The 113,379-nt window shown below is 71.5% G+C and carries 102 protein-coding genes and 1 pseudogene (1 of these 103 only partly in view); 40 read left to right on the top strand and 63 right to left on the bottom strand.

Translation table 11 applies throughout. The features are described from left to right. The 4 genes from ACIBSW_RS36415 to ACIBSW_RS36400 all read left to right on the top strand — a co-directional run. On the top strand, positions 1 to 676 hold the 3' portion of the coding sequence (locus tag ACIBSW_RS36415; RefSeq protein WP_354726367.1) for a transglycosylase domain-containing protein. The gene continues 2,126 nt to the left of window position 1, outside the view; only the last 676 of its 2,802 coding nucleotides appear in the window; its start codon lies beyond the left edge, outside the window; its stop codon occupies positions 674 to 676. A 129-nt stretch (positions 677 to 805) separates the two neighbouring features. Next, positions 806 to 2,338 (top strand): glycosyltransferase 87 family protein, encoded by a 1,533-nt coding sequence (locus ACIBSW_RS36410; RefSeq protein WP_354726369.1) that lies wholly within the window; start codon positions 806 to 808, stop codon positions 2,336 to 2,338. A gap of 55 nt (positions 2,339 to 2,393) precedes the next feature. Further along, positions 2,394 to 2,831, top strand: coding sequence for a MarR family transcriptional regulator (locus ACIBSW_RS36405; RefSeq protein ID WP_354726371.1), 438 nt, complete (start codon positions 2,394 to 2,396; stop codon positions 2,829 to 2,831). A 305-nt stretch (positions 2,832 to 3,136) separates the two neighbouring features. Next, entirely contained in the window at positions 3,137 to 3,535 is a 399-nt protein-coding gene (locus tag ACIBSW_RS36400) for a hypothetical protein (protein ID WP_354726373.1), read from the top strand. A 110-nt stretch (positions 3,536 to 3,645) separates the two neighbouring features. On the opposite strand, the gene ACIBSW_RS36395 is transcribed toward ACIBSW_RS36400, so the two are convergent. Then, positions 3,646 to 5,835, bottom strand: coding sequence for a hypothetical protein (locus tag ACIBSW_RS36395; protein ID WP_354726375.1), 2,190 nt, complete (start codon positions 5,833 to 5,835; stop codon positions 3,646 to 3,648). A gap of 942 nt (positions 5,836 to 6,777) precedes the next feature. Then, complete coding sequence (locus ACIBSW_RS36390; protein WP_354726377.1) at positions 6,778 to 7,554, bottom strand: deoxyribonuclease IV; 777 nt, start codon at positions 7,552 to 7,554, stop codon at positions 6,778 to 6,780. Between the two features lie 182 nt (positions 7,555 to 7,736). Between ACIBSW_RS36390 and ACIBSW_RS36385 the strand changes: the two genes are divergently transcribed. The 5 genes from ACIBSW_RS36385 to rplI all read left to right on the top strand — a co-directional run bounded on the left by ACIBSW_RS36385 (position 7,737) and on the right by rplI (position 10,625). Further along, positions 7,737 to 8,678 carry a hypothetical protein gene (locus ACIBSW_RS36385; RefSeq protein WP_404799572.1) on the top strand — a complete coding sequence of 314 codons (942 nt, stop codon included), beginning with the start codon at positions 7,737 to 7,739 and terminating at the stop codon, positions 8,676 to 8,678. Between the two features lie 288 nt (positions 8,679 to 8,966). Next, on the top strand, positions 8,967 to 9,257 hold the full coding sequence (gene rpsF, locus ACIBSW_RS36380) for a 30S ribosomal protein S6 (RefSeq protein WP_023563150.1): 291 nt from the start codon (positions 8,967 to 8,969) through the stop codon (positions 9,255 to 9,257). Positions 9,258 to 9,325: 68 nt separating this feature from the next. Beyond that, positions 9,326 to 9,886, top strand: a complete 561-nt coding sequence (locus ACIBSW_RS36375; RefSeq protein WP_354726380.1) for a single-stranded DNA-binding protein — start codon at positions 9,326 to 9,328, stop codon at positions 9,884 to 9,886. 35 nt (positions 9,887 to 9,921) lie between these two features. After that, positions 9,922 to 10,161, top strand: a complete 240-nt coding sequence (rpsR, locus tag ACIBSW_RS36370; RefSeq protein WP_007073789.1) for a 30S ribosomal protein S18 — start codon at positions 9,922 to 9,924, stop codon at positions 10,159 to 10,161. 14 nt (positions 10,162 to 10,175) lie between these two features. Continuing rightward, positions 10,176 to 10,625, top strand: coding sequence for a 50S ribosomal protein L9 (gene rplI / locus ACIBSW_RS36365; RefSeq protein WP_354726383.1), 450 nt, complete (start codon positions 10,176 to 10,178; stop codon positions 10,623 to 10,625). A 129-nt stretch (positions 10,626 to 10,754) separates the two neighbouring features. Here the strand turns inward: rplI and ACIBSW_RS36360 are convergent, their stop codons facing one another. Then, positions 10,755 to 15,110 carry a hypothetical protein gene (locus ACIBSW_RS36360; protein WP_354730452.1) on the bottom strand — a complete coding sequence of 1,452 codons (4,356 nt, stop codon included), beginning with the start codon at positions 15,108 to 15,110 and terminating at the stop codon, positions 10,755 to 10,757. 572 nt (positions 15,111 to 15,682) lie between these two features. On the opposite strand from ACIBSW_RS36360, the gene dnaB reads away from it, so the two are divergent. Continuing rightward, the gene (gene dnaB, locus ACIBSW_RS36355; protein WP_354730450.1) at positions 15,683 to 17,122 is read left to right on the top strand and encodes a replicative DNA helicase; all 1,440 of its coding nucleotides are present in this window, start codon (positions 15,683 to 15,685) and stop codon (positions 17,120 to 17,122) included. Here the strand turns inward: dnaB and ACIBSW_RS36350 are convergent. Genes ACIBSW_RS36350 through ACIBSW_RS36335 form a run of 4 tightly spaced genes read right to left on the bottom strand, consistent with a single transcriptional unit; the run spans position 17,119 to position 25,133 of the window. Further along, positions 17,119 to 17,454 (bottom strand): hypothetical protein, encoded by a 336-nt coding sequence (locus tag ACIBSW_RS36350; RefSeq protein ID WP_354730448.1) that lies wholly within the window; start codon positions 17,452 to 17,454, stop codon positions 17,119 to 17,121. The genes dnaB and ACIBSW_RS36350 overlap by 4 nt on opposite strands. Next, positions 17,451 to 24,395: a toxin glutamine deamidase domain-containing protein gene (locus tag ACIBSW_RS36345; RefSeq protein ID WP_404799571.1), complete on the bottom strand. Its 6,945-nt coding sequence runs from the start codon at positions 24,393 to 24,395 to the stop codon at positions 17,451 to 17,453. Before ACIBSW_RS36345 ends, ACIBSW_RS36350 begins: the two co-directional genes overlap by 4 nt. Further along, positions 24,392 to 24,727: a hypothetical protein gene (locus ACIBSW_RS36340; protein WP_354722308.1), complete on the bottom strand. Its 336-nt coding sequence runs from the start codon at positions 24,725 to 24,727 to the stop codon at positions 24,392 to 24,394. Before ACIBSW_RS36340 ends, ACIBSW_RS36345 begins: the two co-directional genes overlap by 4 nt. After that, positions 24,720 to 25,133 carry a YbaB/EbfC family nucleoid-associated protein gene (locus ACIBSW_RS36335; RefSeq protein WP_354722309.1) on the bottom strand — a complete coding sequence of 138 codons (414 nt, stop codon included), beginning with the start codon at positions 25,131 to 25,133 and terminating at the stop codon, positions 24,720 to 24,722. The genes ACIBSW_RS36340 and ACIBSW_RS36335 overlap by 8 nt, the downstream gene beginning before the upstream one ends. Before the next feature lie 135 nt (positions 25,134 to 25,268). On the opposite strand from ACIBSW_RS36335, the gene ACIBSW_RS36330 reads away from it, so the two are divergent. After that, positions 25,269 to 26,501, top strand: coding sequence for an SUKH-3 domain-containing protein (locus ACIBSW_RS36330; protein WP_354722310.1), 1,233 nt, complete (start codon positions 25,269 to 25,271; stop codon positions 26,499 to 26,501). A 61-nt stretch (positions 26,502 to 26,562) separates the two neighbouring features. Here ACIBSW_RS36330 and ACIBSW_RS36325 read toward each other — a convergent pair whose 3' ends face one another. Genes ACIBSW_RS36325 through ACIBSW_RS36315 form a run of 3 tightly spaced genes read right to left on the bottom strand, consistent with a single transcriptional unit; the run spans position 26,563 to position 30,516 of the window. Next, the gene (locus tag ACIBSW_RS36325; protein ID WP_404799570.1) at positions 26,563 to 26,979 is read right to left on the bottom strand and encodes a zf-TFIIB domain-containing protein; all 417 of its coding nucleotides are present in this window, start codon (positions 26,977 to 26,979) and stop codon (positions 26,563 to 26,565) included. Position 26,980: 1 nt separating this feature from the next. Next, complete coding sequence (locus ACIBSW_RS36320; RefSeq protein ID WP_354722311.1) at positions 26,981 to 28,240, bottom strand: glycosyltransferase 87 family protein; 1,260 nt, start codon at positions 28,238 to 28,240, stop codon at positions 26,981 to 26,983. Beyond that, on the bottom strand, positions 28,237 to 30,516 hold the full coding sequence (locus ACIBSW_RS36315) for a bifunctional diguanylate cyclase/phosphodiesterase (protein WP_354722312.1): 2,280 nt from the start codon (positions 30,514 to 30,516) through the stop codon (positions 28,237 to 28,239). The genes ACIBSW_RS36320 and ACIBSW_RS36315 overlap by 4 nt, the downstream gene beginning before the upstream one ends. Before the next feature lie 838 nt (positions 30,517 to 31,354). On the opposite strand from ACIBSW_RS36315, the gene moaC reads away from it, so the two are divergent. The 4 genes from moaC to ACIBSW_RS36295 are packed head-to-tail and all read left to right on the top strand — an operon-like array spanning position 31,355 to position 33,961. Continuing rightward, positions 31,355 to 31,828 carry a cyclic pyranopterin monophosphate synthase MoaC gene (gene moaC, locus ACIBSW_RS36310; protein ID WP_404799577.1) on the top strand — a complete coding sequence of 158 codons (474 nt, stop codon included), beginning with the start codon at positions 31,355 to 31,357 and terminating at the stop codon, positions 31,826 to 31,828. Next, complete coding sequence (locus tag ACIBSW_RS36305; protein WP_354722314.1) at positions 31,801 to 32,310, top strand: MogA/MoaB family molybdenum cofactor biosynthesis protein; 510 nt, start codon at positions 31,801 to 31,803, stop codon at positions 32,308 to 32,310. The genes moaC and ACIBSW_RS36305 overlap by 28 nt, the downstream gene beginning before the upstream one ends. A gap of 41 nt (positions 32,311 to 32,351) precedes the next feature. Next, complete coding sequence (locus ACIBSW_RS36300) at positions 32,352 to 33,533, top strand: molybdopterin molybdotransferase MoeA (protein WP_354722371.1); 1,182 nt, start codon at positions 32,352 to 32,354, stop codon at positions 33,531 to 33,533. Continuing rightward, entirely contained in the window at positions 33,530 to 33,961 is a 432-nt protein-coding gene (locus ACIBSW_RS36295) for a molybdenum cofactor biosynthesis protein MoaE (RefSeq protein ID WP_354722315.1), read from the top strand. The genes ACIBSW_RS36300 and ACIBSW_RS36295 overlap by 4 nt, the downstream gene beginning before the upstream one ends. 5 nt (positions 33,962 to 33,966) lie before the next feature. Here ACIBSW_RS36295 and ACIBSW_RS36290 read toward each other — a convergent pair whose 3' ends face one another. Both ACIBSW_RS36290 and ACIBSW_RS36285 read right to left on the bottom strand, forming a co-directional pair. Next, a complete protein-coding gene (locus tag ACIBSW_RS36290; protein ID WP_354722316.1) occupies positions 33,967 to 35,454 on the bottom strand; it encodes a glycosyltransferase 87 family protein in 1,488 nt (495 codons plus the stop codon). Positions 35,455 to 35,560: 106 nt separating this feature from the next. Continuing rightward, positions 35,561 to 36,103, bottom strand: coding sequence for a DoxX family protein (locus tag ACIBSW_RS36285; RefSeq protein ID WP_354722317.1), 543 nt, complete (start codon positions 36,101 to 36,103; stop codon positions 35,561 to 35,563). Positions 36,104 to 36,137: 34 nt separating this feature from the next. On the opposite strand from ACIBSW_RS36285, the gene ACIBSW_RS36280 reads away from it, so the two are divergent. After that, entirely contained in the window at positions 36,138 to 36,626 is a 489-nt protein-coding gene (locus ACIBSW_RS36280) for an N-acetyltransferase (protein ID WP_354722318.1), read from the top strand. A gap of 39 nt (positions 36,627 to 36,665) precedes the next feature. On the opposite strand, the gene ACIBSW_RS36275 is transcribed toward ACIBSW_RS36280, so the two are convergent. After that, a complete protein-coding gene (locus tag ACIBSW_RS36275; protein WP_354722319.1) occupies positions 36,666 to 37,868 on the bottom strand; it encodes an ATP-binding protein in 1,203 nt (400 codons plus the stop codon). A gap of 90 nt (positions 37,869 to 37,958) precedes the next feature. Further along, positions 37,959 to 38,636, bottom strand: a complete 678-nt coding sequence (locus ACIBSW_RS36270; protein WP_354722320.1) for a hypothetical protein — start codon at positions 38,634 to 38,636, stop codon at positions 37,959 to 37,961. Positions 38,637 to 38,809: 173 nt separating this feature from the next. Between ACIBSW_RS36270 and ACIBSW_RS36265 the strand changes: the two genes are divergently transcribed. Then, a complete protein-coding gene (locus ACIBSW_RS36265; protein WP_354722321.1) occupies positions 38,810 to 39,448 on the top strand; it encodes an A24 family peptidase in 639 nt (212 codons plus the stop codon). On the opposite strand, the gene ACIBSW_RS36260 is transcribed toward ACIBSW_RS36265, so the two are convergent. Next, positions 39,445 to 42,663, bottom strand: a complete 3,219-nt coding sequence (locus tag ACIBSW_RS36260; protein ID WP_404799569.1) for a UvrD-helicase domain-containing protein — start codon at positions 42,661 to 42,663, stop codon at positions 39,445 to 39,447. The genes ACIBSW_RS36265 and ACIBSW_RS36260 overlap by 4 nt on opposite strands. 67 nt (positions 42,664 to 42,730) lie before the next feature. Next, positions 42,731 to 43,588: pseudogene (locus ACIBSW_RS36255) on the bottom strand (metallophosphoesterase); the annotation flags it as partial. 10 nt (positions 43,589 to 43,598) lie between these two features. Between ACIBSW_RS36255 and ACIBSW_RS36250 the strand changes: the two are divergent. Next, entirely contained in the window at positions 43,599 to 44,135 is a 537-nt protein-coding gene (locus tag ACIBSW_RS36250) for a pentapeptide repeat-containing protein (protein WP_404799568.1), read from the top strand. A 223-nt stretch (positions 44,136 to 44,358) separates the two neighbouring features. Here the strand turns inward: ACIBSW_RS36250 and ACIBSW_RS36245 are convergent, their stop codons facing one another. From ACIBSW_RS36245 to ACIBSW_RS36235, 3 genes are all read right to left on the bottom strand, one after another. Beyond that, a complete protein-coding gene (locus ACIBSW_RS36245) occupies positions 44,359 to 44,607 on the bottom strand; it encodes a MoaD/ThiS family protein (RefSeq protein ID WP_354722323.1) in 249 nt (82 codons plus the stop codon). A 516-nt stretch (positions 44,608 to 45,123) separates the two neighbouring features. Next, positions 45,124 to 46,131 (bottom strand): GTP 3',8-cyclase MoaA, encoded by a 1,008-nt coding sequence (gene moaA, locus ACIBSW_RS36240; protein ID WP_354722324.1) that lies wholly within the window; start codon positions 46,129 to 46,131, stop codon positions 45,124 to 45,126. Positions 46,132 to 46,919: 788 nt separating this feature from the next. Further along, complete coding sequence (locus ACIBSW_RS36235; protein ID WP_354722325.1) at positions 46,920 to 47,801, bottom strand: fructosamine kinase family protein; 882 nt, start codon at positions 47,799 to 47,801, stop codon at positions 46,920 to 46,922. Between the two features lie 56 nt (positions 47,802 to 47,857). Here ACIBSW_RS36235 and ACIBSW_RS36230 point away from each other — a divergent pair, with 56 nt between their 5' ends. Further along, positions 47,858 to 48,361 (top strand): GNAT family N-acetyltransferase, encoded by a 504-nt coding sequence (locus ACIBSW_RS36230; RefSeq protein ID WP_354722326.1) that lies wholly within the window; start codon positions 47,858 to 47,860, stop codon positions 48,359 to 48,361. Between the two features lie 97 nt (positions 48,362 to 48,458). Then, positions 48,459 to 50,657 (top strand): DUF4192 family protein, encoded by a 2,199-nt coding sequence (locus tag ACIBSW_RS36225; protein WP_354722327.1) that lies wholly within the window; start codon positions 48,459 to 48,461, stop codon positions 50,655 to 50,657. A 49-nt stretch (positions 50,658 to 50,706) separates the two neighbouring features. On the opposite strand, the gene ACIBSW_RS36220 is transcribed toward ACIBSW_RS36225, so the two are convergent. After that, positions 50,707 to 52,356, bottom strand: coding sequence for an alkaline phosphatase D family protein (locus ACIBSW_RS36220; RefSeq protein ID WP_354722328.1), 1,650 nt, complete (start codon positions 52,354 to 52,356; stop codon positions 50,707 to 50,709). 105 nt (positions 52,357 to 52,461) lie between these two features. Next, the gene (fdhD, locus tag ACIBSW_RS36215) at positions 52,462 to 53,289 is read right to left on the bottom strand and encodes a formate dehydrogenase accessory sulfurtransferase FdhD (RefSeq protein WP_354722329.1); all 828 of its coding nucleotides are present in this window, start codon (positions 53,287 to 53,289) and stop codon (positions 52,462 to 52,464) included. 858 nt (positions 53,290 to 54,147) lie between these two features. On the opposite strand from fdhD, the gene ACIBSW_RS36210 reads away from it, so the two are divergent. From ACIBSW_RS36210 to ACIBSW_RS36200, 3 genes are read left to right on the top strand one after another with little or no spacing between them, the layout of a single operon-like run. Continuing rightward, positions 54,148 to 54,699: an NTP transferase domain-containing protein gene (locus ACIBSW_RS36210; RefSeq protein WP_239087763.1), complete on the top strand. Its 552-nt coding sequence runs from the start codon at positions 54,148 to 54,150 to the stop codon at positions 54,697 to 54,699. Continuing rightward, a complete protein-coding gene (locus tag ACIBSW_RS36205; RefSeq protein ID WP_354722331.1) occupies positions 54,696 to 54,938 on the top strand; it encodes a DUF6457 domain-containing protein in 243 nt (80 codons plus the stop codon). The genes ACIBSW_RS36210 and ACIBSW_RS36205 overlap by 4 nt, the downstream gene beginning before the upstream one ends. A 59-nt stretch (positions 54,939 to 54,997) precedes the next feature. Then, entirely contained in the window at positions 54,998 to 56,086 is a 1,089-nt protein-coding gene (locus tag ACIBSW_RS36200; RefSeq protein WP_354722332.1) for a T3SS (YopN, CesT) and YbjN peptide-binding chaperone 1, read from the top strand. A gap of 6 nt (positions 56,087 to 56,092) precedes the next feature. Here ACIBSW_RS36200 and ACIBSW_RS36195 read toward each other — a convergent pair whose 3' ends face one another. Next, positions 56,093 to 57,979, bottom strand: a complete 1,887-nt coding sequence (locus ACIBSW_RS36195) for a beta-propeller domain-containing protein (RefSeq protein WP_354722333.1) — start codon at positions 57,977 to 57,979, stop codon at positions 56,093 to 56,095. Positions 57,980 to 58,016: 37 nt separating this feature from the next. Next, positions 58,017 to 58,475 (bottom strand): Lrp/AsnC family transcriptional regulator, encoded by a 459-nt coding sequence (locus ACIBSW_RS36190; protein WP_184998365.1) that lies wholly within the window; start codon positions 58,473 to 58,475, stop codon positions 58,017 to 58,019. A 67-nt stretch (positions 58,476 to 58,542) separates the two neighbouring features. Between ACIBSW_RS36190 and ddaH the strand changes: the two genes are divergently transcribed. Next, on the top strand, positions 58,543 to 59,370 hold the full coding sequence (ddaH, locus tag ACIBSW_RS36185; RefSeq protein WP_354722334.1) for a dimethylargininase: 828 nt from the start codon (positions 58,543 to 58,545) through the stop codon (positions 59,368 to 59,370). A gap of 35 nt (positions 59,371 to 59,405) precedes the next feature. Then, a complete protein-coding gene (locus ACIBSW_RS36180) occupies positions 59,406 to 59,978 on the top strand; it encodes a bacterial proteasome activator family protein (protein ID WP_354722335.1) in 573 nt (190 codons plus the stop codon). On the opposite strand, the gene ACIBSW_RS36175 is transcribed toward ACIBSW_RS36180, so the two are convergent. From ACIBSW_RS36175 to ACIBSW_RS36160, 4 genes are all read right to left on the bottom strand, one after another. Next, positions 59,973 to 60,779, bottom strand: a complete 807-nt coding sequence (locus tag ACIBSW_RS36175; protein WP_354722336.1) for an HAD family hydrolase — start codon at positions 60,777 to 60,779, stop codon at positions 59,973 to 59,975. The genes ACIBSW_RS36180 and ACIBSW_RS36175 overlap by 6 nt on opposite strands. Next, positions 60,779 to 61,591: a Cof-type HAD-IIB family hydrolase gene (locus ACIBSW_RS36170; RefSeq protein WP_354722337.1), complete on the bottom strand. Its 813-nt coding sequence runs from the start codon at positions 61,589 to 61,591 to the stop codon at positions 60,779 to 60,781. Before ACIBSW_RS36170 ends, ACIBSW_RS36175 begins: the two co-directional genes overlap by 1 nt. Before the next feature lie 109 nt (positions 61,592 to 61,700). Further along, complete coding sequence (gene serS / locus ACIBSW_RS36165) at positions 61,701 to 62,963, bottom strand: serine--tRNA ligase (RefSeq protein WP_354722338.1); 1,263 nt, start codon at positions 62,961 to 62,963, stop codon at positions 61,701 to 61,703. A gap of 48 nt (positions 62,964 to 63,011) precedes the next feature. Next, positions 63,012 to 63,752, bottom strand: coding sequence for a hypothetical protein (locus ACIBSW_RS36160; protein ID WP_354722339.1), 741 nt, complete (start codon positions 63,750 to 63,752; stop codon positions 63,012 to 63,014). Between the two features lie 65 nt (positions 63,753 to 63,817). On the opposite strand from ACIBSW_RS36160, the gene ACIBSW_RS36155 reads away from it, so the two are divergent. The 3 genes from ACIBSW_RS36155 (at position 63,818) to ACIBSW_RS36145 (ending at position 65,451) form a co-directional block, all read left to right on the top strand. Beyond that, positions 63,818 to 64,246 (top strand): OsmC family protein, encoded by a 429-nt coding sequence (locus ACIBSW_RS36155; protein WP_354722340.1) that lies wholly within the window; start codon positions 63,818 to 63,820, stop codon positions 64,244 to 64,246. A 44-nt stretch (positions 64,247 to 64,290) separates the two neighbouring features. Next, positions 64,291 to 64,653: a metallopeptidase family protein gene (locus ACIBSW_RS36150; RefSeq protein ID WP_354722341.1), complete on the top strand. Its 363-nt coding sequence runs from the start codon at positions 64,291 to 64,293 to the stop codon at positions 64,651 to 64,653. Positions 64,654 to 64,719: 66 nt separating this feature from the next. Next, on the top strand, positions 64,720 to 65,451 hold the full coding sequence (locus ACIBSW_RS36145) for an AIM24 family protein (protein ID WP_354722342.1): 732 nt from the start codon (positions 64,720 to 64,722) through the stop codon (positions 65,449 to 65,451). Between the two features lie 54 nt (positions 65,452 to 65,505). On the opposite strand, the gene pheA is transcribed toward ACIBSW_RS36145, so the two are convergent. From pheA to ACIBSW_RS36120, 5 genes are all read right to left on the bottom strand, one after another. Beyond that, a complete protein-coding gene (gene pheA / locus ACIBSW_RS36140; protein ID WP_354722343.1) occupies positions 65,506 to 66,462 on the bottom strand; it encodes a prephenate dehydratase in 957 nt (318 codons plus the stop codon). A gap of 26 nt (positions 66,463 to 66,488) precedes the next feature. Further along, positions 66,489 to 67,091, bottom strand: coding sequence for a hypothetical protein (locus ACIBSW_RS36135; RefSeq protein WP_354722344.1), 603 nt, complete (start codon positions 67,089 to 67,091; stop codon positions 66,489 to 66,491). Positions 67,092 to 67,158: 67 nt separating this feature from the next. After that, positions 67,159 to 67,548 (bottom strand): ACT domain-containing protein, encoded by a 390-nt coding sequence (locus ACIBSW_RS36130; protein WP_354722345.1) that lies wholly within the window; start codon positions 67,546 to 67,548, stop codon positions 67,159 to 67,161. Between the two features lie 75 nt (positions 67,549 to 67,623). Continuing rightward, the gene (locus ACIBSW_RS36125) at positions 67,624 to 68,109 is read right to left on the bottom strand and encodes a hypothetical protein (protein WP_404799567.1); all 486 of its coding nucleotides are present in this window, start codon (positions 68,107 to 68,109) and stop codon (positions 67,624 to 67,626) included. 133 nt (positions 68,110 to 68,242) lie between these two features. After that, positions 68,243 to 68,977, bottom strand: coding sequence for a hypothetical protein (locus tag ACIBSW_RS36120; RefSeq protein ID WP_354722347.1), 735 nt, complete (start codon positions 68,975 to 68,977; stop codon positions 68,243 to 68,245). A 326-nt stretch (positions 68,978 to 69,303) separates the two neighbouring features. Between ACIBSW_RS36120 and ACIBSW_RS36115 the strand changes: the two genes are divergently transcribed. Further along, positions 69,304 to 70,506 (top strand): arginine deiminase, encoded by a 1,203-nt coding sequence (locus ACIBSW_RS36115; protein ID WP_354722348.1) that lies wholly within the window; start codon positions 69,304 to 69,306, stop codon positions 70,504 to 70,506. A 57-nt stretch (positions 70,507 to 70,563) separates the two neighbouring features. Here the strand turns inward: ACIBSW_RS36115 and ACIBSW_RS36110 are convergent, their stop codons facing one another. The 10 genes from ACIBSW_RS36110 to ACIBSW_RS36065 all read right to left on the bottom strand — a co-directional run bounded on the left by ACIBSW_RS36110 (position 70,564) and on the right by ACIBSW_RS36065 (position 80,738). After that, a complete protein-coding gene (locus tag ACIBSW_RS36110) occupies positions 70,564 to 71,448 on the bottom strand; it encodes a DUF5926 family protein (protein WP_354722349.1) in 885 nt (294 codons plus the stop codon). Between the two features lie 137 nt (positions 71,449 to 71,585). Then, a complete protein-coding gene (locus tag ACIBSW_RS36105) occupies positions 71,586 to 73,040 on the bottom strand; it encodes an ATP-binding protein (RefSeq protein WP_354722350.1) in 1,455 nt (484 codons plus the stop codon). Positions 73,041 to 73,125: 85 nt separating this feature from the next. Next, a complete protein-coding gene (locus tag ACIBSW_RS36100) occupies positions 73,126 to 73,923 on the bottom strand; it encodes a glycerophosphodiester phosphodiesterase family protein (RefSeq protein WP_354722351.1) in 798 nt (265 codons plus the stop codon). Then, positions 73,920 to 74,255 (bottom strand): rhodanese-like domain-containing protein, encoded by a 336-nt coding sequence (locus ACIBSW_RS36095; RefSeq protein ID WP_354722352.1) that lies wholly within the window; start codon positions 74,253 to 74,255, stop codon positions 73,920 to 73,922. The genes ACIBSW_RS36100 and ACIBSW_RS36095 overlap by 4 nt, the downstream gene beginning before the upstream one ends. 16 nt (positions 74,256 to 74,271) lie before the next feature. Further along, positions 74,272 to 75,462 carry an LCP family protein gene (locus ACIBSW_RS36090; protein WP_354722353.1) on the bottom strand — a complete coding sequence of 397 codons (1,191 nt, stop codon included), beginning with the start codon at positions 75,460 to 75,462 and terminating at the stop codon, positions 74,272 to 74,274. Between the two features lie 164 nt (positions 75,463 to 75,626). Beyond that, positions 75,627 to 76,892 carry an LCP family protein gene (locus ACIBSW_RS36085; RefSeq protein WP_354722354.1) on the bottom strand — a complete coding sequence of 422 codons (1,266 nt, stop codon included), beginning with the start codon at positions 76,890 to 76,892 and terminating at the stop codon, positions 75,627 to 75,629. 110 nt (positions 76,893 to 77,002) lie between these two features. Beyond that, entirely contained in the window at positions 77,003 to 77,968 is a 966-nt protein-coding gene (locus ACIBSW_RS36080; protein WP_354722355.1) for an NAD-dependent epimerase/dehydratase family protein, read from the bottom strand. 70 nt (positions 77,969 to 78,038) lie between these two features. Continuing rightward, on the bottom strand, positions 78,039 to 79,709 hold the full coding sequence (locus tag ACIBSW_RS36075; protein WP_354722373.1) for a cation acetate symporter: 1,671 nt from the start codon (positions 79,707 to 79,709) through the stop codon (positions 78,039 to 78,041). Positions 79,710 to 79,714: 5 nt separating this feature from the next. Beyond that, positions 79,715 to 80,089 (bottom strand): DUF485 domain-containing protein, encoded by a 375-nt coding sequence (locus tag ACIBSW_RS36070; protein WP_354722356.1) that lies wholly within the window; start codon positions 80,087 to 80,089, stop codon positions 79,715 to 79,717. Between the two features lie 109 nt (positions 80,090 to 80,198). Then, entirely contained in the window at positions 80,199 to 80,738 is a 540-nt protein-coding gene (locus ACIBSW_RS36065) for a flavin reductase family protein (RefSeq protein WP_354722357.1), read from the bottom strand. Between the two features lie 155 nt (positions 80,739 to 80,893). On the opposite strand from ACIBSW_RS36065, the gene trpS reads away from it, so the two are divergent. Continuing rightward, positions 80,894 to 81,919 (top strand): tryptophan--tRNA ligase, encoded by a 1,026-nt coding sequence (trpS, locus tag ACIBSW_RS36060; protein ID WP_354722358.1) that lies wholly within the window; start codon positions 80,894 to 80,896, stop codon positions 81,917 to 81,919. Here trpS and ACIBSW_RS36055 read toward each other — a convergent pair. The 12 genes from ACIBSW_RS36055 to ACIBSW_RS36000 all read right to left on the bottom strand — a co-directional run bounded on the left by ACIBSW_RS36055 (position 81,913) and on the right by ACIBSW_RS36000 (position 95,792). Next, positions 81,913 to 83,451 carry an ABC transporter permease gene (locus ACIBSW_RS36055; protein ID WP_354722374.1) on the bottom strand — a complete coding sequence of 513 codons (1,539 nt, stop codon included), beginning with the start codon at positions 83,449 to 83,451 and terminating at the stop codon, positions 81,913 to 81,915. The genes trpS and ACIBSW_RS36055 overlap by 7 nt on opposite strands. Positions 83,452 to 83,498: 47 nt before the next feature. Then, a complete protein-coding gene (locus tag ACIBSW_RS36050) occupies positions 83,499 to 84,275 on the bottom strand; it encodes an ABC transporter ATP-binding protein (protein WP_354722359.1) in 777 nt (258 codons plus the stop codon). A gap of 88 nt (positions 84,276 to 84,363) precedes the next feature. Further along, the gene (locus ACIBSW_RS36045) at positions 84,364 to 85,356 is read right to left on the bottom strand and encodes a hypothetical protein (RefSeq protein WP_404799566.1); all 993 of its coding nucleotides are present in this window, start codon (positions 85,354 to 85,356) and stop codon (positions 84,364 to 84,366) included. 97 nt (positions 85,357 to 85,453) lie between these two features. Then, a complete protein-coding gene (locus ACIBSW_RS36040; protein WP_354722361.1) occupies positions 85,454 to 87,094 on the bottom strand; it encodes a cation acetate symporter in 1,641 nt (546 codons plus the stop codon). Beyond that, a complete protein-coding gene (locus ACIBSW_RS36035; RefSeq protein WP_354722362.1) occupies positions 87,091 to 87,474 on the bottom strand; it encodes a hypothetical protein in 384 nt (127 codons plus the stop codon). Before ACIBSW_RS36035 ends, ACIBSW_RS36040 begins: the two co-directional genes overlap by 4 nt. 46 nt (positions 87,475 to 87,520) lie before the next feature. Further along, positions 87,521 to 89,206, bottom strand: a complete 1,686-nt coding sequence (locus ACIBSW_RS36030; protein ID WP_354722363.1) for a DUF4153 domain-containing protein — start codon at positions 89,204 to 89,206, stop codon at positions 87,521 to 87,523. 14 nt (positions 89,207 to 89,220) lie between these two features. Then, entirely contained in the window at positions 89,221 to 90,279 is a 1,059-nt protein-coding gene (locus ACIBSW_RS36025; protein WP_354722364.1) for a HAMP domain-containing sensor histidine kinase, read from the bottom strand. Then, positions 90,276 to 90,965, bottom strand: coding sequence for a response regulator transcription factor (locus ACIBSW_RS36020; protein ID WP_354722365.1), 690 nt, complete (start codon positions 90,963 to 90,965; stop codon positions 90,276 to 90,278). The genes ACIBSW_RS36025 and ACIBSW_RS36020 overlap by 4 nt, the downstream gene beginning before the upstream one ends. A 215-nt stretch (positions 90,966 to 91,180) precedes the next feature. Then, on the bottom strand, positions 91,181 to 91,924 hold the full coding sequence (locus ACIBSW_RS36015) for a LytTR family DNA-binding domain-containing protein (RefSeq protein WP_354722366.1): 744 nt from the start codon (positions 91,922 to 91,924) through the stop codon (positions 91,181 to 91,183). Continuing rightward, positions 91,921 to 93,132, bottom strand: a complete 1,212-nt coding sequence (locus ACIBSW_RS36010; RefSeq protein WP_354722367.1) for a histidine kinase — start codon at positions 93,130 to 93,132, stop codon at positions 91,921 to 91,923. The genes ACIBSW_RS36015 and ACIBSW_RS36010 overlap by 4 nt, the downstream gene beginning before the upstream one ends. Positions 93,133 to 93,180: 48 nt before the next feature. Next, complete coding sequence (locus ACIBSW_RS36005) at positions 93,181 to 94,680, bottom strand: sugar transferase (protein WP_354722375.1); 1,500 nt, start codon at positions 94,678 to 94,680, stop codon at positions 93,181 to 93,183. 251 nt (positions 94,681 to 94,931) lie between these two features. Further along, positions 94,932 to 95,792 (bottom strand): DNA-formamidopyrimidine glycosylase family protein, encoded by an 861-nt coding sequence (locus tag ACIBSW_RS36000; protein ID WP_354722368.1) that lies wholly within the window; start codon positions 95,790 to 95,792, stop codon positions 94,932 to 94,934. A gap of 25 nt (positions 95,793 to 95,817) precedes the next feature. Between ACIBSW_RS36000 and ACIBSW_RS35995 the strand changes: the two genes are divergently transcribed. Both ACIBSW_RS35995 and ACIBSW_RS35990 read left to right on the top strand, forming a co-directional pair. Further along, positions 95,818 to 97,008, top strand: coding sequence for a glycosyltransferase family 4 protein (locus ACIBSW_RS35995; RefSeq protein WP_354722369.1), 1,191 nt, complete (start codon positions 95,818 to 95,820; stop codon positions 97,006 to 97,008). A gap of 31 nt (positions 97,009 to 97,039) precedes the next feature. After that, positions 97,040 to 98,560 carry an arylsulfotransferase family protein gene (locus ACIBSW_RS35990; protein ID WP_404799565.1) on the top strand — a complete coding sequence of 507 codons (1,521 nt, stop codon included), beginning with the start codon at positions 97,040 to 97,042 and terminating at the stop codon, positions 98,558 to 98,560. A gap of 166 nt (positions 98,561 to 98,726) precedes the next feature. Here the strand turns inward: ACIBSW_RS35990 and ACIBSW_RS35985 are convergent, their stop codons facing one another. Genes ACIBSW_RS35985 through ACIBSW_RS35970 form a run of 4 tightly spaced genes read right to left on the bottom strand, consistent with a single transcriptional unit; the run spans position 98,727 to position 101,717 of the window. Continuing rightward, the gene (locus ACIBSW_RS35985) at positions 98,727 to 99,455 is read right to left on the bottom strand and encodes a CDP-alcohol phosphatidyltransferase family protein (protein WP_354729525.1); all 729 of its coding nucleotides are present in this window, start codon (positions 99,453 to 99,455) and stop codon (positions 98,727 to 98,729) included. Next, positions 99,436 to 100,497, bottom strand: coding sequence for an iron-containing alcohol dehydrogenase family protein (locus ACIBSW_RS35980; protein ID WP_354729523.1), 1,062 nt, complete (start codon positions 100,495 to 100,497; stop codon positions 99,436 to 99,438). Before ACIBSW_RS35980 ends, ACIBSW_RS35985 begins: the two co-directional genes overlap by 20 nt. Beyond that, on the bottom strand, positions 100,485 to 101,216 hold the full coding sequence (locus ACIBSW_RS35975; protein ID WP_354729522.1) for a phosphocholine cytidylyltransferase family protein: 732 nt from the start codon (positions 101,214 to 101,216) through the stop codon (positions 100,485 to 100,487). Before ACIBSW_RS35975 ends, ACIBSW_RS35980 begins: the two co-directional genes overlap by 13 nt. 51 nt (positions 101,217 to 101,267) lie before the next feature. Further along, positions 101,268 to 101,717 (bottom strand): NUDIX domain-containing protein, encoded by a 450-nt coding sequence (locus tag ACIBSW_RS35970; RefSeq protein ID WP_354729520.1) that lies wholly within the window; start codon positions 101,715 to 101,717, stop codon positions 101,268 to 101,270. Positions 101,718 to 101,756: 39 nt separating this feature from the next. On the opposite strand from ACIBSW_RS35970, the gene ACIBSW_RS35965 reads away from it, so the two are divergent. The 3 genes from ACIBSW_RS35965 (at position 101,757) to eccB (ending at position 105,783) form a co-directional block, all read left to right on the top strand. Beyond that, the gene (locus ACIBSW_RS35965; protein WP_354729518.1) at positions 101,757 to 102,851 is read left to right on the top strand and encodes a PLP-dependent aminotransferase family protein; all 1,095 of its coding nucleotides are present in this window, start codon (positions 101,757 to 101,759) and stop codon (positions 102,849 to 102,851) included. Positions 102,852 to 103,154: 303 nt separating this feature from the next. Continuing rightward, entirely contained in the window at positions 103,155 to 104,294 is a 1,140-nt protein-coding gene (locus tag ACIBSW_RS35960; RefSeq protein ID WP_354729516.1) for a magnesium and cobalt transport protein CorA, read from the top strand. Between the two features lie 46 nt (positions 104,295 to 104,340). Then, positions 104,341 to 105,783, top strand: coding sequence for a type VII secretion protein EccB (gene eccB, locus ACIBSW_RS35955; RefSeq protein WP_354729514.1), 1,443 nt, complete (start codon positions 104,341 to 104,343; stop codon positions 105,781 to 105,783). 47 nt (positions 105,784 to 105,830) lie between these two features. Here eccB and ACIBSW_RS35950 read toward each other — a convergent pair whose 3' ends face one another. Then, entirely contained in the window at positions 105,831 to 106,487 is a 657-nt protein-coding gene (locus ACIBSW_RS35950; RefSeq protein WP_354729512.1) for a hypothetical protein, read from the bottom strand. 162 nt (positions 106,488 to 106,649) lie between these two features. Between ACIBSW_RS35950 and ACIBSW_RS35945 the strand changes: the two genes are divergently transcribed. Beyond that, positions 106,650 to 107,174 (top strand): peptidylprolyl isomerase, encoded by a 525-nt coding sequence (locus tag ACIBSW_RS35945; RefSeq protein ID WP_354729510.1) that lies wholly within the window; start codon positions 106,650 to 106,652, stop codon positions 107,172 to 107,174. A gap of 32 nt (positions 107,175 to 107,206) precedes the next feature. Then, positions 107,207 to 108,121: a rhomboid family intramembrane serine protease gene (locus ACIBSW_RS35940; RefSeq protein ID WP_354729508.1), complete on the top strand. Its 915-nt coding sequence runs from the start codon at positions 107,207 to 107,209 to the stop codon at positions 108,119 to 108,121. A 10-nt stretch (positions 108,122 to 108,131) separates the two neighbouring features. Here the strand turns inward: ACIBSW_RS35940 and ACIBSW_RS35935 are convergent, their stop codons facing one another. Then, a complete protein-coding gene (locus ACIBSW_RS35935) occupies positions 108,132 to 108,554 on the bottom strand; it encodes a PH domain-containing protein (RefSeq protein ID WP_354729506.1) in 423 nt (140 codons plus the stop codon). Positions 108,555 to 108,589: 35 nt separating this feature from the next. Between ACIBSW_RS35935 and ACIBSW_RS35930 the strand changes: the two genes are divergently transcribed. Continuing rightward, the gene (locus ACIBSW_RS35930; protein WP_354729504.1) at positions 108,590 to 109,720 is read left to right on the top strand and encodes an acetyl-CoA C-acyltransferase; all 1,131 of its coding nucleotides are present in this window, start codon (positions 108,590 to 108,592) and stop codon (positions 109,718 to 109,720) included. A 58-nt stretch (positions 109,721 to 109,778) separates the two neighbouring features. After that, on the top strand, positions 109,779 to 110,231 hold the full coding sequence (locus ACIBSW_RS35925; RefSeq protein WP_354729502.1) for a hypothetical protein: 453 nt from the start codon (positions 109,779 to 109,781) through the stop codon (positions 110,229 to 110,231). On the opposite strand, the gene ACIBSW_RS35920 is transcribed toward ACIBSW_RS35925, so the two are convergent. Beyond that, on the bottom strand, positions 110,228 to 111,112 hold the full coding sequence (locus ACIBSW_RS35920) for a transketolase (RefSeq protein WP_354729500.1): 885 nt from the start codon (positions 111,110 to 111,112) through the stop codon (positions 110,228 to 110,230). The two genes, ACIBSW_RS35925 and ACIBSW_RS35920, sit on opposite strands and share 4 nt — an antisense overlap. A gap of 5 nt (positions 111,113 to 111,117) precedes the next feature. Next, positions 111,118 to 111,798, bottom strand: coding sequence for a transketolase (locus tag ACIBSW_RS35915; protein ID WP_354729498.1), 681 nt, complete (start codon positions 111,796 to 111,798; stop codon positions 111,118 to 111,120). A gap of 48 nt (positions 111,799 to 111,846) precedes the next feature. Between ACIBSW_RS35915 and soxR the strand changes: the two genes are divergently transcribed. Continuing rightward, the gene (gene soxR / locus ACIBSW_RS35910) at positions 111,847 to 112,293 is read left to right on the top strand and encodes a redox-sensitive transcriptional activator SoxR (protein WP_354729496.1); all 447 of its coding nucleotides are present in this window, start codon (positions 111,847 to 111,849) and stop codon (positions 112,291 to 112,293) included. Here the strand turns inward: soxR and ACIBSW_RS35905 are convergent. Beyond that, positions 112,282 to 113,256, bottom strand: a complete 975-nt coding sequence (locus ACIBSW_RS35905; RefSeq protein ID WP_354729494.1) for an NAD(P)H-quinone oxidoreductase — start codon at positions 113,254 to 113,256, stop codon at positions 112,282 to 112,284. The genes soxR and ACIBSW_RS35905 overlap by 12 nt on opposite strands. Positions 113,257 to 113,379 lie beyond the last annotated feature (123 nt).

The following is a 113,379-nucleotide window of genomic DNA, read 5'->3' as shown; positions in this document are numbered from 1 at the left end:
CGCGCCGATCAAGGGCAAGGCCGAGAAGCTCAAGGGCGTGACGGCGTTCAGCCCGGACGTCGCGGCGGCCGTGCAGGACGTGATGCAGAAGATCCCCGGCATCAACGGCATCAACCTCGCCAACGGCCGCAAGGCGATCGGCAAGACCGGCACCTGGGAGTTCGACCCCGCCAAGGGCAAGCCAGGGGACAACGGTGACGCCTGGATGGTCGGCGGCACCAGGGAGCTCGCGGCGGCGGTCTGGGTCGGCCGCGAGAAGGTGAACAAGAAGACCAAACAGATGGAACTGCTGCCGATCTACAAGCCCGGCGGCAAGCCCATGAACGGCGGCTCGATCCCCGGCGACATCTGGAAGTTGTTCCTGGACGAGGCGTCGAAGGAGATCAAGGGCGACGCGAAGCCCTTCCTGCCGAACTCGACCAACTTCGTCGACTCGAGCAAGAAGGGCAACGGCATCCCGCCGCCGCCCAAGCTTGAGCTGCCGGACAACCCGGCCTGCCTGGTGTTCCCGGAGCAGTGCCAGAACGGGAACAACGGCAACAACGGCAATAACGGAAACAACGGCAACAACGGGAACAACGGCAACAACACGCCGACCCTCCCGGGCTTCCCGACGTTCCCCGGTAACGACACCGGAACCGGCGGCGGCCAGGACGACACCGACGACGGCGACTGAGCCACAGTCACACCGGCGGCGCCCCTCTCCTCGCGGAGATGGGCGCCGTCGGCGTTTCGTGCCCTTGTAGCCGGACTGTGCCGGAGGGCGGCGCCTGTCCGGCCGGATGATGCGGCATGATGCCAAAGCATGAGCGCGCCTTCGTCTCCGGAGACCGACCGGCAAGACCTGCCCGCCGAATCGGACGGCTTCGTCCGAGGGCTGTCGCAGGCGATCGGCGGGCCGCTCGGCGACCACGCCGTACGTCCCGGGGCCCGGCCCGGCCGGTTCTGGAACGCGCAGCGGATCATCCTCGCGCTGACCTGCCTGATGCTCGCGTTCAGCTGGGTGCAGAAGTCGCCCTGCCAGGACGGCGACTGGCAGAAGAACGTCCAGTACACCCGGTTCTGCTACACCGACGTGCTGGCGCTGTACTACGCCGAGGGGCTCAACGAGGGCAAGGTGCCGTACAAGGACCACCCGGTGGAGTACCCGGTCGTCACGGGCTACTTCATGGGCGCGCTCGGCCTGCCGGTGCACGCGCTCGGGCAGAAGTACCCGGAGATCAACCAGGGTAAGTGGTTCTACAACGCCAACGCCCTGGTCCTGTCGGCGCTCGCGGTGGCCTCCGTTGCGATGATCCTCGCCCTGCGCCGCCGCCGGCCCTGGGACGCCGCGATCTTCGCGCTGTCACCGATCCTGCTCGTCACGGCGACCGTCAACTGGGACTTTCTAGCTATCTTCCTGGCCATGTTCGGGCTCTACGCCTGGGCCAGACGATGGCCGGTGCTGGCCGGCATCCTGCTCGGCCTCGGCGGCGCGGCGAAGCTCTGGCCGCTGTTCATCCTGGGGCCGTTGGTGGTGCTCGGCCTGCGCTCGAAGCGGCTGCCGCAGGCGCTGTTCGCGGTTGGCTCGGCCATCGCGGTCTGGGTGGCCGTCAATCTCCCGGTCGCCGTCTTCTATCGAAGCAGTTGGGACAGGTTCTTCCAGCTCAACCACGACCGGCCGATCGACTGGGGCACGCTCTGGTACATCGGGCGCTATCTGGACACGAAGTGGAACACCGGCGTGGCCGGCGACCAGGGCCCGTTCCAATGGCTCAGCGACCACGTCCCGGTCCTCAACTACCTCACGTACGGGCTGACGTTGACGGCCTGCGCGGCGATCGGGGTGCTCTGCCTGCTCGCGCCGCGTCGTCCCCGGGTATCGCAGGTCGTGTTCCTGGTGGTGGCGGCATTCCTGATCTTCAGCAAGGTCTGGTCGCAGCAGTACGTGCTCTGGCTGCTCCCGCTGATCGTGCTGGCGCGTCCGCGCTGGGGGGCGATCCTGGCCTGGTCGGTGGCGGAGATCGGCTACTTCACGGCGTTCTACGCGGAGTTGCTGGGCGCCGGCGGTAAGCCGGTGATCCCGGAGGGGACGTTCGTGCTCGCCTCGAGCCTGCGGCTGATCACGGTGGCGGTCCTCTGCGGGCTGGTGATCCGGGAGATCTGGCGGCCCGAGCTCGACCCGGTCCGGCGGACCTATGCCGACGACCCGGATGGTGGGGTGTTCGACGGGGCGCCGGATGCGGGTTGGGTGTCGTCGTTGCGGCAAGGGCTTCGGCTGGAGCCGCGGCCTTCCGGCCCGGGGTTCCTGCCGGAACACGCGCCGCCACCTCCTTCGGCGCCTGCCGCGGTGGGCTGACCGCCGCGGCGGGGACCTTGCTGACGGATACTTCGATATCGTAGTATCCGAAAACGTGAAGTCCGAATCCGTACCATTGGGTGGTGGCTCGGGGCTGCTTGCCTTGCAGCGTGCGACCCACGCCACCCTGCAGAGGATCGCCGCTGAGCTTGTTGACCTCGATCTGACCGCTTCCGAGATCAACGCGTTGGGCAACCTCGCCGACGGGCGGGGGCGGACGGTGTCGCAGCTGGGTGCCGCGGTCGGGGCCCGGCCTACCACGCTGACCAGTGTGTTGGACCGGCTGGAGCGGCGCGGGCACATCACCCGGGGCACGCGTGCCGGGGATCGACGGTCTGTGCTCATCGAGCTCACCGACTCTGGGCGCGCGGCTGCCGCGGTCATCACCCGGACCCTGGCCGATATCGAGGACCGCGCGCTGGACGGGCTGCCTGCCGAGGCGATCGCCGGCTTCTACGCCGTTCTCGACGCGTTGGTCAAGGAGCGGGCGTGACCGATCAGAGTCCGCATTCTGAGCCTGCGGTACATCGCCAAGAGCTACTCGAGGCGGTGTCCGTTCCGGAGGGGCCTTCGCCCGACGGCGGCGGCATGGACCTTGCTGGGCGTGGTGCGGAGCACGTTGGGCGCGGTGCGGAGTCTGGCCGGGGCGCGGAGCACATCGGGCGTGGTGCGGAGCACGTTGGGCGCGGTGCGGAGTCTGGCCGGGGCGCGGAGCACGCCGGGCGTGGCGCGGAGCTTGGCCGGGGCACGGAGCATGTTGGGCGTGGTGCGGAGCATGCTGGCCGCGGTGTCGAATCCTTGTCGTTCGACGAGCTGATGGGAGAGGTGATGGCTGGTGTCGAGCGGTTCGGTCACCGCCAGCACGTTCAGCTCACCTGGCTGGCCGTGCGACGGCTCGGAACCAGTGCTGCGGTCGATCTGATCAGTGATGGCATCCAGCGGACCGCCCGTTACGCGGGGGCGCCGCAGAAGTACAACGCCACTGTCAGCCGGGCCTGGGTCGAGGTGGTGGGCCACCACGCCGGGCGATCGGATGCCGTCGACTTCGACGCCTTCGCCGACCAGCACCCGGCGTTGCTCGACAAGAGGCTGCTTGCCCGCTTCTACCGGTCCTCGACGCTGGCAAGCGGCCTGGCCCGGAACGGCTGGGTCGAACCGGACCTCGCACCCTTCCCCTGGCGGCAAGCCGGCAGATGAGACGGGGCGGTGATCGGCCGAGACCGGCGAGGTGACGCTGCACTGCGGAGGCGGTAGCCGTCGACAACGGTCACCGCCGCCCGTTCGCCGTCCGGCGCGTCGAGCCGCTCTCAGTTCAGGCGGAAGACCACGGTGTCGTTGTCGAGGTCCTCGCGGCGGATGCCGAGGGCGTCCACCGGAACGTCGCCCGCGCGTTCCCAGGGGGTGCCGGCTACCTGTTTGCGCAGCAGCACCACCGTGGTGATCCGCTGGGTGCGGAGGTACTCGACGCTGGCCGCGTCCGGGAACGTCGCGACCGAGCGGCGCAGTTCGGACTGGCGCTGCGGGGCGAAGCCGCCGCTGCCGTTCGCCAGCTCCTGGAACCGGGTGCTGGACCAGAGCATGACGGTCTGGTCGGACAGGGCGGCGGTCGGCAGGACCAGCATCGGCCCGGTGATCGTCCGCATCGCGGGTGGCTGTTCCGGCACGACCGGGTGCGAGATGGCGCTCCAAGACTCGACCAGCAAGAGCAGCAGCGGTACGAAGGTCGCCAGGCGCAGCCACGGCCCGGGCCAGGGCGGCATCCGGTGCGCGGCAAAGTGCTCGACCCGGCGGACGAACTCGGCGACGGCACCGGCGGCCAGAATCGCGAGCAGCAGGGTCACCCAGAACATCAACCGGCCGGGGATCCGCACGCCGAACGAGGCCGGCAGGTGGCCGAAGAGCGGCAGGTAGGTCCAGCGGCCCTCGAAGAACGTGGAACCGATGGTGAAGACCACGCCGACCACGACGGCGGTGAGCAGGAGCAGCCGCTGCCAGATGCGCCAGATGGAGAAGACCAGGCCGACCAGCGCGAGCGCATAGAGGACGAACCCCGGCAGCAGCGTCATCTCGGGCGGCCAGCCGAGCGACTCCCGGGCAACGGCGTGCGGGGCACCCCAGATTCTCGATTCGGCCGGGCCGATCAGCAGGCTACGGAGCGGCGGCGAGAAGAACCGGATCTCCGTCGCCGCGGGACCGTAGTCCGGCACCCGCAGGTACGGCAGCGCGATGACGGCGCCGACGCCGACGAAGATCAGCATGCCCAGCCCGTCGGTGACCAGCAGCCGCCAGCCCAGCACCGGCCGCGGTGACCGGCGGCGCAGGCGACGGACCAGCACCGCGACCGCGACGATCACGATGATGAGGGCGAGCACGTACGCGAACGGCAGGCCGAGGGAGAAGCCGAGACCGAGCTGCCAGATCGCGATGATCCAGCCCGCCACGGCCCAGCCCACGTGCCGCCGATCCGGGCGGAAGCCGTACCGCATGGACCAGCCGTGTCCCCGGGCGAGCATCGCCAGGGCCAGCGGGATGCCGCCCGCGGAGATGATGTCGAGGTGCCCCTCCTGGGCCAGCCGCCACGGCGCGTAAGCGAGTGCAACAGCGCCGACGATCGCGCCGGTGCGTCCGGCGCCGAGTTGCCGGATCAGGGCGTAGCCGCCGATGGTGAGCAGGGCGTGTGCCAGCACGAAGAGGATGTTGTAGCGCAGGACGGCCGCGAGCGGGCCCTCGCCGAGCAGGCCGGCGGGCGCGTAGCCGAGCAGGTGGTCGCCGAACGCGAAGCTGTACGGCTCGGGGAAGTAAGCGTTCGCCTGCCAGAGCCGGGCTGGATCGGTGATCAGGATGTGGCCCGCCCAGGAGACCTGCCAGGCCTGTCGCGAGGGATCCCAGACGTCGTGCGGGAACGTGTGCAGGGGGTAGCGCAGGGCCGGCCAGGTCACCAGCACGGCGAGCAGCAGCGAACCGTAGATGACCAGCGCGTACTCGTGGGTCAGGCCGCGACCGACGGCCCGGGCGGTGCGGCGGATGCGGCCCGGGCCGCGCTCGGAGGTCTGGGCGAACGCGGTCCAGGGGTCCGGCGGGGCGCCCGGCGGACGGAGCGACGGCAGCTTCGGCTTGCGCCGACGGTTGCCGGTCGCGTTCTCGGCGCCACCTTGCGTCCCGGCCTGGGATTGATCACCAGGCTTGGGTTCGGCTTCGGTCTTACCGCCGACCGAGGTCTCCGGGCTCGGACCCGCGCCGACCGCTTTCGCCTGGCCAGGGGTCTCGCCGGAACCTGTGGCCCGTCCTGGGCCTTCGGCGGCCTTGGTCTCAGTCGCGGTCTTGCTGGCCTTGGTTTCGCCGACCTTGGTTGCCTCGGTCGCGGTGCTGCCAGCCTTGGCTACATCGGTCGCGGTGCTGCCAGCCTTGGTTGCTTCAGTCGTGGTGCTGCCAGCCTTGGTTGCTTCGGCCTTGGTTTCGCCGGCCTTGGGCGCCTCGACCGCAGTCTTGCCAGTCATGGTCTCGTCGGTCGCCGCAGCGCCGGTCCTGGTCTTGCCAGTCGCGGTCTCGTCGGCATTAGACGTCTCGGTTGCCGTAGCACCGGCCTTGGTTTCGCCGGTCGCGGCAGTTCCGGCCTTGGTTTCGTCAGTCGCAGTCTTGCCAGGCTTGGTTTCGCGGACTGGTGTCATGCCTGCGGCGGACTTGAGGGCCGACTCTGCGGCGGCCGTCGTGCCGCCTTCGGTCGCCGGACCGGGCCCGTCGCCGGGCCTGGCGGGGGCGGCGGGGGCGGGTGTCGAGCCGTTTGCGGGAAATTCGAGATCAGCCTGCGTGGAACTCGCCACGGTGGACAGTCGTGCCGGTGCCGGTGCCGGTGCCGGTGCCGTCGGGTTGGCGGGTGGCGGGACCGCGGGCCGCAGAACCCCGGTGGCCACGGATTTGCTCTTGGCGCCGAACCCTCTACGAAGACCTGCCCATCGCCGGACACGCTTCGGCACCGCGGCGCCACCCTCGGAGGACTCGGACGCCTGCGCTCCAGCGGCCGGCGACCCAGCCGGCGATTCGGGTTCGCCAAGCGGCGAGGTTCCGATGGGTGATGTCGCCCCGGAGGGCGGCGCCGTTTTGGAGGGCGGTGCGGCCGCGGCGGGCGGGGCCGTCTCGGTGGGTGGCACCGACTCGGTGGATCGTGCCGTTCCGGTGGGTGGTGCCGATTCATTGGTTGGTGCGGATCCGGGAGACGCCGCGGACTTGCCGGGTGGCGTGGAGTCGGTGGGAGGCGCGGATTCCGTGGATTCGGCAGCGAGGGGAGACACGCCGGGCGCGTCTCCGGTCGCACCGCGAGGCACGGGACCGGACGCGGCGGGATCAGGCGCGGCGTTTCCGGGCGCGGCGTCTTTGGACGCGGCGGAGTCGGCGCCGGCCTGCGGCCGCTCGGTCGTCATGCTGCTCCCTCGTGAGGCTGGCTAGCTACCCGCCCTCTCGCGCAAGAGAGCGATGTCGGCGGCCTGGCCGTCCACTCCGCCCGGCGTCTCGACGATCGCCGGGGCGCCCGCGGCGCGGATCGCCGCTACTACCAAGTCCGGGTCGATCTTGCCACTGCCGAGGTTGTCGTGCCGGTCCCGACCGGAATCGAAGCCGTCCTTTGAGTCGTTCGCGTGGATCAGGTCGACGCGGCCGGTGATGGACTTGACCCTGTCCACGATGTCGACAAGCTCCTCGCCGCCGGCGTGCGCATGGCAGGTGTCCAGGCAGAATCCCGCCCCGAACTCGCCGACCGCGTCCCACAGCCGGGCCAGATTGTCGAAGCGGCGGGCAATCGCGTGGTTGCCGCCGGCCGTGTTCTCGATCAGGACCGGCAGCGGCAGCCCGCCTTCCTTCTCCAGGTACGCAAAAGTCTTGCGCCAATTGTCGAAACCGACTGCCAGGTCGTCGCCGGCGTTGACGTGACCGCCGTGCACGATCAAGCCCTTCGCGCCGACCTCGGCCGCCGCGCGGGCGTGGGCGAGCAGCAGCTTGCGGCTGGGGATCCGGATCCGGTTGTTGAGCGTGGCCACATTGATCACATATGGCGCGTGGATGTAGATGTCCACGTCGGACGCCGTGAGCGCGGCCGCGTCCGGGCGGGCCGCCGGTGTCTTCCAGTCCTGTGGATCGGCGAGGAAGAACTGGACGACGTCGGCTCCGCGAGCGGCGGCCTCGGCGAGGGGTTCGGCGGGATCGACATGGGCTCCGATGCGCATGGGTCCGAGCCTACGACGTCGGTACGACGGTTACCCGGCGTCGCGGTCCACGCTCGTACGCGTCACCGGGCTCGTCGGCGCGTCGTTAATCGAGGAGATCACACATACCTACGAAACGGCTTAAATCGGTCCGAGCAGGGAGATGGTGTATGTCTCGGCAAGTCCGACACCGCGTTAAGGCGGTGGCTCTGGGTGGGCTTCTGCTCGGCGCCGCGCTGCTGACGACCGGCACGGCTAACGCCGACCAGGTCGAGGGGGGCGGCTGGCAGGTGGTCTTCGGTGGCGGCGGGGTGCTCGGCATCTCCTGCCAGTCCACGCCGTCCGTCGAATCCATGACCGTGCCGGCGGAGGGCATGGTACGCGTGGTGAACCGGACCGGTCACGGCGCGAAGTTGCTTCTCAACGGCGCGCCAAGTGGCCCGGTCCCGGAGAACGGCGCGACCGAGGTGGTCTTCCGTCACGGCACCACCGCGGTCACCCTCGATCCGGACTGTCCCCTGAACGATCAGGCCACGCCCGTACTGGTCACGGCGGCGCCCTCGCAGTCGGCCAAGCCCGATCCGATTCCGGCTCCGATCGGCTCGGATACCTCCGAGTCGCCGTCCGAGCCCTCGCGCTCCGACTCGCCCGCGGCCGCGGACGGTCACTCGTCGATGCCCGATTCGGTCGCGGCCGGCTCGCGGCCGCAGCGTCAGTCGACTACCCGTGCAGGCCGGCCGGCCGACAACCGGAACGCCGCATCCCGGGCTGGCGACGCCGCACAGGCGGCTCCGCGGGACGCCGCGGCCGCGCGGAGCAAGGACAAGGCCAACCACAGCGGTACGGCGGGAGCCGTCGCCGCGCCGACGTCCTCGGGGATGCCGCCCGGCGGTGAGGAGGCGACGCTTCACGGCGTACCGGCGCTCGATTCGGCCTCGCCGGAGTCGCAGGGTGGGTTCGCCGACCTGGCCGTGCCGCCCGCCTACGCCGTCGCGGCGGAGCCGGTCGCGACGGTGCGGCCGATGTGGCCGTCGCGGCAGATCGGGCTGCTCGCCATCATTGCGATGGTGTGTGTGGCGGGGGTCTCCGCAGGCGCAATCCGGGCAATTGTGTCGCAACGTGCATCTCGGGCATCTGTCGCGTAGACTTCTGGTCAGATGCTCCGCGGGGCGGCCGTTCCAACCTCATCGGTGTGGTCGTTCCTCCCCAGGTCCCACCCAGCGAAAGCGGACCGGACGCCCCGCGGCTTCCCACCTCGAAGGGCCTCGTTCACGGATGGGGCCCTTTTTGGCGTTCTCTCGCACGCGGGTATGCTGGCTCGGTTCGCAGTGTGCCGGCCGTGGGCGATGCCCACGGTCTTCTGCTGCGAGCGACACAAGACCTCCTGCCACGGAGAGACCGTGGCCGCCAAGCCCACAGGAGGTGAGAACGTCTTGCGTCATTACGAACTCATGGTGATCCTCGACCCCAGTCTCGAGGAGCGCACCGTAGCCCCGTCGCTCGACACGTACCTGAACGTGATCCGCACTGCGGGTGGTTCGGTCGAGAAGCTCGATGTGTGGGGCCGTCGCCGGCTCTCCTTCGAGATCAACAAGAAGGCCGAAGGCATCTACGCCGTCGTCGACTTGCAGGCGACACCGGAGGCCGTGGCTGAGCTGGACCGTCAGCTCCGGCTCAACGAGTCGATCCTGCGTACCAAGGTCATCCGGCCCGAGACCCGCTGACGGTCGTTTTTGTCAGGGGGCTCTGGGAGCCTCCTTGCAGAAACGCATGAAGCGGCGAGGAGAAGATCATGGCAGGAGAAACCACCATCACGGTCGTCGGCAACTTGACCGACGACCCTGAGCTGCGCTTCACCCCTTCGGGGGCGGCGGTCGCCAAGTTCCGCATCGCTTCGACGCCGCGGACGATGGACCGGCAGTCGGGCGAATGGAAAGACGGCGAGCCACTCTTCCTCGCGTGCAACGTCTGGCGTGACGCCGCCGAGCACGTCGCCGAGTCGCTGCAGCGCGGCGCTCGGGTGATCGTGCAGGGCCGGCTGCGCCAGCGGTCTTACGAGACCCGTGAGGGCGAGAAGCGCACCGTCTATGAGCTCGAGGTCGATGAGATCGGCCCGTCCCTGCGCTACGCCACGGCGAAGGTGCAGAAGATGTCCCGGTCCGGAGGAGGCGGTGGGGGTGGCTTCGGCGCCTCCGGCGGCGGTGGTGGCAACCGGCAGCCCAGCAACAGCGGCGGCGGAGGCGGCAACAACTTCGACGACCCCTGGGCCACGGCTGCCCCGGCCTCCAGCGGCGGCGCCCGTTCGGGCGGTGCCGGCAACAACTCCTCGTTCGACGACGAGCCACCTTTCTGAGCCCGACGGGCTTCTTGATTTCAGGAGTAAGAGCTATGGCTAAGGCTGCGGCACTTCGCAAGCCGAAGAAGAAGGTGAACCCGCTCGACAAGGACGGGATCACCTACATCGACTACAAGGACACCGCGCTGCTGCGGAAGTTCATCTCGGACCGCGGCAAGATCCGCGCTCGGCGGGTCACCGGCGTGACCTCCCAGCAGCAGCGGCAGATCGCCCGCGCGGTCAAGAACGCCCGTGAGATGGCGCTCCTGCCGTACACGGCCACGGCGCGCTGAGGGGAGGCACCGAAATGAAGATCATCCTCACTCAGGAGGTGTCGGGCCTCGGCACCCCCGGCGACATCGTCGAGGTCAAGAACGGCTACGGCCGCAACTACCTGCTTCCGCAGGGCTTCGCGATCCCGTGGAGCAAGGGCGCCGAGAAGCAGGTCACGGTCATCAAGCGGGCCCGCAACGCCCGTGAGATCCGCGACCTGGGCCAGGCCAACGAGGTCAAGGGCCAGCTCGAGGGCCTCAAGGTCACCCTGACGGCGCGCTCCGGCAACGGCGGCCGCCTGTTCGGGTCGATCACCCCGGCCGAGATCGTCGACGCGGTGAAGTCCGCGGGCGGTCCGTCCCTGGACCGGCGCCGCCTCGAGCTGCCGGGCCACATCAAGACCACGGGCGCTTACAAGGTCCAGGTCAAGCTGCACCCCGAGGTGACCGCGACGTTCCCGGTGAACGTCGTCGGCTCCAAGTAACACGGCTTACGAGAAGCGCGCCGGCCACAGGGCCGGCGCGCTTTTTTTGCGGCCTCGACAGCAGCAGCTCGGCCTCAGCGGCAGCGGCGCGGTCTACAACGATGAGGTCGTTTGCCGGGGAATTGCTCGTCAGCTGAGCGATTGACCGGTGATGGCCGAGTTCAGGACGGTGGCCAGACCGCCGCCCATCACGGCCGCGGCGAGACCGACGCTGGCGGCCTTCCACGAGCCGCTGGCCCGCCGCAGACCCACCGCGACGAGCATGCTCAGCACCAGCGAAAGCCCGAACAGCGGTGCGCCGTCGAGCAGGGTGTCCAGGGCGTGCGCCTGCTGGCCGCGGTTGAGCACCAGCATGTAGAGGACCACGAGCACGACCGGCACGCCGTACCAGGCAGCGGTGTAACCCACCGCGGCGAGCGGGCCGCCGGTGTTCTCCTCGACGTCCTCGTCGGGTTCGAGAAGATCGTTCTGCCGCGCCGCGGGCGAGAGCAGCGTGCTGACCGGGCGCCGCTCGTAGGTGCCGGCGGCCGGGGAGACCGCGCCGCGCGGCGGCCACGTCGTGTCCGGCGGATCCTGCCAGCGGGCCCCGGTGCGTTGAATGATCTCCGTGGCGCCCTCGGACGCCGAGTTGGCGGCGGGCACCTTGACCGACGCCGCGACGCCGCCCTTGAACGGCACGAAGCCGGACGTGCTGAGCCGCCGCGACTCGCCATCGGCCAGCTGACCGTCGGACTGCAGCTCGCGCCGCCAGTCGCCGGTGCTGCCCTCGCGGTAGGACGCCGAACCGGCCGACGTGTCCTCGCGCCCGACCTGCTGCCAGGAGGCGGGCTCGGTCCGCTGGCCGAACTGGTCGATGCCGCCGCCGGACAGCGGCGGTTCGCCCTGCTCGGCGCGGAGCTGGTTGCGCCAGTCGGTGGAGTCGGTCCGCTGTCCGAACTGATCGGCGGCGTCGGCGGGCAGCGGGGGCTCGCCCGCCTCGGCGCGGAGCTGGCTGCGCCAGTCGGCGGAACGGGCCTCGGCCTGCGCCTCGGCGCGCCAGGCGCCGGGCTTGGCCGACACCGGCCGGGTCGGCGTCTGGGACGCCGGCGCAGGCGGCGCCGACGCGGGCTCGTCGGCGTCCTGCCGCCACCCGCCCGGCTGCGCGGAGACCGGCCGGTCATCGTCGCCCCGCCGGTCGCGCGGACGTGCCGCTTCCGGCCGATCGTCCTCGCGCTGCCAGCCGGCGGATCGCGCGGCCGCGGGCTGATCGTCCTCGCGCTGCCAGCCGGCCGATCGCGCGGCCGCCGGGCGGTCGTCGAGCTGTCGGCGGGCCGGCAGGGATCGGGTGGTGTCGTCGCGCCGGTCGTCCGGTTGCGCCGAAACGGGCCTGACCGCTTCGCGTGACCGTGCCTCGGGCCTGCCCGAGTCGCGCAGCCGCGGCTCGGGCCGCGCCTCGGGTGGTGCCGAGACGGGCTCGTCCGCCTCGGACTGCCAGGTCGACGGCTGCGCCGAGATCGGCATGTTCGCTTCGCGCTGGCGGGCGACCGGCCGGGTCGGTGCGTCGCCGTCGAGCCGCCAGACCTCGGGATCAAGCGGCGGCTCTCCGGCGGCCGTCAACTGGAGTCGCGCACGACCCGGTTCCGACGCGCTCCGACGCGCTCCGCCGCCGTTCGCCGCGGACTGCTCGCTGCGCCGACGCGCAGACCCGTCGCGTCGTGCGACCGCTTCACTGCTCTCGATGGCAGCGCGTCGCCCGCCGCCACCTCCGCGGGGACGAGGGGGATCTCGGTCGTCGTCCTCGTCGTCGTCGTCCTCGAGCTCCTCGCGATGCCACTGGCCGGTGTCGCTGTCCCGCAGCCAGACGTCCGACTCCGGGTCGCGGTGCCAGTTACCGGACTCCAGCTCGCGCTGCCAGCTGGTGTCGCGCTGGCCGCGGCGGGCGCCGTAGTCGCGTTGGGTATCCGGGCCGCGGTCGTAATCCGGCCTGCGGGGCCCTCCGGGGCCGCGCTGGGCATCCACGCCGCGCGGCATGCCGCCGCTGCGCTGGCCCTCGACGCTGCGCCGAGGTTCCGGGCCACGTGGCGTGCCTCCGCCGCGCCGGCCCTCCCCGCCGCGCTGTGGCGGCGCCTCGAAGTCGCGGGGTTCCGCGCCGCGCCGGGGTGCGGTTCCACGCCGGGGCTCCGGTCCGCGGAAGGCCTCGGGTTCGCGTCGGGGTTCCGGTCCGCGCTGCGTGCCGGGCCAACGCTCCAGCTCGCCGCCGCGCCGGGGCTCCTGACCGGGGTAACCGTCCGGCGGCCGCGGGTCGGCGCCGGGCCGGCCGATCGGCCTGGTGTCCTCGCCGCGCTGCCAGGAGCCGGTGTCGGACCGGCCGCCGGATCGCCCGCCGACCTCGGGTTCGCGTCGGGCGCCGGGCTCAGCTTCGCGTTGCCAGGAGCCGGTGTCGGACCGGCCGGTGGGCCGTCCGCCGGGTTCGGGTTCGCGTTGCCAGGAGCCGGTGTCGGTGCGGCCGGTGGGCCGTCCGCCGGGCTCAGCTTCGCGTTGCCAGGAGCCGGTGTCGGACCGGCTGACGGGCCGTCCGCCGGGTTCGGGTTCGCGCTGCCAGGAGCCAGTATCGGTGCGGCTGCCGGGCCGTCCGCCGACCTCGGGTTCGCGTTGCCACGAGCCGGTGTCGCGTCGGGCGCCGGGCTCAGCTTCGCGTTGCCAGGAGCCGGTGTCGGACCGGCTGACGGGCCGTCCGCCGGGTTCGGGTTCGCGCTGCCAGGAGCCGGTATCGGTGCGGCCGGTGGGCCGTCCGCCGGGTTCGGGTTCGCGCTGCCAGGAGCCGGTGTCGGTGCGGCCGGTGGGCCGTCCGCCGGGTTCGGGTTCGCGCTGCCACGAACCCGTGTCGGCGCGGCCGGCCAGCCGGCTCTCGATCTCGGGGCGTCCGCCGATCTGGAGGCGTCCCCCGTTCGCCTGGCCGTTCGGCTGGGAGCCCGTGTCGATCCGCCGCTGGCGGCCGCCGACCTCGGGTTCGCGCTGCCAGGAGGCCGGGTCGCTCTGCCAGGAGCCGGTGTCGCCGTTACCCGGCCTGCCACCGTTACCCGCGCCGTTCTCGCGCTGCCAGCTGCTGGTGTCAGAGCGGCTCTGCCAGCCGCCCGCATCGCGGTCGCGAGGCTGCAGGGGCAGCGGAATGACGCCGGTCTCCGCAGCGCTCTGCGCCCATGGGTCCGCCGGCGGGCCGGGCTCGGGATCGCGTCGCCACGATCCGGTGTCACGCCAGCCGTCTGCGCGGGCCTCGCCGGCCCGCGCCTCGTCGCCGCTGCGCCAGCCCTCGGCGGGCGGGGAGCCGCGCCAGCCGTCGGTGCGCTGGTCGGCGCGGGCCTCGTCGCCGCTGCGCCAGCCGTTCGTCGCCGGCGGGCTGCTCTGCCAGCTGTTCGTCGTCGTGCTCGTGCGCCAGCCGTCGGTGGCCGGCGGCTCCGGGGTGCTCCGTCGCCAGCTCGGCTCGGTCGACCCCGGATCCTGGAACGCGGGCATGCTGCCGGTGTCGGTGTGGCCCGCCCAGTTGTCGGCTTCGGTCCGGCCGCTCCAGCCCGTACCCCCGCTGGTCCGGGATCCGACGTCGGGCGCGCGACGGCGCCCGCCCTGCGACGGGCCGTCGGCCAGGCCCGCCTGGCCTGCGGCCGCGTCGCGGCGCCATGCCGCGCGGTCGTCCTCGCGGACCAGGTGGCGGCCGTCGTCGATCGGCGTCGACCAACTTCCCTGGTACGGCGTCTGCCGGCTCTGCCCCGGCGCCTCGGGGCCGCCGCGGGTCGAGTCGGTGAACTGCTGCCAGCTCGGGCGGCTGTCCCAGGACGGGCGGCTCTCGGGCTCGCGCTGGCGCGGGGCGTCGGCGGGCTGCCAGGTCGTGGTCGGATCGGTGAACTGCTGCCAGGTCGGCCGGTCCTCGGTGCGCGGCGCCTCCCACGGCCGGGCCGCGCTCGGCGGACCGCCGTTTGGCGGACCGCTCTGCCACGAGTCCGCGGGCCGCTGCTGCCAGGACGGCGTCGCGTCGGCCGGCCGCTGTTGCCAGGACGGCGTGGCGTCCGCGGGTGGCGGCTGCTGCCAGGACGGGGTGGCGTCCGCCGGCTGCCAGGACGTCGTGCTGGTCGAGGTCGGGTCGTCGGGCTGCGGGGTCGGCCAGGCCGTGCTGGAGATGGCCGGCAGCCGCGTGGGCGCCTCGGCCTGCGGCGGGAGGTTGTCGGCGTCGTCGCCCTGCCAGGCCTCGGTCGTCGTGCGCCAGCCGTGCGAGCCCGTCGCGGAACGCCACTCGGTGGTCTGTCGCCACCGGGCACTCTCCGTAGTGGCGCGCCACTCCGAGGTCTGCGTGCGCCAGCCGACACCGTCCGCGGGCAGAACCGGCCTGCCGGTCGCCGCGACATCGGACCAGCGACTCAACGTTCCGGACTGCTCACCCGACGGAGTTTCGGGGTTTTGGGCCCAGGCATCCGCGCGCAACGACCACGCGACCGCCTCGGGAATCGGCTGCATGCTGCCAGTGTCGGCGGGCGATCCGGTGCCCCAGACGGTGGCCCCGGGCCGCAGAATCTCGGACGAACCGGCATCATCCGGGCGCTCTGTGGGTGTCCAGGACCCCGACGCGCTCCTTTCGCGCGGCAGGCGGGCGCCGTAGTCCCAATCCCGTTGGTCCACGGGAAAAGCGTGACGTGCATCCGACCGATCTGCAACGCCTTGGAGCGACGGCTTGGTCACGGACGCCAGCTTTTTATCTCTCCACACGCTGGGGACGACAAATCCGCAGGTAGCAAAGGCGCGTCCCGCGACATCCCCAGGCGTTGTACACAGGCTGTGCACAGGGCCGCGCACAGGCCTGAGCGACTTGTCCACAAGTTGTCCCGAGGCTCGTCCACCGGCGCTCTTGGGTCTGTGACGTGCGGCTTCGTATGGTTACCCGCGCCGGATCATGTCCTCGTCCGGGTGCGTGCCGAAATTTTTTGCGATTTTGTGGTCCCGGTCACCCAGGCGGGGGTGGGGGATCACCCGAAAGTGTCGTACCCGGACTGTTCGATCACGGTAGAACGACGATGAAGGGGTAGGTCGGCATGTCGATCACCGACGACGCACGACCGGAGTCCCGGCCGCAGCCATCACCAGGGGACAGGCCCCCCGGTGGCCGCCCACCCGGAGCAGGTGTTCCACCGCAGAACGGCGGCTTCGACAAGTCCCCACCGCAGGACATCGCGGCCGAGCAGAGCGTGCTCGGCGGCATGCTGCTCTCCAAGGACGCCATCGCCGACGTCGTCGAGATCCTCAAGTCGCACGACTTCTACCGCCCGGTCCACGCGACCGTCTTCGACACCATCCTCGAGCTGTACGGGCGAGGCGAGCCGGCCGACGGCGTCACCGTCGCGGCGGCGCTCTCCGACTCGGGCGACCTGCAGCGCATCGGCGGCGTGCCCTACCTGCACACCCTCATCGAGAGCGTGCCGACCGCGGCCAACGCCGCCTACTACGCCCGCATCGTCTCCGAGCGCGCGGTGCTGCGCCGCCTCGTCGAGGCAGGCACCAGGATCACCCAGCTCGGCTACGGCACGGGCGGCAACGGCGGCATGGACGTCGACGACATCGTCGACCTGGCACAGCAGGCCGTTTACGACGTGACCGAGCGCCGGGTCAGCGAGGACTTCGCGGTCCTGGCCGACATGCTCCAGCCGACGCTGGACGAGATCGAGGCGGTCGGCGCGACCAACGGCATGATGACCGGCGTCCCGACCGGCTTCTCCGACCTGGACCGCCTGCTCAACGGCCTGCACGCCGGCCAGCTGATCATCGTGGCCGGCCGCCCCGGCCTCGGCAAGTCGACCGCGTCGATGGACTTCGCCCGCAACGCGGCCATCCGGTCCAACTGCGCCAGCGCCATCTTCTCCCTGGAAATGAGCAAGATCGAGATCGTGATGCGGCTCCTGTCGGCGGAGGCCCGCGTCCCCCTGCACGTCCTGCGCTCGGGCCAGCTCTCCGACGACGACTGGACCAAGCTGGCCCGCCGGATGGGCGAGATCAGCGAGGCCCCGATCTTCGTCGACGACACCCCGAGCATGAACCTGATGGAGATCCGGGCGAAGGCCCGCCGCCTCAAGCAGCGCCACAACCTGAAGCTGATCGTGGTCGACTACCTCCAGCTGATGTCGTCGCCGAAGAAGACGGAGAGCCGCCAGCAGGAGGTCGCGGAGCTGTCCCGAGGCCTGAAGCTGCTGGCCAAGGAGGTCGAGTGTCCGGTGATCGCGGTGAGCCAGCTGAACCGTGGCCCGGAGCAGCGCACGGACAAGCGACCTCAGCTCTCCGACCTGCGTGAGTCCGGCTCGATCGAGCAGGACGCCGACGTGGTGATCCTGCTGCACCGCGACGATTACTACGACAAGGAGTCACCGCGGGCCGGCGAGGCGGACTTCATCGTGGCCAAGCACCGAAACGGCCCGACGGACACGGTCACGGTGGCGGCCCAGCTGCACCTGTCCCGCTTCGTCGACATGGCGATCGTCTAGGTCCGGGGCGGTCCGAACTCCCAGCCCATCCGCTCGCCCTCCTCGGCCAGTTCCTGAAGCTCCTCGCTGGTCGGGAGGGTCGAGTGCAAGAACACCCGGGCCATCGTCTCCGCCGTCGCCCGATCGACCGATCGGGCTTCGTCCGTGTATGCGTCGTCGAACAGGATCCCGGCGGCGAGACTCGGTGCCGAGATCCATTCCTTCCGGCTCGCATGCCACATCACCGCTCGCAGCCGCCCGCGATCGTGTGTCCAGTAGGCGATCAGACTGGTCACCTCTGTCGAGTCCTTCGACTTCAGGAACGCCTGATAGGAGAGTTCCGGCTCACTCATGGCCCGGTATCCAGCCCTTCTAAGCCGGGAACGTCCGAGACATCCAGAGCCCATGTCTCAAGCTCCCTGACGAGGGTGGTGTCTCTTTCCTCCAGGGTGTCGAGATATTCTAGCCACGGCATCCGTTTCGGAGTGATCCAGCGTCTGAAAGATGTGTCCACCTCGGTCAGTCCGTGAATCAGATCGAGGCCGTCCGGCAGGTGTCGAGCCATCTCGGCGAACTTGTTGAGAGCCAGGATGGCGAAGAATGCCTCAATGCGGTCAGGGCCGGAGACTTCATTCGTTTGCAATCGAACTATCTCGTAGAGGTAGTGAGTTTCCTTGCCGACCTCCCGGGATTTCCTGGTGGGGAACTGAAGTTCCATTCGGAACCCGTCCTCGTTGCGCAAGGTGACATTCAGACCGTTATGGCGACCCTTGCCGTTGCCCCAGAAGCTGGCTACCTCAAGAACTTCATAGCCGTTCCGCCGCAGCCACCCGAGCGCGTCCTCGACCGTTCGACCGTAGCCGCGCTCCGGAAGAGCGATGGAGAACCTGACGCGGTCGTTGGCCGTTTCGAGGAACTCGGTCACGCTGACGGCGCGAAGGGCCTCACGCTCCTGGAACTTTCGCGCAAGTGACTCAAGTGTCTTGACCCGGTAGCCCTCGTCGACGACTTCAGGTCGGTGCGGCCCGTTGTCGCTGTGCAGCGAGGCCACAAGTTCGCGCATACGGAGCAGCTCGCGGTCGGCTACCACCTGGGCCTCGGCGAATGCGGCACGCAGCGCCTCTCGCTGGTTGACGGTGAGCGCATCAAGCGTGCGCTGCTCGGCGTCACGTATGTTCCCTTCACGCGCGCGCCGGACGAGATCCCTGGCACGCGAGGGATTGGCACGCCCTTCCGCCTCTGGCGTTGCGCCCGGGGCGGGCCGAACGCCCAGCCCATCCGTTCGCCCTCCTTGCACATCCTCATCAGATTCGCCTCGGTCGGAAGGTCGGCCTGCAGCACGTCCCGTGCGATCCGTTCCGCCGTCGGACGGTCGACCACCTGGATCCGGTCCTGCAGTTGGTCGTCGTTGGTGAAGCGAACCGCCAGGCCCGGTGCGTAGCTCCATGTCTTCCGAGGGACGCTCCACAGGACCGCCCGGAGGGGGCGAGCTGCGCCGATGTGGTGGGCCACCATGCTCGTTATCGAGCCCGACTCGTCCGACTTCAGGATCGTCCGATAAGTAAACTCCGTGCCGGTCATCGTCCAGTTCCGATCTACTGGTGCCGAAGACATCGGCGCTCAGAGCCGCGGTGAGCCTGTCCGGGGTGGGCCGAACTGCCAGCCCATCCGTTCGCCCTCCTCGCACATCGTCAGCAGAGTCGCGTTGCTCGGCAGTTCCGTGTCCAGCGTCTCCCGGGCGATCCGTTCCGCCGTCGCCCGATCGATCACCTGCGTCCGGTCCTGGTACTTGTCGTCGTACAGCATCGGGACCGCCAGCGCCGGGGCGTAGATCCAGGCCTTCCGGGGTGCGCTCCAGATCACCGCCTGGAACGGGGCGTCCAGCCGAGCCTGGTAGGCGATCAGGCTGGTCACCGCGCCCGACTCGTCGGACTTCAGTACCGCCTGATAGTCGAATTCCTCGTCGGCCATCTCCGTCATCCGATCTGGTGCCAGGGAGTACTTCGTCGTAGGCCAGGCCGTATCGGCTGAGCGCCTCCTCGACGGACATTCCCCGCCGATCGAGATCCCGAGCATACGTTCCCCATGCGGCGGGTTCGTCGGCGATGAATCGCGCGAGGGTCGTGTCCACCGTCTTGTCTATCGGCAGCCGGTCCAGCCCCTCCGGCTGGTGCGCCGCCACGTCCCTTTCCCTGTTCATCGCCAGCATCCGCAGGAAGGCGTCCACCCGAAGCCGGGCCGGCTCCTGCTTCAGGCGCAGGGTCTCGTAGAGGGCATGGGTGTCATCGCTGATGCTCAGCGAGAGTGCGGTCGGAAACTGCAGCTCGAACGGGAACCCGGTGGCGTCCCGCAACGTGACGTTCAGTCCGTTGTGGCGGCCGCCGGCGCCCCAGAAGTTGACGATTCGGTCGGTCTGAAGACCCAGCTCCCCGAGCCTTCCGAGCACCGATTCGACGGCGTCGACGTATCCCTCCTCGCTCAACCGCACGGAGAACCGGACGCGGTCCTTCACCCCCTGCAGGAACTCGGAGACGTCGAGCACCTCGAACTCCGACTCGACGGCGAACGTACGCGCCAGGGAGTCGGCCGTCTTGACCCGATGTTCCTCGTGCACCACTTCCATGGCTCCGTGACCGCCGCCGGCATTCAATTCCGTGACGACCCGGTGAAGTTGGGCGGACAGTCGCTCCGCCACGGGTTCCACCGCCCGAACCGCCGCCTCGATGGCCAGGCGATCCTCGGGGATGATCGCCGGCCCGGCGCCGGTCGGTGCCAGGGGTGAGCGGCTCCACAGGCCCGGCCGGTGGTAGGGCAGGGGTGCCGGCTCGCCACGGCCGTTGACGACGACCGCGTCCATCGAGACGACGTTGCCGTCGTTCCTTCGGCCGGTGTGGGTGTAGAGGGGCGTGTCCTGCGACAGGCGTCCGGTCTGTGGATCCAGGAACAGGATCGTGCCGCCCTGGTTGACCGCCGCCCAGGCGTGCGCCGTTCCCCCTTCGGAGTCCGTCACGATGAAGGCGAACGCGCCGTGGCCCGTGTTGTACAGATGGTTGTGCAGGTTGGTCATGGCCGTGTCGACCGCCTGCTCGGCCTGCCGGTGGCTCAGGCCGCCGACGTACGGGCACAGCCCCTGGAACTCGCCGCCCACCGTGTCTTCGATCCGCGCCAGGCCGCCCTCCTCCGCACCCAGCGGCCTGCTCGGATCGCCCTGTGCGTACGAGTCGAAGGTTCGTGGCGCCGATACCCGCGGGCGCCCATGCAGGTAGGTGTCGAACAGCGACAGCACGCCGTCCACGCAGTTGATGCCGCGGGTGGGGTCCGCCTGTGGTCCGCCGTCGTTCGCCAGCGCGAACCATTGGCCGATCCGCGGATCGGCCAGTCGCGACACCGTGCCGTCCGCCTCTCGCGGCATGGCATTTTCCAGGTCACGCTGGTGTACGGCCAGCGGCGCCCGCAGGCCGCCCCGTCTGTCGTACGGCCGGCGGTGCTCGATCGGCGGCGGGATGTCGGTGCCGGTCAGGGCGGAACGGTCGCCGGTCTCGACCGCGCCGACCGCCATGGTGCCGACGTCGTCGTTGATCCTGATCCAGTCGGCGGGCTCGACCTCGATGCGGACGGGTGCGAGATCCCCGGCGAGCACCGACTCGGCCCGGGTCTCCAACGCCGCGGCGTCCTCGCTGGTGAGCCGCGCCTCGGTGCGCAGGTGCTCGCCCTGGATGGTGGGTCCGGCGGCAAGGGCGGCGTCCGCCTGCCGGCCGAGTTCGAGCACCCGCGCGCGCCGGTCGTCGGCGATCCGCAGCAGGTAGTCGGCGTAGTCGGCGCGCCGGTTCTCCTCGTGGGTCGTCCTGGCGTGGTCCAGGTATCCGCGGTACGAGCGGCGTTCCCAGGCGTCGTGTCCGGCCCGTCGCAGTCGCTCGGCTCGCCCCGCGCGCCCGTCCTCGGTAGGCGGCCTGGGTCCGAAGGCCCGTTCGAGCGCGGTATCGGACCGTGACGGGTTCCGGGGCGCGAGTGGCTCGGCGCTGCGGTCGACCGGGGCCGGCCTCGGCTCGAGGGCCTCCGCGATCCGGTCGACCGGCTGCCGCGGCGACGGAATCGGGCGGCGGGGGCGGGGAGCCGGCTCCGGCGGGATCGGTTCGGGGCGCGGCACGGGCTCGGGCAGCGGGTTTGGCTCCGGCGGCGGGTGTGGCTCGGGCGGCTCGGCGTGGGCCAGCCGGTCGGCCGGCGAAGGGTCCGAGACCGGCTCTGCCCGGTACGCCGCCGAGTAGTAGATCGGCGTCGGCCGCGGCGGCGGAGGCGGCAGCGTCGTCCGCTGCGGCCGCCACGCCCCGTCCGGGCGGTCCGGGAACGGCATCGGGATGCCCTGGCCGTTCACGACCAGCGCGTCCACGGCCACCACGTTGCCGGGATCCGGCCATCCGCGGTGGCCGTACAGCGGCTGCGACTCGGTCACCAGGCCCGACTGCGGGTCGACGAACAGGATCTCGCCGTTCTGGTTCACCGCGGCCCAGGAGTGCGCGGAGCCGCCCTCCCAGGCGTTCACCAGGAACGCGAACGAGCCGTGCCCGCCGGCCAGCAACTGGTCCGACACGTCCGCCAGCGCCCGGTCGATCCGCTGCCGCGCCACGGCCGGTTCCTCGCCGGCCACGGTCGGGCACAGCGACTGGAGCCGGCCGCCGGTGGCGTGCTCCACCCGCTCCAGCCCGATCTCCTCGCCGTACATCGGCCTTTGCGGGTCGCCCTCGCTGTATGCGTCGAAGGTCCGGGGCGCCGAGACCCGCGGCCGGCCGTGCAGGTAGGTGTCGAAGAACGACAGCACGCAATCCTGGCAATTGATGCCGCGCGTCGGATCGGCCTGCGGCCCGCCGTCGTTCACCAGCCGGAAGTACGGCGCCCGTGGATCCGCGAGCCGCATCGGGCCGCCGTTCGCGTCCCGTGGCATGGCGTCCTCGAGCTCGGCCTGGTGCCGGGCGAGCGGCGGGCGCAGGCCGGCCCAGGACCCGTACCGTCTGGTCCGGTCGATGGGCGGCGGATGGTCGCTGTCGGTGAGCATCGACCGGTCGCCGGCCGCCAGGCCGCCGAGCGCGAGCTGACCGCGATCCTCGTTGGCGCGGTGCCACTCGTGCGGCGCGATCTCGACCGACGAACCCGGCGATGGCACCCAGTTCGGGTCCCGCAGGGCCGCTACCTGTGCGTCGGCCCGCTCGGCATCCGCGATCGCCAGATCGACACCGGCCCTGAAGTAGGCCGCCATGGTCGGGTTGAGCTTCAGGAACCGCGCCACCCGGGCGGATCGCCGCGCCCTTCGCGCCCGTTGACGCGCACTCTCCGCTTTCCCCTCGAAATACTCGAGGGCGTCGGTTCGCCGCGCTCGCGCGTGGGCCTGGCGCAGCTCCCGCGCATGCCGGAGATATCCGTCCACCTCGGGCGAAACCCCCGCGGCCTCCGGCGCGGACCCCCTACCACCGGGCGGGCCGGCGAGGAGGACCGCCGGGTCCGATTCCGATGACGGTACGTCCGCAGCACCGTACCGCGGCCCGCCGTGCCCATCGGGCGCCCAACCGTGCGGTGATCGCGGGGGAGCGGCACCACCGGGTTCGGCCCGCACCGGAACCGTGCCGGCGCCGAGCCCACCGACCGCGGGCGGCGTGTGGTTCGAGTCGGTCCCGAACGGCGACCAGGGGCTGAGCGCAACTCCCGAACTCCCAGGACCGCCCAGCCCAGATCCCGAAGGCCCTGCAACGGCGGGTCCGGCTGGCGCCGATGCGGCGATGGTGGGTCCGGGTGGTGTGGGCCCGGTTGTGGATGGTTCGGCTGGCGCCGATGCGGCGATGGTGGGTCCGGGTGGTGTGGGCCCGGTTGTGGATGGTTCGGCTGGCGCCGATCCGGCGATGGTGGGTCCGGGCGGCATGGGCCCGGCTGTGGTGGGTCCGGCTGTGGATGGTTCGGCGGACAACGGGTCGGCGACCGACGGGGCGGAGTTGATCGGACCACCAGCGGTCGGCGGGGCCCCGGCCGATCCCGAGGAGAGTCCGGCAAGGGAATCCTGCGGCGGCGCCGAACCCGGCAAGCCGGACCCGTCGGCACCCGCCGGCGAGATTCCGGAGCCGGCGTGGTTCCCGCCCGCAGACCCACCCGAAGCGCCCGGCAGCGCACCCGACGCGGGATCTGAAGAAATTACCGACGCCCCAGGCGCCGTAACCGCACCATCTGCCGAAACGGGCACCGCCCCGGCGCCGGCGTCAACCGCTCCCGCCCCAGGTCCGGCGAGGGCAGACGGCACAGTGGACGAGGCGGGCACCTTCAGATCGCCGACCCGGTCGGCCAGCCCGTCGGCGATCCCCGTCGACGCTCCGCCCACCACCGCGCCACCGGCCCCCGAGCTGGCCGACTTCGCCACGCTCTCGAGATCCGGCAGGTCACCGACGACCGCCGCCCCGCCGAACTCCCCCAGCACCTCGGCGCCGACCCCGCGGGTCACCCCATGGTGTCGCCCACGCCCGATCCCGGCCCCGCTCGCCGCGACTCCCCCACCGAACCCGGCGGCGGCGGACATGCCCAGGTCCCGGGCGTCGATCCCGTCGGCCCGCCCGGTCGAGTTCTGATAGAGCTGGATCCCGCCGCTGGTGGCGAACTCCTCCCGGGCCTCGTCCAGCCCCTCCCGCAGCCCTTCCCGGCCGAGCTGCCGGAGGCCGGCCTTGCTGGTGAGCTGCCGGGTCGCCCGCTCCCCGGCCTCCTTCAGCGTCTTCTTGATCGCCTTCTTGCTCATCTGCTCGACCAGGCGCTTGAAGATCTGCTGGATGGCGATCCGGGTCGCCGCGATGAGCCCGCCCGCCGCCGGCGACGCCGCGCCCAGCGTCAGGGCCACCGCGACGGCCATGCCGATCAGCTCGATCAGGAACAGCCCGATCTCGATCCAGGCCTCGAGCTTGGCGCCCTCGATGTCGCAGCCGCACTCCTCGACGAGTTTCCCCAGCTCGTCGGCGATCGCCAGCAGCGAGTTGAGCGGCGCGTCCTCGTCGGCCGCGAGCTGCTGCCAGGCGCCGCGGAAGGCCTGCGCGCCGGTGCCGCCATACGCCGACAGCACCTGCGCGGCCGCGTCGTGTGCCTCGCCGCGGGGCTCCGCCAGCAGGCCGGCGATCGCGTACCAGCGGTCGGCGACGTCCCAGGTGGTCTTCTCGTTGCCCTCCGGCCAGTCGAAGCCGACCACCCACTCGAGCGCCTCGTACGCCCATTGCGGCACGTCGAACGGGCAGTAGTCCAGCGGGTGGGGTATCGGGCTGGGCAGGACGCTCACGAGCGTTTCCTGTACGCCCGTTCCACCCGTACCGATGCATTTTGGTCCGTCTGGGTGGCCTCGCGCACGGCCTCGGCCACCGCGTCGCCCAGGCCCTCGACGTAGCCGCCGAGCTTCTCCCAGGCCTCGAGCACCTGCTGCTCGATCGGGCGGTAGTTGTTTTCGAAGGCCTGTCCGATGTCGTCGGTGCCCCACGGGCGGGCGGCGCTGAGCCCGGCCAGGTCGGCGCCGGCGCCGGTCCGCTGCCGGGTGAGGTGCTTGCCGGCCGCGGCCAGGTCGCGCCCGCCGCTAGCCGCCCGGTCGGGGTCGAGCCAGAGGTCCGGGTCAGGCATCGCGGTCCGCCTCGCGCATGATCGCGTCCTGGCGGCGCAGCAGCGAGCCGAAGTCGTTGTCCCGGACGTAGCGCATCGGGCCCGAGTCGGCCGGCAGGCAGCCGGCGACCAGCTCCTCGACCTGTGCCGACGTCTTCGCGGCCGCGCGCTCCACCGTCGCGACGATCTTGCGGGCGAGTGCGTCGGCGTCCAGGTCGCGGTAGATGCGGGGGTCCAGGCGCAGGTCCAGGAGTTCGCCGCGGGGGCCGACGGTCGCGAGGATCAGGCCGTCGTCGGACTCGGCGCTGACCCGCAGCTCGGCGAGCTGGCGCTGCATGTCGTCCATTCCGGACCGCAGCCGGTGGTACTGGCCGTAGACGTCGTCGAGGCGCGCCCGCAGCGCGTGGTTGGCATCGCGGTCCGCCATGTCCGCCATGGTCGTCCTCCCCAGCAACCGAACCCAGCAACCGAACCATCGATCGTGGTGACACTACCGGGCGGCGCCACGCGGCGTGGTCCGGTAGTTTCAGCGCGCAACCAGATCGCGTTGACAGGGGGTCTGATGATCACGCGGGAGGAAGCCGAGGAGATAGCAGCCGGCTGGGCGCGGGGTGAATCCGAGCGCCGCGGGTACGAGTGCACGCCCGAGGTCTCCGAGTTCGACCTCGGCTTCGTGGTGTGGACCAGGCAGCCGCCGACGGAGCTGCCGACACCGGGCGATGGAGCCCGAACGGTCATCGACCGCGCGACCGGCGCGCTGTCCACGTACCCGGGTGTCCCGGCGAGTGTGATCGCCGAGCTGTACCGCACTCACCGGGCCGCGGTGGCCGCGCGGCGCCGGACGGTCGATCCCGAGGTCGAGCTGCGGCGCAACGCGCGGCGCCGGCCGGCGCCGACCACGGCCGCGCACCTGACCGCCGACGGGCACCTCTTCATCGCCCGGGGTGCGAAGGGCGACCAGGAGATCGACCATCATCCGCTGGTCGCGGCCCGGCTGGCCGCGCTCGAGCCGGCCGATACGGTACGCGGCACCGAACGCCACGCCGAGCTGATCGTGCTCTCGGACGCGCTGTACGAGGCGGACCGCCGGCGCGATGCGCCGATGACGCTGGACGAGGCGCGCACCTGGCTGCGTACCGCCGAGTTCGAGGCCTTCCTCGTCCGTGACCAGGGCGATCCGCTAGGCGGGACGGCCGCCCGGCCGTGCGAATCGTGCATCACGGTCCTGGTCGACTTCGCGCTGCTGCCGTGGTCGCAGCTCGCGTTCGTCGAGCCGTTCCGGCCGTACTCGGAGAACATCGCGCAGCCGGGCCGCTTCCCCGATCATGTGGCCGGCGCGCTCGCGGACGCGGGCTGGCGGCCGATGCAGCAGGTGGTCGCCGAGGTGCTCGCCGACGGCCTGATCGACGACGTGGTGAGCGTTCCCGGCCGGCGCTTCCGGCACCGCGCGTTCCCGGCGGCGCGGGAGGCGATCATGTCGTTCCCGGGGATCTTCTGCGGGCTGCGGGGGCCGGGCGTGCACCGGTGGGTCCGTTGGCTGAACCTGGAGCCGGCCGCGGCGGCGCACTCGGCGGACGTGCTGGGCGAGTTCGCCGAGGTGATCGGGGCCGCGCTGTTCCCTCTCGGTGTCGAGGCCAAGGGCGACGCGATCGTGGCGATCGACGAGCGCGGCCGGGTCTTCGCGCTGGACCAGGGCGGCGAGTGGTTCCTCGGCGAGACCCTGGACCAGGCCGTGCTGAGCCTGCTGACCGGGGACGGGCCCGCGGAACGGGTCCGGGACGACGGCACCTGGTAGCACGGCATGACCCACCCGGGACGCTGGGTTTATCCAGGTCCCGGGTCGGGTCGCCGGGTGCTCAGTCGAACAGCTCGTTCAGGAAGCTCTTCTTCTTTCGGCCGCGGTAGTGGCCGTGGTAGCCCTGCTGGCGGTAGTGGCCGTGGTATCCGCCGCCGTGCGGCTGGTGCGCGCCGTACGGCGCGGCGGCCGGGTAGGCCGGCTGGCCGTAGCCGGGCGGCGGCGGGGCCGCGTAGCCACCGCCGTGCGCGGGCGGCGGCGGGGGCGGCGCGGCGTAGCCACCGGGCTGCGGGGCCTGAGCCGGGCGTGGCGCCGCGGGCGCCTGCCGGCTGTTCCAGTTGGCCTCGGCCTCGAAGAGCTTCTCCAGCTCACCGCGGTCGAGGAAGATCCCACGGCACTCGGTGCACTGGTCGACCGTGACGCCGCTGCGCTCGTAAACCCGCATCTCGCCGTGACACTTCGGACAGGTCATCTGCATTTCACAAACGGTACAAGGCCGGGTCACTCCGCGGTGGCGCTGTTCCTGTGGATCTGCTGAGTGCCTCGGCGAGCGCGGGCGCCCAGACCAGCAGCGCGAGCGGGTACAGGAGGTAGCCGAAGCGGGTGGTCGGCATCAGCAGGATCGCGGCGAGCAGGCCGTACCCGCAGAAGAGCGCCGCGGTCGCCGCCGTGCGCGGCGGCCGCCGGATCAGCAGTACGGCGATCGCGAGGGCGACCGCGACCAGCAGCGCGACCGCGACGTACCGGCCGCCCGGCACCGCCTGGGAGATCAGGTAGCCGGGGAACGGCGACTGGGCGGGGCTGGTGACGAGGCCATGGCCGAGCGGGAAGCGGATCACGTTCTCCACGAACGCGTCGGCGTCGACGAGGAAGGCCGGCACCAGGGCGAGCACGGGCAGGCCGAGCGCGCCCGGCAGGAAGCGGCGGCCGTTGCCGGTGACGATCGCGAGGACCGCGAGGACGACGACGATCGGCAGGGCGAACAGCTTGAGCGCGGCGGCCGCGCCGACCGCGAGACCCGCGGCGCCGTAGCGGCCGGTCGCGCAGCAGGCCAGGGCGAGCAGCGCCAGGGCGAGCACCGGGAGATCGTCACCCCCGGTGGCCAGGGTCAGCGCGCAGATGGGCAGCACGGTGGCGAACTGCACGGCCCGGACCAGGCTCGCGGGCGCCGGCCGGGCCCGACCGGCGAGCAGCCACCCGGCCGCCACCAGCGTCGCCGCCGTCGCGACCGCGAACCAGACCCGCGCGTCGGTGAACCAGGCGTCGCCGAGCATCGCCCTCGGCAGGCCGAAGACGGCCATGCCCGGCTGGTACGGCGCGTAGCCGAGCAACCGGTCGTCCGCCGGCAGCGCGGCGATCGCGTCCGGCCCGAGGTACGGGGTACCGGTGCTCGCCAGCCGCTCGCCCATCTGCTCGACGACGTGCACCTCCTCCTGCGCCCGGCCACCGTGCCCGGCGGCGCGCTGCACCGCCTGGACGATCAACGGAAGGAGCACGGCGCCGCACCACGCCGCCCAGGTCAGCCCCATCCGCCACCGCGGCCGCCGCAGCACCAGCTGCACCACCACGACCGAGAGCGCGACGAGATAGGGCAACACCGCCCAGGCACCCCAGGCCCGGTGCGACGGCAGGGTCGAGGTCAGCGCGGTGACCAGGGCGAAGGCCGCGGCGAGGCCGTACAGCGCGGCGTCGGCGGCGAGGCCACCGCGGGCCCGGTCGAGTCGCGCTAGCAGGGTCACGCGGGCAAGTGTGGCAGAGCGGATCTGCCATGCCCCGGTGACCTGCGGTGCGGCATCCGGACTACCGAACCCGCGTTGTGCAGAACGTCACCGAGCGCGCCCGGGCGCCCGCCCGAGCCGCGTTGCAGGGCGGCGAGCAGCCGCCCGGAGGACATCGGCCGGGCGAAGAGGTGGCCCTGGCCCGCGACGCAGCCGAGCTCCCAGAGCGCGCGCCGCTGCGGCTCGCTCTCGACGCCCTCGGCGACGACGGTCAGGTGCAGGCTGCGCGCGAGGTCGACGGTCGAGCGGATGACGGCGGCGGCCTCGGACGAGGTCTCCACCGAGGTGACGAAATCACGATCGATCTTGAGCTGATGCACCTGGACGCGGGACAGCACCGACAGCGACGACACCCCGGTGCCGAAGTCGTCCAGGGCCAGCCGGACGCCGGCGTTCCGCAGCTCGCTCAGCGCCCGGTCGACCACCTCGAGCTGACTGAGCGTGAGCGTCTCGGCCAGCTCCAGCACCAGCCGGTCCGCCGCGACGCCGTGGCCGGCGAGCCGGGACAGCACGGCGCTGGGAAACGTCTCGTCCAGCAGGCTGCGCGGCGCGACGTTGACGGCGACGGGCAGATCAAAACCCGCTTCGCGCCACATCCGGTACGCGGTGAGCGACTGCTCCAGCACCGCGTCGGCGAACGCGGGCAGCTGACCGGACCGCTCGACGGTCTCGAGGAACTGCATCGGGCTCAGGCTGCCGTGCTCGGGGTGGTGCCAGCGGGCCAGCGCCTCGGCGGAGATCACTTCCCCGCTGCCGAGGTCGACGATGGGCTGGAAGTCGACAACGAACTCGTGCTCGGCGACGGCGCGGGACAGCTCGCCGCCGAGCATCAGCCGGCCGACGTCCGCGGTGTCGCGGGCGTGCGCGTAGATCGCGGTGCGCTGACCGCTGCGTTTCGCCTGGTACATGGCCACGTCGGCGCGGCGCATCAGCTCCTGCACGCCGCCGCTGGCCGGGGCCATGGCGATGCCGCCGGCGGCCTCGACGGTGAGCTGCATGCCGTCGACCACGATGTTGCGTTCCAGGTCGACGAGCATCGCCTCGGCCCGGTGGGTGGCGACCGCGGGGGCCGGCAGGCCGGTGAAGAGCACCGCGAACTCGTCGCCGCCGAGCCGGGCGACCAGGTCGCCGGGGCTTGCCGACTCCTCGAGCCGCTTCGCGACCTCGCGCAGCACCTCGTCGCCCGCGCCGTGCCCGAGGGTGTCGTTGACCTCCTTGAAGTGGTTGAGGTCGATCAGCAGCATCGCGCACATGCCGTCGGCCTTCCGGGTCCGGAAGACCTCGGTCGCCTGTTCCAGCAGCTCGCGGCGGTTGGCCAGGCCGGTGAGCGGATCGTGCGCGGCCGCGTAGGCGTTCTCGGCGTTGATCCGGGTCAGCTCCGCGTACGCCCGGGCGTTGCGGATGGCCGTGTACAGCGACGAGGCGAAGATCCGCAGCTTGTTGTGCTCGGAGTCGCTGAGCCTGACCGGCTTGCGGAAGTGCAGGCGCAGCACGCCGGCCGCCTCCGCGTCGGGGCCTTCGAGCGGCGCCTCGATGACGGAGCCCGCGCGGGCGGGCGCGGTTTCGGCCGGGCCCTCGTAGCCGACGCGGCCGGCCGAGCCGCGGACCAGCCAGGGCGGCTGCAGGTCCCGGAGCTCGACCTCCGCCTCGTCGGCGGAGAACAGTCCGGGGGCACGGGTGACCGCGGCGTGCAGCACCGAGGTGAGCTCGGTGACGTTGAGGCGATCGGTGCTGGAGGCGAGCCGGGCCCAGGCCTCCTGGTCGGCGCGCTGGCGGATCCGGTTCTTCGTCGCGAACTGGAGTGCGAACACCGCGGGCACCATGGCGACGATGAACAGCTCCTCCTGCGCCACCACGAGCGTGACGAGCATGGCGAGGCCGACGTTGATCAGCCGTACGGTCGCCATCACGTCCCAGTTCCGCCCGGAGGCCTGCAGCCAGGGTGAGCGGGTGGCCAGCGCCATCACAGTGGTGCCGAGGACCTCGTCGACGATGGCGTATGCGATCGCCGCCAGGACCAGGCCGATCGCGAGCTGCCGTAGCGAGGGCACCGTGAAGGAGAGGTCGGTGGCCGGTCGCACGTGCAGCTGGTACGCGACGACAGCGGCGACGGTGGCGGCGACCGTGTCCTTCGCGACGTTGAAGGTGACCTTCATCGGGTCGCGGAGGAACATCTTCGAGGCCAGCACCCCGGCGGCGGTGCAGAGGACCACCCACGGCAGCGGGACGGTGGCCACGGCGATGAGGATCGAGCCCGAAGTGGACGAGAAAGAACGGTTTTCCGACCGGATCCGCAACTCGATCAGCGGGCTGCCGGCCGCGGCAATGATTACGGTCAGTGCCGCAAGGTAGAGGAGCTTGCCGGGCGACACCGCGGTCGCGGAGACCCCGGCCCAGAACAGGCAGAGGAGCCCTCCAGACGCGACTAGACCGACATACAGCCGGAGCTGCCTGTCGGTCTTCGCGTCGTTCACTGCGGACGTCCCATGACCCCATGGTGACCCGCTGGCCGTACGGGCTGTCAATGCTTTGTCGTCTCGGAGTAGTCGGTTTGGTGGTCCGGCTCAGGTCCAGTCGACTTCGCGCATCGTGCGTCTCCCATCTCGTGAAATGGCGTTCTCAAACCGAAGGTCAACTTGTGCGACAGATCCCCCGCGGTTCCGCCCCTCACTTGACGACAACAGCGTAGGAAGAGGGCAGTCAGTTAGGAAGAATAATTTGTCGCTCGTTTCACGAAATGCGAGTATCTGACGGCTTTATGCCGAATGAGTGACGGAATAACAACGCTCCGCGACTATTCGGCTATCGACACTGCCTGTCATCAACGTTGCCCAAAACGGCGGCAAACGCCCTGCTGTGGGCGGGTCTCGGGGCCAAGCTGCAATGTACGTCCGATCGCATTGATGCGCCCTGCCAATAAGCGCTCTCTGGATCAATTCAATGCGTAGAACGGATTGCCATCCGAAATGGCTACGGAAAGTGGAGGATCACTGACTTTCCGACGCGAACGCGCCGGAATTTCCAAGACCGACAGCGCAAGTGGATAGGCTGTGACACGTGACGAACGCAGCGAAAATGACTCATGTCGACGCCGAAGGTGCAGCTCGGATGGTCGACGTGTCGGCGAAGGAGATCACCGTCCGCCGCGCGGTCGCCGCGGGCCGGCTGGTCACCACGGCGGAGGTGGTCGCGCTGCTGCGCGGCGACGGCCTGCCGAAGGGTGACGCCCTCGCGGTGGCCCGGATCGCCGGCATCATGGGCGCCAAGCGCACCCCGGATCTGGTGCCCCTGTGTCACCCGATCGGGCTGCACGGCGTCACCGTCGACCTGAGCATCACCGGCACCGGCGTCGACATCACCGCGACGACCAGGACCGCGGACCGCACCGGCGTCGAGATGGAGGCGCTGACCGCGGTGGCCACCGCCGGGCTCACCCTGATCGACATGGTCAAGGCGGTGGACCCCGCGGCGAGCCTCGAGGCCGTCCGCGTCCTGCGCAAGGAGGGCGGCAAGACCGGCGAATGGGTACGCCCGGAGGACCGCGCGTGATCCGCGCCCGGGTCGTCGTCGCCTCGAACCGCGCCGCGGCGGGCGTGTACGCCGACACCAGCGGCCCGCTGCTCGTCGCCGGCCTTCGCGACCTGGGCTGCGAGGTGGACCCCGATCCGGTCGTGGTGCCGGACGGCGAGCCGGTGGCCGAGGCGCTGCGTGCCGCGGTCGCCGAGGGGATCCACGTGGTCGTCACCAGCGGAGGCACCGGCGTCACGCCGACCGATCGGACGCCCGAGGCGACCCGGCCGCTGCTCGACTTCGAGGTGCCCGGCATCGCCGAGGCGATCCGCGCGTACAGCAGGGACAAGGTGCCGGCGGCGGCGCTCTCCCGCGGCCTGGCCGGCGTCGCCGGCCGCACGCTGGTGGTGAACCTGCCCGGCTCGACGGGCGGCGCCCGGGACGGCCTCGCGGTGCTCGGCCCGATCCTGGCGCACACGGTGGAGCAGATCGGCGGCGGCGACCATAGGCTCTCCTCGTGAGCGCAGAGAGCATCCCGGTCGACTGGGACAAGGCCCGCACGATGGCATACGAGGCCGGGCGCGCCGCCGTCCGCGCCGCCGAGACCGTGCCGCTCGCCGGCGCCGACGGCCGCACGCTCGCCGAGCCGCTGGTGACCCTCACCGACCTGCCGGCGTTCCCGACCTCGAGCATCGACGGCTGGGCGGTCCGCGGCCCGGCGCCGTGGTCGCCGGTCGGCCGGGTGCTCGCCGGCGAAACGGCCGGGCCGCTGACGGCGGACGGCACCTGCGTCGAGATCGCGACCGGCGCGATGGTCCCGGCGGGCGCGGACGCGGTGATCCGCGTCGAGGAGTCCACCCGCGGCGCCGACGGCCGGGTCAGCGGCGACCCGCGGCCGGTGCCCGACTGGCGGCTGCCGGGCGACGAGGCGCACCGGGGCGAAGAACTACTCCCCGCCGGAACGCCGGTCGACCCCGCCGTGCTCGGTATGGCCGCGACTTGCGGCTACGACGCGATCGCCGTCCGGCCGCTGCCCCGCGCGGCGCTGCTGGTCTTCGGCGACGAGCTGCTCACCAGCGGCCCGCCCGGCGCGGGCCGGGTCCGCGACTCCCTGAGCCCGCTCGTGCCGGCCTGGCTGCGCCGCTACGGCGCGACGGTCGACCCCGCGGCCGTACGCGGCCCGGTGCGGGACACCCTCGAGGCGCACGTCGCGGCGATCCGGGAGGCGCTCGCGGTCGCGGACGTGGTCTGCACGACCGGCGGCACGATGAACGGACCCGTCGACCACCTGCACCCGGCCCTGGCCGAGCTGGGCGCGGAGTACGTCATGAACACGGTCGCGGTGCGGCCCGGCTTCCCGATGCTGCTGGCCCGGGTGCCCGGCCCGGACGGGCGGCCCCGCTTCCTCGCCGGCCTGCCCGGCAACCCGCAGTCGGCGGTGATCGCGCTGATCTCGCTGGTCGCGCCGCTGCTGGCCGGCCTGCACGGCCGTGACCTGCCCGCGCTGCCCCGGGTCGAGCTGACGGCGCCGGTGCCGGGCCGCGGCGGCTTCACCCACCTCGCGCTGGCCGCCCTGGACCACGACGGCCGCGCGGCGACGCCGGTCGGGCATGTCGGCTCGGCGATGCTGCGCGGGCTGGCCGGCTCGCACGGCTTCGTCGTGGTCCGCCCGGACACCCAGGCCGAGGCCGGCGAGCTGGTCCCGTTCCTGCCCCTGCCGCTCTACGCCGGAGAACGCCCATGAACAAGATCGAGACGGTACGCATCGCCGAGGTCCTCGACTCCGCGCTGGACCTGGCCGCGCACGAGCGGGCGGTCGCGGACAGCCGGGCCGGGGCGATCGTGTCGTTCCAGGGCGTCGTCCGCGATCACGACGACGACCGCGGCGTGACCCTGCTGGAGTACGAGGGGCATCCCACCGCGGCGGCGGTACTGCGCGAGGTGGCGCAGGAGATCGCCGCGGATCCCCAGGTGTACGCGGTGGCCGTGTCACACCGGGTCGGCGTCCTGCAGATCGGCGACGTGGCACTGGTGGCGTCGGTGAGCACGGCGCACCGGGCGGCGGCGTTCGCGGCGTGCGCCCGCCTGGTCGACGAGGCGAAGGCCCGCCTGCCGATCTGGAAACGCCAGGTCTTCACCGACGGCACCGAGGAGTGGGTCAACTGCCCCTGAGGTGATCAGCGGCCCGGATCGCGGGGCGGCGGGATGGTGGCGGCCGGCAGCGGACCACCCGAGGCGCCGGCCCGCCCGACGCCGGCCGCCCGGTCCCAGCTCGCGGCACGCGCGGCACCGGGCTCGTGCGCGAAGTTGCGGGTACGGGCCCGCAGGCCGGCACCCCGCGACCGGGACGAACGCCCCAGCCACCGGTTGACCGGAAAGGCCGGGGCCACGCCCGGCCGCCACGGCAGGGCGTTGACCAGCAGAATCGTCGCCAGCGCGTAGGAGTTACGGGAGAGCGCGTCGGGTCCGCTCCACATCGGCGCCAACACGAACAGCAGATATGTCAGCCCGGCCGCGACCGCGAAGCCCAGCCCGGGCCGCCGGTTGCGCCCCGGCAGCGCGCGGCCGGGGTTCGCCCGCCGCCGGGCGGCCGCGTCGATCAGGATCAGCGTCGCCGGCAGCACCCAGACCAGCTCGTGCGTGTCGGTGACCGGCCCGACGATCGCCGCGGTGAGGCCGATTAGCGTGAACGCCGCGATCTCGTCGCCGTCCGCGTGCGCCGCCCGGGCCCTGATGAAACCGACCGCGACGAGCAGCAGCGAGAACGACAGCCAGAGCAGCACCGGCGTGGTCGCCGAGTCGTAGATCCGGGCCAGGACCCCGGCGAGCGACTGGTTGCCGACGGCGTCGACCGGGCCGGACCGGTCGATGCGCCACAGCACCTCGCCGAACCAGGCCGCGGTCTCCCGCGGCGTGATCATCAGCGCGCCGACCGCCGCGACCGCCGCCGTGCAGATCGCGGTGAACGCGGCCCGCCACTGCCGCGTCACGACCAGGTACGCGATGAAGAAGGCGGGGGTGACCGTCAGCGCGGTGGCGATCCCGGTGCCCAGGCCCGCCCAGGCGCCGGTGGCCCAGCCGCGCCGCAGGAGATCACCCACCGTCCGCCCCTGCGGCGGCGAGGAGGCGGGACGACCCGGCCACCAGGCGGCCCGGCTGCGTGCCCAGGCGCCGCGCCGCAGCGCGACGATGTCGGCCGTGACCATCCCGAACACCAGCAGGTCGAGCGCGCCGAGCCCGAGCGTGGCCCGCACCGGCTCCACGGTCAGGGCGAGCGCGCCCGCCGCGAGCACGACCGGCCACCGCCGCCGCCCGTAACGCCGGGCGACCGGACCCACCAGGGCTACCAGGGAGAGGCCGAGCGCGGCGACCCCGGCCAGCGCGGTCATCCACCCGGCGAGCCGGAGCGGCATCAGCGCGGCCGGTGCCACGAGGAACAGCGCCGGCGGCGTGAGCTCGGTGCCGAGCTGGCTCGACGCCGCGCGGTACGCGTACAGGCCGTCGCCCGCGGACCAGCTCTGCACCGCCGCACGGCCGACGGCGAGGCCGCTGAATCCGTACCGCTGAGCGATCGTGGTGATCGCGGCCAGGATGCCGATGACGGAGAGGGCGACCACGACGGACCCGGCAGTAGCGGGACGCGCAGCGGTCCGCCTGGCGGGCATGGCGCGACCTCCGGTAGCTCGACGGCGGCGCCGTCGAGAGCGCTTAGTCCACTTAACGCCAATAAAGCCCGTTTGGTGATTTAGTGCCCTCTTTGGGCGCCGGGCGCTAGCCGGGGAGCCGCCGCGCGGCCGAGGCCGAACGCCGGGCGATCTTCGCCTCCCGCCGGGCGGTCCGGACGGCGCGCCGCATCGACCGCTGTGAGCGCTCGACCGCATGGCTGGTCCGGTAGCCGAGGCCGGGCTTGCCCTGGGTGTCGGCGGCGGCGAGCAGCAGGCCGCCGAGCAGCCCGAGGTTCTTCAGGAAGTGCCCCTCGTGCTGGGCCCGCTCGGGCCCGGACATCGTCCAGAACGGATGCCCCGCGATGGTCGTGGGTACCAGGTTGGCGGCGAGCACCGCGGCGGCCGGCCGGGTGAAACGGCCGGTGGCCAGCATGACCCCGGCGACCAGGTCGGTGCCGGCCTTCAGCCGCACCAGGGTGCGCGCGTCGGTGGGCAGCCGCGGGTCGACCCGCTCGAGCAACGGCCCGATCCGGTCGGTGACCCGCTTGGCGGCCTCGACCTTGGAGTCGGGATTGAGGACGATACGAACTCCGCTGACCACGAAGATCGCACCGAGCATGGCGCGGGCTGTGGTACGCACAGGCTTCATAGCCTGTTTATACCCGGATCGCGAAGGTCACTCCATGAACATCGAAACCGTACGGCCCGAGCGCGCGGAAGACTTCGACGCCGTTCGGGGGGTGCTGCTGGCCGCGTTCGAGACCGACGCCGAGGCGCGGCTGGTCGAGGCGCTGCGGCTCGGCGACGCGTTCCTGCCCGAACTCAGCGTCGTCGCGGAGCAGGACGGCGCCGTCGCCGCGTTCGCCCTGCTCAGCCGCATCACGGTCGGCGATGACGCCGGCCTGGCGCTCGGCCCGGTCGCCGTCCTGCCGGAGCTGCAGAAGCGTGGCCTCGGCGGCGCGGTCATCCGGGAGGCCCTGCGCCGCGCCACCGCCGCCGGCGAGCGGCTGGTCCTCGTGCTCGGCGACCCCGCGTACTACGGGCGCTTCGGCTTCGTGCCGGCCGCGCCGTACGGGATCACCAGCGAGTGGTCCTCGTTCGGCGACGCCTGGCAGGTGCTCGTCCTCGGCACGGTCGAGGCCCGCTACCCGGCGCCCTGGCACCAGCTTTAAGTCGTGATTCCTGCCAGGCCCGACGCAGGTCGGGTCCGGTCATGGCTGGGTTCGTAGGTAGCGGCCGAAGTGCGGCACGGTGAACGCCACCGTGCCGCGCTCGCCCGAATAGATCAGGCCCTTCTTGATCAGGGCGTCCCGGGCCGGCGACAGGCTGGCCGGGCGCCGCGACAGCGCGGCCGCGATGTCCGCCGTCGGCACCGCCGCGTCCATGTCGTTCTCCGAGTCGCCCGACAGCGACGCCATCGACCGCATGTATTCGCGCTCCGCCGGCGTCGCCCGCTCGAAGCGCGACCCGAAGAAACCCACGGCCAGCTCGGCCTCGGCCTCCGGCGAGGCCACCCGGACATCCTCGGCGGTCACCGGCGAGCTCGGCGCGTGGTCCCAGGTCGCCTTCCCGTACGCCTGCACGAAGTACGGGTATCCGCCCGACTTCTCGTAGAGCAGGTCCAGCGCCTTGTCCTCGTACTCGACGTCCTCGCGCGCGGCCGGCGCGCACAGCGCCAGGTCGGCGGCGATCCGGTCGAGCCGATCGATGCGCTGATAGCGGAAGAGGCGCTCCGAGTACGACTTCGCCGCGGAGAGCACCGCCGGCAGGTGCGGCAGCCCGGCGCCGACCACGATCAGCGGCGCGCCCAGCTGCGACAGCTCGTGGCAGGCGGCGCAGAGCGCGGAGACGTCGGCCGGGCCCAGGTCCTGCATCTCGTCGATGAACAGGGCGATGCCGGTACCCACGTCCGTGGCGAGCGAGGCCGCGTCGGTGAAGAGCTCGACCAGGTCGATCTCGATGTCGCCGGAGTCGGCGCGCCCCCGCGCCGGCGGCACGTCGATGCCGGGGGTCCACCGGTCGCGCAGCTTGGCGGAGGAGTCGTTGGCGCGCAGGGCGAACGCCTTGAGCACCGCCAGCACCTCGTCGACCCGCTCGGGGTTGCGGTGGTGCGGCGCCAGCTCGCGGATAGCCATGTGCAGCGCCGCGGACACCGGCCGGCGCAGCGACTGGTCCGGCCGTGCCTCGATCTTGCCGGTGCCCCAGAGCCGGCCGATCGCGGCCGAGCGCAGGGTGTTCAGCAGGACGGTCTTGCCGACGCCGCGCAGGCCGGTCAGGACGAGGCTGCGCTCGGGGCGACCGCGGGCGACGCGCTCGAGGACCACGTCGAAGGCGCCCAGTTCGCGGCCGCGTCCGGCCAGCTCGGGCGGGCGTTGGCCGGCGCCGGGCGCGTACGGATTCCGAACCGGATCCACGGATAGCACCGTATCGGGCTCTCTAGCCGAAAAGCTAGAGATGGGATTCGAACCATCTCTACGGCTATCTAGCTTTTCCGCTAGATAGCGCTAGTCGGCGTCATACTCCTTGAGGCACAGCACGAAATCGAGGCTGTCCAGCTCGCTGTCGTAGAAGTACCACTTCGTGTATTTCGCGACCTTGCTGCACTTCGACTCGGCGTCGGCCTCGCCGGTGGTGCGGCCGTCGACCCGCTTGAGCACCTCGTAGGTGCCGCTCGCACAGGACACGATCTTGAGATCGGGGCTGTCGTCGGCCGAGCCCTCGTTGCGTACACATTGGCCCTTGCCGACGAACCGCGCGTCCTCGCTGCTCTGCGGATCGGGAACGGTGCCGGTGGTGGCGGTCGGCGCGGTCGACTGCCCGGGGTCGCCGGCCTCCGGCTTGTCGTCCCGCTGCAGGAGCCAGCCCGCGGTGCCCAGGCCGCCACAGATGAGCAGACCCAGGACGATCACCAGGACGATGATCGGGCTGTTGCGGCGCCGGACCGGCGGCGGGGCGGCGTGCGGCGGCTGCCACCCCGGCCCGCTCGGGTAACCGTAGGCGGACGAGTTCTCGATCGCCGGGGGCACCGACATCGGCTGGCCACCCCAGGCAACCTCGGGTGCGGGCGAGGACTGGGTGGCGGCGTCACCCCAGGGGTCGGCCGGCTCCGTGTACGGTTCGTCGGAACCAGACGAACCGCCGGCCGACCAACCTTGGCCGGGGTAGGGGCCGTTCTGCGACATCGGGGTTCCTCCAGGCGCGGGTTCGCTGTACGCCACCGTAGCGTGGACCCCTGACGCGTTCCCTCCCGGAATCGCGCCGTGCTGGGCTCAACTCGGTGACAACAGGGCCAATCGCCACATGTGTCGGCAAGGCGACCCTCGCGGCGCCGGCCGGACCACTACCGTTCAAGCCCATGTCGCTTCAGGTCGCCCTTTTCGCCGCCGCCTTCGGCGGCGCGGCGTCCGCCTTCATCCCCCGCACAGCCCACCGCATGGCGATCCCCGCGACGTCATACCGCCGCGCCCCACGGCCGATGTGGACCGTCACGGCGGGCGCCCTGGCGGCGGGCCTGCTGGGCGCGGCGCTCGGCCCGGCGCCGCTGCTGGTCGTGCTGCTGCCGGCGGTGGTCCTCGGCGTCCTGCTGGCGGCGATCGACCTGCGCTGCCTGCGCCTGCCCGATCCGCTGGTGGCGCTGTTCGCGGCGGTGACGGTCCTCCCGCTGTCCGTCGGCGCGCTGGCCACCGGAGAGCCCGGCCGTCTGGTCCGCGCGTTGCTGGCCGCGGCGCTGACCGGCGCGATCTACCTGATCGTGGCCATGCTCCCCGGCGACGGTCTCGGGCTGGGCGACGTGAAGCTGGCCGCGGTCCTGGCCTTCACCCTCGGCGACGCCGGCTGGTCGGCGGTCGCGATCGGACTGCTCGCCCCGCACCTGATCAACGGCCCGGTGGCGCTGTCCCTCCTGCTGACCCGCCGGGCGGAACGCCGGACGCCGCTGCCCCTGGGCCCGGCGCTGCTGGCCGGCGCCCTGGTCGCCGTGATCGCCACCGGCTAGAGGAGTCTCAGCTGCCTGTCCTTGGGCCGCGACGGCACCTTGTCGCCCATCCGCTCGAAGAGCCCGACGTCGATCGCGTCCAGGAACGGGGTCGGCGACTGCTCGCGTTCCGTGCCGTGCCGGAAGCGGCGGGCCGCGTGGCTCACGTAGAGCCGGTCCTGTGCCCGGGTCAGGCCGACGAAGAACAGGCGGCGCTCCTCGGCGGTCTCGTCGTCGGTCGGCTTGGCGCCGGGCCAGCGCAGCGGCAGCAGCCCGTCCTCGCAGCCGACCAGGAAGACCACCGGGAACTCCAGGCCCTTCGCCGCGTGCAGGGTCAGCAGGTTGACCGCCTCCGCGCGCGGGTCGAGGGCGTCGACCTCCGCGCCCGTGGCGATCTCCTGCAGGAACCGGTTCAGGTCCGTGCCGATCCGGTGCGCGAGCGGCATCAGCAGGTCGGCCGCCGTCCAGATGTCCTCCGGCGCCAGCTGCTCGGCGTCCAGCGTCGGCGCCGCGTAGCGCTGCGCCAGGACCTGTGCGGTCAGCTTGACGCGCGCCGCCGGCGAACCGGACGAGCCGTCCGCGTGGCGCAGCTCCCGGGCGATCACCTGAACCCCCGGCCGGTCCCGCAGGCGATTGTGTGACCGCTTCTGCACGGGTACGCCGGCACGTGACAGCGCGTCCACCACGACCTGGGCCTGGGAGTCGGTGCGATAGAGGACGGCGATGTCCGAGAACGACAGAGTTCCGGGCGCGACCGCCCGGGAGTCGATCCGGCCCGAGTCCAGCGAGCGGTGCGACAGCCCGCCGACGAGCTCGTCGATCGTGCGGACCACGAAGTCGGCCTCGTCCGCGACGCTGGCCGCGAAGTACCGGCCGACCAGCGGCGACTCCGGGTTCACCCGGGCCGGGTCGAGGCGGCGGCCGTTGACCAGGGTGGTCGGGGCGATCGCCTGCACGGCCGCGGCCAGGATCGGCGCCGACGAGCGGTAGTTGCGGGTCAGCCGGACCAGGCGGGCGTCGGTGAAGTCACGGGAGAACCGCAGGAAGTAGCCGACGTCCGCGCCCCGGAACGAGTAGATCGCCTGGTCCGGGTCGCCGATCGCACACAGGTTCCCGTTCGCCGGCGAGAGCAGACGCAGCAGCTCGTACTGCACGTCGTCGACGTCCTGGTACTCGTCGACGAAGACCCACTGCCAGCGCTTGCGGTAGCGCTCGACCAGCTCCGGCTCGTCGCGCAGCAGCGCGACGGGCATCGTGAGCAGGTCATCCAGGTCGACCAGGTCCTGCTGGCGCAGCAGTTTCGTGTACGCCTGATCGTCGTCGCCGGCCTGCTCACGGGCGGCGGCGCGCTCGGCGTCGTCGGCGATGCGCCAGTTGGCGCCCAGCCCGGCAGACCTGGCGTTCTCCTTCAGGATGGTCAGCCCGACGGAGTGGAACGTGCCGACCGTGATGTCCTCGGCCACGTCACCCATCAGGGCGTCGAGGCGGTGCCGCATCTCCTCGGCGGCGCGCCGGGTGAAGGTGATCGCCAGGCAGCGCTCCGGAAAGACGCCCAGCTCGGCGCAGAGATAGGCGATCCGGTGCGTCAGCGTGCGGGTCTTGCCGGTGCCCGGCCCGGCCACGATCAGCAGCGGGCCGCCGGGCGCGGACGCGGCGACGCGCTGCATGGCGTCGAGGCGGTCCAGCAGCCCGGTGCCGACCTCCTCCATGCCGGCCAGCATCGGCTCGAACGGCTCGTGTGGGCTGGCCGGCGGCGGCAGCGGCGGCGCCTTCTTCTTCGGCTCCTTGGCCGGCTTCGGCACCGGCGCGCGGCCGACCGCCGGCTCGGCCCTGCGCTGCTGCGGCACCGGTACGGGCATCAGGTCGAACAGGGTCTCGGCCTGCGGCGCGCTCTGCTTGTTCCGCAACTCGCCGGGCTCGAAGAGGGTGATGACGCCGTACTCGCCGTCGTACCCGGAGACCCGGCGCACGTCGCCGCGGCGCAGCCGGCCGATCGCCTCCCGCAGCTGCTCGCTGCCGGTCACGCCGATCTCGTCGAGCGGGACGGACCGCAGGATGTCCAGCTCCGCGCCGAGGCCGGCGACCAGGTGGTTGAGCTGCCCGTCCACGGTCTTGGACTTCGGGCCGACGCCGTTGATCTCGCCCAGGATCTCCGCGAGTTGGATCAGGTGGACCACCTGCTGCGGCCGTTCGCCGCCGCCGCTCCGGTCCGCGAGATCCTCGACGCGGCTCAGCACGCCGACGGTCAGCGGCTTGCCGCACTCCGGACAGCGGCCGCCGTGCTCCCGGGTCTGCCGCGGCGACCAGTTGACGCCGCAGGCGCGGTGCCCGTCGGCGTGGTACTTGCCCTCTTCCGGGAAGAACTCCAGGGTGCCCGCGAGGGTGTGCCCGTCCTTGATCGCGAAGTAGTCCGGCGTACCGGTGAACAGCGTCGCCTCGCGGCCCAGCGCCGCCGGCGAGTGCGCGTCCGAATTGGACACCAGGCGGTAGCGGTCGAGGCTGGAGACCCGCCAGTTCATCTCCGGGTCGGAGGAGAGGCCGGTCTCGACCGCGGTGATGTGGTCGGCGAGGTCGGCGTAGCAGTCGGCGATCGCGTCGAAGCCGGACTTGGAGCCGAGCGCGGAGAACCAGGGCGTCCAGATGTGCGCGGGCACGAGGTAGCCGTCCGGGCTGGCCTCGAGCACGATCTCGAGCAGGTCGCGGGAGTCGAGGCCGAGGATCGGCCGGCCGTCCGCGGTGAGATTGCCGATCCGGCCGAGCGCGGTGTTGAACCGGGCGGCGGCGTCGAGATCCGGCAGGTAGATCAGGTGGTGCACCTTGCGGGTGCGGTCGTCCCGCTTGTAGATCGTGGAGATCTCGACACTGAGCATGAAGCGTGCGCTGTCGGTGCCCTGCAGGATCGGCGGAAGCCGGCGGCTGACCTCCTGCTCCGCGTCCGGGCTCAGCCGGAACAGGCCCGGCTCGTCGGCGGGATGCAGATTCTCGCGGAGGTGGTCGAACCAGGCCGGATGCGTGAAGTCGCCGGTGCCGAGCACCGCGATGCCCTTGCGGCGGGCCCACCAGGCGAGGTTCGGCAGGGTGAGGTCACGGCTGCAGGCGCGCGAATACTTGGAGTGGATGTGCAGATCCGCGACGTATGTGTCCGCGGCAGCCGAGGACCCTTCGCTAACCGAGGGCACGCCGCATCCTGTCACGACCGCCGGGCGCGCCACGAGCCGCCACGCGCGAAGTGACATAACCGATCCACGATTGAATCCTGGGGAGATCCGTGCCGTGGCTCACCAGAACGCTGAAGATTCACTTCTACGGGGTACGCAGTTCGATGACCGTGACCTGCGGCGGGGCGCCGACCCGGACCGGCGGCCCCCAGAATCCGGCGCCGTTGGTCACGTAGACGGGCACGCCGTCGACGTCGCCGAGCCCGCTCACGACTGGCTGCTGCAGCGGCACGAGCAGGTTGAACGGGACCATCTGGCCGCCGTGCGTGTGCCCGGAGACCTGCAGGTCCACCCCGAACGGGGCGGCGTCGTGGGCGACGACAGGCTGATGCGCCATGAGCACGACGGGGCGGCCGGTGTCGCGGTCACCCAGAGCGCGCTGCAGGTCGGGTCCGTCTCCGAAGTCCGCGCCGCCCAGGTCGTTGACGCCGGCGAGGTCGAGTCCGCCGAGCTCGACCCGGTCGTTACGCAGCGGCCGGATGCCGAGCCGGGCCACCTCGGCGATCCACTCCTGGTGCCCTGAGTAGTACTCGTGGTTGCCGGTGACGAAGTAGGCGCCGCGCCGGGATTGGATGCCGGCCAGCGGCGCGGCGAACCTGCCCAGCTCCGCGACGCTGCCGTCGACCAGGTCCCCGACGATGCAGACGATGTCGGCGTTCACGGAGTTGATCAGCTCGACGATTCGGGTGGTGTGCCGGATGCCGGTGAGGGGGCCGAGGTGGATGTCGGAGACGACGGCGAGCCGGGTGCCGTCCATGGCACGGGGGAGCTTGGCGAGGGGGAACTTGACCCGGTCGAGCTGCGGCGGCCCGAGAGCGGTCTTGACGCCGTAGCCGGTGATCGCGGCAGCGGTCAGCCCGGCGAAGATCGCGGCACCCCTGGCGAGCAGAAGCCGACGCTCGATCCCAGGCTGCTGAGCCGGCACCTCAGCCCCAGCAGCGCCCGCCACGGCGGTGTTGTCGCGGGCGGTGTTGTCCCGGGCGGTGTTGTCCCGGGCGGTGTTGTCCCGGGCGGTGTTGTCCCGGGCGGTGCTGTCGCGGGCGGTGCCGTCCCGAGCAGCGGTGCTGTCTCGGGCGGCGGTGCTGTCTCGTGCGGCGGTGTCTCGAGCGCTAGTGGTGTCCAGGGTGGCGGCGGAGTCCTGCCTGACGGCGGAGTCCAGCGAGTGCGCCGTCCGGGCGACGCCGGGCGTCGAGCTTGCGGGAGAACCGGAGGTGCTTGCGGGAGAACCGGAGGTTTGGGCGGACCGCGGGTCAGTGTCCGACCCCGGCTCTGTGGCCTGCCCCTGCCCGATGCCCGGTCCAGCTGCGGTGGGCGCCCTCGTCTCATTGGCGAGCGATGCATCGGCCGGTGCTGACGCCGCCGCCGATGCCGGAACTCCGACGAGATGGGCTGTTTTCGAGCTGCTTGATGCGCGCTTCTCGGCCGCGCTGATCCGCAAGTTGATAATCAGGCGGGGGATTTCGAGGACCGCGAGCGTCACCAGCAGGTAGAACATCAGTGCGATCCAGAGGAACCCCGGCCAGGCCAGCCACTCAAGGCCGAGCCGCGTGCCGATCAGCGTTGCCGGGACCAGCAGGGCGAGCAGAACCGCCGCCCAGCCGCCGAGCTTCCGCACCCGGCCTGGCCGCAGCGGGTCACGAACCAGCCGCTTCCACAGGTAGAAGTGGATCAGGCCGATCACGATGATGATCAGCCCAAGGAACGCGAACAAGCTCAACCCCCTGCGAACGGCGGCAGGACATCCACCGTCGCGCCGACGGGCAACACCGCCTGTCGATCATGACAGGCCAGGCCGTCGACCAGGAAGCTGGCGGCCTTGAGCACCACGGCGAGCCGTTCTCCGTGCCGCTCGGTCAGGACGCTCGTCAGATCCTCGACGGAGGTGGCGGCGATGCGCTCGGCCGGCGTCCCGGCCGCGGCCCGAGCCCCAGCGAAGTATCGAACCTCGATCATCCCGCTCATCCCCCAACACCCAAAAATCGAGCCCCACGATCATCGCCCGTCGACGCCTGCTCGGTCCCGGGCGTCAGTTGGGTCGGGGAGATCAGTTGGGTCCCGCGCGTAAGCCGGGTGACGTGCGTCAGTTTGGGTCCGCGAGCTAGTCGGGTGACGTGCGTCAGTTGGGTCCCATGCGTCAGTTGGGTCCTGGGCGTCGGGTGGGTCCTGGGCGTCGGGTGGGTGGCTGGTGTCGGTTTGATCCCGGGCGTTGGTTTGGTCCCACCCGCTGGTTGGGTGGGAGGCGTTGGTTGGGTCCTGCGCGTCAGCTGGGTTCCGGCTGCCGGGTGGGTGGTAGGTGCCAGCTTGGTCTCGCACCCTGGTTGGGTGGCGGGCGTTGGTTGGGTCCTGCGCGTTAGCTGGGTTCCGGCTGCCGGGTGGGTGGTAGGTGCCAGCTTGGTCCCGCGCCCTGGTTGGGTTCCGGGTGTTGGTCGGGTCCCGCGCGCTAGTTGGGTCCCAGGCGTCAGTTCGGTGGGAGGCATCTCAGCCGCCGATCGCCGACATCGGGCGGGCGGGCTGCAGGAACGACGGGTCGTCGATGCCGTGGCCCGCGCGCTTGCCCATCATGGCGGCCTGCCAGGCCGCCATGATCTCTTCGTCGGACGCGCCGGCGCGTAGTAGGCCCCGCAGGTCGGACTCGTCGGTGGCGAAGAGGCAGTTGCGGACCTGGCCGTCGGCCGTCAGCCGGGTGCGGTCGCAATCGCCGCAGAACGGCCTGGTCACGCTGCCGATCACACCCACCCGGGCCGGGTTGCCGGCCGCGTCCCGGTAGCCCGGCACGATCCAGGTCTCGGCCGGCGCCGTTCCACGTGAAACCGGATCGGGTTGGAGCCCGAACGGCTCCAGCGACGCCAGGATCGCCTCGGCGGTGACCATCTCGTGCCGGTCCCACTGGTGCTGGGCGTCGAGCGGCATCTGCTCGATGAACCTCAGCTCGTATCCATGGTTCAGCGCGAAGAGGAGCAGCTCCGGCGCCTCGTCGTCGTTGACCCCGCGCATAAGCACAGTATTGATCTTCACGGGCGTGAGCCCGGCCTGTGCCGCGCCGGCCAGGCCCTTCAGCACGTCGGCGTGCCGGTCGCGGTGGGTGAGCTCGCGGAAGCGCTCGGGCGAGAGCGTGTCCAACGAGACGTTGACCCGATTCAGCCCCGCCTCGAGCAGCGGCACGGCCATCCGCTCAAGACCGATGCCGTTGGTGGTGACGGACAGCTTGGGCCGAGGGCTGAGCGAGGCTGCGGCCGAGACGATGCTCACCAGTCCGCGCCGGATCAACGGCTCGCCGCCCGTGAACCGCACGTCGGTCACGCCAAGCCGCTCAACGGCGATGCGAATCAGCCGCCCGACCTCGTCGTCGGTGAGCTGCTGCTCCCGCGGCATCCAGGCAAGCCCTTCCTCAGGCATGCAGTAGGTGCAGCGCAGGTTGCACCGGTCGGTCAGCGACACCCTGAGGTCGGTCGCCACCCGACCGAACCGGTCGGCGAGCACGCTCACGTCGGCCCCCGGCCTCGCCGGGCGCCCACGCCCGCGGAAGTAAGGAGCCACCCGCACGACCTGTCGACGTTGCTCACTGGTCGAACCTAGCTCTTGGGTACGACATTCGCCCCTACCCACTAACCGGTGGGACGCAGCCCACCGCGCGTCCCGAGGGCGCGCTGACGCCTGGGCGCGCGAACGACTGGCCACGAGGAGATCGACGGAGTCCTGCTCGTGTCTCTGCCACTGGATGTCGAGGCCACTGAAGTTCGGGTCTGCATGGGCACTGTTGGGGCTTGTGTCGCTGTGCGGTGGGTCTGCCAGGGTCCCTGCTGAAGTCTCCGGGCCACAGCCCGTCGGCCGCGAACAGCGGCCTTCTCGGCGGCGACCGATGACCGGCACCGTCCCGGACGCGAAGGCCAGCGTGACGGTGCACTTCTGGAGGGCCTGCTCAACCGAGGTCTTCGCCAACGCCAACCTCGACCGGCACGCTCCCGCCACTCGCGGTGGCCTCTGCCATTGGTTGTCAGGTCTGCGGGACTTCGCTAGGGCTTGTGTCGCTGGTTGTCAGGTCCGCGGGGCCTTGCTGGGGTTTGTGTCGCTGGTTGTCAGGTCCGCGGGGTCTCGCTGGGGGTTTGTGTCGCTGGTTGTCAGGTCCGCGGGGCCTTGCTGGGGGTTTGTGTCGCTGGGAGTCGGGTCTGCGGGGTCTTGCTGGGGGTTTGTGTCGCTGGGAGTCGGGTCTGCGGGGAGTCCTGAGGGGGCCTCAGCTGCTGGAGGCTCGGGTCTGTCGGAGCACTGCGCGGGTCTCAGCCGCCCAGCATCGCGTCCGCGGCGGCGCGGGCCGCAGCCCGGTATGCACCCCCGAACGCCGCCGTATGCACCAGCAAAAGGTGCAGCTGATGCAGCGGAACTCGCTCCCGCCAGCCGTCCGCCAGCGGCCACAGCTCGCCGTAAGCGGCAAAGATCGTCTCCAGGTGCGGAGCCCCGCCGAAGAGCGCGAGCTGAGCAAGGTCGGTCTCCCGATGGCCGCCGTGCGCGGCAGGGTCGACAAGCCACGCCCGCCCGTCGGCAGCCCAGAGCACGTTCCCCGGCCACAGATCTCCGTGGATGCGGGCGGGCGGCTCCTCCCCGCCGTAGGTCTCGATCTTCGAAATGACCCGCTCCACGACCGCGGCATCCGCCGCCGACAGTGCGCCGGTGTCGACCGAGATCCTCAGGTACGGGCGCAGCCGCCGTTCCGCGAACCACGGACCCCAGGGGCTGGCGGACAGCGTGTTGTCCTGGGTCAACGGACCGATGAACCCCGCCCAGCCGGCGCCGAACGCCTCGGCACCCTTGCGGTGGAGCCCGGCCAGATCCCGTCCGAACCGTTCGGCGGCCTGGGGCGTCGCCGGACCGGCATCGATCCACTCGAGCGCGAGCATCTCCGGAAGCGCGACCACGACCTCCGGGACCGGTACGGTGCCCGCCTCCCGGAGCCATTCCAGCCCGGCCGCCTCGGTGGCGAAGAAGTGCTCGGGAGCGTTCCCGGACGGCCAGGTCTTCGTGAACAGCGACGCGCCATCGTCCAAGGTCAACCGGGATGCGGCGCACACGTCACCTCCGCCGACAGGGGTCTCCCGTATCCGCTGGTGCGTGAGAAATGTCGGGAGGTGCTGGGGGTGCGCGCGCAGGTACGCCAGATCCACCGCCTTATCTTCCACTTCGGGTTACGGCGTGCCCGATTCGGAGTCAAAATGTCGGCATGACACCTGTCGCGGTGCGTCCGTACCGGCCGAGCGATCACAGCGCTGGTCGCCGTCTGTGGTCGGAGCTGACCTATCAGCACAACCAGATGTACGGCGATGGCGCGGACGACGGTGGTGCCGGCTTCGAGGAGTATCTGACCCGGCTGGACCTGAGCGGCCTGTGGGTCGCCGACCACGCGGACGACGGCGTGATCGGGCTGGTCGGCCTTATCATGCGGGGCAGGGCCGGCGAGGTGGAGCCGGTCGTGGTCACCGGCTCGCACCGGCACAAGGGTGTCGGCCGCAAGCTGCTTCGGCACGTGGCGTCGGAGGCCAAGAAGCGCGGCATGGTGTCGCTGACGATCTCGCCTTCGTCGCGGAACGTCGATGCGATCCGCAGCCTGCACGCCGCGGGATACGACGTGGTGTCGTCGATCGAGTTGACCATGGACCTGGACCGGCATGCCCACGAATGGCAGCAGGACGGGCTGGAGTTGCATGAGTTGCAGTTTCGTTCCTGAGCGCGTTTCTGCGCTCGCCCCCTGTGGATAACCGAGTTATCCACAGGTCAGATCTTCGGCACGCGGCGGACCCGCCGACTCCGCCACTCTGCTCGGCATGACGAAGCTGAAGGTCAGTTCTCCCGCCGAGCTCATCTCCGCCGTGCCGTTCTTGATCGGCTTTCACCCGGCGGACAGCCTCACGGTCGTGGCGATGCGCGGCCCCGAGATCGCCTTCGCGGTGCGAGCCGACCTGCCCGAGCTGGGCGCGCCGGCCGAGGAGGCGAAGGCGGCAGTGCTCCACCTGGCGTCCGTTGTCATCAGGCAGCAGGTCCAGGCCGTCGTGATCATCGGATACGGCGACGAGGAGCGCGCGACGCCCGCAGTCCTCCGCATCTCGGACGTCTTCCGCAAGGTCGGCCTCGTGATCATCGAGGAACTGCGGGTCGAGGACGGGCGGTACTGGTCATTCCTGTGCTCGGATCCAACCTGCTGCCCGCCGCAAGGACTGCCGTGCGAGCCACCGGACAGCGTGGTGGCGGCCGAGGCGACGTTCGCGGGCGCGGTGGCCCTGCCGAGCCGCGAGATGTTCGCGGCGCAGGTGGCACCGGTGACCGGCGACGACCGCGAGGCGATGAAGGCGGCAACGGCACGCGCAGTCCTACGCCTGGCCGCCCTCGCCGCCGCAGACTCCGCCCCGCCGCCGCCGGAGCCGGCACCTGCGGAGATCGTGCCTGCTGGGACGGCCCCTCCGGGGATCGCGTCTGCCGGGGCCATGTCCGCCGAGGCTTCGTCCGTGGAGGCCGCGCCTGCGGGGGCCGTGCCCGCGGAAGCCATGCCTGCGGAGGCCGTGCTTGCGGGGGCCGTGTCCGCGGGGGCCGCGCCTGCGGGGGCCATGTCCGCGGAGGCCGCGCCTGTGGAGGCCGTGTCCGCGGGGGCCACGCCTGCGGAGGTGGTGCTTGCGGGGGTCGCGTCCGCGGAGGCCGTGCCTGTGGAGGCGGTGTCCTCGGGGGTCGCGTCCGCGGAGGCCATGCCTGCGGAGGTGACACCTGGGGAGGTCGCGTCCGCGGAGGTCGTGTCTGCTGGGACGGCACCTGCGAGGGCTGCGTCTGCAGGGTTGGGGCCTGCAGCGACCGTTCGGCTGGAGTCCACGCCGACGTCGGTGTCGAGCCTTGTGGGCGCCGCCGGCCCGAGTGACGCCGATCCGGCTCGGGCAGTCGAGCCCGCGGTCCCGATGCCAGACCCGGTATGCGATGCATCGGAGCAGGGGCCGGGCCTGGCGAAGGACGAGGTTCCGTTCCTGCCGGACGAGACGCGCTTCTTTCAGCAGGTGCGGCGGGCAGGTCGGCAAGCGGTCCGCGAGGCCGAGCGCAGTTACCGCGCGGGCGGACGCCTGTCCGACGACGAGGTCGCGTGGCTGGGCCTGCTGCTCATTCACATGCCGGTCCGCGACTACGCCTGGACCAGGACGCGCACCGAGGCGTGGGAGCTGGCGCTCTGGTCGGACGTGGTGCGCCGAGTGGAGCCCGCATACACCCCGGCGCCGGCCTCACTGCTCGCCTTCGTGGCCTGGCGTTCCGGATCGGGTGTGCTGGCAAGCGTCGCCGTCGAACGGGCGCTCGACGAGCAACAGGACTACTCGCTCGCCATGCTGGTCCACGATGCCCTGGTCAACGGGGTACACCCGGCGGTGCTGGACGGCTGGCCCGCAGTTGTCGGCGCGCCCGACGTCCCCCTCTACCCCGGCGATGACCCCGACAACGGCCCGGGCCCGCATGCGGAGCCCTATCGCGAAACCCCGGTCGACCCGGAACGAGCTGACCACCCAGAGTCGGCTGGCCGCGTGCAGTCCGCAGATCACCCAGAGCGCACTGAGAACCTGGAGCAGTTCACTCGGGTTGAGGAGCCCGCTCGGGCTGGGGAGTCCGCTCGGGCTGGGGAGTCGGTCCTGGCTGGGGAGTCCGCTCGGGCTGGGGAGTCGGTCCTGGCTGGGGAGTCCGCTCGGGCTGGGGAGTCGGTCCTGGCTGGGGAGTCCGCTCGCGTTGAGGAGCCGGTCGAGGCTGGGGAGTCCGTCTGGGCGGGGGAGCCTGCTCGCGTTGGGGAGCCGGTCGGGGCTGGGGAGCCCGTCCGGGCTCAGAAGCTCGCTGGCGCTGAGGAACTTGCCCGGGCCGAGGAGCCCTCTCGCGCTGAGCGGGTGGCTCGTGTTGAACGGGTGGGTCGTCCCGATTGCGATGGCGGCGCCGTGGCGATGGGCCGGCCCGCAAAGCGGGCGGCCCGGCCGCGAAACGCCCGCCGGGCCACCCGTCACCGTGGCTGAACGCTGCCGAGGCTGTGTGCGCTGCCGAGGCCGAGCCACGGAGGCGGTCTCAAGGTCGCGAGGTCTCCTGCCGGACGGTCTCCGCCCCCAGGTCACCGACCCGCAACTCCACGCTTCCACCGGGCGTCGGGTTGTCGGCCACCTGCTGCAACCCCGGCACCCGATCCTCGATCACGAACGTCGCCCGAGTGTGTACCGGCGCTCCAGCCTGGCTCACATACGGCAACACCTGGAAGTCCGCGGTCAGCGCGTCTTTGGTGATCGTCGTGCGGACGTAGCCGCGCTGATTGTTGTAGAAGCGCAGGTGCGGGTTCCAGGAGGCCCACGGGTGCCTTCCGCCAACGACGTCCGCACCGTTCCCGCCGGAGGTGATCGATGAGCACACCAATTCGGTACCCACCGTTCGCGACGTCGGGTCGGCGTAGTCCAGCTTCAGCTCGTCAGCCCAGTGCGCGTGCACGTCGCCCGTCAGCACCACCGGATTGCGTACGCCCGCGTCCACCCAGCCGCGGGTGATCCGGTCGCGGGAGGCCGCGTAGCCGTCCCACGCGTCCATGCTCACCACCGTCGGCGGTCCCGAGTTGTTGTCGCGCTGGCCGAAGAAGACCTGCTGGCCCAGGATGTCCCAGCGGGCCGACGAGCGGTGGAAGCCGTCGAGCAGCCAGGCCTCCTGCTTGGCGCCGGTGATCGAGCGCGACGGGTCGAGCGCGGCCGGGCAGTCCTTGTAGCCGTCGCCGCAGGCTTGGTCGTCGCGGAGCTGGCGGGTGTCGAGCATGTGGAACGTGGCCAGCCGGCCCCAGTGCAGTCGCCGGTAGAACCGCATGTCGATGCCGCGTGGAATCGAGGTTCGGCGCAGTGGCATGTTCTCGTAGTACGCCTGGAACGCGGCCGCGCGCCGGGCGAGGAACAGGGGGTCCGGCTGCTCCGGTACCTCGTCCGCCCAGTTGTTCTCGATCTCGTGGTCGTCGAAGACGACGGCCCAGGGTGCGACGGCGTGCGCCGCCTGCAGGTCCGGGTCGGTCTTGTACTGCGCGTGCCGCTGCCGGTAGTTCGCCAGCGTCACCGTCTCCGGGCCGGCGTGGTCGCGTGGATTGCCGCCGGGGGCGTTGTACGTGTCGGGCGCGTACTCGTACTGGTAGTCGCCCAGGTGCAGGATGAGGTCCGGTTCGTCCTCGGCCATCCGCCGGTACGCGGTGAAGTAGCCGTGTTCGAACTGCGAGCACGACGCGAACGACATCGCCAGGGTGCCGCCGCTCGCCCAAGGCGGCGGTGCCGTGCGGGTTCGGCCGGTGGGGGATATATACCGCTCGGCCCTGAATCGGTAGAAGTATTCGCGTTCGGGCGGGAGGCCGTGCAGCTCGATGTGGACGGTGTGCGCGGCGCTGGCCCGGGCCACGGTGCCGCCGGCGCGTACGACCCGGCGAAATACGGGGTCGGCGGCCAGTTCCCACCGCACGGGTATGTCGCGGGACGGCATTCCGCCGAGGCCGTCCTCCGACAGTGGGTTCGGTGCCAGCCGGGTCCAGAGCACGAATCCATCGTGCTCGGGGTCGCCCGACGCGACTCCGAGCGTGAACGGGTCGCTGCGAAGCGAACCCGGGTAGGGCGGCGGAGCGGACGCCATGGCCACCGAAGGCCAGGTGGCCACCGCGCCGGCCGCGGCGCCGCCGAGCAGGAGGGTACGTCGTGAGACTGTCATGCGAGGCTCCCAGCACTTGCGGTGATCGGAGGTCAGGAAAGCCTCATGAACGTGAATGTCTCGGCCACGTGGCAACGATTGACGCGCGCCGAAGACCGGATGAACTCAGACAATGACGCGCTGTGTTCCGGCATAGACGTTCATCGACGGTCCTCGCAGGAACCCGATGAGCGTCATCCCCGCCTCGTCGGCCAGCTCCGCCGCCAGGGTGCTCGGCGCGGACACCGCGGCGAGCAGCGGGATGCCGGCCATCCAGGCCTTCTGCGTCAGTTCGAAGCTGGCCCGCCCGGAGACGAGCAGCACGTGTCCGGTCAGCGGAAGCCGTCCCTCGCGCAGCGCCCAGCCGATCACCTTGTCGACCGCGTTGTGCCGTCCGACGTCCTCGCGCAGCGCCAGCAGCTCACCCTCGGCGGTGAACAGCCCGGCCGCGTGCAGCCCGCCCGTACGGTCGAAGGTGCGCTGAGCGGCCCGGAGCCGGCCGGGCAGTTCCGCGAGGACCTGTGCGGGCACCGTGCAGGTGTCCGCGGCGATGTCGAACTGCGAGCGGGTACGCACGGCGTCGATGCTCGCCTTCCCGCACACGCCGCACGAACTGGTCGTGTAGAAGTTCCGGCTCGGGTCGACGGCGGGCGGTGGCACGTCCGCGCCCAGCACCACATCGACCACGTTGTACGTGTTCGGCGTGTCCGTGCCCGCGCACAGCTGGGCCGTGACGACGTCCGCGGCCGTACGGATGATGCCCTCGGTCAGCAGAAATCCCATGGCGAGGTCGATGTCCTGGCCCGGGGTGCGCATGGTCACAGCGAGCGCCGCCTGCCGGAGCCGGATCTCCAGCGGCTCCTCGGCGGCCAGATCGTCGGGCCGCCGCCGCGGCTCGGCGCCGGTAGCCAGGTTGATCTTCAACACCGGTCTCCGGTTAGTCGAGCGCGCCATGACGACGAGCGTATGCCGCCCGGCACCCGGACCGCCCGACGCGCGAAGCGACACGAACAGGAGTCGCCCGGTAGGCGAAGCCCACCCCGAGACGCGGCCGGCCGCGACGCCCGCGGGTCGCAGAGCCAGCGGGTCGCGGGCCCGGCGTAAGTCGCGAGCCGGATGAGCCACGGAATCGGCGGGGCCGCGGAGCTGGCGGGGTCGTGAAGCTGGTTGGGCCGCGGAGGTGGTTGGGCTGCGGAGGTGGTTGGGCCGCGGAGCTGGTTGGGCTGCGGAGCTGGTTGGGGCGTGAACCTGGCGGGGCCGCGGAGCTGGCGGGGTCGTGAACCCGGCGGGTCGTGAAGCTGGCGGCGCCGTGAGGCTAGTGGTCGTGACGCCGGCGAGGTCATGGAGCCAGGGTCGGGGAGCTTGGTTGGGCAGTGGCGCCAAGCGGGTTGGGGATCTGGTGGGTTCGTGAAGCTGGTGGTGGTCATGAAGCTGGCGACTTCATGAGCCAAGGGGATCGAGGGCTCGTGGGTCGTAAGACTGGCGGAGGCTGCGGGGTCATGGATCCGCGAGGGCCGGGGAGCCAGAGGGTCGCGAAGTTGCGGGTCGTGGAGGCCGCGGGGTCGTGGAGTCGAGGGCCGAGGAGTCGGCGGGGCCGGGAGCGGTGGGGGCCGTAGAGCCACGGGATCGAGGAGCCGGCGGGCGGGAATCGGCGGGGATGTGAGCCGAGGGGATCGACGAGTCGGCAGGGTCGTGGAGGTCGGTTGGGAGCGCAAAGGCGTCCGCACAGTCACGCTCGTGCGGCCAACGGGATACGGTACGTACGTGGGGGGATTCGCGGCGGTGGTGTTGGCCGGCGGTGCGGCGCGTCGGATGGGTGGGGCTGACAAGCCCACCATCCCGGTTGCCGGACAGTCGATGCTGACGCGTGTCCTGGCCGCGGTGCACGACGCCGACCCGCAGGTAGTGGTCGGCCGGGTGCCTCCCGACCTGCCCGTTCCGGTCTCCTCCACCAGTGAGCAGCCGCCCGGCGGCGGCCCCGTTGCGGCCACGGCCGCCGGCCTCAAGCTCGTTCCCAGCGATGTCAGTTTTACCGCGCTGCTCGCGGCCGATCTGCCGTTGCTCACGGGCGAGGCCATCGACGTGCTTCGGCTCACGGTCGAGTCGGCGCCGATGCAGGGCGCGGTCTACCGGGACGCGGAGGGGCGTCGTCAGTCGCTCTGCGGTGTCTGGCGTACGGCGGCGCTGCGCGAGGCCCTCGACCAGGTGGCCGAGGAGCGCGGCGGCCTGCACGGCGCATCGATGCAGAATCTCATGGAGCATCTGCGGTTCATCGAGGTGTCGTGGCGACGCCCGGGACCGCCGCCGTGGTTCGACTGTGACACCGACGACGACCTGCGGACCGCGGAGGAATGGGCCCGGTGAACGTGCTTGATGCCTGGGTCCGTGCGGCCTGTGCGGAGCTGGACCTCGTGCCGGCGGACGTCGACACGGCGGAGGTGCTCGACGTTGCCCGCGATGTCGCGCACAACGTTCTGCGTCCGGGTGCGCCCGTGACGGCGTACCTGATGGGGATCGCGGTGGGGCGCGGCGCGGACCCGGCTGATGTGGCCGCGCGGCTGACCGCGCTGGCGGGCGGTTGGGCCGTCGACGGTCAGGAATGAGACGCGGCCCTCTGGGCCGGCCGCTCGCTCGATAGGGTGACGGGGCGGAGGTAACGATCATGATGGCGGAGAACACGGCTGACCAGTCTGAGGGCGTCCTGCTGGACGACCCGACCACTGCCGACCTGCGGGCGAAGGTGACCGAGGCCTGGCGGGAGTTCGCCGGGGCGCTGGGCGTGCTGCTGCCGACGCTGCCGGAGGGCGCGCACGTCGACATCACGCTCGACCCGACGGCGTCGGGCACCGGAACGGCCGTGTATTCGGTGAGTTTGCGGGTCGTGGCCGACGGCGTCGTCGAGGCGCTCGCGGTCGGCAACGCGGGGCTGCCCGAGGGCTTCCGGATGAACCGCTCCTCGGTCGCGGACCTGGTCGCGCTGGGCTGGTCGCCGCCGGGCGTGCTGCCGGACTCGGGCGACTCGTTCGGCCTCCGCTCGACCACGGCCGCGGCGAAGCAGGTCGGTGCGATCGTCTCCCGCACCCTGCGTGACGTGTACGGCGCGCCGCACCCCGCGTTCCTGGTCTACCTGGTGCATGACGGCGCGGACGAGCCGATCGAGACCGCGCCGCTCGGCACGGCCCGGCACGAGCCGAGCATCACCGCCGAGCTGAGCCTCGACGACCTCGACGAGGACGGCGTGCTCTCCGAGGCGCTCGCCAACGCCGCCGACGAGGTCATCCCGCTCGAGGAGCGGGTGCGCACGGTGGTCGCGACCATGTCGAAGACCACTGTCGACCAGCTTCAGGTCGACAACGACGGCGATATCGGCATCCGGGCCGGTTCCGCCATGGTCTTCGTTCGGGTACGCGACAACCCGCCGCTGGTCGACGTCTTCTCGCCGATCCTGACCGAGGTCGAGCCGACCGAGCAGCTCTACATGAAGCTGTCGGAGCTGACGAACAGGATGCCGATCGGCCGGCTGTACTGCGCGCAGGACACCGTCTGGGCGTCGATCCCGGTCTTCGGCCGCAACTTCCAGGCCACCCACCTCATGCTCGCCGTGCAGGTGATGACCGGGCTCGCCGACGAACTCGACGACCGGCTGCACGGCGAGTTCGGCGGCAAGCGTTTCTTCGGCGAGGGCGACAAGCCGGTGCCTGCGAAGGGAACCAAGGACGACGACGACCACCGTACGGGCATGTACCTGTAGGGCGCGTCAGTTGCTGGGCAGCCAGCTCAGCCGGTCCATGGTGGACAGGTTCGACGCCTGCATGCCCGATTCCGACAGCGTCCAGAGCACGTCTCCGACGACCAGCGAGCGCTGGATCATCGGCGGGTAGGCGGCGTTCTGCGGCTGGGTGACCCGGTCGGTGAGTTCGATGCCGTCGGTCACCCGCAGCGCCAGCGCCTCGCTGCCCGGGCTGATCCCGCTCCAGGTGTTCACCGGCACGACCAGCAGATTCGTGTTAGGCCACCAGAGCAGTGCGTGCGGGTCGTACTCGGCGTCGGAGTAGGCCTGCGGGAGGTGGTAGCGCGCGAGCCGCTTCGGCCGTGCCGGGTCCGAGACGTCGAAGAGCGAGATCTGGGTGCCCTGCGTACGCCCGTTGGCGTCGGCCTCCTGGCCGATGCCGATCAGGCGGTTCTCGCCGACCGGCTGCAGGTGCGCCGAGTAGCCGGTGATCTTCAGTTCGCCGGTGACCGCCGGCTTGGCCGGGTCGCTCAGGTCGAGGCTGTAGAGCGGGTCGGTCTGCTTGAACGTGACGACGTAGCCGCGGGCGCCGATGAAGCGGACGGAGTAGATCCGCTCGCCCTTGCCGAGCCCGTCGACGATCCCCGTCTGCACGAGCTTGCCGTCCCGCTCGGCCAGCACCCGGACGGCCGACCGCTCGGTCTTGGAGTTCGTGGTGGCGGCGCGCAGGTGCCCGTCCCACTCGGACAGCGCGTACTGGTTGATCAGGAAGCCGGGCACGGTGCCGGCGGCGCGGTATACGGGCGGCTGGTTGCCCTGGATCGCGAACTTGTAGAGGTCCGTCTCCTCGCGTACGGGCGTGGCCGCGCGGCCGAAGAAGCGTTCGAGCCGCCAGCGCTGGTCGCTGGCCAGGTAGAGGCTGTCCGGGGTGCCGTAGATCGTGTCGCCGTCGGCGACGATCGTGACGGGGTCTCCGCTGCCGAGGGCGGGCCGGGCCAGGTCGAAGGTCACGATGCTGACCAGGGAGCCGCCGGAGTAGTCCGTCGGCCGGCTGACCCGGCCGCAGTCGACGTTGCCCTTGGTGGTCTGCGTGCCGTCGGTGACCTCCCAGCCGGGCAGCCAGGCGGTGCCGGGTGCGGCGTCGATCGCGCGCTGGTTGGCGGCGACGCGCTTCTTCTCGTCAAAGATCTTCGGCGATTCGGGGAACTTGATCCGCGGCGTGGTGCGGAACACGATCCGCGCGGTGCTGCCGGTCATCCGGGCGTCGACCAGGTTGCCCTCGGCCCGGTACCGGCTGACGATCTTCGGCGCCCCGGTCAGGTCGACGAGCAGCACCTGCGGCCCCTCCAGCACCGCCGTCCGCTTGTCGACGAGGCGCCGGTGCAGGTATCCCGCCGGCACCAGCACGAGGGCCCGGTCGCCGGAGAGCAGCAGCTGGGGCTGGCCCTGCAGGTCCAGGTCGAGGCGGCCGGTCTCCCGGCGGCTGGCGGCGTCGACCACGCGCAGGTAGCCCTGGCTGATGGTGACGATCCGCCGCCCGTCGGTCTTGACCAGGTCGGGCTCGTCGGCGCCCTGCTCGTGCACGTTGGTGCCGGAGTACTGCTGCGGCGCGCCGGCCGCCTCCGCACCCTTGGCCGCCGAGTCGGCCGCGGTCCGGGCGCCGCCCTGGAGTGCCTCCGCCATGTACATTCCGCCGCCGAAGCCGTACGGCCCGACGTTGGCCTTCGCGGCCTTGCGCAGGTCGGTGATGAGTTGCTCGCACGAGTCGAACGCGACGAGCCGCATCGCGACGGGGTTGCCGCCGGTGGTGTGCGGGACGGCGGGCGGCGCCGGCCTCGGGCCGGGGTCCGAGGTGCAGGCGGCGAGCGGGAGCGTGAGGGCCAGAACGGCGCAGAGGATCGGGCGGCGCGACATGGGGGTGGGACGCCCGGAGGTCGTCGACGGTTCCTTGCTAATTCGGGGCGGGCACCGGCGTCGGCACCTCGACCAGCCGGGAGAGCACCACCATGCTGCGGGTGGAGGTCACGAACGGCTCGGCGCGCAGCCGCTCCAGCGCCTGCTCCAGGTGCCCGATGTCGGCGGCGCGCAGGTGTACCAGCGCGTCCGCCTGCCCGGACACCGTGTAGGCGCCCACGACCTCGGGATGGCGCCGGGTGGCGACGGTGATCTGCGCGGGGGTGGTCCGGCCGGTGCAGAAGAGCTCGACGAACGCCTCGGTCGTCCAGCCCACCGCGGCGGGCTCGATGACGGTCGTGAATCCCTTGATCACCCCGCTGGAGCGCAGGCGATCGACGCGCCTCTTCACCGCGGGCGCGCTAAGGGAGACCTTGGCGCCGATTTCGGCGTAGGAGGTCCGGGCGTCCGCGATGAGCAACGCAATGATTCGCTGGTCAACGGCGTCTATCTGCAACGATTCGCCTCCGACGAGCAAGACTTCGAGCTGTTTCGGCCGTTCCAGCCTACCTACCCTTTACCTCATGAGCTACACGGAGCGCTTGCCGCGTATCAGGACATATCTGATGTGTCCGCCTGAGCACTTCACGGTTGAATACGCGATCAACCCTTGGATGGACACCACCGTCCCGGTTGATCCGGCTCTCGCGCTCAAGCAATGGCAGCTGCTCCGCGACACCCTGACGGACCTCGGCCACACGGTCCACGTCCTGGACGCGCGCCCCGGCCTGCCCGACATGGTGTACGCGGCCAACGGCGCCTTCTCCGTCGACGGCACGGTGTACGGCGCCCGCTTCAAGCACCCGCAGCGCGCCGCCGAGGCGGCCGCACACCAGCTGTTCTACGCCGGCGGCCCGTGGAGTTTCGCCGAAGGTGTGCACGTCAACGAGGGTGAGGGCGACTTCGCGTACCTGCCGGGCGCGTACGGCGGCCTGATCCTGGCCGGGCACGGATTCCGTACCGATCCCGCGGCGCACGCTGAGGCGCAGGAGATCCTCGGCCGCCCGGTGATCTCGCTCCGGCTGGTCGACCCGGCGTTCTACCACCTCGACACCGCGCTGGCCGCCCTCGACGACAAGCACATCACGTACTACCCGGAGGCGTTCTCGGCGGCGTCGCAGCGCGTCCTGCGCCAGCTCTTCCCGGACGCGGTGATCGCCGACCGTGCGGACGCCGAGGCGTTCGCCCTCAACCTGGTCAGTGACGGACGCCACGTCATCCTCAACACCGAGTCGACCGCGATGGCCGAAAAGGTCCGCGCCGCCGGCTACAGCCCCGTGCACGTCGAGCTGAGCGAGCTCAAGCGCGGCGGCGGTTCGGTGAAGTGCGCGGTGGCGGAACTACGCCCTTGACGGTTGCCTGGGCGCCGTGCGGGAAGATGGATCGCATGACCGACGACACCCGCAACCCAGACACGCAGGAAGACGGTTCCGTCATGGTGGTAGGCCCCGACGGCCGCCCCCTGGGCACGGTGGAGTCCGACGGCACCCTCAACCCCGAGGAGCCCGGCAACCTGATCGAGCAGCCCGCAAAGGTCATGCGGATCGGCAGCATGATCAAGCAGCTGCTCGAGGAGGTCCGGGCGGCGCCGCTCGACGAGGCCAGCCGGGGGCGGCTGCGGGAGATTCACCAGCGCTCGATCAAGGAGCTCGAGGACGGCCTGGCGCCGGAGCTGCAGGAGGAGCTCGAGCGGCTCTCGCTGCCGTTCGAGGGCGAGGCCCCGCCGAGCGAGTCCGAGCTGCGGATCGCGCAGGCCCAGCTCGTGGGCTGGCTGGAGGGCCTGTTCCACGGGATCCAGGCGGCGCTGGTCGCGCAGCAGATGGCGGCCCGGCTCCAGCTCGAGCAGATGCGTGGCGCCAACGCCGGCCGCCCGGCGCTGCCGATGAGCCCGAACGGCGTCATCCCCGGCATGCCCGCGCAGGGCGGCGACCACTCCGGCCGCACCGGCCAGTACCTATAGGTCGAAGAGTTTCTCGAGGTAAACGGCCACGCCGTCCTCGTCGTTCGTGAGCGTCACCTCGTCGGCGACCTCCCGGACGGCGGGGTGGGCGTTGCCCATCGCCACGGACCGGCCTGCCCAGGCGAGCAGGGGCAGGTCGTTCGGCATGTCGCCGAAGGCCACCACCTCCTCCGGGGTGAAACCCTCGCGCTCGCAGAGCCAGGCGAGCCCGGCGGCCTTGGTGACACCGGCCGCGGAGATCTCCACCAGGGCCGACGAGGACGAGTGCGTCGCCTCGGCGATGCCGCCCAGCGTGCTGCTCACCAGCGCGGCGAACTCGTCCGGCCCGTAGCTGGCGGAGCGGGCCAGCAGCTTCACCGCCGGCACCGAGATCAGCTCCTCGCTCGAGGCGACCACCCGGACCGTCTTGTGCTCACCGTCCCAGTGCAGCGGCCACTTCTCCTCGTAGCGGAAGCTCCGGCCGTTCTCGACCTCGACGGCGAGCGTGATGTCCGGCACGGCCTCGCGCAGGTGCCGGGTCACATCGAGCAGCAGCTCGACGGAGAGCGGCGCCGCGCGCAGGATCTCGTCGGTGTCGGGGTCGTAGACCACGGCGCCGTTGGCGCAGACCGCCGGCAGCGGCTCGACCATCTGGTCGTAGAGCTGACGCAGCCAGCGCACCGGGCGGCCGGTCACCAGGACCGTCGGGATCCCGCGGGAGTAGAGCCGGTCGAGAATCTCGGTGGTACGGGGACTGAGCTTGCCGTCGGACCGGATCAGGGTGCCGTCGATGTCGGAGGCGACGAGACGAAAAGGTGGCATCACCTCGACAGTAGCCGGTCGAGATAGACGGCCACCCCGTCCTCGTCGTTGGACAGCGTGACCTCGTCGGCGACCGCCAGCACGGTCGGATGGGCGTTCCGCACGGCCACCCGGCTCCACCCGGCCCAGGCGAACATCGGCAGGTCATTGGGCATGTCGCCGAAGACCAGCACGTCCGCGGGGTCGACGCCGACGGCCTGCGCGACGACCGCCAGGCCGGTGCCCTTGTCGACGCCCGGCGGGCAGATCTCCACATAGTTCAGACCGGCCTGAGTGACCGATGCCACGTGCGGCGGCACGATCCGCTGTGCGGTGGCGAGCAGGTCGTCGACGTGCCGGTCGAACGAGCGGGCGAAGGCCTTGATCACGTCGCCGGCCACGCACCCCGCGCGCGGGCGCCGCTCGACGACGACCGGGTAGCGCCAGGTCGGGTCGTAGTCGCCCCAGAGCGGCGAGTCGTCGTGCTCCAGCGCCTCGACCATCACCGACAGCGGCCCGATCTCGGCCTCCAAATCGGCCAGCACGGCGGCGAGGTCCGGACCGGGCAGCCGCTCGCTGCGCAGGATCTGGCCCTCGCCCTGGTCGATGACCCAGCCGCCCTGTGCCAGCACGAGAAAGTCGGCGTTGCGGATGTCTTCGCGGGTCAGCCGGGTCAGCCGGGGGCCGCGGCCGGTGGCGGCGACGAGCCGGATGCCGGCGGCCCGGACCCGCTCCAGGACTTCGTGCGTGTAGGCGGACACCGTGTCGTCGCTGCGTACCAGGGTGCCGTCGAGGTCGGTCGCGATGAGCTTGGGGAGACCGGGCCTGGCCATCAATACCTCCGAGGGGGATGACGGCCCCCGCGGAGGGCGGAAGGAAAACGTTACACCGGCCCGGCTACCAGCGGCTATGACTTTTGGTAACGGGCCGGTGTCTCACTCGTTAGCGAACGGGTTCGAGCACGTCCCGCCCGCCGAGGTACGGCTGCAGGGCCTTGGGTACCCGCACCGAGCCGTCCGGCTGCTGGTGGTTCTCCAGGATCGGGATCAGCCAGCGGGTGGTGGCGAGCGTGCCGTTGAGCGTCGCCGCCGTCTGCGCCTTGCCGTCGGAGTCGCGGTAGCGGATGTTGAGCCGCCGTGCCTGGAACGTGGTGCAGTTCGACGTCGAGGTGACCTCGCGGTAGCGGCCCTGCGACGGCACCCACGCCTCGCAGTCGAACTTGCGGGTCGCGCTCGACCCGAGGTCGCCGGCCGCCACGTCGATCACCCGGTACGGGATCTCGACCTTGGCGAGCATCTCCTCCTCCATGGCGAGCAGGCGCCGGTGCTCGTCGGCGGCCTCCTCGGGCCGGCAGAACGAGAACATCTCGACCTTGTCGAACTGGTGCACGCGCAGGATGCCGCGGACGTCCTTGCCGTACGAGCCGGCCTCCCGGCGGAAGCACGACGACCAGCCGGCGAAGCGCTCGGGACCGGCGGCGAGATCCAGGATCTCGTTCGAGTGGTACGCCGCGAGCGCCACCTCCGACGTGCCGACCAGGTAGAGGTCGTCGGCCTCGAGCCGGTAGATCTCGCTCGCGTGCGCACCGAGGAAGCCGGTGCCCTCCATCGCCTCCGGCTTGACCAGCGCGGGGGTGATCGCCGGGGTGAAGCCGTGCTCGACCGCCTGTGCGATCGCCAGCTGGAGCATGCCGAGCTGGAGTAGCGCGCCGACGCCGGTGAGGAAGTAGAAGCGCGAGCCCGACACCTTGGCGCCGCGCTCGGTGTCGATCGCGCCGAGCGTCTCGCCGATCTCGAGGTGGTCCCTCGGGTTATCGATCTTGGGGAGGTCGCCGACCTCGCGCAGCACGACGAAGTCGTCCTCGCCGCCCGGCGGCACGCCGTCCTGCACCAGGTTGGGCACGGCGAGGTGGGCCTGTCGCAGGGCCTGGTCGGCCTCCGTCGCCGCGGCCTGGGCCGTCTTCACCGAGGCCGCGAGCTCCTTGGTACGGGCCAGCAGCTCCGCGCGCTCGTCGCCCTTGGCCTTCGACACCGCGGTGCCCAGGGACTTCTGCTCGGCGCGTACCGCCTCGAACCGCTGCGTGGCGGCCCGGCGCTCCTCGTCGGCGCGCAGCAGGTCGTCCACCGCCGAGGCGGACTCGCCGCGCAGCTCTTGGCTGGCACGGAAGAGGTCTGGGTTCTCGCGAAGCAGCCGCAGGTCAATCACGACGTCGAGCCTACCGGCGACGATGTCCCGCTTTCACCCCGATATGCATCAGCTGGGCTTGTCCCGATTGTCCTGGGTCGGGGTGAACGGCTTGGCGGGGGTCACGGTGAGGCCGATCGGCGCGTCGGGCGGCCCGTCCTCCGCGTCGGGCGCCGGCCGGCGCCAGGACCAGACCGGCGGCGGCTCCGGCGCCTCCTCCGGCGACTGCGGCCCGGCACCGGAGTCCCGGCCCGCCAGGTACATGGACAGCAGCGTCAGGGCCACCCCGACGGCGGCGCACCAGATGCCCCGGCCATGCGAGATCGTGACCTGGTCCTCGCCGAGATTGGTCGCGCCGATCTGGCCGAGGATGCGGCTCGTGTCGCCCAGGTGCGAACTCACCGCGGCCAGCATCCCCAGCAGGACGCCGCCGATGCTCAGCGCGGTGAGCCGGGTGTACCGGCGGCCGGCGGCCGGCCCGAACAACGTGAGGACCACCGCGGGCACCAGCAGGAGCAGCCCGGTCAGGTATCCGCCGGCCCAGCCGTCCAGGTCGGCGACGGTGGTCTCCAGCGGCCGGGCGCTCACCTCGCCGTCGCCCCAGAAGGCCGCGTCGACGTTGGTGACCTGCCACTCGGACACCAGCGAGCCGAACAGCGCGACCCCGCCGAGCACCGCGGCGAGCGGTACGACGCGGCGGTCGGCCGCGAGCCCGGCCAGGTGCGCGCCGGGACGGAAGCGGGTCCGCTCCGGCGCGGCGTCGTCGTCGGGGCCGAACTGGACCACGGCCTCGGCTGGCGTTTCCGGCATAGATCCATCATCGCCCCCGGCCCGTCCCCCGGCCAGCGCCCCGAGTCATGGACTAGCGTCAGGACATGCCTATTCGCACTGCTTCCGCCCGCTGGTCGGGCAATCTCACCGAAGGCTCCGGAACGATCAAGACCGGTAAGGGCGGGTACGAAGGGAACTATTCCTTCAAGTCGCGCTTCGAGGAGGGCGAGGGGACGAACCCGGAGGAGCTGATCGGCGCCGCGCACGCCGGCTGCTTCTCGATGGCGTTCTCCAAGGGCCTCGCCGATGCCGGCTTCACGCCGACCTCCGTCGAGACCACCGCCAAGGTCCACCTGGACAAGGGCGACGCCGGCTTCGGCGTCACCCGCATCGACCTCGAGACCGTCGGCAACGTGCCCGGCATCGACGAGGGCACCTTCCAGAAGATCGCCGAGGGTGCCAAGGAGAACTGCCCGATCTCTCGCCTGCTGTCGCCCGGCGCCGAGATCAGCCTGAGCGCCCGGCTCGCCTGACGCCCGACCGTGCTCCGCCCGCGCACGCTCGCGGGTGGAGCACAATGGGCGGCGTGCCGGTCGAGATGAGCCGTGAACGCTTCGAGGACCTGGTCGGCGAGGCGCTGGACGAGGTGCCGCCCGAACTTCTCAAGGTCATGAACAATGTGGTCATCCTCGTGGAGGACCTGCCGCCCGACGGGGGCATGGATCTGCTCGGCCTCTACGAGGGCACGGCGCTGACCGAACGCGGCTGGGACTACGCCGGCGTGCTGCCGGATCGCATCACCATCTACCGCCTGCCGACGCTGCAGGTCTGCGACACGGAGACGGACGTCATCGACGAGGTGGCGATCACCGTCGTGCATGAGATCGCACACCATTTCGGCATCGACGACCAGCGACTGCACGAGCTGGGATGGGGCTGAAAGGCCGACCTGGGCCGTTGCCGCCTGCGCCTACCCTGGTGTTCCACGCTTTACAGGAGGACCTTGATGCGCAGCGAACTGTTCTCGGCCGAAAACCTCGAGAAGGAGTCGAACCAGCCCGGGCTCAGGCTGCAGAATTCCAAACTTCTCAAGGCCGAGCTCAACGGCGAATTCATGGCCCGGGTCGGGTCGATGGTCGCCTACCAGGGCCAGGTCCAGTTCGAGGCGCTCGGCTCGGGCGGCCTCGGCAAGTTCCTGAAGCAGAAGCTGACCGGCGAAGGCGTGCCCCTGATGAAGGTCAGCGGCCGCGGTGACGTCTTCCTCGCCGAGAACGCCGCCGACATCCACATCATCGACCTCGAGCCGGGCGACGCCCTGTCGATCAACGGCGCGAACGTGCTGGCCTTCGACTCGACCCTGAACTACGACATCAAGATGGTCCAGGGCGTCGGCATGATGTCCAACGCGGGCCTGTTCAACTGCGTCTTCTCCGGCTACGGCCGGATCGCGGTGACGACCAAGGGCACCCCGGTCGTGCTCAGCGTCGACCAGCCGACCTATGTGGACCCGCAGGCGGCGATCTGCTGGTCGGCCAGCCTGCAGACCGGTTACCACCGGGCCGAGCAGATGGGCCTGGGCACCCTGCTCGGCCGCAGCACCGGCGAGCGCTTCACGATGAGCTTCGCCGGCCAGGGCTTCGTGGTCGTGCAGCCGTCCGAGGAGCCCCCGGGCGGCATCATGGGCGCCGCGCAGGGTCAGCAGCAGCAGGGCGGCATCCTCGGCAACCTGCTGGGCTGATCGAGCGCAAGCGTGGCCCGGCAAGGAGCGGACCACCGCACCTTGCCGGGCGGGTCAGCTGGGCCGGCCGGAACGAAGGCGGGACAGCCAGGCGGAGCTGTCGGCGAAGTCCGCGTCGGTGAGTCCCGGCTGCGACGGCAGGGGCTCCTCGGCCGCGGCCTTCGACCAGCGATGCCGCGGATAGGACCCGAGGAAACGCACGTCGGCACAGATCCGCCGCAGCCCCTGCAGCGCCTCGCCCAGCCTCGGCTCCGCGACGTGGCCGGTGCAGTCGAGGAAGAAGATGTAGACGCCGAGCTGCTCGCCGGTCGGCCGCGACTCGATGCGGGACAGGTTGATGCCGCGGACCGCCAGCTCCGTGAGCACCGACAGCAGCGCGCCGACCCGGTCGTGGTCGATCATCACCGCCAGCGACGTCACGTCGTCGCCGGTCGGTGGCCCCGGCGGCGCGGGGCGGGACAGCAGCGCGAAGCGGGTAACCGCGTCCGAGTGGTCGGCGATCTTGTCCGCCAGCACCGTCAGCTCGTTTCGCGGCACCCCGATCGGCGCGCAGATCGCCGCGTCGTGGGCGCCCGTCGCCGCGCTGATCGCCGCGGCCGCGTTCGACAGCACGTCGACCACGACGGCGTCGGGCAGGTTCGCCAGCAGCCAGTTGCGGCACTGCGCGGATGCCTGCGGATGCGCCGCAACCGAGCGGATCTGGGCGAGCGGCAGCGGCCGCGGCGCGGCGAGCACGAACTCCACCGGCAGCACGACCTCGCGGGTGATCACCAGTGGGTCGCCGGTGCCGATCTCGTCGAGGGTGACCGGCACGGCACCGCCGACGGAGTTCTCCAGGGGCACCAGCGCCGCGTCGGCGTCGCCGCAGCGCACCGCGTCGAGCGCCTCGGGCACGCTGCGGGCGGGGGTACGGATGCCGTGCTCGGCGGCGGGAATCGTCCGCAGCGCCTGTTCGGTGAAGGTGCCCTCCGGGCCGAGGTAAACGAAACGGGTGGGCGGGGTTCCCGGCATGCCGTCCACCTTAAGGCCCGGTCGGCTCAGGCCCCGCAGGCCCACACGCGGATACCCGTCGGCGCCTCGGTGCGGACCTTGACGCTGCACACGTCGGTGCCGGCCTCGATGACCTTGATCTTCGCGGGACTGCCCTTGGTGACGACCAGCAGGGGCTCGGCCGGGGTGTTCGCGTCGGCCGTCGCGATCTGCACGATCGTGAACTGCCACGTCTTCGCGCAGAACGGCCCGTCGATGACCTTCAGCTCGGTCGCCGGCACCCCCGGGCGGCCCTTTACCGCCGTGAGCACCTGCTGGCTGGTCGGCCCGTTCACGCACCTCGGGGCGGGCGTCGGCCGCACCGTCGTCGGCGTGGTGGTGATCGTCGGCAGCGTGGTGGCCGTCGGATAGGTCGGCACGCCCGCGGTCGGATAGGTGGGCACCCCGGCGGTGGGCAGCACGGTGGGCAGCCCGGTCGGCAGCCCCGGCACGACGCCGGACGGCGGGAGCGCGGAGGCCTCCGCCGATGCGTTGCCGGGCGCATCGGGGGGCGCGCTGAGCGGGGGCTCCGGCGGCTTGCCGCACGCGGCGAGAAGCGTCAGCGCGGCGAGGACCCCGGCGACCGGCACGAGCGGGACATTGCGGAACACGCGAACATGGTAATGGCGTCCGGGCATTGACGACCGTCACGATTCGGGTCGTATGCCGCGCCGGCGGCTACGCCGCGACGCGGTGCCCGACGGCCGTGAGCGTGTCCAGGGCCTCGCTGAGGCGAACCGCCGGGATCAGCAGGTAATCCGTGTCGTAGGTGGAGAACGCCACGATGTTCACCCGGGCCTCGGCCAGCGGGCCGACCAGCGAGGCCAGCACCCCGGTGAGCGCCAGGTCCAGCGGTCCGACGACCCGCAGGCAGCGCCAGGACGCCTCGACGGTGGCATTCTCCGGCACGCGGTCGGCCGGGCAGATGATCGAGAGCTCGTCGGGTGCCCAGGTCACCGAGATGACGCCCTTGACGTCCGGACCGCTGCTCAGGGAGGTGGGCAGGGCGGAACCGGCCGGCAGCCGGCACACCGCGTACTCCTCTGGTAGCAGATCTAGGTCGAGCATGGTGGGAACACTACGGTCCAGACCCCCACGATCCCAATGGGTAGCCGGTGCGTTGATCGCCACACGAACGAGTGACTAATACCGGATCGCCGAGAAGAAGGTCAGTGACGCGACCACGCGGCCGGCCTCCGACAGGGGCGTCGCGATGGCGTCGACCGTCAGGTGGCTCTCCTCGTCCGTCGGCTGGACCCGCATGAGACCACGGGCCAGCCGCTCGCTGGTGAGCGCGAGCAGCGGCGGGATCTTCTCGATCTCCTGCTCGGTGAGGTCGCCGCCGCTGGCCGTGAAGTCGATCAGGCGGAGCGCGCCCTCGCCGCCGAGCAGCGGCTGCCCGACCGCGTCGAGTCCCTTGCCCAGGCCGAGCAGGTCGCTCGCCGAGGGCGACACGGCCACGATTCTGAACGCCGTGTCGATGACCAGGCAGGGCTCAACGGCCTGCCAGACCGTCGCCGCCCAGCGGTCGACGCTCGAGACGAACTCGGACTCGTCCGGCGTACGCGCCTGCGGCACAAACGCTCCCGAGAGTGAGAGCTCGACGTGCGCCACCCGCACCTCCCTCATCATCCGTGCCGTCGGCCTGACCTGACTCCGGCCGGACTTGCTCGGGTTCGAAGCTTAAGCCTCGACTCCTCGAGTGTCCGGCCGGTGTTGCTCACGCCAACCCTCGACGGCAAGCGGTGCTCCGGAAGAAACGTTACCGGCGGGTCGGCCGCTTGTCAGCGGCCGTTTGGCCGCTCGCGTGCCACCGGTAGTCGCCAGCGGGCCGATAGGGCGCGTTTGCCCAGGTCGCGGAGCGCTGTGCCACCGCCGACAGTTTACTCGCCGTTGCGGGTGAAATCCGCGCACCGCCGGCGATCAGCAGTCGGTCGAGCTCCTTGTGGGTGGCCACGAGACAGTCCTTCGGAAGGCCGTGCACGCTGATCACGCCGGAGCCGACGAACGCCAGCACCGGGGTGACGGGCACGTTCAGGCCGACGGCGGAGCTCATGGCCCGGCCGGCGCGCTTGGCGTCACGGCGGGCCTCGGCGACGTACGCCGGGCGCTTTCCGTTGATCTGGACGACGTCTCCGGCGATGAGCACCCGGGCCCGGCCGTGGTCGGCGACGGTGACGGCGTAGATGCCGCCCGGGCCGATGGCGAGGAATCCGGCGCGGTCGTCGCTGGGGTCGTGTTCGTAGCCGTGCGAGTCGGTGCGGGGCCAGTCCACGACGTGCCAGGCGGGTCCGAGGCGGTCGAGGCGGGTGAGTGCCCGGGCGCCGGCCGCTTCGAGGCGGCGGGCCTCCCGCTCCGCGCGGCGACGGCGGGCCCACTCGATGGGACTCTGGCGGGGCTCGAGGACCGCGGGTGGTGCCGCACGGTGGGGTTCGATGGCGGGGGGATAGCTGCGTGAAGGGATGGGCAGGGCGGGACGTGCTGGGAAGACAGTCACTGCGACCTCCGGCAAAAGGTCCATCGGGCTCTCTTTCCACTACGGTAAGTGTTTGACCCGGTACTCAAGCAAGTCATCGAAACGGAAAGAAAGCGGAATGAGTAGGGATGAATGCCGCATTCACGCAATAGCTCTTTTTCCGTATGGTGCATCACGCGACCTAGGGCTCCCTGGAATCCGAAACGTCCCTGCCAAGTTAGCCTTACCTACCTAGATCGCGCAGCGGTGTCCCAAAATCAAGAGCGCAAAGTCACATGACGGCTGCGGGGTGTGCGGTCTACCTCGGGTCCCGCGCCTGATCGGCCTCCAGCACCTAGGCTCGACCCGTGGCCCACTACGTCGACAGCGAAGTGAGCCGGCTCGCCACGGTCATGCTGCACCGGCCGGGCGCCGAGCTTGCCAGGCTGACCCCACGCAACAACGACTCGCTGCTGTTCGACGCCATTCCCTGGGTCGGCCGCGCGCAGGAGGAGCACGACCGGTTCGCCGCGGCCCTGCGCGAGCGCGGCGTCGAGGTCCTCTACCTGGGCGAGCTGCTCGAGCAGACGCTCGCGGTGCCCGAGGCGCGCGCGGTGCTGACCGGCAGCGTCCTGGCGGATCCGCGGCTCGGCGACTCCCTGCGGGACCGGGTCGCGGCACACCTGGCCGACCTCGGCCCGCGCGAGCTGGCCCGGGCGCTGACCGGCGGCCTCGCGCACGAGGAGGTCAAGCCGGGACCGGGCCGGACGGGCGGGCTGGTCTACCAGCTGATGGACCGGCACGACTTCGTCATCGACCCGCTGCCCAACCTGCTCTTCACCCGGGACTCCTCGGTCTGGGTGCGCGACCGGGTGGCCGTGACCAGCCTCGCCATGCCGGCCCGCGGCCGCGAGACCACGCTGACCCGGGCGATCTACACCCACCATCCGCGCTTCGCGGGCACCGAGCTGCTCTACGAGCCGGGACTCGAGCATGTCGAGGGCGGCGACGTGCTGCTGCTCGCGCCGAACGTGCTGGCGATCGGCGTCGGCGAGCGCACCACCCCGGCCGGCGCCGAGCGGCTGGCCCGGCGGGTCTTCGCGGCGGGGCTGGCCGACACGATCCTGGCCGTGCCGATCGCGCAGGAGCGCGCGACGATGCACCTCGACACGGTCTGCACGATGGTCGACGTCGATGCCGTGGTCATGTATCCGAATATCGCGGACACCCTGCGGGCGTACCCGGTGACGGCCGGATACGACGGCGAGCCGGTGGTCGGGCCGTCCCGGCCGTTCCTGGACGCGGCGGCCGAGGCGATGGGCATCGACCGGCTGCGCATCATCGACACGGGCCTCGACCCGGTCACCGCCGAGCGCGAGCAGTGGGACGACGGCAACAACACGCTGGCGATCGCGCCTCGGCTCTGCGTGGCCTACGAGCGCAACGTGGAGACGAACGCCCAGCTGGAGCGCGCGGGCATCGAGGTCATCGCGATCAGCGGCTCGGAGCTGGGCTCCGGCCGTGGCGGCCCGCGCTGCATGAGCTGCCCGATCGAACGGGCACCGCACTAACCGCCGCGGAGGCCGCGCGCCGCCGCCATGTCGGCGACGCGCGCGCGGGTTGCCGGCTTACCGCAGGGTGAGCTGTCGCCCGACCAGGCCCTGCTTCGCGCGCCGTCCGGCGGCGTCCAGCGGGCCCGTCTCGGCGAGGATGTCCGTGTAGCGCTTGGCGAAGTCGCTCAGCGGTGCCTCGAAGTCCGCGGCCTCCGGCTCACCCGGCACGTCCCAGACCGGAACGAGCAGGCCGTGCGCGCGGAACATGCCGGCGAACTTGGTGTTCTCGCCGAGCAGCAGGTCGCCGCCGGCGGAGAGGCGGGCCAGCGCGTTCAGCGCCGCGTCCTCGTCCTGCGGCAGCACCCAGCGCACGTGCGACTTGTCCGGCTGCACCCGGCACCAGTACGCGGCCGGCTGGCCGAGCCGAACAGTCGGGTAGATCGACGCGTTGGCCCGCTCGAGCGACGCCTTCACGCTCGCGTCCTCGGCCTGCTCGGCGTCGAGCCAGTACTCGAAACCCTCGTGCATCGTGATGTCCAGCGCGCCGTCCACCAGGATGTCCTGCAGGCGCGGTCCCTCGCCGGGCAGCGCCGGCACGGCGACGGTGCCGCCGGGCTCGGTCTTGAGCGCGGAGAGGATCGCCACGGCGACGTCGCGGGACACGTCGCCGGACTGCACGTGCCGCTGCAGGCCGACGAAGACCTGCCCGTCCTGGCGGGACATCGCGGGCCAGGCCATCGGAAGGACCGTCGAGAGGGTGACGGGGCGGTCACCGTACTCCTCGATGATCTCGGGCTTGAGGGCCAGCGGCGCGGAGGCGGCCGGGACCAGCTCGCGCAGCGCGATCCATTCCGGTTCGTCGGCCAGGCCCTCGAACGGTCGGGCGACGAAGATGTCGCGCACCTTCTGGCGCTTGGGGGCCGCGTTCGCGGTGGCTTTCGGGTTTCGACGCTTGCTCACGGCGAACCAGCCTAGGCGGTTACCGGTCGATCCGGGCACTCCGTGCGTCCGTGTCTATTGAGCCTTTTTCATCGTGGCCCGGTCGGCAGCGCCCGGCGCGGATCGACGGGCCCGGATACCGCCGGCCCGTGACCAGGTCAGGCCCGGGGTAGCCGGACCTCAGCGACCGTTCCGCCGCCCTCGCGGGGGCGCAGCGAGACCCAGCCCTGCTGCCGCTCGACGATGCGTCGTACCAAATAGAGGCCGAGACCGGCGCCCGGGTTGCGGGCCCGGTCGGCCGATTCGCCCTGCCAGTAGCGCTCGAAGGCCCGCTCGACGTGCTCAGGCTTGACGCCGATGCCGCGGTCCGCGACCCGGAACGTCACCGTCGTCTCGTCGGCGGCCGCGGTCACCTCGACCTCGGTGTCCGGCGCCGAGTACCGGTCCGCGTTGGTGGCCAGCTCGGTGAGGATCGTGGCGAGCGAGTCGCGGTCGCCGAACGCCTTCGGCAGCTCGGTCGGCAACCGGTCCAGGACCAGGCGGCGGTGCAGGTCGGCGGGCAGGTCCCGGGCCGCGGCCCGCAGGCCGTCGACCAGGTCGAACGGCCCGGCGGCCGAGCCACCGACCTCGCCGTCGTCGCTGGTCGCGGAGAGCAGCCGGTCGACCAGGCGGGCGAGCTCGCCGGCCCGGGCGCCGATGACGCGTACGGCCTCCTGGCGGCCGTCCTCGCCGAGGGAGTCCCAGTGATTGGTGAGGGTGTCGGCGTACCCCTTGATCACCGTTACCGGGGTACGCAGCTCGTGGCTGGTGACCGCGACGAACAGGTCGCGGTCCTCGTGGCGGCGGTCCTGGTCGGTGGAGTCGCGGAAGGTAACGACCCGCATCGACGGGGTGCCCGGCAGGTCCCCGGCGGTGACCTTGAGCCAGCGGCCGGAGGGCAGCCGGTGCACCAGCACCTGTCCCGGCGGCGGGACCGGCAGGTGCAGCTCGCGGTGGAGCATGTCGGCGGCGCTGCGGCCGGTCAGGCGCTCGGCCGCCGGGTTCCAGAGCTGCACGACGCCGTGCCGGTCGATGATCGCCAGCCCGTCGGAGAGGGCGGCCACCACCGGGCCGTCGCCGTGCACGGGTAGGCCGGCCTGGTCGCCGTACATGTGGCCGACGTTGGCGGCGAGCAACTCGAGCACCGCGTGGTGCTCGGCGGTCGGCTCGATGTCGTCCTCGCCGTAGGAGACGTACAGGGTGCCGACGATCAGGCCGCCGGTCTCGCAGCGCGTGCCGAGGACCCGCTGCCGGTCGCCGCCCTCGATCTGGCCGGCGAACTCGTCGTCGAGCTCGGTGAGCGGGAGGAGCAGGGTGCGGGGCCCCTCCCGGAGCCGGGCGTCGTCGCGGTCGACCCGGCGGCCGAGCGCGTGCTCGCAGGCGCCGCTGACGGCGATGACCCGGCCGTGCCCGGGGCTGTACTCGGCGAAGCCGGCGCCCCGGCCGCCGAGGACGTCCTGTGCGAGCCGGACGAGTTCAGCGAGGAGGGCCAGACCGGCCTCGCCGGAGTTGATCCGGTCGAGCAGCGCGATCTGTCCTCGCGTCAGCGCGGCGTAGTCGGGTCGATCCGGCATGTCTGCGAGTCTGCCTCGCTTCAGGCGTTTTGGGCAGAGCGGTTGGTGTGGATCTTGCAGCCAACCGGGTCAAGAGTGGTCCGCGTCACACCGGTCGCGCCTTCTCGAGGTGGTCCAGCACGAACCGCGGGCGATCCGTGATGATCCCGTCGACCCGGTGTGCCAGTACGAGATCCACGTCCTCATCCTCGTTGACCGTATAGACGTAGGCGCCGTGGCCGGCCGCGTGCAGGTTCGCTATCAGGTTCGGCCGGCTGCGGACCAGGCCGATGCCCGGGCCCGCGATCCTCGCGCCGAAGGGCAGCCGTCCCCGCCCGACCCCCGGCGGCAGTATCTCCATGAGATAGACCGTGGGGATGCCGGGCGCCATGGTACGGATCCGGCGCAGCGCGAGCGCCGCGAAGGACATCACGGTCACCCGTACGGGATCATCCGGCGCCGGCTCGGCCAGCCCGTACCGGCGCAGCATCTCCACCAGGCGGCGCTCGACGTCCGCGCCGTACCGTGATGGGTGTTTCGTCTCGATGAGTAGCCGGACCGGGCGGCCGCGGTCACGCAGCGCGTCGAGCAGCCGCTCCAGGGTGAGCAGCCGAATGTGCTCGGCCGCCAGATCCTCGGTGGCCGCGGCGGGGTGCCACGAGGCGAAGTCCAGTTCCTCCAGCTCGGCGAGGGTCTTCGCGCTCACCAGGCCGGTGCCGTTGCTGGTCCGGTTGAGCCGCCGGTCGTGCACGCAGACCAGATGCCCGTCGCGGGTCAGCCGCACGTCGCACTCCACGCCGTCGGCACCCTCGTCCAGCGCACGGAGGTACGCGGCGAGGGTGTGCTCGGGAAGGGCCTCGGCACCACCCCGGTGCGCGAAGACCAGCGGGCGGACGTGGCTCACAGGATGCGGGGCGGCTGCCCGTTCTCGCTGACGACATCGCGGCCGTCGCCGGCCCACGCCTGCATGCCGCCCTCGAGATTGCGCACGTTGTCCCAGCCGTTGCCCATGAGGTAGGACACGACCTGGCCGGAGCGCCCGCCGGAGCGGCACACCACGACGACCTCGGTCTCGTTGGGGATCTCGGCGATGCGGGCCGGGACCTCCATCATCGGCAGGTGGTGAGCGTCGGGCGCGTGCCCGGCCGCCCACTCGTCGGGCTCACGCACATCGAGCAGGTAGGCCGAGGCCTCGACCTGGGGCGGCGTCACGCTGGGTACCTGTGGTCCGAACACGCATCCCAGGGTAGAGCTACTTCTCCTTGGCCACGACGTCCGGGTTGCTGATGATGAAGTCGGCCAGCTTGTCCTGCTTGACCGCCCGGTACATCGCCCGGCTCTTCTCGGTGATGGTCTCCCGGCCGCTGCCGTTGCCGGCGAACGTGCCGTTGTTGCTGCGCAGCAGCACGAGGTCGTTCGCGGCGACACCCTTCATGGTGAAGATGAAGTCGGCGACCGGCACGCCGCCGGTGTCCAGCACGAACGCCTGGCCGGCCGACTTGATCAGCGAATTGATCTTCACCGGGTTGGTGAGGACGCCGCTGGTGCTGGCCTTCTTGGCCATCGCCTTGATCAGCTGCTGCTGGTGGCGCTGGCGGTCGTAGTCGCCGTGGGTGAGGCCGTAGCGCTGGCGGGCGAAGTCGAGGGCCTCCCAGCCCTCCATGTCCCGGCAGCCCTTCTCGTGGTAGATCGGGGTCTGGGACTTGCCGGTCTTGCGGGCCTCGGCCAGGTACATCGGCTTGCCGTCGACGGTGACCATGTGGTGCGACTTGACCCGCTGGTCGACACACATCTTCACGCCGTCGAGGCTGTCGATGACGCCCTTGAAGCCGTTGAAGTCGATGATCGCCGCGCCGTCGAAGCTGATGCCCGTCGTGTTCTTCAGCGTCTGCGCCATGAGCTGCGCGCCGCCGGCCCATCCGCCGCCGTTCTGCGCTCCGTGGAAGAACGCCTCGGTGGCCTTCGCCTTGCCGCCCGGGTACCTGCTCTTCGCGAACGCCGGGACGTCGACCTCGGTGTCGCGCGGAATCGAGACCAGGTATGCCTGGTCGTGGCTCGCCGGGATGTGCAGGATGATGATCGTGTCGGCGTGCAGGTCGTCGACCGCCCAGCGCTTGCGTGCGTCGACGCCCATCAGCAGCAGGTCGATCGGGCCGTTGAGGTCGCTACCGCCCTCGGCGGCGCCCTTCTTCGTGTCGCCGAGCAGGTTCTCCTGGGTGACCGCGCTGTTGGCGCTGCTGACCATCCACTTGGTGCCGACGATGCCGGCGCCGCTGCTCATCATCAGGAGCGCACCGAGGACGACCGTGAGCTTCGCCCAGACGGGGTCCTTCTTCTTCTTTTTACGGTCCTGCGCGGCCGAAACCGGACGATCGGTGCGCTTGGGGGCCGATGCGGCGTCCCGATCCATCGACGAAGCACGTCGGGGGGTCTGGACGGTCATGCGGTCTCCAAGCGTCTCGGCGTCGGGGCGGAAATCACTGTACGTTCAACTTGGATCAACCGCGAGGCCTTGTCGGTTTCAGATCAATGACGCACAGTGTTTATTTAGGACACGGGTCGGCGATTATCGCCGACCCGTGCCGTTTGCCCGATTGCTGAGGTGTGTCAGCCGCCGGCCGCGCTCGAGGGCGGCTTGGTCGACGCCATCCACTCATCCACCTTGTCGGCAGCTACCGCCCGGTACAAAGCCAGAGCCTTCTCGCGGTCGGAGACCACGACGCTCTGTCCGGCGATGGTCTGGCTGCCCAGGTTGGGGTTGGTGATGAAGGTGAGGTTCTCGCCGCGCAGGCTGCGGAACTGCAGCGCCATGTCGGTCAGCGAGAAGTCCTTGTCGGCGGTGAGGGCGTTGGTGGTCGCCTTGAGGAAGCTGTTCAGCTTGGCCGGGTTGCTCAGCGTGCCCGAGCTGGCCGCCTTGTCCATCAGCGCCTTCAGGAACTCCTGCTGGTGCTGCATGCGGGCGAAGTCGCCGCGGGCGAACTGCTTGCGCTGCCGGATCCAGTCGAGCGCCTGGGCACCGTCCATGTGCATGGTGCCCTTCTTGAACTTGCGGTACGGCTTGTGGATCGAGGTGATGCTCTGCTCCACCTTCAGGTCCACGCCGCCGAGCGCGTCGGTGACCTCCTTGAAGCCGCCGAAGTCGATGGCCAGCACGTGGTCGAGGTGCACGTCGGTCATGCACTCGACAGTGCGCACCGCGCGCGGCAGGCCGCCGAAGGCGAACGCCGCATTGATCTTGGCGCGGCTGCCGCTGCTGCAGTCGGCCGAGTTGCCCGACGGGATCTGCACCCACAGGTCACGCGGGATCGAGATCAACTGTGCGGACTTGTGGTCGGCCGGGATGTGCATCACGATCAGCGTGTCCGCGCGCCAGGCGTTCGTGTCGTCCTTAACCGCGTCCGGGTCGCGCGAGTCGCTGCCGACCAGCAGGATGTTGATCGCGCCGTCCACCGTCTTCGCCGGGCGGCCGCCGGTGATGTCGGAGAACGCGTCGGTGCGCTTGAGGTCGTCGTTGAGGTTGTTCGCGTAGCCGTACAGCGAGAAGCCCGCGAACAGGGCGCCGACGGCGACCACCGCGCCCACCACGAGCGCGATGCGTCCCCAGCGCGGCTTGCGCTTGCCCTTGTACGGCCGGCCGGGGCGGTTGCCGCCGGGGCCGTAGGACGGTCCGCCGGGGCCCTGCGGCTGCCAGCCGCCGCCCGGGCGGTCGTTGCGTGCACCGGGCACACCCGCGCGCCCCGACGTGGGCCGGCCCGCCCCGTCGCGGCCCGGTCCGGGCACGGAGGCCCGGCTCATGAAGCCCGGCAGGCTCACCGAACCCGGCACCGAGGCGCGGCCGGACGAGTTACCCCAAGGGGACGTGGTCGCAGACATGACTTCAGATTACGTACTTAGAACCAGGCAAAGCGTGCACCGACATCGGCTCGGCACGAAGGGAGGAGGCAATTACTTCCCGTGAAACGTTCACTACAGTGTCTAATTGCTCACGCTTTGAAGAAGTCGATCGTGCGGCGCAGGCCGTCCTCGGGCCCGACCCGCGGCTCGTAGCCGAGCAGATTGCGGGCGAGCGTGAGGTCGGGGCGGCGCTTCTCCGGGTCGTCGGCGGTGCGCGCGACCAGGTCGATCCGCGAGTCGCTGCCGCAGAGGCGCACGATCAGCTCGGCCAGCTCGAGCATGGTCAGCTCGTGCTCGGTGCCGCAGTTGATCGGGCCGGTCTCGTTCGAGTCGAGCAGCAGCAGGATGCCGCGGACCAGGTCGTCGACGTAGGTGATCGAACGGGTCTGCGAACCGGTGCCGTGCACGGTGATCGGCGCGCCGCGCAGGGCCTGGTCGATGAAGGTGGGGATGGCCCGGCCGTCATCGGGCCGCATCCGCGGTCCGTAGGTGTTGAAGATGCGCACGATCGCCGTGGAGAGCCCGTGGAAGCGGTGGTACGCCATCGTCGCGGCCTCGGAGAACCGCTTCGACTCGTCGTAGACCGCGCGTATGCCGATCGGGTTGACGTTGCCCCAGTAGCTCTCCGGCTGCGGGTGCACGAGCGGGTCGCCGTACGCCTCGGAGGTCGAGGCCATCAGGAAGCGGGCCGCGTCCGCGTGGGCCCGGTCGAGCATGTTCATCGTGCCCTGCGAACCGACCTTGAGGATCTCGATCGGCAGCTTGGCGAAGTCGGTCGGGCTGGCCGGCGAGGCCATGTGCATGACCGCGTCGAACCGCTCGGCCAGCGCCGGGTGCGCGGGCAGGCCGTCGGTGATGTCCGCCTCGATCAGGGTGAAGCGGGGCTCGGTCGCGAGGTGCGCGACGTTGTCCCGGGCGCCCGTGACGAAGTTGTCGATCGCGACGACGGTGCAGCCCCGGCCGATGAGGGCATCAACCACGTGTGACGGCACGAAGCCGGCGCCGCCGCTGATGAGGATCCGATGACCTGCGCCGTACCGCTGCTGCACTGACATGTTGGCCACTCTAGGCGAGAGGGGCCGATGCGCGAATTCGCACATCGGCCCCTCGCCGTTGTCCTTGCGTTCAGTGCGCGCCGTAGCCCGTCACCGAACGGACCTCGAGCTCGGCGTACTTGTTCGGGTCGGATTCCTTGGAGAACTTCGCGCCCAGGTAACCGCAGAGGAAGCCGAACGGGATCGAGATGATGCCCGGGTTGTTCAGCGGGAACCAGTGCCAGTCGCTGTCGGGGAACATCGCCGTCGGGGAACCGGAGACGACGGGCGAGAAGAACACCAGCAGCACGGCGGAGCTCAGGCCGCCGTAGATGGCCCAGATTGCGCCGGAAGTGTTGAAACCCTTCCAGAACAGGCTGTACAGGATCGCCGGCAGGTTGCCCGACGCCGCCACCGCGAACGCGAGCGCCACCAGGAAGGCGACGTTCAGGCTCTGCGCGAAGATCGACAGCACGATCGCGACCGCGCCGATCACGAACGCCGCGATCCGGGCCACCCGCACCTCGTCACGCTCCGACGCCTGGCCGCGCTTGACGACGCTGGCGTAGAAGTCGTGCGCGACGCTCGAGGACGATGCCAGGGTCAGCCCGGCCACCACCGCGAGAATCGTGGCGAACGCGACCGCCGCGATGACCGCCAGCAGCACCGCGCCGCCGGTCTCGCCGCCCAGGTAGTCGATGCCGAGCGCCTGCGCGAGCTGTGGCGCGGCCGTGTTGCCCGCCTTGTCCTGCTCGGTGATCGCCTTGCTGCCCACCAGGGCCGCCGCGCCGAAGCCCAGCGCCAGGGTGAACAGGTAGAAGGTGCCGATGATGCCGATCGCCCAGAGCACGCTCTTGCGAGCGATCTTGCTGGTCGGCACGGTGTAGAACCGGGTCAGGATGTGCGGCAGGCCGGCCGTGCCCAGCACCAGGGCGATGCCGAGCGAGAGCAGGTCCATCTTGCTGTAGAAGGTCTTCGCCGCGTCGTCGGACTCGACCCCGTACCGCAGGCCCGGTTCCAGGAACGCCGCGCCCTTGCCGGACTGTTCGGCGGCGTCGCCGAGCAGGGACGACAGGTTGAACTTGTAGTGCGCCAGGACCAGCAAGGTCATGATCAGCGCGCCGCCCATGAGCATGAACGCCTTGACGATCTGCACGTAGGTGGTGCCCTTCATGCCGCCGACCACCACGTACACGATCATCAGCGCGCCGACCAGGATGATCGTCGCGACCTTGGCGGTGTCGGCGTCCATGCCCAGGAACGTGGCGCCGGGCTTGATGCCGAGCAGCAGGCTGACCAGCGCGCCGGCGCCGACCATCTGGGCGATCAGGTAGAAGATCGATACGACGATGGTGGAGACGGACGCCGCGGTGCGTACCGGGCGCTGGCGCATCCGGAACGCGAGGACGTCGGCCATCGTGTACCGGCCCGAGTTGCGCAGGAACTCCGCCACCAGCAGCAGCGCGACGAGCCAGGCGACCAGGAAGCCGATCGAGTAGAGGAAGCCGTCGTAGCCGTACAGGGCGATGAGGCCGGCGATGCCGAGGAACGACGCGGCCGACATGTAGTCGCCGCCGATCGCCATGCCGTTCTGGAAGCCGGAGAACGACCGGCCGCCGGCGTAGTAGTCCGTCGCCGTCTTGGTCTGCCGGCTCGCCCAGACCGTGATCCCCAGGGTGAAGGCGACGAAGACAAGGAAGAGCGTGATGGTCAGCGTGCGGCTCGTCGAGGTCGAGGCCTCGGCCGCCAGGAGCGAATCGATCTGCATTACTTGGCCGCCTCCGGCTTCGTTTCGGTGTCCCCGGGCTCCGGGGTCGCGGCGGCGGCGGTCATCTCTCCGCGGATCTTGTCGGCGATCGGGTCGATCTCCCGCGCGGCGAAGCGGGAGTAGTACCAGGCGATCACGAACGTCGAGACGAACTGCAGGACTCCGAGCAGCAGCGCGACGTTGATGTTCCCGACGATCTTCAACGACATGAAGTCCCGGGCGTACGCGGAGAGCAGGACGTAGAGCGCGTACCAGAGGAAGAACGCGATCGTCGTCGGGAAGATGAAGTTACGCAGCTTGCGCCGCAGCCGGACGAACTCCTCCGACTGCTGGACCTCGAGATACTTGTCGGTCGGGGTCGCTTCGGTTGTCAACGTGGCTCACCACCTTCGTGGGGGCGGGTCTTTTCCGCACGGTACGAAGAGGCGGCGGCCGTCACTGACCGCTGGTCGGCGGGTGCGCCGAGTGGCTGCTCTGTTGCGCTTACCGGTCGAGGCTCCGATAGCGGCCGCGGAAATGCAGCAGGGGCGCCGGCGGCGACTCGTCGAGCTGGATCGACTCGATGGTGGCCTCGACGAGCAGGCCCCACCCGTACGACCGCTCGCCGTCCAGCCGGCAACCCGCCCACGTGCCGGCGCCGGCGGGCACGGGCCCGAAGTCGGTCTCGATCCAGTCGCCGAGGGCGAACAGACCGCCGGGCGAGGGCATGAGCCCGGCGAACCGGTCGGCGAGCTGCTGATCGGCGACGCCGAGCGGGGTGACCGCGAAGCGCTTGGCGACCGAGACGGCGTCCCAGAAGTCGCTCTCCTCGTCGACCAGGCCGAGGACCCGCCCGGGGTCGCCGTCGGCGACGAGCACGGACGAGACGGTGAGCCCGGACGGCCCGGACGTGGTCCAGAGCGAGACCGGCGAGGCGAGCCGGCCCCGCAGCCGCCGCACGGCGGACCTGTCCTGCTCCGGGGTGGCGAACGGATCGTCGGAGTGGATGTGCGCACCGGGCTCGACAGGATTCACACGGAACATTCTGCCCGCTGAGCGGTAGTATTCGGCTCGTGATCAGCGTGCGTGTGCAGGGCTGGTGGCCGTCCTAGAGACGGCTGCCTTCACCGCGCGCGGGCCGTCCCATCGGACGGCCCGTTCTTTGTTTCCGGGGCGTCCATCGACCTGAGGAGACAGAGATGACCATGCAGGCGCTGAGCCTCGAGGACCGCATCGCCGACCGGCCCGGCGACTTCCGGGTGCTGACCGGGGACCGGCCGACCGGGCCGCTGCATCTCGGGCACTACTTCGGCACGCTGCGCAATCGGGTACGGCTGCAGCGCAGCGGCGTCGACCTGTTCGTGATCGTCGCGGACTACCAGGTGCTGACCGACCGGGACGTCGCCGAGCGGCTCGGCGAGACCGTCGACGGGCTGATCCTGGACTATCTCGCCGTCGGGCTCGACCCGGACCGGGCGACGATCTTCACGCACAGCGCCGTTCCCGCGCTCAATCAGCTGCTGCTGCCGTTCCTCAGCCTGGTCAGCGTGCCCGAGCTGCAGCGCAATCCGACCGTCAAGGACGAGATCGCGCACTCGCGGCAGCGCGCGGTCAGCGGGCTGATGTTCACCTATCCGGTGCATCAGGCCGCCGACATCCTGTTCTGCAAGGGCAACCTCGTGCCGGTCGGGCGGGACCAGCTGCCGCACGTCGAGGTCACGCGTACCGTGGCCCGGCGCTTCAACGAGCGGTACGGGCCGGTCTTTCCCGTGCCGGAGGCGCTGCTCGGCGCCGCGCCGCTGCTGCTCGGCACCGACGGCACCAAGATGAGCAAGAGCCGGGGCAACGCCATCGCCATCTCCGCCTCGGCGGACGAGACAGCGCGGCTGATCAGGGCGGCGAAGACCGACGCGGACCGGCGCATCACCTACGACCCGGTGGCGCGGCCCGGTGTGTCGGGGCTGGTGCAGCTCGCCGCGCTCTGCCTCGACCGGGATCCGCACGACGTCGCCGCGGAGATCGGGGACGCGGGCGCCGCCGCGCTGAAACGCACGGTCACCGACGCCGTGAACGGGTTCCTGGCGCCGATGCGGGCCCGGCGTGCCGCGTACGCGCGGGAGCCCGGGCTGGTCCGGGAGATGCTGCGGGCCGGCAACGCGCGGGCGAACGTGGTGGCGGAGCAGACCCTGCGGGAGGTGCGGGAGGCGATGGGTACCCGCTACTGACGCGCGGTGACGGTCGCCAGCAGCTCGGGCATCCGCCGGTCCAGCGCCGAGCCGGTCAGGCGGAGGCCGAGCAGCAGGGCGCCGCCGCCGTACAGCAGGCCGAGCGGCAGGCCCGCCCAGCGCCAGAAGTCCTCGGCCAGGTAGGCGGCGAGCTGCAGCGGCACTGTGATGATCATTGCGCCGAACAGGGCGCCGATGCTGAGCAGGCCCTTCGCCGTGCCGCCGCCGGAGGACAGGGCGAACGGGTTGGCGGTGTCCGGCAGCGCGTACGCGAGGCGGACCGAGATCGGCAGGACCAGGGCGAGCCCGACGCCGTACGCGGCGACGAGCATGCCGATCACCGACGGGACGGCTTCCGGCTCGCCGACCACGAGCCCCACGATCAGGGCGATGGCCGGCAGCGCCGGGAGCACGTACACGGAGAGGCCGGTGACCCGCGCGGCCAGCTCGACCCGGCCGGGGACGCCGGCCACGATGTTGGCCGCGTATGCGCTGCCGTCGAAGCCGAACTGGTTCGCCAGGCTCGCCGCGGCGAGCGCGCCGACGACGACGAGGATGGTGGTCGGCACGCCGGCGGAGTCGCTGCTCACGGCGATGAACACCGGCAGGAAGAAGCCGACGACGCCGAACGTGATGAGGCTGGCCCGTCGCCGGCTCTCGCGCCACCAGTAGCGCATCTCGCGGGCGGTCAGCGCGCCGAACCGGTTGTGCGGCAGCCAGCGCGGCACGAGCTGGGCGACCGGCTCGCGCGCCGGCGCGGTCCGCTCGCGCGGCCCGGAGCTGCCGACCGCCCCGAGCATCGCGTCCTCGAGGGTCGCGGACCACCATCGGAGCAGGAGCACGAGCACGGCGAGGACCATCGCCAGCTTGATCGGCACGGCCCAGGCCCGGCCGGCCACAATGTCCAGACCCAGGGTGTACGGCGCGCCGAGCGGCGTCCAGGCGACGACGTCGGCGACCCGGGCGAGGCCGGACCAGTCCGCGTTCCCGGCGCCGGCGGCCGCGGCCAGCTGCAGCGGGCCGACCAGCGCCGCGAGGACCGCGAGCAGCACGGTCGCCAGGTCCCGGGCCCGCCGCGAACGAAGTGCGGTGGCGAACGCGCTGGTCACGGCGCGGCTGATCGCCACGCAGAGCAGCAGCCCGGCGGCGACGCCGGCGAGCTGGACGCCGGCGGCCACCGCTCCGCCAAGCCGGGCCACGGTGTCGACCATGCCGAGCGTGGCGACCAGGGTCGCGGCCGCCGGCAGGCCCACCAGGGAGGCCGCGAGCAGGCCGCCGATCAGGGTGCGCCGGCGCAGCGGCAGCAGGGCGAAGCGGGCCGGGTCGAGCGACTCGTCCACGCCGAAGAACACCAGCGGCAGGAACAGCCAGCCGAGCAGCACGGCGGCGCCGGCCAGCGGCAGGGCGGTCTCGGCGGCGCGCATGGACAGCAGGCCGGGGATGGCCAGCAGCGCGTACCCGCCGACGGCCGTGCACGTCGCCATCACCGCCCCGACCACGAAGAGGGCGCAGCGCCGGCTCTGGCCGCGCATGCCGTTGACGGTGATGCGGAGTTTCAGTTTGACGAAGTGCCGGACGCCTACAGCCACGCGAGTTCCGAACCCGTCGCGGTGCGGCCGCCGACGACCTCGACGAAGACGTCCTCGAGCGACCGCTCGCCGCGCACCTCGGCGAGCGTGCCGCGCAGCCGGATCGTGCCCTCGGCCATGATCGCGACGTGGGTGCAGAGCCGCTCGACCACGGCCATCACGTGGCTGGAGAAGACGACGGTGCCGCCGCCCGACACGTACCGCTGGAGGATGTCGCGGATCAGCGCGGCCGACACCGGGTCGACCGCTTCGAACGGCTCGTCGAGCACCAGCAGCCGGGGCGCGTGCAGCATCGCGCAGGCCAGGCCGATCTTCTTCTTCATGCCGGCGGAGTAGTCGACGACCAGGGTGCGGTTGTCGGCGCCGAGGGCGAGCACGTCCATCAGCTCGGCGGACCGCCGGTTGACGACGTCGGCGTCCATCCCGCGCAGCAGGCCGTGGTAGGCGAGCAACTCCGTGCCGGAGAGCCGGTCGAAGAGGCGTGCGCCGTCGGGCAGCACGCCGATCCGGGCCTTCGCGGCGACCGGGTCGGCCCACACGTCGCGCCCGAGGATGGCGGCCTGACCGGCGGTGGGCCGCAGCAGGCCGACCGCCATGGACAGGGTCGTGGTCTTGCCGGCGCCGTTCGGGCCGAGTAGCCCGAAGAACGAGCCGGCGGGCACCTCGAGGTCGATGCCGGCGACCGCCAGCTTCGTGTCGAACTGCTTGACGAGACCGCGCAGCGCGAGCGCCGGATCCGGGCTCGGGCGCTGCTCGGGAAGCGTCATGCCGAAGAACCTAACGGCAAGTAAGTGGCCCGGCCACCCCTGGGGCGGTCCGGGCCACTCTCACTGCGGCGAACGGGTGGACCCCCGTTCACCCCACCCGTTCGATCACGGCGCGCCGGATGAGGAACTTGCCCGCCTCGCGGACGCCCTCGAAGGCTGCGTTGTTGAGGAGCACGCAGCTGCCGGAGGTGGTCGCCACCTTGACGGTGATGCTCTTGTTGTTGTCCAGGTTGGTGACCTTCAGGGTGGTTCCGATCGGGAATGTTCCGCTGGAGGCGGCGGGGGCGCCGCCCTCGCCGGACAGGGTCACGGTCGAGCCCTTGCAGACCACCTCGCCGGCGCCCGTGCCGGCGTTGCCGTTGCCGGCCGCGGGCGGGTTGGCGGCGGCAGGCGGGTTGGCGGCGGCGGGCGGGTTGGCGGCGGCGGGCGGGTTGGCGGCGGCGGGTGCGCCCACCCGCTCGATCACGGCACGCCGGATGAGGAACTTGCCCGCCTCGCGTACCTGCTCGAAGGCGGCGTTGTTGAGCAGGACGCAGCTGCCGGACGTGGACGCCACCTTGACAGTGGTGCTCTTGTTGTTGTCCAGGTTGGTGACCTTCAGGGTGGTTCCGATCGGGAATGTTCCGCTGGAGGCGGCGGGGGCGCCGCCCTCGCCGGACAGGGTCACGGTCGAGCCCTTGCAGACCACCTCGCCGGTACCGGTGTTCGCGTTGCCGGCATTTCCGGCGTTCCCGGCCGCGGGCGGCTTGGCAGGTGCCTGCGCCGGCGGCTTGGCTGCGGGGGGCTGTGCCTGGACGTTGCCGGTGCAGCCGGCCACCGCGCGGCGCTGGTTGATCTGGTCGACGACCGCCTGGCGGTTCGCGATGCGCGCGTCAGAGAGCGCGTCATTGAATTTCCCGCCCGGCCGCTGTTCGGCGATGAAGTCCAGGTTGTTCTTCAGCGCCTGGTCGAGTCCGGCGCAGTTCTCGCCGGCGCTGCTCAGACCCGTGCTGACGGCGAATGCTCCGCCGGCCAGTGCCGCCGCGGTGACACCGATCAGCAGTTTCCGAGTCCGTCCACTGATCCTGCTCTTCCGGTACATGCACCGCTCCTTAGCGCTAGTCGAACTGCCCCGTTGCAGCACCGATAGCTACGGGACGCGCTAGTTGAAGGGTTCAGGAAAGCTTCCTTAAATATATTTATGGTTGTAGCGACTCCGGAGCGTGAAGACGCAGCATGGTGGCGCCGATGTCGCCCGGCAGCCGTCGCCGGGTCATCAGCGATCCGAGCACCATGACCAGGAAGGCGAGCGGCACGGTCCAGGCCGCGGGCTGCCCGACAAGCTGCGCGGGCCAGCCGCTGAGCGGGGGCCCGAGAACGGTGAACAGCACCGCGCCCATCGCCGCGCCGCCGCCCGCCAGGATGCCGGCGACCGCGCCGGCGTCGGTGAGCCCGCGCCACCAGATGCCGAGTACCAGCAGCGGGCAGAAGCTCGATGCGGCGACCGCGAAGGCGAGCCCGACGACCCGGGACACGTCCATGTTCGCCACGTAGATGGAGAGCGCCATCGGCAGGAGCGCGGCCAGCACCGTGGCGATCCGGAAGTCGCGGACCGAGCCGCCGCCGCGATCGGCGTGCAGCACGTCGGTGAAGACCACCCCGGCGACGCTGGTCAGCAGCCCGGACGAGGTGGAGAGGAACGCGGCGAGCGCGCCGGCGGTGACCAGCGCGCCGAGGAACTGGCCCAGGTGGCCGCCGCCGAGCGCCGCCTCGGGCAGGAGCAGGACGACGGCGTCGGTCCGGCCGGTCATCAACAGTTGCGGCGTGTAGACGCGGCCGAGGACGCCGTACAGGGTCGGCAGGAGATAGAAGAGGCCGACCAGCCCGAGCACGACCAGGGTGGTGCGCCGCGCCGAGGCGCCGTCGGGGTTGGTGTAGAAGCGGACCAGCACGTGCGGCAGGCCCATGGTGCCGAGGAACGTGGCCAGGATCAGCGAGTAGGTGGCGAACAGTGTCGCGCCGTCGCCGGGCAGCAGCCAGTCCGCGCCGCGGCGATCGTCGACGGAGCTGACGTCCGGCACCGGCTCACCCGCGGCGAACGTCCGCTCCTCGCCGGCCTCGACGTGTTCGCGCGAGCCGTCCGGCAGGGTGAGGGTCGCCGCCTCGGAGAACGCGACGGTGGTGGTGGCGGAGAAGGCCGGGCCGGCCGGCGGTGCCACGGCCGGGCGCCCGTCCGCCTGCCACTGCAGGATCAGGAAGATCACCGGTACGGCCAGAGCGGTGAGCTTGAGCCAGTACTGGAACGCCTGCACGAACGTGATGGCGCGCATGCCGCCGAGGGCGACGTTGGCCGTGACGATGATCCCGACGAGCAGCGCACCCCACTCGTACCGGCCGCCGGTGAGCGTGGCGAAGGTCAGGCCGGCGCCCTGCAGCTGGGGCACCAGGTAGAGGCAGCCGATGAAGATGACGAAAACGGTCGCGAGCCGGCGCAGCAGCGGGGATCGGAGCCGTACCTGGCAGAAGTCGGGCAGGGTGAACGCGCCGGAACGCCGAAGCGGTGCGGCGACGAAGAGCAGCAGGGCCAGGTAGCCGGCGGCGAAGCCGACCGGGTACCAGAGGACGTCGACGCCGTAGCGCAGGATCAGGCCGGCCACGCCGAGGAACGAGGCCGCGGAGAGGTATTCGCCGCCGATCGCGGCGGCGTTCCAGGTGGGGCTGACCGACCGGGAGGCGACCAGGAAGTCCGAGGTGGTCCGGGCGAACCGCAGCCCGTACGCGCCGATGCCGACCGTGATCGCGGTAACCAGGATCAGCCCCGGAATGACGTACGGGTTCACGCTTCCGGCCTGTTGATCACGGCCGCGAAGTCCTGCTCGTTGCGCTCGGCCCAGCGCACGTACGCCCAGCCGACGCCGACGAGGAACGGGAACGAGAGCACGGCGAGCAGGACCCAGGGCAGGTTGACGCCGAAGACCTTGGCCGTGCCGACCGCCGGGGCGACGGCGAAGAGCAGCGGGAGGGCGCCGAGGCCCGCCACCACCACCAGCGAGAGCCGCAGAGCCAGCGCGAGCTGGGCCCGGACCAGGCCCTTGACCAGGGCCTCGCCCACCGGGGTCTGCTCGGCGAGATCCGCCTTGGCGGGATCCGCCGGTGGGCGGCGAGCCGCTACCTCCCCGAGGACCACCCGGGTCCTCGGGGGCTTCGCTTCGCCGTCCATGCCCGGCAGTCTCGCCGACCCGTGTCCTTTGTCAAGCCTGGGCCGGTCACCGGCTGCCGTAGTCGTCCGGGCAGACCGTGGCGGGCTTCGGCGGGTTGGCGGTCAGCAGTTCCCGGGCCTGCCGGCGGGAGAGGTTCCAGCCGCGCCAGTCGTCCGGGTCGATGGCCAGGTCGCGGGCGATCGGGGCCAGCGCGCAGGCGCGCTTCTCGCCGGTGAGGCGGTTCAGGGCCGGTACCGCGTCCGGCGAGAGGTTCGAGAGGTAGGCCGTGTCGATCCGGTCGGTCTGCTCGTAACGCGTGACGTTCCGGTCGGCGATCAGGTGGTCCGGGTTGGCCGCCGCCAGGCCCAGCAGGGCCAGGACGCCGGCGGCCACGACCGCCCGGGGCAGCCACCGCGCCTTGAGGCGGATGCCGGCGATCAGGACCAGGACGAACGTCAGGCCCAGCCACATCTCGCAGACGGCGACCAGCACCCGCAGGCGGGTCAGGCCGTAGCTGTCGGCGTACAGGTCCATGCGGTGCAGCGCCGAGGCGACGATGACCAGGGTCAGTGCCGCCAGGGTGCCGAGGACGGCGCGGATCAGCACGCGGTCGGTGCGGGTCTCCCGGGGCGCCCAGCGGGCCGCGCCCGCCAGCACCGCGAGGGTGAGGCCGGTGACCACCAGGAGCTGCCAGAAGCCGCTGCGGGCGTACTCCGCGTAGGTCAGGCCGTCGGTGTCGAGGACGTGCTTGGCGTCTCCGAACAGGACGGTGAGCTGCACCCCGACGAACGTCGCGAAGAGCAGGACCAGCAGGGTCAGCGGGACCGCCCACTCCAGGCGGGCCACCCGGCGCTTGCCCGGCCCGTCCAGCCCGGACAGGTCCGGCGGGGCCGCCCGCAGGTACGCCGCGCCGCCGAGGATGAAGGTCGTCACGAGGGATACGAAGATCCAGCGGGCGACCGTGCCGCCGCTGATGTCGGGGAAGGCGTTCGCCATCAGGTCCGCGAAGGCCGCGTCCGCCGAGGCGAACAGCGAACCGAAGACCACCAGCAGCGCGATCGAGACCGCGACCGTCGCCGTGATCCGCAGCGCGTTGCCGCCGCCGCGCCGGCCGACCGTCGCGATCCCGCGCCCGGCCCACGGCAGCGAGCGGAAGCCCGCCAGCGGTGCGAACACGGTGGCGAGGATCATCGAGCGGAAGGAGCGGCCGCCCGCGACGGCGAGCGCGCCGGTCAGCACGGCCGTGCAGAGGCAGAGCAGGAACAGCCAGCCCGCGGACCGGAACGTGCCGACGCCCAGCAGCGCGACCGTCGCCGCCGACCAGGCGAAGCGGGCCTTGGGCAGGGCGCGCGGGCGCCAGGCGACCAGGGGCTTCGGCGCGGTGGGCGGCGTGCGGTGCGGCAGCGCGCGCGCCACGATCAGGGCGGCGACGCCCGCGATCGCGGTGATCAGCCAGCCGAGTCCGGCCCGGTCGAGCGGGATGCTGAGCGCGCCGACGAGGCCCGCGAGGGGCACCGCGATGACGGTTGCCGCGGATGCCGCCCGGCCGGGACCCGGCCAGCGCCGGCCGAACCCGGAGGGCGCGAGCCACGGTCCGTGCAGCGGCGGCAGGTGGATGGCGCCCGGCTGCTGCGGTACCGGCTGCGGCGTCGCGGCCGGCCGGCCGCCCGCCGGCGTCGCCGGGGAGGTGAGGGTCGCCGGCCGAGGCGGGCCGGCCGGGCTGGGCTGTGGGGGTGTCGGGTCAGTCGGCACGGTCTTCTCCGTCTTCAGGGGGTCGGCCGCAGGGGCAGCGTCACGTGGATGTGGCAGCCCGGGCGGTTCCGGGTCGGTTCGGGGGCGCCGGCCGGGTCGACGACCGCGATCGTGCCGTGGTGCAGCTGGACCACCCAGCGGGCGATCGCCAGGCCGAGGCCGGTTCCGCCGTCGGTGGCCCGCTCGCCCCGGGTGAAGCGCTCGAAGACCCGGTCCCGGTCGGCGGCCGGAATGCCGTCGCCCTCGTCGGCGACCGCCAGCAGGACATGCTCGTCGCGGCGTTCGGCGCGGACCGTCACCGTGCCGCCCGGCGGGCTGTGCCGGGCCGCGTTGTCCAGCAGGTTCGCGAAGACCTGGTGCAGGCGCTCGCGGTCGCCCTCGATGCGGATCTCCGGCGCCGAGACCTGGAAGCGCACGTCGTGGCCCGCGCCGTCCGCGTTGACCCGCGCCTCGCGGACCACGTCGCCCAGAAACCTGCGCACGTCGATCGGCGCGTAGGCCAGCGGCACCACGCCCGCGTCCAGGCGGGACAGGTCGAGCAGCTCGGCGACCAGCCGGCCCAGGCGTTCCGTCTGGACCAGCGCGGTCTTCATGGTCTCCGGCTCCGCGGTGCTGACGCCGTCGACGATGTTCTCCAGCAGGCCCCGCAGGGCGGTGATCGGGGTGCGCAGCTCGTGCGAGACGTTGGCGATCAGTTCGCGGCGCTGCCGGTCCGCCGCCGCCAGGTCCGCCGCCATCTGATTGAACGCCGTGGCCAGCTCGCCGACCTCGTCCCGGGAGGTCGCGCGGACCCGGCGGGTGTAGTCGCCGTGCGCCATCGCCTTGGCCGCGACGGTCATCTCGCGCAGCGGCACCGTGGCGCCGTGCGCGATGACCTGGAGGGTGACCAGGCCGAGCGCGACGGCGATGGCGAACCAGGACAGCTCGACGCGCACGAAGTCGAGGCTCCACCAGAAGATCAGCAGCCCGACGCCGCCGGCCAGGCCGAGGGCCAGGGCCAGCTTCGCCTTGATCGAGCGGACCGGGTCCAGCGGCCGCGGCAGCCAGCCGAGTGCGGCGCGCAGCAGCCTCATCGCCGCACCTCGAGCGCGTAGCCGACGCCGTGGACCGTGCGGATCAGGTCCGCGCCCAGCTTGCGCCGCAGGCCCTTGATGTGGCTGTCGACCGTGCGGGTGCCCGAGGCGTCCGCCCAGCCCCACACGTCGGCGAGCAGCCGCTCGCGGGGCAGCACCGTGCGCGGGCGGCCGGCCAGGTGCACCAGCAGGTCGAACTCGGTCGGGGTCAGCCGGGCCTCGACACCGGCCCGCAGCACCCGGCGCTCGGCCAGGTTGATCTCCAGGTCGCCGAGCCGCAGCATCGCGCTCTCCGCGGGCGCGACCGGCGCCGAGTTGCGCGTCGCCCGGCGCAGCAGGGCGTGCACCCGGGCGCTGAGCTCGCGCATCGAGAAGGGCTTCGTCAGGTAGTCGTCGGCGCCGACGGCCAGCCCGACGAGCAGGTCGGTCTCGTCGTCGCGGGCGGTGAGCATGAGGACCGGCACGGGACGCTCCGCCTGGATACGGCGGCACACCTCCAGGCCGTCGAAGCCGGGGAGCATCACGTCCAGGACGATGGCGTCGGGCGGGTTCCGGCGGGCGGCCTCGACCGCGGCCGGGCCGTCGCCGGCGACCTCGACCTCGAAGCCCTCCGCGCGCAGCCGGGCCGCCACCGCCTCGGCGATGGTCCGCTCGTCCTCGACCACGAGCACCTTCTGTGCCGTCATGCCTTACTCCCCCTGCCTCGCCCCGCATCGTGCGCCGCGGGTGCAAGACCGGCGCGCCCCCGTGGCGTGCCGATCCCACCCGCGCCGAGCAGCCTATTGATTGCTCGTGGGGGTGCGGGGGTGAGTTTGTGGACAACCTGTGAAGATGATCGGCCTGTGGATAACTCTGGGGATAACCCTGTGGGGGTGTGGATAACGTTGTGGATGCAGCCCGCTCAGCGGGTCCAGTCGTGCTTGGCCGCCCGGATCAGCTTGTCCTTCAGCTCGCGGGTGTGCCGCCGGCTCACCGGCAGCTCCGCGCCGTCGATCGCCACCACGTAGCCGGACTGGGTGAGGCGCAGCTCCGCGACCAGCCGCAGCTGCACCAGGTAGGAGCGGTGGATGCGGACGAAGCCCGCGTCCGCCCAGCGCTCCGCCAGCGTAGCCAGCGAGACCCGGACCAGGTGCGACGCGTCCGAGGTGTGCAGCCGGGCGTAGTCGCCCTGCGCCTCGACCCAGCGCACCGAGGAGCGCGGGAGCATCCGGGTCGTGCCGGCCAGCTCGACCGGGATGCTCGGCTCCTCCTCGCGCTTCGCCGGTACCGGCGCGGGCGCGGCCCGCAGGCCGGCGACGCGGCGCAGGGACTCGCCGAGGCGTTCGGCCCGGACCGGCTTGCGGACGTAGTCGGTGACGCCCAGGTCGAACGCGTCCACCGCCCCGTCGTCGTACGCGGTCACGAAGACGATCGCCGGCGGCCGGGCGAAGCGGTGCAGGATGCGGGCCAGCTCCATGCCGTCCAGGCCGGGCATCCGGATGTCCAGGAAGACCGCGTCGACCTCGGTGTCGCGCAGGACGCGCAGCGCCTCGGTCGCGTCGCCGGCCCGGTGTACGAAGGCGACCCGGGAGTCGGCGTTGAGCAGGTAGGCGAGCTCGTCCAGCGCCGGCGGCTCGTCATCGACGGCCAGCACCACAAGACTCATGCCCTGACCCCGGGGTGGAATTTCGGTACCCGCATGCTCACCTTCGTCCCCGCGCCCGGCGCGGTCTCCACCACCAGCCCGAAACGGTCGCCGAACACCGACCGGAGCCGCTCATCCACATTGGAGAGGCCGACGTGCTGCCCGGCGTCGTCGTCGTGGCCGCCGGCCGCCTCGGCGACGCCCGCGTAGAGCACCGCCGGATCCATGCCGACCCCGTCGTCCTCGACCGTGATGTGACACTCGGCGCCGGAGTCCCGCGCCTCGATGCTCACCATACCGACGCCCGGCTTGCGCGATAGCCCGTGCCGGACGGCGTTCTCCACCAGCGGCTGCAGGCAGAGGAACGGCAGGCCGACCGGGAGGACCTCGGGCGCGATCTGCAGGCGCACCTGCAGGCGGTCGCCGAACCGGGCACGCTCGATGGTCAGGTAGCGGTCGATCGAGCGCAGCTCCTCGGCGAGCGTGGTGAACTCGCCGTGCGCCCGGAACGAGTAGCGGGTGAACTCGGCGAACTCCAGGATCAGCTCCCGGGCCCGCTCCGGATCGGTACGCACGAACGAGGCGATCGCGGTGAGCGCGTTGTAGATGAAGTGCGGGCTGATCTGGGCCCGCAGGGCGCGCACCTCGGCCCGGGCCAGCCGCTCGCGGGACGACTCCAGCTCGGCGAGGGCCAGCTGGGACCCGGCCCACCGGGCGGTCTCCATGGTCGCCTGTACCAGCCCGGGCGCCGGCTGATCGTCCGCGACGGCGACCAGCGCCGCGAGGGCCGTCCCGTCGGCGCCGGTGAGCGGGGCGACCACCGCGCCGCGTACCTCGCAGTCCATCCGGTCGCAGGGCAGATCGCCGGCGCCGAGGACGACCGAGCGGTTCGTTCGCAGGGTGCGCGCGGCCGCCGTGGCGAACTGGGCGCTGTGATGGCCGCCGTGCCCGTCGAAGGCCAGGCAGCGGTCGGCGTCGACGATGGTGAGCCCGGGCGCGCCGATCAGCCGGCGCAGGTGCCGGGCCGCCTTGGCGGCCGAGGCCGGGGTCAGGCCGGTACGCAGCGGCTCGGCGGCCAGCGACGCGGTGTGCAGGACGTCGTAGGTGGCCCGCTGGCCGGCGGTGGCGATCCCGCGCCGGGCCCGCAGCCGCAGCACCGCGATCACCGCTCCGGCCAGCGCGGCGAGCACGGCCAGCACCGCGAGCGCGTTACCGATCCGACCAGCCACGCACGCATCCTGACCGCAACGATCGAGAAACGCCAGCGGGCTCGATGCCTAGTAGGCGCCCTTGCGCCGCAGGACCACCCAGATCGTGCGCCAGAGGATGCTCAGGTCATAGGTCAGCGACCAGTTGTCGACGTAGTAGAGGTCCAGCCGGACCGCCTCGTCCCAGGACAGGTCGGAGCGCCCGGAGACCTGCCAGAGGCCGGTGATGCCGGGGCGTACCAGCAGGCGGCGGCGGACGTCGCCCAGGTAGTCGCCGTCGTCCGCGGGCAGCGGCCGGGGACCGACCAGCGACATCTCGCCCTTCAGCACGTTGATCAGCTGGGGCAGCTCGTCCAGCGAGGTGGCCCGCAGCTTGCTGCCGAACTTGAAGATCCGCGGGTCTTCCTTGAGCTTGAAGAGCATGCCGTCGGCCTCGTTGAGCTCCTCCAGCGTGGCCTTGCGCTCCTCGGCGTCCACGTCCATGGTCCGGAACTTCCAGACCCGGAACGTGCGGCCCTCGTGGCCGACGCGCGGCTGGCGGAAGAAGACCGGCCCGGGACTGGCCAGCCGGATGCCGAGGGCGATTACTCCGAGTATCGGGCTGAGGACGAGCAGGCCGAAGAAGGCGGCCACCCGGTCGAGCAGATTCTTCGCCAGCCAGCCGGGGCCCGACAGGGTCGGCTCCTCGACGTGCAGCAGTGGAAGTCCCTCGATCGGGCGAATGTGCACCCGCGGGCCGGCGATGTCGGTCAGCTGCGGCGCGACCACCAGGTCGACGCCGGTGCCCTCGAGCGCCCAGGCGAGGCGGCGCAGCTCGCCCGGCTCCGCGCTCGCCGAGCCGCACACCGCGATGGTGTCGGCGCCGACCTCGCGGACCAGGGCGAGCACGTCGCGGCTCGCGTACACGGGCACGGGTGTCTCGATGCCCCGGGCCGCGGAGTAGCCGTCGGTGAGGTGGATCGCGACCGGGATCAGGCCGGCCGCCGGGCTGCGGGTGACCGCCGTGTAGACCTCGAGGGCCTCCGGCAGCGTGCCCATCAGGACCATCCGGTGCGCGCCGTGGCCGGTGCGCTTGCGGGCCACGTGCAGCACCTGGCGGGCCGAGTAGCGGCAGAACAGGATGAAGATCAGCGCCGCGACCGAGACATAGGCGATCGTCACCCGGGAGAGCTGGGTCTTGGTGGCGAAGGCCAGCAGCGAGACGCAGGCCACGACCGTGACGAAGGCGCGAACGACCCGCTTGAACTCCTCGCTGCCCAGCCCGAGGTAGCGCCGGTCGTAGCTGCCGTTCGCCCAGAGAATGAAGAGCCAGCCGAGCGGCAGGCCGACGAGGGCGACGAAGTAGAACAGGCCTACTCCCCGGCCCTGGAAGCCGGAGCTGGCCTTCTGGATGAACGTCACCGCGAGCGCGCTGGCGAGGATCGCGGACACCAGGTCGAGCAGGACCAGGATCAACGTGTACGGCCGGTGCCAGCGGGACACCCGGCGATGCGAACGGGTCCAGGCGGACCTGGGTACCCCGTTACTCGGCGGCGGTTCCTGCTGCCACTCGAAGCTGTCGTACGGCATGCCGCTCCGGCTCTTGCTGGTTTCCGGGCGTTGGAGGCTCGTGGTCACCTCGCCTACGTCCTCCCGCATCACGTACCGCCCACACCGAGAACATTACGCACTGCCACGGCCTTGGGGGCTCCGGCCGGGGGTGCCGATCCTCGCGCGCCGCGGACGAAGCGTGGGACCGGGCCACTATACCGATGGAACGGCGGAGAAGAAGTGGATGTACAGCCGCTTTCCTCCGGGAGCCGATCAAGCACGGAGAGTGACTATCGGATCAACTTGGACAGCCTCCGATCGGCGAGCGGTTTGCCGCCCGTCTGGCACGTCGGGCAGTACTGCAGGCTCTTGTCGGCGAAGGACACCTCGCGGACCGTGTCGCCGCAGACCGGGCACGGCAGCCCGGTCCGGGCGTGCACCCGCATGCCGGCCCGCTTCTCGCCCTTGAGCTCGGCCGCCCGCTGGCCGACCGAACGCGCGACGGCGTCGGTCTCCACCTGCCGCATCGCCTCGTAGAGGGTGGTGATCTGCTCGGCGGTGAGCTTGGCGGTGAGCGCGAAAGGCGACATCTTCGCCGCGTGCAGGATCTCGTCGGAGTACGCGTTGCCGATGCCGGCGAGCACCTCCTGGTCGGTGAGCACGCCCTTGACCTGGCCGTTGCGGCCGCGCAGCCGCTCGGCGAACAGGTCCCGGTCCACCGCCAGCGCGTCGGGGCCGAGCCGGGCGACGCCGGGCACCTCGGCCGGGTCCCGCACCAGGTACGCGGCCAGCGACTTCTGCGTGCCGGCCTCGGTCAGGTCGAAGCCGGAGCCGTCGTCGAGGCGTACCCGCACCGCGATGGGCCCGCTGCCGGGCTTGAGCGGCGCCGGCGACCGGAACGAGTCCCGGTAGTGCAGCCAGCCGGCCCGGGCGAGGTGCACCACGAGGTGCAGGTCCGCGCCGAGGTGCAGGTCGAGGAACTTGCCGTGCCGGCCGGCGCCGGTGACGGCCAGGCCGGCGACCGCGCTCGGCGGCGGATCGTAGGTCTTCAGCGCGCTGAACGAGGACACCTCGAAGCGCTCGACGGTGTGGCCGACCGCGCGCTCCCGCAGGTATGCGGCCAGCGCCTCGACCTCGGGAAGCTCGGGCACGCCCCCAACGGTAGCGTTTCGCCTCGTGAAGGTCGTCGTAGCGCACAACAGGTACCGCGAGGCGATCCCGTCCGGCGAGAACGTCATCGTCGACACGGAGATCGCGCAGCTCACCGCGGCCGGGATCGAGGTGCTGCCGTTCCAGCGCGCCTCGGACTCGATCGGCGACCTGCCGCTGGTGCAGAAGGCACTGCTGCCCATCTCGCCGATCTACGGCCGGCAGGCGCAGCAGGACCTCGACGAGCTGATCCGGCGGGAGCGGCCGGACCTGCTCCATCTGCACAACCCGTACCCGTTGCTCTCGCCCTGGGTGGTGCGCACCGCGCACGCGCACGGCGTGCCGGTCGTGCAGACGGTCCACAACTACCGCCAGGTGTGCTCGTCGGGGCTGTACTTCCGCGACGGCCACAACTGCGTCGACTGCCGCGGCAAGGCGTTCGGCTGGCCGGCCGTCGCGCACCGGTGCTACCGCGGCTCGGCCGCGCAGAGCGCGCTGATGGCGGCCACGCTCGCCGTGCACCGTTCGACGTGGAAATCCGTCGACCGCTACATCGCACTCACCGGGCGGATCGCCGCACACCTCAAGGATTACGGCATCCCGGACGAGCACATCGTGATCAAGCCGAACGGGCTGCCGGACCCGGGCGAGCCGGCGCCGCTGGGCGACGGCTTCCTCTACGCGGCCCGGCTCTCCCCGGAGAAGGGCCTGGGGCTGCTGCTGGACGCGTGGCGCCGGCACCCGGACGGCTCGCTCGGGCAGCTGCGCATCGCGGGCGACGGCGAGCTCCGGCCGCTGGCCGAGCGGGCCGCGGCCGAGCGGTCCGACGTCACCTACCTGGGCGCGCTCGACCGGGACGGCATGACGGACGCCCGTACCCGGTCGTCGGTGATCGTGGCCGTGCCGACCTGGAACGACGTGCTGCCCACCGTGATCCTGGAGGCGATGGCCGCGGGCCGGCCGGTGCTCGGCACCGACGTGGGCGGCATCGGCTACCTGCTGGGCATTGGCGAACCGGCTCAGGCCGCGGGCTGGGCGGTCCAGCCGGACGCGGCCGCGCTCGCGGCCGCGCTGCCGGTCGCCCGGGCCGGCGCCGCCGCCGTCGCGCCGGCCGCCCGCAAGCGCTACCTAAAGGCGTTCCACCCCGACGTGGTGACCCGTCGGCTCATCGAGATCTACACCTCGCTGACCGAGAATTCGCACCCGTCACCCAGGTAGATCATGATCGATGCGGGGAAACCCGTATCGCGTGACCGAAGCAAAGTTCTCGCGCCGAAATGTCCTGCTGGGCGCCGGCGGCGCCGCGGTGTTCGCCGCGGCCGGCGCCGGCGCCGGTTACGCGATGGCCGACACCGGCGGCCCCGGCGCGACGGGCGCCCCGGCCGAGCGGGCCGCCCCGCCGAAGTACCGCTCCCGGCCCGACCTGCGTGCCCTGCCGGACGTCACGATCACGACGCCGGCCGACGCCACCGCCCCGGGCTACATCTTCCTGACCCCGGCGTCCGGCATCGGGCTTTGGGGTCCGCTGATCGTCGACGAGACCGGCTCGCCGGTCTGGTTCCGCAAGGTGCCCGACCCGGCGACGGTCGCCATCGACCTCAAGGTGCAGCGTTACCGGAACAGGCCCGTGCTGACCTGGTGGGAGGGCACCATCGGCGGCACCGGCGGCCGGGGCGTCGGGCAGGGCGAGTTCGTCATCGTCGACACCAGCTACCGGGAGGTCACCCGGGTCCGGGCGGCCGGTTCGGAGCAGGCCGACCAGCACGACTTCGTGATCACCCCGCAGGGCAGCGCACTCTTCTGGGTCTACGACCCGATCCCGTACGACCTGACGGCGCTCGGTGGCCCGGCCGACGGGGTGCTGCACGACGGGGTGCTCCAGGAGATCGACATCAGGACCGGCCGGCGCCTGTTCGAGTGGCGGGCGCGTGACCACGTCCGCGTGGACGAGTCGTACGCGCCGCTGCCGGGCGGCGAATCGGCGCACCTGCCGTACGACTACTTCCACCCGAACTCGGTCGGCCTGGACGCCGACGGTGACCTGCTGGTTTCGGCGCGGCACACCTGGACGGCGTACAAGATCGACAGGCGCACGGGCGACGTCCGGTGGCGGATCGGCGGTAAGAAGTCGGATTTCACCGTTGACGAGAAGTCCCGGTTCAGCTGGCAGCACGACTTCCGGCGGCGGCGCGACGGCTCGTACAGCGTCTTCGACAACGGCGCGGGGGTGACCACGCAGCGGACGGAGTCGCGCGGCCTGGTCTTCACCGTCGACGAGGCCGCCCGCTCGGTCACGTTCTCCGCCGAGTTCGCGCACCCGCTGAAGCTGTCCGCGCCGACGCAGGGCAACTTCCGCGAGCTAGCCGACGGCGGGTCGTTCATCGGGTGGGGCCAGCTGCCGTACTTCACCGAGTACGCGCCGGACGGGACCGTCCGGCTCGACGGGCGCCTGCCGCTGGACAACCAGTCGTACCGGGCCTACCGGGCCGAGTGGCCGGGCGAGCCGCTGGACCAGCCGACGCTGGGCCTGGCCGTCGAGGGCGGCAACGTGATCGTCAGCGCCAGCTGGAACGGCGCGACGAGGGTCGCGAAGTGGCGGGCCCGCGGCGGTCGGCAGCCGGGCGCGCTCACCCAGTCGGTCGAGGGGCCGCGCACGGGCTTCGAGACGACGCTGACCCTGCCCGGCACGCCGGAGTACGTCGTGGCCGAGGCCCTCGACGGCACCGGCACGCTGCTGGGCCGGTCCTCGGCGATACCGGTCCGGGTCTGACGGGCCAGCCGGCCGGGCCAGCCGGCCGCCAAGCCGGTCAGCCGCCGGGCCGGTCAGCCGCCGGGCCGGTCAGCGCTGGACCGTCAGCCGCCTGGCTGGTCCAGCCGCCTGGCTGGTCCAGCCGCCGGGCTGGTCCAGCCGCTGGGCCGGTCAGCCGCTGGGCCGGTCAGCCCCGCAGGGCCGCCCGGCCGGAAAACGCGATGCTGGCGGCCAGGAAGGCGCCGTTGATCAGGGTGAAGGCGCCGATCAGCCAGACCGCCCACTGTGGCGCGACGGTCAGCAGGACGCCGGCCACCGCGATCACCGCGCCGTAGTCGCGGACCAGCTTGACCACGCGGACCGGCAGCGACCGGCTGGTGACCATGCTGGCCGCCTGGTCGCCCGACTGCATCACCGAGGTCACCAGGTTGACCATCCAGGTGCCGGCGAAGGCCGCCAGCAGCCAGGCCGGCGTCTCCGGCACCTGCGCCGCCGCCACCGCGGACAGGGCCGCGACCAGCGCGATCTGCCCGGCGACATCGCACAGCACGTCGACCCGCCCGCCCGCGGCGCTGGTCTGGCCGGTCACCCGGGCCAGCTGGCCGTCCGAGCAGTCCAGCGCGTACGCGAGCTGCCAGCCGACCAGCGCGAGCAGGCCGATCGGCCAGGCCGGCACCTGGCGTTCCGCCACCGGCCCGGCGGCCGCGACCACCACGAACGAGACCAGGCAGCTGAGCCCGAGGTTCGCCACCGTGAGCACGGTCGGCGCGAGCCGGTGCCGGTACGCGAAGACCGAGATCCGCGCGCCCAGCCGCTGGCTCAGGGCCTCGCTGAACAGGCCGCCGCCCCGGTTGACCCGGTAGTAGTCGGCGGCGGTCGGCGGATTTTCCACGTTGTCAGCGCTTAGCGACGGCATCGACATAATCGTCCAATTTACGACGAATCTCATCCTGGTTCATCGCGAGGTGCTCCAGGATGGTGTACCGGTCCGGCCGGGTCTTCGGCGCGAACTCGACGACCTCCACGAACTGACCGGCGGTCAGGCCGACGTCGTCCGGCGTGCGCGGCAGGTTGTGCCGGGACAGGCAGTCCGACATCTGGGCGAAGCGGCGCTCGTCGCCGCGCAGGAAGGTGCAGAACAGCGCGCCCAGGCCGGCCAGCTCGCCGTGCGAGGCCGTGCCGGGGTAGAGCGTGTCCGTCGCGTGGATGATCTCGTGGCAGCCCCCGCTGCACGGCCGGCTGCTGCCGCAGACCGCCATGGCCAGGCCACTGGAGATCAGCGTCTCGGCGAGGACCGTGACGAACGCGTCGTCCTGCATGTCGCCGGGCATGTTCAGGATCGCCTCGGCGCCCACCCGCGACAGGGACGCGGCCAGGCCGTCGACGGGCTCGCCCCGGACCTCGCGGCCCAGCTCCCAGTCGGCCAGCGCGCTGATGTTGCTGATCACGTCGCCGATGCCGGCCCGGTTGACCCGTTCCGGGCCGTTCTCCACGAAGTCCAGGTCGACGATGACCGCATACGGGATGTGCACCCCGTATGAGCCCTTGACGCCGTCGTTGATCAGGCTGGCGACCGGCGAGGCGACGCCATCGTTGGCGAGGCTGGTCGCCACCGACACCATCGGCATGCCCCAGCGGTTGGCGGCGTACTTGGCCGCGTCGACGGTCTTGCCGCCGCCGATGCCGACCACCGCGTCGTACGAGCGGGAGCGCAGCTTCGCCGCCAGTTCGAGCGCGGCGTCGAGGGTGCCGCCGGTCGTCGTGTAGACGTCGGCCGAGCCGAGCGACGGGCGGATCATCTCCGCGATCCGTTCGCCCTGGCCGGGGCCGACCACCACGGCGACGTCGCCGCCGGCGGAGATCCGGCCGTCGGCGAGGATCCGGCCGAGGTCGGCGACCGCGCCCCGCCGCACGTCGATGTGCAGCGGGGTCTGGACGCTACGGGCTAGTAATGGCATGCGATGTCCCGCGCCTTGGCGAGGTCGTCGTGGTTGTCCACCTCGACCCACGGGATGTCACCGATGGTCGCCGCGCGGATCTCGCCGCCGCGGTTGGCGTACTCCTGGTAGCCGTCCTCGTAGTAGAGGTTCGGGTCGCGCTCCCAGGTGGTCTTGAGGGCGTCGGCGAGGTCCGCGGCGGCCGAGGCCTCGATCACGGTCGCGCCGATGTACTCGCCGAAGGCCTCGGCCGGGTCCATCAGCTTCGTGATCTTCGTGAGCCGGCCGTCGGCGGAGAAGACCGTCTTCATCTCCTCGTCGGCGAGCTTCTTCACGTTGTCGACGGCGAGCAGGATGCCCGGGCCGCGGCTGCCGAGGAGGGTCTGCTCGACGCTCACCGGGTGCACGGTGTCGCCGTTGACCAGCAGCGCGCCCTCCGCGAACCGGTCGCGCGCCAGCCACAGCGAGTACGCGTTGTTCCACTCCTCGGCCTTGTCGTTGTGCACGAGGGTGATCTTCACGCCGTACTTCTGCTCGAAGGCGTCCTTGCGCTCCTCGACGGCGCCGGCGCAGTAGCCGACGACGATAGTCACGTCGGTGAGCCCCGCGGCCGCGAGGTTACGCAGCGAGATATCCATGATGGTCGTCTCCCCGTCGACGGGGACCAGCGCCTTCGGCAGCGTGTCGGTGTACGGGCGCAGTCTGCGTCCGGCGCCGGCGGCGAGTACGAGACCGATCATGGGATGGTTCCTTCCGAAGTGGGGGGCTGCCCGACGAGGATAGCGGTGGTTTCACATACCGAGAGTGTGCAGGACCATGAAGCCGTCCTCGGCGATCCGCCGGATCATCCCGTCGTTGATCTCGGCGCTCTCGTCCAGCACCGCCAACTCGTCCGGTCCGAGCCAGCGATACTCCGTGTGCTTGCCGGCCTCCAGCCGGGGGCGCGCCAGGTCGCCGTCCACCCGTACGAGAAAGTCGGTTTCGTGCCGGTCGAGGCCGTCTTCTCCGGTGTAGGTGTATTCGCCGACCTGCCCCAGCACCACCGAGAGCCGCCAGCCGGTCTCCTCGACGATCTCCCGCCGCAGCGCGTCGCCGAGCGTCTCGCCCGGTTCGAGGTGGCCGCCGACTATGTCCCAGGCGTTCGGGAAAAGCTTCCGTTGCGGCGAACGGCGTTGGAAGAATATTCGGCCGTCGTCGTCCACGACGAGAGCTCCGGCGACGCGCAGCGGTTCAGGTACCACGCGAAAAATGATATAGAGCCTGCTCGTAAGCTTGAGGCCATGACCGCTGAGCAGCTGATCTCGTTCGCAAGAGGGGCTCCGTCCCTGGACATCGTCGACGTGGCGGGCCTCAAGGCCGCCGCCGCGCGCGCCTTCGACGCCGATCCGGCCGGGATGACCGCCTACGGCACGTCCGTCGGCTATGTCCCGCTGCGGAAGTGGATCGCCGAAAAGCACGGGGTCTCCGCCGACCAGGTCATCGTGACGAACGGCTCCCTGCAGGCCGACGCGTTCCTCTTCAACCACCTGGTGCAGGCCGGCGACGACGTGATCGTCGAGAAGCCGACCTACGACCGGACCCTGCTCAACCTGCAGAACCTGGGCGGCAAGGTGCACCAGGTCACGATCGACCCGGACGGCATCGACGTCGACGAGCTGCGCGGGCTGCTCGAGGCGGGCCTGCGCCCGAAGCTCGCGCACATCATTCCGAACTACCAGAACCCGGCTGGCGTCACGCTCTCGCTGGAGCGGCGGCGGGCGCTGCTGGCCCTGGCGGTCCAGTACGGCTTCATGATCTTCGAGGACGACCCGTACGTCGACATCCGCTTCCGGGGCGACGCGCTCCCGTCGATGCTGTCGATGGACACGGACAACGTGGTCGTGCACGCCTCCAGCTTCACCAAGACGGTGTGCCCGGGCGTCCGCGTCGGCTACCTGGTCGGCCCGGCCGCGCTGATCGACGCGATCGCGAAGAAGGCCACCAACCTCTACATCTCGCCCGGCATGGTCTCCGAGGCGATCGTGCACCAGTTCTGCGTCTCGGGCGACATCGAGCGCTCGGTGCAGACCGTGAGTACCGCTCTGGCCGAGCGCGCCCGCGTGCTCGCCGCGGCGCTGCGCGAGCACATCCCGGGCGCGACGTTCACCGAGCCCGACGGCGGCTACTTCCTCTGGGTCGACCTGCCGGAGGCGGTCGACGTCGACAAGCTCTTCCCGGCGGCCATGAAGAAGGGCGTCGCCATCGTCAAGGGCAGCGACTTCCTGCTGGACGGCGGCAAGTCCTCGGTCCGGCTGGCGTTCTCGGCCGTGACGGTCGACCAGATCGACGAGGGTGTCCGCCGGATCGCCGCGGCCATCGCCGAGATCACCGCCTGACGTTTGTCGGGATTCCGACACCGAATCCGCCGACGCCGGTTCCGGGGTGCCCCCGGTGCCGGCGTTCGGCGCACAATGCTGCTGCGCCGGGTTGCATGACCATGCGGTTCGGCGCGTGGACAACCACTCCGCCCCTCGGCGCCGGGCGGGCCGATCGCACCCTCACCCCCCGAAATGCGGCCGGTCCGCCCGGCGCCACCGGCCCGCGGTGATGCGGCGCGCCGGAGCGGGGCACCGCCTTGGGCGTAGCCTCGTGCGGGCCTGCTTGCAGGGGCCGGCGGCATCCACCCTTGGGGGGCAGACATGACCGAGAGCAGCGCGGACCGTACCCGGACGACGGGCGTGAACCGGTCCCTGTCGCGGGCGTGGACCGCACCCGTGCGCGCGATGAACCGCTACTTCGGCACCACGGACGGCATCGTCGAGCCCGGCCAGGCGTTCACCGGGACCTCGGTGGTGGACTGCGGCGTCTACGTCGACGGCAAGCGCGCGCCCGGCGAATTCTCGCCCGACGAGGCGCTGCGCGAGGCGTGCAGCCGGGAGAACGCGTTCGTCTGGCTCGGCCTGCACGAGCCGACCGAGGCCGAGATGTCGGCCATCGCGCGCACCTACGACCTGCACGAGCTCGCCGTCGAGGACGCGGTCAAGGCGGAGCAGCGGCCCAAGCTCGAGCAGTTCGGCACGGTGCACTTCCTGGTGCTGCGCACCGCGCGCTACGTGCCGCACAGCGAGCTGACCGAGACGTCGCAGGTCGTCGAGACCGGGCAGATGATGATCTTCGTCGGCGAGCGGTTCGTGATCACGGTCCGGCACGGCGACGCGTCGAGGCTCGCGCCGGTGCGCGCGGACCTGGAGTCGCGCGGCGTGCTGCTCGAGCACGGACCCTGGGCCGTCGCCTACGCCGTGACGGACCGGGTCGTGGACGCCTACATCGAGGTGGCCGACCAGGTGGAGGCCGACCTGGACATCATCGAGGAGGGCGCGTTCTCGCGCGACAAGGGCAGCCCGGTGCAGCAGATCTACCAGATGAAGCGCGAGCTGGTGGAGTTCCGCCGGGCCGTGGTGCCGCTGCAGCGGCCGCTGGCCACCATCACCGCGCCGCAGAGCCGGCTGGTGCCCAAGGAGATCCGCCGCTACTTCCGCGACGTGCAGGACCACCTCACCCGGACGGTCGAGCAGGTCTCCTCGTACGACGACCTGCTGAACTCGATCCTGCAGGCGCGGCTGGCGCAGGTGACCGTCGACCAGAACAACGACATGCGCAAGATCGCCGCCTGGGCCGGTATCGCGACGGTGTGGACCGCCTTCGCCGGCGTGTACGGCATGAACTTCGAGTTCATGCCAGAGACACACTGGCAGTACGGCTACCCGAGCCTGATCACCGTGCTGCTGGGCGTCTCGGTCCTGTTGTACCGCGCCTTCCGCCGCAACGGCTGGCTCTGAGCGGGGGCCTTAGAGTGACGGTGTCGCCCCTGGGGAGGGAGATTACGTGCCGTCGCGCCAGGATCAGTTGCACTCCTACCAGTACTCGCAGCAGCGGGTGGTGGCCGCGCTGGTCACCCACGACCCCGATCCGCACCGCTCGCCCCTGCGCCGGGCCGGCAGCGCGGCCCTGATCGGCCTGGTCGTCGCCGCGCTCGCGGTCGGCGGCGCGGCGGTGTACGGCGTGCTCAAGGGCCGCGCCACCGTGGAGCCGCGCGACGAGGCCGTGGTGTTCCTGGAGAAGGGCTCGGGCGCCCGCTACGTCTACCTGAAGTCCGACGACCGCATGCACCCGGTGCTCAACTACAGCTCCGGGCTGCTGATCGCCAACACCGACGAGCCGAAGCTGAAGGAGGCCTCGTCGGAGAGCCTGGCCAAGGTGCCGCTCGGCGACCCGCTCGGCATCCCGGACGCGCCCGACTCGCTGCCGGCGGCCAAGGGCGGCCTGCTCGACCCGGTGTGGACCGTGTGCTCGCTGCCGGCGGAGGGCGCGACGGCGCCGCGGAGCCTGTTGTCGATCGGTGACCGGCTCACCGACGGGACGGTGCTGCCCGTGCCCCGGGCCGACACTCCCGCCGCCGACCTGCGTGGCCTGCTGGTCTCCGACCCGGCCGAGCGCACCTACCTGATCTACAACAACCGGCGCTTCCTCATCCCGGCCGGCCGGGTGCAGCAGACCCAGGTCCTCTTCGAATGGACCCAGCAGCCGCTGCCGGTGGCGACGGCGTGGATCAACGCGGTGCCGGTCGGGCCGGACCTGAAGCCGCCCGAGATCGAGGACCTCGGCGAGGAGTCTTCGGCGATCGACGACTTCGAGATCGGCCGGCTCCTGCGGATCGGCGGCGACTCCGGCGACAAATGGGCCGTCGTGCTCGGCGACGGCGTCGCCGACCTCACCGACGTGCAGGCCCGGCTGATGCGGGTCGACCAGGACGCCGACGACCGGAGCGAGCTCGACCTCAACACCTACAGCAGACTGCCGCGCTCACAGACCCAGCTGGTCGCGGCCGCGGCGGACGCCGGCTTCCCGCCGGCCGTCCCGGTGCTGCTGAACGGCCCCGGCCAGGTCTGCCTGACCCACGACGGCAAGGACCCGGAGAACCCCGAGGTCGGCATCCGGATCGGCCCGACGGTCGCTGCGGGCAGCCCGGTCGGCGGGGCACCGGACGTGCCCGGCGGCGTACAGGCCGATCTGGTGCACGTGCCCCGCGGCAAGGGCGCGCTGGTCGTCGCCGCCGCGTCGCCGACCGCGCCGGCGGGCAGCGGAACGGTCAGCATCGTGACGGACACCGGCCGGCGCTACCCGGTGGCGAGCCGCGAGGTGCTGCCCCGGCTGGGCTACGGCGGCGTCAAGCCCGACCCCATCCCGGGCCAGCTGGTCGCGCTGCTGCCGCAGGGCCCGGCCCTCGATCCGGTACGCGCCCGGCAGTCGGACGCCACGGACGAGTGAAGGGCGGACCCGCGGGTCCGCCCTGCACCGTGCCCACCCCCTGCGGGTCAGCTCTTGTTCTTGCCGCTCGCCATCCGGGCCACCGTCGGGCTGTGCTGCGTCGACGAGGTCTGGTCGATCCCCTCGTCGACCACCAGCGAGTCGGTCTCGTCGGTCGGCGTGACCAGGCCCGTCGGCCCCGACAGCTCCGGCTCGAACGCGGCGTCGTCGGCGCCGGCGACCGGGGTCGGCAGCGGGCCGGCGGGGTCGTACTCGTCCCACTGCTCGCGGCGGCGCATGCGGACCACGTACGCGCCCGCAGCGCCGACGGCGGCGCCGGCCAGCAACAGGCCGGCGAGCCGCAGGCCCGAGCGCCTGCGCCCGCGGGCGCGCCGCTTGAGCTGCTTCGCCTTCTTCCGGCCGGCCTTCGTGGTGTTCAGGCCGGCCTCGACCGCCGGCCAGGTCACCTGCCGAGCGTTCTCCGCCGCGGTGACGACCAGGGGAGTCAGCGTCGCGATGGCGCTGTCCCAGCTCTGCGTCGCGGCGTCCTTCGCCTTCACGGCCGTCGGCTGAACGCGCTCCCGAGCCGCAGTGATCTTGGGGCCCACGGTCGAGCTGGTCTCGTGCGCGGCGATGGTTGCCGCGCGCTTGAAGTGGTCCACGCTCTGACCGAGCTCCCGCTTCATCCGAGCGCTGCGGTACTTCCGTCGCATCGTTGCGAACACCAGTGCCCTCCTCCTGTGGTTCTCTCCCACGCCATGTTGCCCTCTTGGGTACCCCCGCGTAGCCGGATCTGACACATGGGGGAGGATCCGAACTGCAAAGAACTGTCCAGCGCCGGCCCCGACGTAGCGGACCGGCGACCGCGACACTGAGGGGGAGTACCCGTGGCCGACGCTCTTTACGCCACCCTGCACACCAACCACGGCCCGATCCGGCTCCAGCTCTTTCCGGACCACGCACCGGCGACCGTCCGCAACTTCGTGGAGCTCGCGGAGGGCACCAAGGACTACGTCGACCCGCGGACCGGCCAGAAGGGCAACGGCCCGTACTACGACGGGACGATCTCGCACCGGGTCATCGCCGGCTTCATGATCCAGCTGGGCGACCCGACCGGCACCGGTCGCGGCGGCCCGGGCTACCAGTTCGCCGACGAGTTCCACCCCGAGCTGCAGTTCGACCGCCCCTACGTGCTCGCCATGGCGAACGCGGGCCCGGGCACGAACGGTTCGCAGTTCTTCATCACCGTCGGGCCCACCCCGCACCTGAACCGGCGGCACACGATCTTCGGCCAGGTGGCCGACGAGCAGTCCGCCAAGGTCGTCGACTCGATCGCGACCACCCCGACCGGCCCCGGCGACCGGCCCCGCGAGGACGTCGTCGTCGAGCGCGTGGAGATCGAACGGGCGTAGGGAACAAGCCCTCTTCCGGGTACGTTTGAGGCATGAGTGAGTCTCCGGTGACGGCGCCGGTCTGCTACCGCCATCCGTCAAAAGAGACCTACGTGCGCTGCACGCGCTGCGAACGCCCGATCTGCCCGGATTGCATGAACGAGGCCTCGGTCGGCCACCAGTGCCCGGAGTGCGTCGCCGAAGGCAGGCGCACCCAGCGGCCGGCGCGCACCGCCTTCGGGGGGAGCGCGGCCGGCCGCGCCGGGACGGCCACCCGGGTCCTCATCGGCATCAACGTCGTGATGATGGTCTTCTCGATCATCTCCGGCGGCTCGAGCGCCGTCGCCGGCGGCGGCTGGGGCGGCCTGCTCGGCGGCAGCACCCCGCTCACCGAGTGGGGCGCCGTGCTCGGCGAGGCCGTCTACGGGCCCGTCGGCGACCTGGCGGTGCACGGCATCGCGCACGGCGAGTGGTACCGCCTGTTCACGGCGATGTTCCTCCACTATGGCGTGCTGCACCTGCTGATGAACATGTACGCCCTCTGGTTCCTCGGGCGCGACATCGAGCGGGCGCTCGGCCCGCTGCGCTTCGTCGGCCTCTACCTGCTCGCCGGCCTGGGCGGCAACGTGGCGGCGTACCTCTTCTCGGCGCCGAACGCCATGACGGCCGGCGCCTCCACCGCGGTCTTCGGCCTGATGTCGGCCATCTTCGTGCTGCTCAAGCGCCTGAACCTGAGCATCGCACCGATCCTGCCGGTGATCGTCATCAACGTGATCTTCACGTTCGTCGCGTCCAACATCTCGGTCGCCGGCCACCTCGGCGGCCTGGCGGTCGGCGGCGCGGTGGCGGCGGTGATGGCGTACGCGCCCCGGGAGCGGCGCAACCTGGTGCAGGGCGCCGGCTGCGCCGGGATCTTCGTGGTCCTGGTCGCGTTGACGATCTACCGAACCGGCGTGTTGCTGAGCTGATCCTCCGGCGTCAGAACGGTGCGTTCGCGCGCAGGGCGTTGAGCGCCTCGGCGACCTCCTCCGGCTCCGCGCCCAGGTCGTTGGTGCTGAACATGTGCAGGCTCTCGCCCGCGTCGATCTCCAGCAGGTTGCTGCGCAGGCCGAGGCGCTCGCGGCGGTCCACCCGTACCCGTTCGATCTGGGGCCAGGCCAGGTGCCGGCGTCGGCGGAAGCCGGTGACCAGGGTGATCCCGCTGGTGTCCGCGCTCAGCCGGACCGGCGCGATCAGGTCCCGGGCCGCCCAGCCGGCCAGCGCCGCGGCCGAGACCCCGGCGATGGCCCACTGCACCGGGTCGTCGCGGCCGAACGCCGCGACCAGCACCACCACCGCCAGCGCGCCCAGCAGCTTGGTGATCGGCAGAACGGGCTTCACCCGCCACTGAAGAGGCGACATGCGACAACTATCGCAGCCCGCGTAACGTCGGCGGTATGCGAGACGCGGTGATCGTTGGGGCGGTCCGGACCCCCGTCGGGCGGCGTAACGGCGGGCTGGCGGAGGTGCACCCGGCCGACCTGTCGGCGATCGTGCTGCGGGCCCTCGCCGCGCGGGCGGGCTTCGACCCGGCGGACGTCGAGGACGTCATGTGGGGATGCGTCTCCCAGGTCGGCGAGCAGTCCTGGAACATCGGCCGCAGCGCCGTGCTCGCGGCCGGCTGGCCCGAGTCGGTGCCGGCCACGACCATGGACCGCCAGTGCGGGTCGAGCCAGCAGGCGCTGCACTTCGCCGCGGCGACCGTGCTCTCCGGGCAGGCCGACCTGGTGGTGGCCGGCGGGGTCGAGTCGATGAGCCGGGTGCCGATGGGATCGAGCGCGGCCGGCGCCGACCCGTACGGATCGGCGATCGCCGAGCGCTACGGCACCGCCGTCTTCAACCAGGGCGTCGGCGCCGAGATGATGGCCGAGCGCTGGGGCTTCTCCCGGCGCCGGCTCGACGAGTACGCCCTGGCCAGCCACGCCGCGGCCGCGAAGGCGCAGGACGCCGGCGCCTTCGACGTCGAGATCGAGCCGGTCGGCGCGGTCACCCGCGACGAGGGGATCCGGCGCGACACCACGATCGAGAAGCTCGGCGCGCTGAAGACGCCGTTCAAGGCCGACGGCGTAGTCACCGCCGGCTCCGCCTCGCAGATCTCCGACGGCGCCGCCGCGCTGGCGGTGACCACGTCCCGCTGGGCGGCCGCGCACGGCCTGGTGCCGCTCGCCCGGGTGCACACGGCGGTGGTCGCGGCCGACGATCCGGTGATCATGCTGACCGCGCCGATCGCGGCGACCGGCAAGGCGCTGGACCGCTCGGGCCTGACCCTCGACGACATCGGGGTGTACGAGGTGAACGAGGCGTTCGCGCCCGTGCCGCTGGCCTGGCTCGCCGAGACCGGAGCCGACGAGTCCCGCCTCAACCCGTCCGGCGGCGCGATCGCCCTCGGTCACCCGCTCGGCGCGTCCGGCGCGCGGATCATGACGACGATGCTGCACCACATGCGACACACCGGCGTCCGGTACGGATTGCAGACCATGTGCGAGGGCGGCGGAATGGCGAACGCCACGGTGGTCGAGCTTCTGTAATTCGATATTCATCGTGCCGTGGCCGCAGCTTCCCCGTTGGCGCCGCGTTAAACGCCACATGGACGTGTTCTCCCGTACGTTCCTCCCCGCCGCCGCCGAAGCCGGGGTCACGATTCCCACCGTGAGCCGGCACCTGCCCATCTTCCGCCGCTGCGTGGAACCGGACGATTCCACTGTGCTGGTGACCCGGTGCGTGTGCCCGGACCGGCCGCTGGCCGGGGAGTTCCTGCTGCTGCTGACCTACCGTCGGCTGGTCGTCACCCAGGAGACCCGCGTGCTGCACCGGCTCCGGCTGCACCTGAACGCGAACCTGCGTCACCTGAGCAACGTCACCTGGCGCCCGGACCTGCGCATGTCCGCCGTGGACGTCGCGGCGACCGCGGTGGACGGCGTCCGCGAGCGGTTCCGGATGCGCCTGGTCCAGCCGGAGCAGGTGTGGCACTTCGACGCCCTGCTCAAGCACGTCTTCCGCGAGCGTCGCCCGGCCGGCCGGCTCCCCGCCGCGGCCTAGGCCCGGTCCAGGAACTTCCCGATCGAGGTACGCAGGCCCGCCGGGTCGAGGCCGTGCCAGCGCGCATGGTCCGCGGGGGTGCCATAGCGCCGCTGCTCCGCGCGGCCCACCCCGAGATGCAGCTCCCGATGGGGTACGTCGGACAGCGCCGCCGCCACCAGCCGGCTCGACGTGCCGGCCAGGTACGGCTCCACGACGACGACCTCGCTGCTCACCAGCTCGCGCAGCCCGGCGCCGTCCAGCGGCCGAGGCGTCAGCGTGTACGCGACGGTGACGTCGAGGTCCCGGGTCGCGGCCAGCACCGGGTCGAGCATCGGCCCGACCGCGAGCACCACCGGCGCACCGGCCCAGCCGCGCCGCAGGACCTGCAGCCGGCCCGTCCGCTCGTACGCGCGGGAGTTCTGCTGCGAGGAGAGCCGCACGTAGATCCGGTCGTCGTTGCCGGCCGCCGCGCGCAGCAGCGGCGGCACCTCGTCCGGGTGACCCGGCACGTGCACGGTCCACCCCTCGAGGGTGTCGAGCAGCGCGACATCGCCGGGCGACTGGTGCGTGTAGCCCTCGGCGGACGCGTCGTACGAGGCGCCGATGCTGACCAGCACGGCGCCCGTGTCCTGGTGGCCGAGGTCGAGCTTGATCTGCTCGTAGGCCCGGTCGATCAGGAACGGCGCGTAGGAGTGCACGTACGGCCGCAGCCCGGTCAGCGCGAGCCCACCGGCGACACCGGTCATCAGCTGCTCGCGGATCCCGACGTTGAGCACCCGGTCCGGGTGTCTGTGGCGTGCGGCCGCGAACGCGTCGGCGGAGATGTCGGCGAGCACCACCGCGGTGCGCGGGTCCTCGTCGAGCAGCGCGGTCGTGGTCCGGACAAAGGTCTCTCGCATGATCCTCAGCCTTTCGGTTCGACGACGGCGACGACGACGTGCGGACGGTCACCGTCGCGCTGTAGCAGGGCATCCTCGATGGCGTCGTGATCACGCCCGTCGACGTTGGAGGTCGACCACCCGGGGAAGCGGCGGGCGATGCCGCCCGGCCACCCGTGCGTCGAGGACTGGTTGTCGACGACGATGGCGGTGAGCCGGTCCAGTCGGGCCGCCGCCGCGTACGCGATGGCCTCGTGGTTGGAGCCCTCGTCCAGCTCGGCGTCGCCCAGCAGGACGAACGTGCGGGCGTCGAAGCCCTGCGCGCGCAGCCCCAGCGCGGTACCGGCGGCGAGGCCGAGCCCGTGGCCCAGCGACCCGGTGCCGATCTCCACCCCCGGGATCAGCACCCGGTCGGGGTGGTGGCCGAGGCGGCTCCGCGCCCCGCCGAGATCGTCGAGCCAGTCGACGGGGATGAAGCCCTTCGCGGCGAGCACGGCGTAGTAGGCGGCGGGCCCGTGCCCCTTGGAGAGCAGGAAGCGGTCCCGGTCCGGCTCGTCCGCCGTCTCGGGCGAGACGCGCAGGACGCGGTCGTAGAGCACCCACAGCACGTCGAGCGTCGAGAACGCGCTCGGCGCGTGCTTCTCGTCGCCGGTCAGCCGGGTCAGCAGGGTGTCGAGGAGGTTTGGTCTAACGGCCGTGGCAGTCATATTCTCAGCCTGCTAGTTAAAGTTAACTTCAACTCAAGGGTGCACGGGGTGGAGCTTCTCACTATCGGCGACATGGCCGCGCGCAGCGGGGTGGCGCAGTCGGCACTGCGCTATTACGAACGCGAAGGACTGATCCGGGCCACCCGCACCGGTGGCAACCAGCGCCGCTACGAGCGGCACGAGCTGCGGCGGGTCGCGTTCATCCGGATCGCCCAGCAGGTCGGGGTCTCGCTGGACGAGATCCGCGAGGCGCTCGCGGCGCTGCCGGAGAACCGCACGCCGACGAAGGCGGACTGGGCGCGCCTGTCGGCCCGGTGGCGGCACACCCTCGACGAACGCATCACGATGCTGGAGCGGCTCCGCGACCAGCTCACCGGCTGCATCGGCTGCGGCTGCCTGAGCCTGCAACGCTGCCGGCTGATCAACCCCGAGGACCGCCTGGCCCGGCTCGGCGAGGGCCCGCAGCTCATCCTCAACCCGCCCCTACGGCAGTAGGAGAATCTTGCCGACGTGGTCGCTGCTCTCCATCAGCCGGTGCGCGGCCGCGGCGTCGCGCATCGGCACCGAGCGGTCGATGATCGGGCGGATCGCCCCCGCGTCGACCAGCGGCCAGACCCGCTCCCGCACCCCCGCGACGATCCTGGCCTTGTCGGCGACGCTCCGGGCGCGCAGCGTCGTCGCCGAGACCGAGCCGCGCTTGCCCATCAGCGCCCGCAGGTCGAGCTCGCCGCGCCGGCCACCCTGCAGCCCGATGATCGCGATGCGGCCGTCGGGCGCCAGGGCCGCCACGTTCCGATCCAGGTACTTCGCGCCGACGATGTCGAGGATGACGTCCGCACCGCGCCCCTGCGTGAAGTCGAGGGTCGCCTCGACGAAGTCGGAGGACGTGTAGTCGATCGCCAGGTCGGCGCCGAGGGCCAGCAGCCGGGCGTGCTTCGGCTCGCGGGCGGTGACGATCACCGTGGCGCCGAGCGCCTTGCCCAGCTGCACGGCGAACGTGCCGATGCCACCGCCGCCGCCGTGCACCAGCAGGGTGTCGCCCTTGCGGAGGCGGGCGATGTCGACCACGTTCGACCAGACTGTGCAGGCGACCTCGGGCAGGGCGGCCGCCTCCTGCAGGGACATGCCCTGCGGCACGGGCAGCAGCTGACCCTCGGGCACCGCCACCTGCTCGGCGTAGCCGCCGCCGGCGAGCAGCGCGCAGACCCGCTCGCCCACGTTGCGGCCGGTCACGCCCGGTCCGATCGCGGTGATCACGCCGGAACACTCCAGACCCAGGTAGGGCGGGGTACCCGGCGGCGGCGGGTAGTGGCCCTGGCGCTGCAGCACGTCGGCGCGGTTGACCGCCGCGGCAGTCACCTCGACGACCACCTCGCCCTCGGCGGGCGTCGGATCGGGGACCTCGGCCCAGACCAGGGCCTCGGGTCCGCCTGGCTGCTCGATGGTGATCGCGTGCATAGGGACAGCTTGCCCGATGCGTACGACAAAAGCGGTCGAGCCGCCCGGCGGGTGCCGGGCGGCTCGTGGGGTAGTGCGGGTGGTTCAGGCGATCTTGACGTTGAAGATCGGGTTGGCGGCGAG

It is taken from the genome of Actinoplanes sp. NPDC049668 (assembly GCF_044465445.1).
Taxonomy (GTDB): domain Bacteria; phylum Actinomycetota; class Actinomycetes; order Mycobacteriales; family Micromonosporaceae; genus Actinoplanes.
The sequence above is the reverse complement of the archived record's forward strand: the minus strand, read 5'-3'. Positions and strand labels throughout refer to the sequence as shown.

Coding starts and splice junctions, on each gene's coding strand:
- ACIBSW_RS36265 (WP_354722321.1), top strand. CDS start 38,810: ATGTCGCTTCAGGTCGCCCTTTTCGCCGCCGCCTTCGGCGGCGCGGCG.
- ACIBSW_RS36220 (WP_354722328.1), bottom strand. CDS start 52,356: ATGACAGTCTCACGACGTACCCTCCTGCTCGGCGGCGCCGCGGCCGGC.
- ACIBSW_RS36145 (WP_354722342.1), top strand. CDS start 64,720: ATGCGCAGCGAACTGTTCTCGGCCGAAAACCTCGAGAAGGAGTCGAAC.
- trpS (WP_354722358.1), top strand. CDS start 80,894: ATGACCATGCAGGCGCTGAGCCTCGAGGACCGCATCGCCGACCGGCCC.
- ACIBSW_RS36295 (WP_354722315.1), top strand. CDS start 33,530: ATGAACAAGATCGAGACGGTACGCATCGCCGAGGTCCTCGACTCCGCG.
- ACIBSW_RS36330 (WP_354722310.1), top strand. CDS start 25,269: ATGATCACGCGGGAGGAAGCCGAGGAGATAGCAGCCGGCTGGGCGCGG.
- ACIBSW_RS35960 (WP_354729516.1), top strand. CDS start 103,155: ATGACCGAGAGCAGCGCGGACCGTACCCGGACGACGGGCGTGAACCGG.
- ACIBSW_RS36325 (WP_404799570.1), bottom strand. CDS start 26,979: ATGCAGATGACCTGTCCGAAGTGTCACGGCGAGATGCGGGTTTACGAG.
- ACIBSW_RS36305 (WP_354722314.1), top strand. CDS start 31,801: ATGGGTACGCCCGGAGGACCGCGCGTGATCCGCGCCCGGGTCGTCGTC.
- fdhD (WP_354722329.1), bottom strand. CDS start 53,289: ATGGCGCGCTCGACTAACCGGAGACCGGTGTTGAAGATCAACCTGGCT.
- ACIBSW_RS36150 (WP_354722341.1), top strand. CDS start 64,291: ATGGGCGGCGTGCCGGTCGAGATGAGCCGTGAACGCTTCGAGGACCTG.
- ACIBSW_RS36050 (WP_354722359.1), bottom strand. CDS start 84,275: ATGACGCTTCCCGAGCAGCGCCCGAGCCCGGATCCGGCGCTCGCGCTG.
- ACIBSW_RS36085 (WP_354722354.1), bottom strand. CDS start 76,892: ATGTCTGCGACCACGTCCCCTTGGGGTAACTCGTCCGGCCGCGCCTCG.
- ACIBSW_RS36170 (WP_354722337.1), bottom strand. CDS start 61,591: ATGGCCAGGCCCGGTCTCCCCAAGCTCATCGCGACCGACCTCGACGGC.
- ACIBSW_RS35975 (WP_354729522.1), bottom strand. CDS start 101,216: ATGATCGGTCTCGTACTCGCCGCCGGCGCCGGACGCAGACTGCGCCCG.
- ACIBSW_RS35985 (WP_354729525.1), bottom strand. CDS start 99,455: ATGCCGTCGCTAAGCGCTGACAACGTGGAAAATCCGCCGACCGCCGCC.
- ACIBSW_RS36175 (WP_354722336.1), bottom strand. CDS start 60,779: ATGCCACCTTTTCGTCTCGTCGCCTCCGACATCGACGGCACCCTGATC.
- ACIBSW_RS35965 (WP_354729518.1), top strand. CDS start 101,757: ATGACCGCTGAGCAGCTGATCTCGTTCGCAAGAGGGGCTCCGTCCCTG.
- ACIBSW_RS36375 (WP_354726380.1), top strand. CDS start 9,326: ATGGCAGGAGAAACCACCATCACGGTCGTCGGCAACTTGACCGACGAC.
- ACIBSW_RS36160 (WP_354722339.1), bottom strand. CDS start 63,752: ATGCCGGAAACGCCAGCCGAGGCCGTGGTCCAGTTCGGCCCCGACGAC.
- ACIBSW_RS36195 (WP_354722333.1), bottom strand. CDS start 57,979: ATGTCGCGCCGCCCGATCCTCTGCGCCGTTCTGGCCCTCACGCTCCCG.
- ACIBSW_RS36155 (WP_354722340.1), top strand. CDS start 63,818: ATGCCTATTCGCACTGCTTCCGCCCGCTGGTCGGGCAATCTCACCGAA.
- ACIBSW_RS35935 (WP_354729506.1), bottom strand. CDS start 108,554: ATGTCGCCTCTTCAGTGGCGGGTGAAGCCCGTTCTGCCGATCACCAAG.
- ACIBSW_RS36245 (WP_354722323.1), bottom strand. CDS start 44,607: ATGAGCGGGATGATCGAGGTTCGATACTTCGCTGGGGCTCGGGCCGCG.
- ACIBSW_RS36290 (WP_354722316.1), bottom strand. CDS start 35,454: ATGCCCGCCAGGCGGACCGCTGCGCGTCCCGCTACTGCCGGGTCCGTC.
- ACIBSW_RS35925 (WP_354729502.1), top strand. CDS start 109,779: ATGGACGTGTTCTCCCGTACGTTCCTCCCCGCCGCCGCCGAAGCCGGG.
- ACIBSW_RS35940 (WP_354729508.1), top strand. CDS start 107,207: ATGAGTGAGTCTCCGGTGACGGCGCCGGTCTGCTACCGCCATCCGTCA.
- moaC (WP_404799577.1), top strand. CDS start 31,355: ATGACTCATGTCGACGCCGAAGGTGCAGCTCGGATGGTCGACGTGTCG.
- ACIBSW_RS36230 (WP_354722326.1), top strand. CDS start 47,858: ATGACACCTGTCGCGGTGCGTCCGTACCGGCCGAGCGATCACAGCGCT.
- ddaH (WP_354722334.1), top strand. CDS start 58,543: ATGAGCTACACGGAGCGCTTGCCGCGTATCAGGACATATCTGATGTGT.
- ACIBSW_RS36410 (WP_354726369.1), top strand. CDS start 806: ATGAGCGCGCCTTCGTCTCCGGAGACCGACCGGCAAGACCTGCCCGCC.
- rpsR (WP_007073789.1), top strand. CDS start 9,922: ATGGCTAAGGCTGCGGCACTTCGCAAGCCGAAGAAGAAGGTGAACCCG.
- ACIBSW_RS36350 (WP_354730448.1), bottom strand. CDS start 17,454: ATGAGTGAGCCGGAACTCTCCTATCAGGCGTTCCTGAAGTCGAAGGAC.
- ACIBSW_RS36390 (WP_354726377.1), bottom strand. CDS start 7,554: ATGCGCATCGGAGCCCATGTCGATCCCGCCGAACCCCTCGCCGAGGCC.
- ACIBSW_RS36285 (WP_354722317.1), bottom strand. CDS start 36,103: ATGAAGCCTGTGCGTACCACAGCCCGCGCCATGCTCGGTGCGATCTTC.
- ACIBSW_RS36200 (WP_354722332.1), top strand. CDS start 54,998: ATGATGGCGGAGAACACGGCTGACCAGTCTGAGGGCGTCCTGCTGGAC.
- ACIBSW_RS36280 (WP_354722318.1), top strand. CDS start 36,138: ATGAACATCGAAACCGTACGGCCCGAGCGCGCGGAAGACTTCGACGCC.
- ACIBSW_RS36395 (WP_354726375.1), bottom strand. CDS start 5,835: ATGACTGGCAAGACTGCGGTCGAGGCGCCCAAGGCCGGCGAAACCAAG.
- ACIBSW_RS36180 (WP_354722335.1), top strand. CDS start 59,406: ATGACCGACGACACCCGCAACCCAGACACGCAGGAAGACGGTTCCGTC.
- ACIBSW_RS36105 (WP_354722350.1), bottom strand. CDS start 73,040: ATGCCGGATCGACCCGACTACGCCGCGCTGACGCGAGGACAGATCGCG.
- rplI (WP_354726383.1), top strand. CDS start 10,176: ATGAAGATCATCCTCACTCAGGAGGTGTCGGGCCTCGGCACCCCCGGC.
- ACIBSW_RS36065 (WP_354722357.1), bottom strand. CDS start 80,738: ATGTTCCGTGTGAATCCTGTCGAGCCCGGTGCGCACATCCACTCCGAC.
- ACIBSW_RS36360 (WP_354730452.1), bottom strand. CDS start 15,110: ATGCAGCCGATTCCCGAGGCGGTCGCGTGGTCGTTGCGCGCGGATGCC.
- ACIBSW_RS36210 (WP_239087763.1), top strand. CDS start 54,148: ATGGGTGGGGCTGACAAGCCCACCATCCCGGTTGCCGGACAGTCGATG.
- ACIBSW_RS36080 (WP_354722355.1), bottom strand. CDS start 77,968: ATGTCAGTGCAGCAGCGGTACGGCGCAGGTCATCGGATCCTCATCAGC.
- ACIBSW_RS36005 (WP_354722375.1), bottom strand. CDS start 94,680: ATGCCGTACGACAGCTTCGAGTGGCAGCAGGAACCGCCGCCGAGTAAC.
- ACIBSW_RS36125 (WP_404799567.1), bottom strand. CDS start 68,109: ATGAGGGAGGTGCGGGTGGCGCACGTCGAGCTCTCACTCTCGGGAGCG.
- ACIBSW_RS35915 (WP_354729498.1), bottom strand. CDS start 111,798: ATGACTGCCACGGCCGTTAGACCAAACCTCCTCGACACCCTGCTGACC.
- ACIBSW_RS36340 (WP_354722308.1), bottom strand. CDS start 24,727: ATGCCTGACCCGGACCTCTGGCTCGACCCCGACCGGGCGGCTAGCGGC.
- ACIBSW_RS36025 (WP_354722364.1), bottom strand. CDS start 90,279: ATGAGGCTGCTGCGCGCCGCACTCGGCTGGCTGCCGCGGCCGCTGGAC.
- ACIBSW_RS35980 (WP_354729523.1), bottom strand. CDS start 100,497: ATGCCATTACTAGCCCGTAGCGTCCAGACCCCGCTGCACATCGACGTG.
- ACIBSW_RS36260 (WP_404799569.1), bottom strand. CDS start 42,663: ATGTCACTTCGCGCGTGGCGGCTCGTGGCGCGCCCGGCGGTCGTGACA.
- ACIBSW_RS36090 (WP_354722353.1), bottom strand. CDS start 75,462: ATGACCGTCCAGACCCCCCGACGTGCTTCGTCGATGGATCGGGACGCC.
- ACIBSW_RS36045 (WP_404799566.1), bottom strand. CDS start 85,356: ATGTACCGGAAGAGCAGGATCAGTGGACGGACTCGGAAACTGCTGATC.
- ACIBSW_RS35920 (WP_354729500.1), bottom strand. CDS start 111,112: ATGCGAGAGACCTTTGTCCGGACCACGACCGCGCTGCTCGACGAGGAC.
- ACIBSW_RS36035 (WP_354722362.1), bottom strand. CDS start 87,474: ATGGACGGCGAAGCGAAGCCCCCGAGGACCCGGGTGGTCCTCGGGGAG.
- ACIBSW_RS35930 (WP_354729504.1), top strand. CDS start 108,590: ATGCGAGACGCGGTGATCGTTGGGGCGGTCCGGACCCCCGTCGGGCGG.
- ACIBSW_RS36055 (WP_354722374.1), bottom strand. CDS start 83,451: ATGCGCGGCCAGAGCCGGCGCTGCGCCCTCTTCGTGGTCGGGGCGGTG.
- ACIBSW_RS36300 (WP_354722371.1), top strand. CDS start 32,352: ATGGCATACGAGGCCGGGCGCGCCGCCGTCCGCGCCGCCGAGACCGTG.
- pheA (WP_354722343.1), bottom strand. CDS start 66,462: ATGCCGGGAACCCCGCCCACCCGTTTCGTTTACCTCGGCCCGGAGGGC.
- dnaB (WP_354730450.1), top strand. CDS start 15,683: ATGTCGATCACCGACGACGCACGACCGGAGTCCCGGCCGCAGCCATCA.
- ACIBSW_RS36130 (WP_354722345.1), bottom strand. CDS start 67,548: ATGCTCGACCTAGATCTGCTACCAGAGGAGTACGCGGTGTGCCGGCTG.
- ACIBSW_RS36225 (WP_354722327.1), top strand. CDS start 48,459: ATGACGAAGCTGAAGGTCAGTTCTCCCGCCGAGCTCATCTCCGCCGTG.
- ACIBSW_RS36335 (WP_354722309.1), bottom strand. CDS start 25,133: ATGGCGGACCGCGATGCCAACCACGCGCTGCGGGCGCGCCTCGACGAC.
- ACIBSW_RS35905 (WP_354729494.1), bottom strand. CDS start 113,256: ATGCACGCGATCACCATCGAGCAGCCAGGCGGACCCGAGGCCCTGGTC.
- ACIBSW_RS36270 (WP_354722320.1), bottom strand. CDS start 38,636: ATGTCGCAGAACGGCCCCTACCCCGGCCAAGGTTGGTCGGCCGGCGGT.
- ACIBSW_RS36020 (WP_354722365.1), bottom strand. CDS start 90,965: ATGACGGCACAGAAGGTGCTCGTGGTCGAGGACGAGCGGACCATCGCC.
- ACIBSW_RS36015 (WP_354722366.1), bottom strand. CDS start 91,924: ATGAGTCTTGTGGTGCTGGCCGTCGATGACGAGCCGCCGGCGCTGGAC.